This is a genomic window from Pseudomonas sp. GW821-FHT02C04, from assembly GCF_059421845.1.
In genome coordinates this window covers 506,610-615,164 of sequence record NZ_JBWKVT010000003.1, presented here as the reverse complement: position 1 = coordinate 615,164, position 108,555 = coordinate 506,610, and the positions used below count along the sequence as shown (strand labels likewise).

Here is a 108,555-nt window from a genome sequence, read left to right as displayed (position 1 = left end):
CCTGGGCGACGACGTGTTGTATTCCGGGACAGTGGCGGCGGCCCTTGAAGGCCGCTTTCTCGAACGCCCATCGTTTGCCTTCTCGCTGGCCTCCCGGCAGGTGGACAATCTGCCCACCGCTGCCTACTTTGCGCGCAAACTGGTCGAGGCCCACGCCGGGCTCGATCTGCCACCGCGCACGGTACTGAACGTGAACATTCCCAATCTGCCCATCGATCACATTCGCGGCATCCAGCTGACTCGCCTGGGGCATCGTGCCCGTGCGGCAGCGCCGATGAAAGTGGTCGATCCCCGTGGCAAGGCCGGTTACTGGATTGCCGCCGCCGGCGATGCGGAAGACGGCGGGCCGGGCACTGATTTCCATGCGGTGATGCAGGGCTACGTTTCCATCACTCCGTTGCAGCTCGATCGCACCTTCAATGATGCCTTCAGAAATCTCGACGGCTGGCTGGAGGGGCTCAACTGATGGCTCGTGAACAAGACGACCGGTTGCGCAGCGGCATCGGGATGACCTCCCAGCGCACCCGTGAACGCCTGATTCAGCGGTTATATGAAGAAGGCTTGTCCAACGCCAATGTGCTGGAAGTGATCCGTCGTACGCCGCGTCATCTGTTTGTCGATGAAGCGCTGGCGCACCGGGCCTATGAAGACACCGCGCTGCCGATCGGCCACAACCAGACCATCTCTCAGCCTTATATGGTCGCTCGCATGAGCGAGTTGCTGCTCGAGGCGGGGCCGCTGGACAAGGTGCTGGAGATCGGCACCGGTTCCGGTTACCAGACGGCGGTGTTGTCGCAGTTGGTCGAGCGGGTGTTCTCTGTCGAGCGGATCAAGGTACTGCAGGATCGGGCCAAGGAGCGTCTGGTCGAACTCAACCTGCGCAACGTGGTGTTCCGCTGGGGCGATGGCTGGGAAGGCTGGCCGGCGCTGGCGCCGTACAACGGCATCATCGTCACGGCCGTGGCGACCGATGTGCCACAGGCCTTGCTCGATCAACTGGCGCCCGGCGGTCGGCTGGTGATTCCGGTCGGCTCCGGAGAAGTGCAGCAATTGATGCTGATCGTGCGCGAAGAAAACGGCTTCTCCCGACACGTTCTCGGGGCGGTTCGCTTCGTGCCATTGCTCAACGGGCCACTGGCCTGAGCATTTGTTTGCCGGCGCTGAATTCCTTGCGAGAGCGCCTGTCTTACAGCGGCATCGATTGTTTAAACAGGATTTATCGTCCATGAGCAAACGTGTGCGTCGAGCGATATCGCTTCATTAAAGGTAAAGCCTGTTTCGCCCGTTATACTTGCGAAGTTACATGCCGGAATCGGCATTCCACATTTTTCAGCCACCACAAAGGGAGCGGCGGGTGAGTCTCACAGTCATTGCGCAGCGTATGGGTAACACGAGCTTTCAGCGCCTGGTGACTGGCCTTGTCTTGAGCACCTTGCTGGTCGGTTGCTCCAGCACCAAATCGAGCAACGTGCGGGTCGTCGATCGCAACAATGCGGTGGCCCAGCGTCCTACAGTGACGACCGGGCAGTACGTAGTCCGTCCGGGTGACACCATGTTTTCGATCGCGTTTCGCTACGGCTGGGACTACAAAGCCCTCGCTGCCCGGAACAATATTCCTACGCCGTATACGATCCATCCGGGTCAGACGATTCGCTTCGACGGTCGCCCTGGTTCAACGTCGACCGCGGTGGTGAGCAACAGCGGTTCTGCACCGTCTTCGTCGAGTAAAACCACGATAATCCGGCGCCAGGCGAATGGCACCACGACCACCACAACCACCGGTTCCGGGGCGACTTCTGCGGCCGTTGTACCGTCCGTCGCCAACAAGCCGGCACCGGCTCCGTTGCCTCCACCGGGCCCGGCCCCGACCGGCTGGGGATGGCCATCTAATGGCATTCTGATTGGTAAATTCTCTTCAAACGGTAGTTTGAATAAAGGAATTGATATCGCCGGGGATTTGGGACAGCCTGTTTTAGCTGCGTCTGATGGGACGGTGGTTTACGCCGGGAGTGGCTTAAGGGGCTACGGCGAATTAGTCATCATCAAACACAGCGAAACCTACGTCAGTGCTTACGGACACAACCGTCGGCTGTTGGTACGGGAGGGGCAGCAGGTCAAAGTCGGACAGACAATTGCCGAAATGGGGTCAACGGGTACAGACCGGGTGAAACTGCATTTTGAGATTCGCCGACAAGGTAAACCTGTAGATCCGCTGCAGTTCCTGCCAAGACGTTGATTTGCAGACCAGCCTGTTCCGTCGCGTAGAGGGGACAGGCTCCAGCGTTGCCAAGGATAAAGGCGTCGCTTGAGCTTGGGGTCGAACTCACCAAAGGACTATAACAATGGCTCTCAGTAAAGAAGTGCCGGAGTTTGACATCGACGATGAGGTTCTCCTGATGGAGACCGGCATCGATTCGGATTCGATGTCGAATGATGAAGGGGCTGCTCCACCTTCCGTTCGTGCCAAATCCAAACACTCCGCTTCACTTAAGCAACACAAGTACATCGACTACACCCGGGCACTCGATGCCACGCAGCTGTACCTCAACGAAATCGGCTTTTCCCCATTGCTCTCCCCGGAAGAGGAAGTTCATTTTGCGCGCTTGTCGCAAAGTGGCGATCCCGCCGGGCGCAAGCGCATGATTGAAAGTAACCTGCGGCTGGTGGTCAAAATCGCCCGGCGTTACGTCAATCGGGGGCTGTCGCTGCTGGATCTGATCGAAGAGGGCAACCTCGGGCTGATCCGGGCGGTGGAAAAGTTCGATCCCGAGCGCGGCTTCCGCTTCTCGACCTACGCGACCTGGTGGATCCGTCAGACCATCGAGCGCGCGATCATGAATCAGACCCGGACCATCCGGCTGCCGATCCATGTGGTCAAGGAGCTCAACGTGTACCTGCGGGCTGCACGGGAGCTGACGCAAAAGCTCGATCACGAACCTTCACCTGAAGAAATCGCCAACCTGCTGGAAAAACCGGTGGGCGAGGTCAAGCGCATGCTGGGCCTGAACGAGCGGGTTTCTTCGGTCGACGTCTCGCTGGGTCCGGATTCGGATAAAACCCTGCTGGACACCCTCACGGATGACCGTCCGACCGATCCATGCGAACTGCTGCAGGACGACGATCTGTCGCAGAGCATCGATCAATGGCTCTCGGAGCTGACCGACAAGCAACGCGAAGTGGTGGTACGCCGCTTCGGCCTGCGCGGTCACGAGAGCAGCACGCTGGAAGATGTAGGCCTGGAGATCGGCCTGACCCGGGAACGGGTGAGACAGATCCAGGTGGAAGGCCTCAAGCGCCTGCGTGAAATCCTCGAGAAAAACGGCCTGTCGAGCGAGTCGCTGTTTCAATAAGCGCCTTGCGTGATCGCCACAAAAAGCCCCGACTGGTTCGGGGCTTTTTGTTTTCTGCGGCAAAGCGGTTTGCTTCCCCGGGTTTGTAGTCTCGCGTTGTAAGCCGAGGCTTACTCTTTCGTAAGTGTTCGCTATTTTTACACTGCGGTAGACGTCCATTGAGGTTGTTGAATATGTTCAACATATTGATTTATATGGTTATTTTTAAATATTAAGCGCTTATGACAGTGTGTTTTAGCTGAGCAGGCCGGTTGCGGCTGTCAGGGAAATCTCTAGTATCTGGGTTGTGTCGACGGACAGACACGCCCTTCAAGGAAGAGGGGAAAGGACATCGCAGGACGCGATTCATCAGGACGATGAAAAGGAACACAGGGAATAGGGAAAAAATGTGGGCGGGTCAAACCGCCCCTTTTTTTTGCCCGAAGAAAAGCAAAACCCGGAAAAGCAAAAAGGCCCGCAAGGGGCCTTTTCTTCAAACGCGGGACAGATCAGCGTTCGAGGTCTTTGATCTTGCCTTTGACGCCATCCCACTCTTCGGCATCCGGCAGCGATTCTTTCTTCTCGGTGATGTTCGGCCAGATCTCCGCCAGCTCGACGTTCAGTTGAATGAACTCTTGCATCTCTTCCGGGACTTCATCCTCGGAGAAAATGGCTACGGCCGGGCATTCTGGTTCGCACAGGGCGCAGTCGATGCACTCATCCGGGTGAATCACCAGGAAGTTCGGGCCTTCGTAAAAGCAGTCCACCGGACAGACTTCTACGCAGTCGGTGTACTTGCACTTGATGCAGTTGTCGGTGACGACGAAGGTCATTTCTAATTTTCTCCTCAGGCGGCGGCAGCGTTGCCCCTTCACGGTTGGGGTCGCCAGGTTCGGGAGCGATGTCTGCCAGCCAGGCTATTAGCCAGCAGCATCCCAAACCGCGCGAGATTCTAACAGCTTGAAGCCTTTTGCGTTATATCCGGTTCGTCGGTGCTTAGATCCGGTTCTTTAGTGCATAGAGCATTTCGAGCGCACGGCGCGGTGTCATGTCGTCTATGTCCAGTTTAGCCAACTCATCCAGCACCGGATGCGGAAGGCTGGCGAACATGTCGCTTTGTTGCGGCGTCGCCGGTTTGCCCTTGGCGGCCGGTTTAGGCGCTTCATGCGGCAAAGCAGTGTCTTCCAGGCGGCTCAGGTGCTCACGGGCGCGCACGATCACTTCGCTCGGCACACCCGCCAGTTGCGCCACGGCCAGACCATAACTCTGGCTGGCCGGCCCCGGCAGCACGTGGTGCAGGAACACGATGCGTTCGTTGTGCTCGGTTGCATTGAGGTGCACGTTGGCCACCAATGGCTCGGCTTCCGGCAGCACGGTCAGTTCGAAATAGTGCGTGGCAAACAGCGTGTAGGCGCGCAGGTGCGCCAGTCGCTCGGCTGCCGCCCAGGCCAGGGACAGACCGTCGAACGTGCTGGTGCCGCGACCCACTTCGTCCATCAGCACCAGGCTGCGTTCGGTGGCGTTGTGCAGAATGTTGGCGGTTTCGCTCATTTCCACCATGAAGGTCGAGCGCCCACCGGCCAGGTCGTCGCTGGAACCGATCCGGGTGAAGATCCGATCCACCAGCGACAGTTCGCAGCTGGCCGCCGGCACGAAGCTGCCGATATGCGCCAGCAACACGATCAATGCAGTCTGGCGCATATAGGTGGATTTACCGCCCATGTTCGGACCGGTGATCACCAGCATGCGGGTGTTGTCATCCAGGCTCAGGTCGTTGGCGACGAACGGCGTGGTCAGCACCTGCTCGACCACCGGGTGACGACCTTGGGTAATGCGCATGCACGGTTCGCTGACGAAGGTCGGGCAATTCAGGTCGAGGTTCAGTGCTCGTTCGGCAAGGTTGCTCAGCACGTCGAGTTCGGCCAACGCGCCAGCGGTGTCCTGCAACGGCGGCAACTGGCTGATCAGATCTTCCAGCAGCGCTTCGTAGAGCATTTTTTCGCGAGCCAGGGCGCGGCTCTTGGCCGACAACGCCTTGTCTTCGAACTCTTTCAGCTCAGGCGTGATGAAGCGCTCGGCACCCTTGAGGGTCTGCCGACGGATGTAGTCCGCCGGTGCCGATTCAGCCTGCTTGCTCGGCAGTTCGATGAAGTAGCCGTGGATACGGTTGTAGCCGACTTTGAGGTTGGCCAGGCCGGTACGAGCCTTTTCCCGGGCCTCCAGATCGATCAGGAACTGGCCGGCGTTTTCGCTCAGCGATTGCAGCTCGTCGAGTTCGCTGTCGTAGCCGGTTTTCAGCACGCCGCCGTCACGGATGACCGCCGGTGGGTTGTCGATGATGGCTTTTTCCAGCAGAGCTGCCAGTTCGGGGTAAGTGCTGGTGGTGGTCGCCAGACGTTGCAGATGCGGCGCTTCCAGGTCGGTCATCGCCACTTGCAGTTCAGGCAGGGCGCCAAGTGCATCACGCAGGCGGGCAAGGTCGCGAGGACGGGCATTGCGCAGGCCGATCCGCGCCAGAATCCGCTCGATGTCGCCGATTTCCTTGAGCTGCGGTTGCAGGCTTTCAAAGCGATAGCGGTCAAGCAGGCAAGTGATCGAGGTCTGGCGAGCCAGCAGCACGGTCAGATCGCGCAGCGGGCGATTGAGCCAGCGGGTCAGCAAGCGGCTGCCCATGGCGGTCTGGCAACGGTCGACAACCGATTGCAGGGTGTTGTCGCGGCCACCGGCCAGGTTGGTATCCAGCTCCAGGTTTCGGCGGCTGGCGCCGTCCAGCACCACGGTGTCGTCCAGACGTTCATGGCGCAGGCTGCGCAGGTGGGGCAGGGCGGTACGCTGGGTTTCCTTGGCGTACGCCAGCAGGCAACCGGCGGCGCCGATGGCCAGGGTCAACGTTTCGCAGCCGAAGCCTTTGAGATCCTGAGTGGAGAATTGCTGGCAAAGGCTTTTCAGCGCCGAATCACGCTCGAAATCCCACGGCGCGCGGCGACGAACGCCACGGCGTTTTTCCGCCGGCAGATCTTTTGGCCAGTCATCCGGGATCAACAGCTCGACCGGGTTGACCCGCTCAAGCTCCGCCAGCAGGTTTTCCCAGCCCTTGATCTCAAGCACCGTGAAGTTGCCGCTGGTGATGTCCAGTACCGCCAGACCGAACAGACGCTCGTCCCCCAGCACCGCCGCGATCAGGTTGTCGCGACGCTCATCGAGCAGTGCCTCATCGCTGACCGTGCCCGGGGTGATGATCCGTACCACCTGACGTTCGACCGGGCCCTTGCTGGTGGCCGGATCACCGACCTGCTCGCATATCACGACCGACTCGCCGAGCTTGACCAGTTTCGCCAGATAGCCTTCCGCGGCGTGATACGGAATCCCGCACATCGGAATCGCCTGCCCCGCCGATTGCCCACGGGCAGTCAGGGTGATGTCCAGCAACTTGGCCGCCTTCTTCGCGTCTTCGTAGAAGATCTCGTAGAAGTCGCCCATGCGGTAGAACATCAGCTGGTCCGGGTGCTGATTCTTCAGGCGCCAGTACTGCTGCATCATCGGGGTGTGGGAGGATAGGTCGGAAATTGCTTTATTCATCAGTAGGTTAGCGTTGATCGTAAGAATAGGTGGGGCAGAAATGGGGCAAATTACTAAGCAGTCCGATTTTTATTTTCGAATGCTGCTGTTCTTTTATTGTCCCAGTCACTAGCATGAGTTGAACGAGGTTATCACGATGAGAAAATGTCGTCCTCGCGAGCTATGGAGATGGGGTGTTTCGTCGGACTATGTTGCTCGATGCAAATCTGCTACGTAGACTTCCGCCCCCAAGGCGAGAACGCTTACCTATATGGTGAGGATAGGTAAGCGTTTTTGCGATCCGCCATGCACGGTAGAGATCGCGAAAATTATGGCAAGGAAAGCCGTTCAAAGGAGGGTTTATGCCCGTTCCCCAGCTTGCGACCGCAGGCATCACAGATAGGATCCAGGCGCTTAGCGGCCAGGAAACTAAACGTCCTTTTGACGTAAAGTCTATCGAACGTGATATCGAGCGTCTGAAAGCTATTAGCGCTGCCGAGGCATTTATGCTCTCCGGTATGCTTAAAGCCGCACTTTGTGAGTATGAGGCTTCTAAGGAGCTTCATCTTAAAAGTTTGCGGTTATCTATGGATGAGGTCGGGTTGGTTAACTACGGCATCTCATTGAGAATGCTCGGCAGGTACACCGAGGCTAAAGTTAGTTTTCTTAAAGCTTTAGAAAGATCTCCAGGTTCTCCAGAGATACTCGAAAAAATTGTTCATACGAGCACCTTTATATGTGACTACGAAGATCTTGAAAAGATTATCGCAGGCTTTGCGAAAGCAAATCCAACTTTTGTCATAGAGGATATGCCGTGTATGGCTACTGCGCGCTCCGTAATCAGCCATTTGGAAGAGATGAATATCTCTTTGTCTGAATATAAGTTGGTCGGTGCATTTATCGAGCAGGCAATGATTGAGTTTGGGCTTGTTGCAGCTTTTATGCATGAGAAGCTCAGTAACTTTGATGGTGCTAAGCATATTTATATCGAAGTGCCATTGCCTGTAAAAGATGCTGCGCAGTTAGTTGCGATCAATGATCGTGTTGCTGAGTTGGTACTTGGTTGTGACGATATTTCAAGCTGGGACAGGTTGGTCGTGAACTTTGTTGACGGTCGATCGGTTCTATCATCCGCGGTGGCGTAAAAGGATTTGCGGTATGCCAGTTAGCTATGAAGATATTAGCAATGTAGCGCTTACCCTACTGAACACGGTGCCGGGTACAGAGGCTGAGCGACGTAGCGCTGTTTCGCGTGCGTATTATGGTTTTTATCATGTGTCGCTTGAGTACGCGGATACGATAAGTGTGCCTCCAGTCTCTGATGTAAAAGGGCCGGTTCACGCCACCCTTGGGGCGTATTATCAAAATCACATGCATGCTGATAAGCAAGTCAGAATGCATCTGAAACAAATTGGGTGGTCCCTCAAGAACCTGCATGAGTTGCGTTGTAAGTCAGATTATCATCTGGATGCAACTGTCACCCATATTGATGCTGAAGCGGCATACCTTAGATGCGTATCTAAAATCGCGCTGGTACAGCAGCTTATGTCCTCGAAAGCGGCATAAAAAAAGGAGCTTCGGCTCCTTTTTCAGTTTTCGCACTTGGTTCAATGTGTGTTCAGTTTGACTTCAGCCTCGATATCCCTTCCCAGATATGGGTGATCTCAATATTTGAGGCATCGTCCATCCATTTTGCGTAAACCTCAACCAGCATGGTGAAGTCCTTGTGTCCCATTTGTTTTGCAATGAACGCAAGGTTACCACGGGCAGTCAGGCACCAGCAGGCGTAGGTGTGCCGAGTCTGGTATGGCCGGCGTGCGCGAATCCCCGAGCGTTTTTGAATGGCGGCCCACTTCGTGTTCCAGGACGTGGGGATAAACCAGTGATTGATAACTTTCTTGCGGGCCTGCGTGGTTGGTGACAGTAGCGGGGTGACTGACTCCATGCGGCTTTCGTAACGGTTCATATACACCTCGATCTCGCGAGGCGCGTGATTCGCTACCAGCTCCATCAATGTTTTGCAGGCCTCGATGGCAGGCGGCATCAGCAGCACGGCCCGAGGCTTCCCGGTCTTGGGTACCTTGAACGTACCGTTTGCCGTGATGGCCCTGGTGATATTGAGCTGGCCGGCGGCCAGGTCGATATCTTCCATGGCCAGCGCACAAAGCTCGCCGGGTCGAAGGCCGGTGAAAACGGCAAGAGTGATGGCAGCAGAATCCTGCGGGTGGAGGCATCCTTTGCCGAGCAGTTGTTCAAACTCGGCCTTAGTCAATGGGTCCGGCTCGCGCCCTATCATTGCGAATCGTATGCAGGCTGTGGACAAACCTTTGCGGCAGTAACCATTGCTCTCGCACCACGCGAGGAAGCCCGCGAACGTGGCCAGGTAATGGTTCACGGTTGACGGTGCTCGGTCTGCGATCAGTCGTGTCCTGAGCAATTGGATATCTTCGGGTAGAAGGACACCTGCTAGACGATCTGGCCCCAATAGTTCAGTACAGATATCCAGAGCGTAACCGTACTTTTCTTCGGTCATCGGTGTGAGATCGACGGCTTTCAATGGCTTGTAACGAGTCAGCAAGTTGATTAGGCGTTCGTCTTTTACTTTGCTGTAGTTAGTTGCGTTCTTCGAGTCGGGGAAATGTCGGTTGTAATCAAAGTTGCCTGTTTTTATTTCATGCATGATTGCCGCCCTGAGCAGGGCGGCGTGTTTGATGTTGGCTTTGGTTACAGGCAGGCCGAGGGATTCTCGACAGCGAGTGCGGCGCCACATGAACACGACGCGTATATGGCCGCCGTGCATTTCGATACCTTTGTGCTTTGCCAGCTCGGCTTCTAGGCCGCTTCCTGCGGTGCGCTCTCTGCCCACTTGTCGTACTCCGTCATGTTGATTGCAATGCGGCCGTCTGGGGTTTTGCGCCAGATTCGACCTTGTGCCCAGGTCCCGTTCTTCACCTTGTGGCGTATGGCGTCTTCGCTGTAGCCGGTGAGTTCGGATGCACGATTGATCATTACCCAACGTGGAAGGCTCATTGCTGTCGCTCCCCTGCGCGCCGTGCTATACCTTCGGCTTGGCGCTGTTTGCTGCACTTTTGATGGTTGCCATGTGCCCGCGACCTGTCGCACTTGTCGCAGATGGTTTGTAAATCGAGAGGTAGCATTTGCCCAAGGCGTACTCGTACCGTTCTGCGAAGTGCTGTCATGGAATCACCTGCTTGAACTCGACGACCCAGCACCACGGGTTGGCGTTCCATGACTCGGCGCCGAAACCATCAGCGCAGTTGCCGTGATAGATGCAGAGGGTGGAGTTCTTTTGGTCGCTCATGCTGCTTTCTCCTGAGCTGCCGGCGCCAGAATATTTGCCATGGCGAGCGCTTGATTACGGAGCGCCAGGGTATCTCGTTCGAGCTTTTTGCCCGTCTGGAATGCGCTGAATGTTTCAGCCGCGATGCGCAGTTTTTCTGCGATCTCCAGCAGAGTCTGCCGATCTTGTTCTCCGAGTTTCGATGCGGCCAGCGCTCGCTCGTAGTGGGAGTACAGTTGCTTGTGGTGGGTCTGCGCTTGATCAAGCGATTGCTTCAGGTCCTGGATCGTTCCTGAGTTATCTGATTGCCGAATGGCCTTGCCTTCGTCGATACCTTCGATGCGGCCATCGTTCAGGCCGCCGCGATAGCCTGCCCAGTAGGTAAGGCCAACAAGTACGATCAGAACGAGCAGTGCGCAAATCTGAGTTGTGGTCATGTGCTGTGTACCTCGATAGAGCCCGGCGCCGGGATGCTTGGTGAGAGGCCGGCGACGGGATGTTTCAGGGAGTTAGTTAGATCGTGGCTTCATAGAGCGGCACGTCGTTGATGGCGCCTTCGATCTTGGCGCGAACAGCGTTGTAGGCTTCCTCGAGCACCTTGTCGGCGCGTACAAGTTCGTACCACATGACCAGGCGGCCTTCCTGAATGCGGTAGCGGAAGCGAGCGGGCACGCAGAAGGCATCGCCGCCGAGGAACGGTTTGAGTGCAATAAAGAACTCTTCAGGGATGCGCAGCTGGCCAGCTTCGCCAGCGCGCCCATCGATTTCTTCGTTGTAGGTCAGTTGCACCTGGCCGTTGTCGAGGCGGGTGCCTTGACGGAAAGTGATGTTCTTCTTGGCTTCCAAAGTGCGGCTGATTTCCAGCATGTCGGCAGCGCTTGGGGTGCTCTCGTATTCGGGGTGGTGGGTGATGTCCTTTACGTTGTCTTCGATGAATTCGGCGAAAGTGGCCTGGTCCATACGCTTACGGTCTTTTTCCTTCCAGTTACCCCATTCGACGGTGGTCGGGCAGCGGTACGTCGCGATGTGCTCGCGCCAGGCCGGTGCTGCCGGATCGTGATAGTCGATGATCGCGGAGAAGGTGCGGCCTTCGGGACCATTGCAAAATACTGCCGTGGCCTGGGTGGCAAAGCGGTTCACGTAGCTGATGAATGACTCGGCATCGAGCACCGTGAGCTTCTGCTTGATGCGCGAAGGCGCTGGCAACAGGTGTTCCAGGCTTTCGATGCAGACCCCGTTCGGAACGAGTGCCAGCGGTGCGGCGATTCCTGGAACCTCGATCGGCTTACCGAGGGATTGGGCCAGGGTGACCAAGTGCTGCAGGGCTTGTTGCATTGGATGTGCTCCAGTGGATGACAATTTGGTGAGAGGTTGGTGAGGCGGGTGTTACTGGCTGACCTGACGCAGTGCGCCCGGCGCCGTATCGTCCTCGACGCTGCGTAGTGCCAGGTCCTGCTGTCGTGGGTCGCGGCGGGTCAGATTGCCTTCCGGCGTCAGGAAGAACAGCGACGTGCCGCGAGCCAGGATCGGCTCTTTCGCTTTGACGTCGGCCTTGATGGTCATCTGGCCGCTGCCGTCAGGCTTGTAAGTCAGCTTGATGGTCAGCTCTCCGCCCTTGCCGGTCTGGCGGATGGCGTCGATCAGGCTGTGTTGGGTTTCGCTGAGTTCATCGAGCAGACCTCCGGCCTCGATATCTCGTAACGTGTCGATGAAGGGGCGAGCTTTGCTCATGTGCTGTGCCTCATTGAGTGGATGTTGTTTGCCCCTGGACGGCAGGGGGCACCGTTGAATCAGGCCGCTTGCTTCGCTGCTTGGGCATCGAGGTAGGCGGCCAGGTCATGCAGGTAAACAACTGCCGTGCCTTTGTTCCCTGCTCCGCCCAGGCGGGTGACTTTCAATTCGATTCGCCCAGCGCTGATGCGGCGTAGTAGGTAGCGGTCGCTGGATATGTGAGAGAAGTAGCGCTCGCGGATCGCTGATAGCGTTGGGCAGGGTGTCGCCCATTCCTTTCGCAATTGGTCGATGGTGTTACTCACGCAGCGTCCTCCCCGAACCCCTCCTTTCGGGGCACCAACTTGAGGCGGATCAGTTCCGCGAGACCTTCTTTGCTTTTGCCCATGGCGGCGGCGCAGATCTGGCCTTTTTCGTCAGCGACGACAGCGCCGAACGGATACTCCGGTGAGTTGGTTGGGGTGACGTAGGCCGTCTGACCTTCTTGAATCACGTCGTTGACGCAGCGAAACACCTCGGCCAGTTCCACTGTGCGGCAAGGCATGCTGTCCAGCAGATCAATGGCTTCACTTGCAGCACCGATTAGCGTGGCGCGACTAACCACGCCCGGGCTGTCCAGATAGATTGGAATCAGCCGCAAGGCGCCGAGGGCTTGTGTGTAAGCGTTGAAGTAATTGGTTTTCATGCTGCGGCGTCCTTGTGCGTGATGGCGATGTCCAGTTTCTTTGCCAGCCATTGCACGCCGGCTTCGGTGACCATCACCACGGCGTAGTGCTTGTAACGGTTGGTAGTTCCGATCTGGACGCTGCGCGGATCTGAAAACAGATTGCCGCCGCCACGGTGGTGGCTGGCCAGGTCGCCGCTCTGCGTCAGTACGCGGAGCGCGCGCAGTTGTTCGCGGAACTTCCGGGGTTTGAGGCCGAGCACTGCGGCCGTTTCGTCCAGGGTGCGGTTCATGGCTCGGTCCTCAGGCTGCGGTCTGGGCCAGGTTGCGGCGACGGATGACTGCAACGCAGTCGTCGATCAGGCACCGTAAATGCTCTCGGTCTCCGGTGTTACTAACAAGCAGGTCGAGCTGCTTGACCTGAATGCCGGCTTCACTTGCATGGGGATTAACCGCTGGTGCGTCTGGGCGTGCTATGTGAATGATGGTGCCGCCGCGCTGGCGGATAAGGTCGGCTTCGTTCTCAAAGCGGATATCGCTGACGACGAAGCCCACCACGTTGGATAGCGAGTTTTGCAGGTAGTTGAGGTTTTGCTCGGCGATCTTCACCCAGACGTCTGGGTGCACCATCTGACGCGCCCACTCGGTGCCCATCGATTGCATCAACTCCCGCGGTGAGCGGCCCAACCAGTCCAATGGCTGTTCCTTCTTCGCGCCTTCGAAGTCGTCCGCGTCGAGGTTGAAGATCTCCATCAGTCCGGAGCGCAGTGGGTCGGCGATCGCGTATTGCTCCAGCATGTGATTGCGCGCCAGATGATCGGCGGTGGTCGATTTTCCCGAGCGGGCGGGGCCGGCAAGGCCAATAAGAATCGGCTTCATGCTGCATCACCCCCGAATGGTGAGTGGCTTTCGTCGGCTGCAGCAGTGTTGAGCGCCTGGGTGGCCTCGGTGCGACCTTTGGGAGTAGTGATTACCAGCAGCCCGGTGCGGCGCTGAATGGCTTCTACGGCTGCGCGGCTACTGCATGCAGATGGATGCAGGTAGATCGGGCAGCTGGTGTTGCTGTGCTGTGTGGTTTGCATGTCTCGTACTCTTTGGTGAGAGGTGTACGAGGCGGACGATACAAATTCGTATCGATGCAGTCAATACCCGTATGTATTGATTTTTGTTCGATCACAAAAAAGCCCGCATATTTGCGGGCTCGGATGCTGTCAAATGTATTAGAAGATTTCTAGTTTCGAGAAGACAACGCCACAGATCATTGCATCGTCTTCCAATTCAATTATCGGGTCTGGCCATGCTGGGTTCAGGGGTTTTAGAAAGCGGCGACTCCCTTCCATAACCAGCTGTTTGAATGTGGCCTCTTGGCTATCCATTAGCTTGGCAATAACAAGGGAGCCGTTCTCCGCATCCTTTGCCGGGTCAACAAAGATGATATCTCCGTCTCGAAATGAGCGCCGTTCGTGTTGGTTGAACATGGAAAGACCGCGAACTCGGAGGGCATAGCTCTGAGGGCTGTGTGAGGCGGCGCATGGAAGCCAGATTTCGGCGTCATCCAGGGTGAGGACATCAGATATCTCGCACCAGGAGCCAGCTTGCACCCACGAAATCAGTGGAACATATCCTTTAATAGCTGGGCCAGACTCAATATTTGTATCGAGAGCGGTGGGGCTAGCTTCCTTTTTGCTGCCTCCCTTCCATAGCCAATCAGTGGTGACTTTCAGAGCTCTAGCAATCTTTTCTACGTTCTCTTGGCGAGGGCTGGCTACGGCGTTTGTAGCGATCCTGTGAATCGTTGGCTGAGGAACGCCAGAGCGTCGACCGAGCTCACCCTCGGATAGGTTCAGTTCGGCCATGCGTTGAGTGATGCGGTCACCAATCACTTTTTTGCCCTTGATTCATAAACGTATCGACAATTGTATTGAACGAATCAATACGTTTGTGTATTGTTGCGCCCAATGCGAAGGCGCATCGGTGAATGAGATGACTATCCAAGAAATGCTCGCGGAGTTGCTGGAGGCTGGTTTATCCCAGCGGGTTATTGCGGAGCGCGTGGGAACAACGCAGCCGACTATTAATCGCGCCGCGAAAGGTGCAGATGTTCGATATGTAACTGGAAAGGCGATTGAGCGCTTATACGTCGAATTTAAAGAGGCTGGCGGCGTTGAGCCCAAAGCCTGAAAGGGTGCTGGTCTGGGGCCTCTCACCATAAGAATCCCCCAGCCCAGCGATGGCGACATGCAGCACACACCATGCCGCCACATGAAACACCGGCCTGAAACCTCTCACCAAAGAAATGCCAGGCCGGCTGCAACGAGTTGTACGCAATACATGCAACTCGTTGCGTAGGCGTCGGTCCGGGACCTCTCACCATAAGATTCCCCGGACCGACTGGAACGATGCACAGCACATGAACATCGGTCGTGGTCGTAGAATAGAGTGTGTTTGACTCTACGGCCACACCGTAAATAGGGGATTTACGGTTATGAGTCGCACAGATCTTTTGCCGGGTGCAGGCCCGGTCCTTTCCTTGCGCAAAGCCCTTTACCGGGCGGGCCATGATTATCGGGGCGGTGTGACTGCTCTGGCGCTGGACATGGTCATCGATTACGACACCCTCCAGAAGAAACTAAAGCACGACGAAGAGCGCCGGTGGCTTGATCCTGACGAGCTGGAAGAGGTGATTCGCCTCACGGCAAGTCCCTTGTTGCTGGATGCCCTGATGCGGCCCGCTGCGATGGTCTGGTACAAGCCGGAAGCTGCTGCACCGACCAAGGAAGCTTTGCTGGCCGTCAGCAAGGTGCTGCACCAGACCGGCCTGTTTGTTTCCAGCATGCACGAAGGTGCTGCCGACAACGTCTGGGAGCCGCACGAAGTTGAATGCCTGGAGAAGCACGGCAACGACGTAATCCGTGCGGTGTTGGGCATCATGGCCGGGGCCAGGGAAGCGATGGAGGGCCGTCAAGATGTCTGACGTTATCGATATCGCCAACGACCAGGCCGAGTACCTCCTGCAGGTGGCGTTGGAGCGCCGTCAGCGCCCAACGTGCGCCGTCAGCGCGCAAATCTGTGAGGATTGCGACGAACCTATCCCGTTGCTTCGCCAGCAGACGATCCAGGGTTGTGCGACCTGCGTCAGTTGCCAGGGGTTGCGGGAGCGGCGCAGATGAGTGATCAGGACAATCTATTGCCTACCGCTGATTGGGCTCAGTTCTACATCGACACATTCGGTTTGGCGCTAGTCCCGATTGAGCCTGGTGAAAAGGGTCCGAAGGGGAAGGGTTGGAACAAACCGGGTGGCTACTTCACGGAATCGGCGAAGGCTGCCGCGTTCTGGGAAAAGAAGCCCCAGCACAACCTCGGCGTCGTGTTGGGACCGAGCCGCATTTGCTCGCTGGATGTTGATGATGTTCAGTGGGCCCGCCACGTGCTGTATGACCTTCTGGAAATTGACCTTGATGCAATGGCTCTGGTGTTCCCAACAGTAGTGGGCAACCCCGCGCGCTTCCGCATTATGTTCCGCGTTCCTGATGGTGTTGATTTGAGCCGGGTTGCACTTGCGTGGCCCAATGAAAAAGACCCTGACGGATCGATCCACAAGGCTCTGACCGCAAAGGCCAAAGCAGCCAAGGACGCTGGTGATGCAGTAGGTGAGGCCGAGGCGCGTGCCGAGGCCGATGAGTATCAGCGCATCACCGTGTTCGAATTGCGTGGTGGGTTGGTGCAAGACGTGTTGCCACCATCGATTCATCCAGGCACTGGCAAGCCTTACACCTGGCGCACGCCCCCGAGCTCTGTCGATGGGCTGCCGGTGCTTGCGCCTGAGCTGCTGAATATCTGGAAGCATTGGGACATCTTCAAGCGCGATGCTGAGGCTGCGTGCCCGTGGGCACCCAAACCGAAGACAGCTCCGGCGAAAGTCATCAAGCGTCCACCGCCTGCTGGAGGCAAGCCGTCTGTTATCGATGAATTCAATCGTAGCCACGACGTTGAAGAGCTGTTGCGTGCACATGATTACATCAAGCGCGGCAGTAAGTGGCTGTACCCGCACAGCAGCACCGGAATGCCGGGCGTCACGGTAAGCGACGACGGGAAGGTGTTTTCGCACCACGGCGCTGATCCGCTCGCGAACGGGCATCAAAACGATGCGTTCGAGGTGTTCTGTTTGTTGCAGCATGGTGGTGATCAGTCGCGAGCTGTAAAGGACGCAGCGCGGATGTTGGGTATGCAGCATTCCTCGCGTCCTGATCCGCGTGATCTTCCCCCAGCCCCATCAGCTGCCCATTGCGAGCCGGGCCCGGCCAATGACGAAGTCATTGATGCCGATCCGGCTCCTAACGGGGGGGCGGGGGAGGAGCCTCTGACGGTGGCCCATTTGTTGCGGCGGTATGCGTTGGTCGAAGGTACGACGAACATCTGGGACACCGATCGCGGGACTTCGATGAAGAAATCCGCGTTCGAGTCGTTGGTGACTAAGGCGTTGGCTAAACAGTGGGCTGATGAGCGGCGCAAGAAGCTGATATCCAGCGATCAGGTGCGGGAGCTCGATCAGGCAAAGCGCATGTCCAGCAAGAAGGCTGGTGCGTTCGGTCTGGTCCCCATCGAGCGGTACGTGTACATCGACGGCACCAAGGATGTATGGGACCGGGAGAAGAAGCGCCGAGTGCCTGAAGGGGCGGTAAAAATGGCGCTTGGGGATGGCTATGGGATGTGGCTGAACAGTCCGGATCGGCGAGTCGTTGACGTGGACAACATTGTCTTCGATCCCACCATGACCAAAGACCCCAACGTCTACATCAATACCTTTGAAGGTTTGCCGATTGAGCCTGTACGCAATGACGATGCCTGCGCCAACATTCGCTGGTTGTTCGGTTTCTTGTGTAACCACGACCCTGAGGCGACGTTATGGCTGACTCGCTGGCTGGCTTATCCACTTCAGCACTTGGGTGCGAAGATGGACACCGCCGTACTGATGCATTCGATCATGGAAGGCTCTGGTAAAAGTTTTCTGTTCGCTGACATCTTCGGCAAGCTGTATGGCCAGTATGCTGCGACCGTGGGCCAGACCCAGCTGGAAAGCAACTTCAATGCCTGGCAGAGCCGCAAGCTTTGGGCTGTGTTCGAGGAAGTTGTTAGCCGGGATCAGCGGTACAACCAGGTGGGCAAAATCAAGCACCTGGTCACCGGGAAGACGGTACGCATGGAGTCGAAGTTCATCAATGGTTGGGAAGAAGCCAACCACATGAACGCGGTATTTCTCAGTAACGAAATTCTGCCTTGGCCAATCAGTGAAAGCGACCGCCGGATGTTGGTGGTTTGGCCTATGGAGACGTTGCCACCTGATCGACAGAAGGCTATCGGTGCCGAATTGGAAAGCGGCGGTGTGGCAGCGCTATATGCATGGCTGCTTGCCGTAGACATGGGCGACTTCAATCAGCGTACCCGACCACCTCACACGCCTGCGCGGGAGCGTTTGGTAGCGCTGAGCAGAGCCAGCTGGCAAACATTTTTGTACCTCTGGCGCGCGGGTCAGCTCGGGCAAAACATGTGGGGCGCGTGTCTGTCCCAGGATCTCTACGCGCTGTTCCTTGAGTGGTGCCATCGAAACAAAGAGCACACCCTCAGTCACACCAAGTTCGCCGAGTTCATCAGCGCTGAAGTCGAAAAAACCGCCCGGAGCATCCCGTGGACTGACGGCAGCAATAGGCGGTTCGGCATCCTGTTCTTCCCAGATGGGCCTGGTGCTTCCCAGCCCCCATCACTTTCATCGGCCGATCTGGGGAAGGCCGTCGCCACCTGGCGAGCCGGGGCAAAGCTGGGAGGGTGGAGTGTGGACAGCTGGGACCATATCAAGGCGGTGGCAGCATGATTGCGCTTGGGTGCGTGCAGGGTGTGCAGGGTTGTGCAGGGTCATTTTTTTCAACCCAACACACTCCCAGTCCGCGTATTTCGGGCGCTGTAGGGTTTCGTGTTGGGTGTGCAGGGTTGTCGGGCGCGCAGGCGTATGTACATGCGATTTTTTTGAAGAGCGCGCATCCAGATGAAAAAAAAGGCCATGCGAGACCCGAAAAAGCCTACACACCCTGCACACTCTACACAGAACGACATAAAGAGCTGATTTATATAGGTTTTATTTGTGTAGGGTTTGTGTTGGGTTTTGAGTTTTCTGTGTTGGGTTCGATTTTTCGGGGGGACGGTCGATGATCGATGAAATTGAAGAGCTGATGCAGCATTGGGCCCGCCAGCACTGCCAGGTTGGCGACGGCGCTGGGTTGGGCAGCCCAATGGCGACAATCATGCAGTGGGGTGGCAGCGCGCCACGCGGTACACCTGGATCGAGGGATTTGTTGATGGCTGCGGGTGGTGGAATGGATCATGTTGCAGCAGAAGTCGCAGCGGCCCTTGCGCAACTTGAGCGGCAATCGGAAAAAGGGGCGCAGCTCGCTACCCTGGCTCGCAATCGTTACTTGCCGCAGCCTGCGTACTCGGTTCGCTCTCAGTTGCAGTTGCTTGGTCTCCGTGAAGATGCTGACCGGACATACCGGAACTGGGTTCATCGCCTGCATCAGCAGGTGCAACTGATCCTCACGGTTCGTAGTGCCACGAACCGTGGACTTGATCGACGTAGTGGTGCGCTCGAAACCAACCTGACCCGAGCATCGACGAGCAAACGCGCACGGGCCTGCTAACTACCGTTCGTCGGGGTGTTTTGTCGTATTGTGGTCGTATTGTGGTCGTATTCATGTCGTTTGCTGACCTACCGAAAATGACCTCTTTTCGGTTTTTCCGGAGGGGGGTAAAAAGTGGCCACGATATGAAATTTGCGCCTCGGCGCTCCCCGAGCACGTGCTGTGCACTCCGTCTTGGCTCTGGTCATGACAACTGAAACCCTGCCCCCCGGCGGGGTTTTCTTTTTTGTGTTCGGCACACTCCTTCACTTGAGGCACAACATGACAAATGAGCAGCAAGCGCTGGCAGAGATGCCGATCTGGTTAGTGATCGTCCTGGCTTTGGTCGGTGGCGTTTCGGGTGAAATGTGGCGAGCGGACAAAGACGGTGCGCGCGGTTGGGTGTTGTTGCGCCGATTGGCACTGCGGTCCGGTGCCTGCATTACCTGCGGGGTGTCGGCGATGATGCTGATGATCGCGGCGGGTATGTCGATCTGGGCGGCAGGCAGTTTGGGTTGCCTGACCGCGATGGCTGGTGCCGATGTTGCCATCGGCCTCTATGAGCGTTGGGCTGCCAAGCGGCTGGGCGTCAGCGAAGTGTCCGCCGAATCGAACCGCTCTGAATAGTTCTCACCAGCCCTGGCCCATCAAGTGCGCGGGCGTCAGCGAAGCGCCGTCACCCGTGGATAGCAGAGACGGCGCACCGTTCTGGGGCGCCGAAAACCGCCGGGGACCCTGGGGTTATTCGGAGGGTACGGGGTCGGAAACCCGCGGGAAACTGTTAGCCGCAGGTTCCCCAGCTTACTGAAATTTCAATCATTGAAATCTTGAAAGGATTCATTGAAATACGTTGAAAAAGGAGGGCTCATGACAGAACCAACCTACCTGTCGAAGAGCGCCTTCGCGGCCCGGCTCGGCAGGTCGCCGAGTTACATCACCTGGCTGAAAGACAACAACCGTTTGGTGCTATCACCCAACGGGAAACAGGTTGATGTGCATGCCACCGAAGCGCTGATTCGCGACACCGCTGACCCAAGCAAGGCCGCCGTCGCCGAGCGTCACCAGCAAGACCGGATTCAGCGTGACGTTTACAGCCAACTTTCCACCCACACCGAGCCGACTTCCACGGCTGCGCCGCCGCAGGTGCTTACCGGCGACGGCAAGCTACCGGACTTCCAGAAGGCCCGTGCCCTGCGCGAGCACAACATGGCCAAGTTGGCGGAGATCGAACTCGGCAAAGCCCAGGGCTCACTGGTCTCCAAGGAGGCGGTCGAAACCGGTGCCTACAACGCCGGCCGATTGCTGCGCGATCAGTTGTTCGGCCCGTTGCCGCAACTGTCCCACGACCTCGCGGCGATGACCGATCCCTGGCTGATCGAAAAACACCTGACGGCCACCTTCCGTCGAACGCTGGAGGAGGCCGAGCGGCTCTCTTCAGCAGACCTTGAACACGCCCTGACAGCGGATTGAACCCATGCACACGGAATTTCCTGACGGTGCAGAGGTGTACCGTGAGGCTTATTTCCGTGGACTGCGCCCCGACCCAGATCTCTGGATCGATGAATGGGCCGACGAGTACATGCGAATCCCGCGAGACACCGGCGCCCCTGAGCCCGGCCAGTACCGCACCTCACGGACACCTTATGCCCGTGAGCCAATGCGCTGCCTGTCGCCGGCTCACCCTTGCAGACGCGTGATCACCATGGTGGCCTCGCAGTTGATGAAAACCCAGATCGCCCTGAACTGGATGGGTGGCCTGATCCACATGGCGCCGTCAAACATCCTTGCGCTGCTACCTAGCCTTGGCCTGTCCAAGCGGGTTTCCGGGCGGATCAGCAAGACCATCAAGGCCACACCAGTGCTGCGCAAGCGGGTCGCAGCCACCCGCTCGCGGGACGCACGCAACACGATGGACACCAAGGAATTCGAGGGCGGTTCGCTCTACGTCACCACCGCCGGTTCGGCGGCCAACTTGTCTGAACTGTCGGCACGTTACATCTACGGCGATGAGGTTGACCGTTGGGAGAACGACGTCGGCCAGGAAGGTGATCCCATCCGGTTGGCCGAGACGCGGGCGACCAACTTCGGCCGTAACGCCAAGATCTACTTTTCCAGCTCGCCAACGATCAAGGGCGCCTCGCGGATTGCGGATCTGTTCGAGTCCAGCGACCAGCGACACTACTACGTGCCGTGCCCCACCTGCGGCCATATGCAGGTGTTGGAATGGGAGCGACTGCATTACAGCAAGGACTTCAGCACCGTGCATTACGAGTGCGCAGCCCCTGAGTGCGACGTGCTGATCGAAGAACATTTCAAGAGTGACATGCTCGCCCGAGGCGAGTGGCGCGCTCATGCGGGTGGCGACGGGAAAACCGTCGGCTTTCATCTCAACGCGCTGTACTCCCCAACCGGCTGGATGGACTGGGGATCGCTTGCCATCGAGTTTGAAGACGCCAAAAAAGCCCAGGCTCAAGGTGATACGAGCCTGATGCAGGTGTTCTACAACACACGTCTCGCTAAGGTCTGGGACAGTGCGCTCGAACAGACCAAGGCTGAGGTGCTGATCGCTCGGGCGCGGCTTGAGAACTACACCCTCGGCGCGATGCCGGTCGGTGTGCTGATGCTGACCGGCGCCGTTGACGTCCAGGCTAACCGTCTGGAGTTGATGGTAATGGGCTTCGGCGTCGGCATGGAGCGTTGGGTTGTTGACCATCAGATCATCTGGGGTGACCCAGCAGACGAACGCACCTGGGCGGTGCTGGACGAGAAACTCAAAGCTCGTTACCGGCATCCTTGTGGTGTGGGTCTGGCGATTCTCGCCGTGGGTGTCGACTCCGGTGGTCACCACACAGATGAGGTCTACCAGTTCTGCCGCGTTCGTCGCTGGCGCAATATCTTCGCCATCAAAGGCGCGAGCAAGCCAGGCCGGCCGGTGATTGCACAGCGCCCGTCCATGGTTGACGTGACGTGGAAAGGTCAGACCGAACGCAACGGTGCCGAGTTGTGGTTCGTCGGTACCGACACCGCCAAAGACTGGATCTACAACCGCTATCCATTCCCGGCCGGTCCGGGTTCGCTGCACTTTGCCAACGACCTGCCGGACGAGTTCTTCGCTCAGTGCGTCGCCGAACGCAAAGTCGTGCGGTACGTGCGCGGTCACAAGCGCATCGAATGGGTGAAGGGCAAGGCTGAGCGCAACGAAGCGCTTGACCTGATGGTGTACTGCCTCGCGATGGCGCATTACCTCGGCATCAACCGCTACCAGGAACACGATTGGGACAGGGTGCGACAAGCCCTGGCCCAGTCCGGTTTGTTCGATGACGCCTTGAGCATCAAGCCTGTTCAGGGCGAGCGACTTGATGCTGAGCAAACACCGGCGCCCGAGGCTGTACGCCAGGCTCAACCCGTACCACCACCCGCTGCGCCGGTTACACAATCGCGACCGGCAGCCCCCCCTCAACGCCGCAGCTCAGCCAGCGGCTATCTGAAGAGACGCTGATATGTCCTTTACAAAAAAGCACCTCGACGCGGTTGAGGCGGCCATTGCTCGCGGTGAAAAAACTGTGCGCTACACCGACCGTACCGTGGAATACCGCACAGTCGATGAACTGCTCAAGGCGCGCGAAGAAATACGCTCGTCGCTGGCCAGCGACGCCGGGCCACGTTCGCGCGTGGTCCGGCTGTACCACGCCGGGAAGGGGGTCTGATGGCCCGCTATTTTCCGACGCTGACCCGTAACGGATTTGTGCTGCCGTCCAACATCAAGGCCAGTTACGAAGGCGCCGGAGAAGGGCGCCGCTCCACTGGCTGGGACGCGCCCGACAACGGGATCAACAGCATCAACACCCCGGCATTGCGCAATTTGCGGTCGCGCTCCCGGGCAGCGGTTCGCAATGATCCGTATGCCTTCAACGTCATCGACAAGCGCGTCAGCAACCTGATCGGCACGGGCATCACCCCTCGGCCAACCACCGACGATGATGCTTTGCGCAAGCTGCTGCAGGAGCTGTGGGGCGATTGGGTCGATGAGGCGGATGCGGATGATCGCACCGACTTCTACGGCCAGCAGGCGCTGGTGGCGCGCACGGTGGAAACCTCGGGCGAATGCTTCGTTCGTTTGCGTCCTCGCGGATTGAATGAAGGTTTGGCGGTTCCGCTGCAGCTTCAGATCCTGGCGCCGGAGTTCGTCCCGCACGACAAGTTCGAGACCACCAAAAACGGCAATGTCATCCGTGCCGGCATCGAGTTCACCCCGGGCGGCAAGCGGGTGGCGTACTGGATGTACCTGTCGCATCCGCGCGATGCAGCTTCACTCAACGCCGGCTACAACCAGCTTGTGCGCGTACCGGCCGCACAGGTGCTGCACATTTTCGAACCGGTGGAGCCTGGTCAGTTGCGCGGTGTGCCGCGATTATCGCCGGTGCTCAAACGCCTGCGCAGTCTGGACAACTACGACGACGCGGTGTTGTTCCGCCAAGAGGTGGCCAACCTGTTTGCCGGTTTCATCAAGCGTCCGGCGCCGGAATCGGGTCCGGCTCCACGCGATCCGGTCACCGGTCAATTGCTGGATCTGGACCGCGATGGCTTCACGCCGATGGTCGCGCTCGAACCCGGCACCATGCAGGAACTGGGGGCAGGTGAGGAAGTGGAGTTCTCCAAACCGCCAGACGCCGGCAACAACTATCCGGACTTCATGCGGCAGCAATTGATGGCAGCAGCAGCGGGGTCAGGTACGCCTTACGAGATCCTCACCGGCGACATGCGCGGCATCAACGACCGAGCACTGCGGGTGGTGCTCAACGAGTTCCGGCGCCGCCTGGAACAACTGCAGTTCAGCGTGTACGTCCATCAACTGTGCCGCCCGGTGCGGGCTGCATGGATGGACATGGCGGTGCTGTCGGGTGTCCTGGTGCTGGACGATTACGCGCAGAAGCGACGTCATTACCTGCGCACTCGCTGGGTGCCACAAGGCTGGGCCTACATCCAACCGGTTCAGGACGTGCAAGCGCGCACGATGGAGGTGAGAGCCGGGTTTTCGTCGCGCAGCGAGATGGTCTTACGCACCGGCTACGACGCTGAAACGGTCGATCTGGAAAACGCCGCCGATCTGGCACGGGCCACAAATCTGGGCCTCAACTACAACACCCTTGATGCCGTCGAAGACACCGACGACAAGGAGCAACCATGAGCAAACAAGCGCGACCGCGCATTTACAACCGCGCAGGCAAGCGCGTCGAGGTTCAGGACAAGACCTGGTACGCCCTGCAGGCCAGCGGCGAGGCCACCGAGCGAGTGATCGAAGTTTTCGTCTACGGCGAGATCGGCGCATGGGGCATCACTGCGAATCAGTTCGTGCAGGATCTGCGCGCCATGGATGACGGTGTGTCGCCGGTGGTGGCTGCGTTCAACAGTATCGGCGGTGACCTGTTCGACGGTCTGGCGATGCACAACGCGCTGTCGCGGCTGGGCGAGCGGTGCACCGGGCGGATCGATGCGCTCGCCGCCAGTGCCGCCAGTGTCGCCGTCTGCGGTGCGCACCGGGTGGTGATCGCTTCCAACGCGATGTTGATGATCCACAACCCGTGGACCTACGCCGCCGGTGATGCGGAAGACTTCCGCAAGGTCGCCGACGTCCTCGACCAGACCATGGAAGCCATCATTGCCGCGTATAAGGCCAAGGCTCCGGACATCGACGAGATTGAGCTGCGGCGTTTGGTGGCGGCTGAAACCTGGCTGACCGCCAACGAAGCGGTGGCATTGGGGCTGGCCGATGAAGTCGGCGACGGCGTCAAGGTCAAAGCGTGTCTCGGTCAAGGCGCGGTGCTGCAACGATTCCAGAACGCACCGGCTGAATTGCTGGCCCAGCTCGACGAGCCACCTGAGCCGGATCCGGAACTTGAACCTGTCGATCCGCCGCTGGTGCCGTCTGTTATCGACTCGGCCAAGTTGGCGTTGATGATCACTCAGCGCTGCACGGCGGCGGGCATCAGCAACCTGATCGAGCCGCTGCTCAATTCCACCCAGCTCGAAAGCGAGGAGATCGTCCTCGCTGGCCTGGCACGCGCCAAGGCAGTGAACGACCTTTGCGTGGCCGCGCGTCTGCCGGAGTTCAGCACCGAGTATGTCGCGGCCGGTCTGGATGCAGCGGCGGTGCGGGCGCGTCTGTTCGACAAGATCGTCACCAGCGGCAAGGGCTTTGAAATCGACAACAGTCTGCCGCTGGCGGACGACCCGGCACCCAAGGTGCTGGCCAAACAACCTGACCCCAACTTGATTTGGGCTGCTCGCCAAGCGGCTCAAACTGGAACCGCGCGCGGCGCGAAAGGAGCATGAGCATGACCATCAAACAGGAACCGATGCACGCAGGTGAATTCCTGCTGTCCGAAGGCGCCGGCACCATTTCGCGTGAAGCGATCAACGTCGCGGCCGGCCCAGCGTTGTGGCCGGGACAAATCCTCGGGCTGGTGACCGCCTCCGGCGAATTCGCACCGTACAACCCAACGGCAGAGGACGGCACTGAAAACGCCGTCGCCATTCTCTACGGCCCGCTCGGCGAATCCGACGTGGTGCGTCGCGGTCGCGCCGTGGTGCGGTTGGCCGAGGTCAGCGAAGCGCACCTGACCGGCCTGGATCCGGCAGCCGAAAAAGCGCTGGCCACCCACTTCCTGATCGTCCGCTAAAGGCGTTTCCTTCTTTTATATGCATCCCGCCGCGTGCGGGATTTTTCGTTTCTGGAGAGTACCCATGGCCGATATCGCCATTTTTGACGACGAAGCGTTTACCGTTACCTCGCTGACCGCTGCACTCAATGATCAACCGTACCTGCCAGGGCGCATCAGCGCCTTGGGCCTGTTCCGCGAGGAAGGCATTACCACCCTGACCGTGCAGATTGAAAAGGACGGCGACACCCTGGCACTGGTGCCCGCTGGCGAGCGTGGTGGTTCTGGCCTGGTGGTCGCGGCCAGCAAGCGCAACCTGATCCCGTTCAACACCGTGCACCTGCCTGAGCGTTTCACCATCAAGGCCGACGAGATCCAAGGCATCCGTGCCTTTGGCACTCGCACCGAGCTGCAGGCGGTGCAGGACGTGGTCAATGCGCGCCTGGCCAAGGCGCGGCGCCAGTTGGACGCCACGCACGAATTCCAGCGTATGGGCGCACTGAATGGCCAGATTCTCGACGCCGATGGCAAGACCGTCCTGTTGGATCTCTATGATCGCTTCGGTGTGCAGCGCCAAAAGATGTCTATGGGACTTAAGGATCCTAAGACGGAGCTGCGTGTTAAATGTGTCGAGGCCTTGGATATGCAGGAAGACGCACTCGGCGCTGTCACCAGCACGGGCTCGCGCGCTTTTTGTGGTAAGCATTTCTGGAACGAACTCATCGTCCATCCCTCGGTAAAAGAGACCTACCTCAACAGTCAGCAGGCAGCGGCTCTGCGCGGTGATGCCCGGGAAAGCTTCGAGTTCGGCGGCATCATCTGGGAGCGCTACCGTGGGAAGGTGGCCGGCGTGTCGTTCGTGCATGACGACAAGGCACTTCTGATCCCTGAAGGCGTGCCGGATCTGTACATCTCGGTGTTTGCGCCGGCTGACTACATGGAAACGGTCAACACCCAGGGCATTCCGTACTACAGCATGATCGAGCCGCTGCCTTTCAACAAAGGCATGGCCGGTGAGGCGCAGTCCAACCCGCTGCACCTGTGCACCCGACCGCGCGCCCAGATCCTGCTGGAACTCTGACCGTGGGCTTTCGCGATCTGATCGCCGAGGTCGACGCGGTGGTATTCGAAACGCTGGGCGATACGGCGCGGATAGAGGGTCGCGAGGAGCCAGTGTTCGGCATGTTCGCCGCGCCCTGGCTGCAACCCAAGCTCGGCAAGCTCAACACCGGGTTGCGCGAGCCGCGCTTCGAGATCCGCGTCAGTGATTCGCAAGGTCTGGAGCAGGGCATGCTGGTCAGCGTTGACTTGCCTGCCTTGGACGGCGGCGGTGACTACGACCTGATCCAGCTCGAACCGAGCGGCGACGGCCTGGTTGCCCTGATTCTGAGGTTGCGCCCATGAGTGTCGGCAGCTATTTCAAACCCTCGGCCGGGGGCGGGATGATCTCTATCCAGTCCTCGGCCGCTGACTTTCAGGCGTTCCAGGACTTTGCCAAGGTGGTGCCGAAAGCGGCTGCGGCTGCGCATCGGCGTGCGATCAACAAGACGTTGGGTTGGTTGCGCACGCACATCGCCCGAGCGGTCAGCCGGTCAGAGCGTATCGCTGTTGCGGCGGTCCGTCAGCGGTTGCGCAGCTACCCGGTTTCCGGCGGGGCCGCGAGCGGCAAACTGTGGTTCGGTTTGAACGCCATCGAGTCCAGCCGGATCGGTCGGGCGCGGCAAACCGGCAGCGGAGTGTCGGTGGCGGGGCGGCGTTATCAGGGTGCCTTTCTCAAGAAGGTCTACGGCAACAAGCCCGACATCTGGATCCGCACGGCCAGCAAGCATTTCAACGCGGACAACTACCCCGACAGCACGGTGTCACCTGGTCGCGGGCCGAGTTCGGGCTGGGTCGCCGAAAACGGCAGTCGTTTTCCGCTGGCCAAGGCCAAGGTATCGCTGGAGCAAGCCCGGCCGCACTTCGAAAGCTGGGTAAAAAAAGCGGATGAACGCCTGCTGGAGATCCTCAAGCAGGAACTCAACTTTGAGCTGCAGAAATACCTCAAGAGGATCGGCAATGTCTGACGAACCCTTCAGCCTGGACCAGCTTTATCGGGTGGTAGAACAGCATCTGCGCGCTCACCTTCCCGGCGTGCATACAGTCGCGGCCTGGCCGAACGTTGCTGATCGTGTGTTGCTGCCAGCGGTGTTTCTTGAGGTGGCGGAGATCGAGCCGGGTACCGATATCGGCACCGGCGAAACTTCGCTGATCTTCAAGTTTGAGGCTCGCATCATCGTCGACCCCATCAAGCCGCACCATCATCAACAGGCCGTGCAACTAGCGACGCAGTTGGCGGTGCTGCTACGTGCGCAAACCTGGGGGTTAGCAGTTGAACCCGCCGAGTTTGTGCAATCGCTGCAGGACTGGACCCAGCCGCACCTGGATGGATACACCGTGTGGCTGGTGGAGTGGACTCAGCAGGTCTATCTCGGACTTGAGGAGTGGCCGTGGCCAGATGATCTGCCGGGTGAGCTGCATTTGAATGACTACAACGTTGAGGTGACTGTCGGTCCGGAGCAGGGTCCATGAGTTACGCAAGCGCCCAGCATGACCGCATGATCGCGGGGGCGGTAAAGGCTTGCTACGTGGTCGCGGTGGATCTGTCCGCTTCGCCGCCGGTATGTCGCGTCTCGGACGGCAGTGAATGGGTCAGCGCTTGGGTGCGCTGGCACAGCATCGCTGCGGGCAAGGCCAGGCATTGGCGTGCACCGTCTTTGGGTGAACAGGGTAGTTTGATCAGTCCCAGCGGGGAGGTGTCGCAAGGCACGTTTGTCCCGGGCCTGTATGGCAATGCCGGACCGCCGCCAGACAACCGCGACCACGTCGAGGTCTGGCGCTTCGATGATGGCGGCTCGCTGATCTACGACTGGCAGGCCAAGAGCTACAGCATCACTCTGCCGAGCGGTACGGTCAGCATCAAAGTGGCCAGCACGGAAGCGGTTGTAACCGATAGCGCCGTGAGCGTGACCACCGGCAACATCAACCTGAAAGCGGCGGTGATGATCGAAGGTGCGTTGCACGTCACCAAGGGCATCACCAGCGCCGGGTCAATCATCGACGCCACCGGCAACAGCAACCACCACACGCATTAATTCATTCACGACAGCCCGCCCAGTGCGGGCTTTTTCATGCCTGGAGAAACACATGGCCAAGATCGATACGACCTCAACTGAGGTGCAAACGTCCTCGGAACCTGCATTGTCATCCTCTGCTTACTCATCGCCTGAGTTCTTGAAATTCCGCGACAAGCTCTACACGTCGCGACTGTTGATCGTGCCCGGTACTGACCGTTCCTATCCGGTCGACAAGGCGACGGTCGTGGTGCCGGCCTCCGACATCGACGCGGTCAAGTTCCTGAAAGCCAGCGAAGAATACGAGCCGTTCAAGGAGTGACATCGATGATCGGAATGGATCGCCACACCGGCCTACCCATATCCGGCATCGAGCATCTGCGGCAATCCATTGCCGACATCTTGAGCACGCCGCTGGGCAGTCGCCGGCACCGTATGGAATACGGCAGCAAGCTACGGCGGTTTGTCGATTTACCCATCAACGAAGGCTGGAAAAGCGCCGTACAGGCTGAGGTTGCCCGTGCTCTGGGGCGCTGGGAACCGCGTTTGAAGTTGGATCAGGTGCGCGTCATTTCCGTCATTGGCGGGCAAATCAATTTGCAAATCGTCGGGAAGTACCTGGGCGACAGCGTCACGTTGGAGGTGGCCGCATGAGTACCGTAGATCTGTCGTCGCTGCCGGCGCCGACCGTGCTGGAGCCTCTGGACTTCGAAGAGGTTTATCAGGACGGGCTGAGTGTTTTTCGCGGGTACATGGGCGGCAACTGGACGGCCGCGCTGGAAAGCGATCCAGTGGTCAAAGTGCTTGAGGTCGGGGCTTACAACAAGGTCGGCAATCGCGCCCGAGTCAATGATGCCGGCAAGGCACTGCTGCTGGCACACGCTATTCGCGGCGACCTCGATCACTTGGGGGCCAACGTCAATCTGACGCGCCTGGTCATTCAGGCCGCGGATCTGCTGGCGGTGCCTCCGGTGCCCAAGGTCATGGAAGACGACGATCCGTTTCGCGAGCGCATCCAGTTGGCCTATGAGGGCTTGACCACGGCCGGCCCGCGTAACAGCTACATCCTGCATGCTCGCAATGCCTCGGGGCTGGTAGCAGATGCCACGGCCGAAAGCCCGGCGCCCTGTTATGTCACGGTCACGGTGCTGGGGTTGGACGGGGAAGGCGAAGCGCCGCCGGAGCTGCTAGCGACAGTGGCCGCTGCGCTGAATGACGATGACGTGAGGCCGGTTGGTGACCGGGTGACTGTGCAGAGCGCGCAGGTGATTCGCTACGAGATTGACGCCATCTTGCACATGGCCGGCGCCGGCCCCGAAGCGGACGCCAGTTTGGCCGAGGCGAAGAGCCGCTTGGCTGCCTGGATCAATCCACGCAAGCGGCTGGGCGTCGAGGTCGCCCGCTCCGCTGTCGACGCTCAGTTGCACGTTGCTGGCGTTGCCCGGGTTGAGCTGGTCGGGTGGCAGGATCTGGCCCCGTCCAAGGCACAAGCGGCGTTCTGTACGCGGTACAACGTGAGGCTGGCGGGCTGATATGAAAAGTCTACTGCCGCTCAACAGTACGCAACTGGAACGGGCCATGGAGGCCGCGTTCCTCGAAAAGACGATTGTCCCTCTACGCGACCTCTACAACGCTGATACCTGCCCGGTGCATTTACTGCCGCACCTGGCATGGGCGTGGTCGGTGGATCGCTGGGATTACCGGTGGAGCGAAGCTACCAAGCGCGCGGCCATCAAGGCGTCGTACTACATCCACAAACACAAGGGCACCATCGGCGCCTTGCGCCGAGTGGTTGAGCCGCTGGGCTACCTGATCGAGATCGTTGAGTGGTTCCAGACGGTGCCCGAGGGCGTGCCCGGGACCTTCGCGCTGAAGGTTGGCGTTCTCGACACGGGTATCACCGAGGAGATGTATCAGGAACTGGAACGCCTGATTGACGATGCCAAACCCGTCACACGGCAACTGACCGGGCTGGCCATCAGCTTGGAGACCCAGGGGAATCTGGACATTGCCGTGTCCCTTTACGACGGCGACGAAATCGACGTTTACCCACCCGTCATGCGTGACATTGAGGTCACTGGCACCTTTGGCGTGGTCGGGCGCGAACACACCATAGACACCCTGGACGTTTATTATGATTGATGCGAACTCGCAGTTTTTCGCGATCCTCACGAACGTGGGGATGGCCAAGCAGGCGAACGCCGACGCGCTCGGCATTCCCTGGAAACTTACCGAAATGGGCGTGGGGGATGCCAACCCGAACGGGCTGGCAGATCCGCCCAATCCGGTGCCGTCGGCCATTCAAACCAAGCTGCTCAATGAGTGGCGCCGAAAGCCGCTCAACCAACTGAAGATTGACCCGGTCAATCCGGCGGTGATCATCGCCGAGCAGATCATTCCCGCCGATGAGGGCGGTAAGTGGCTCCGCGAAATCGGCCTCTATGACGCGGATGGAGATCTGGTGGCGGTGGCCAACTGCGCACCTAGCTTCAAGCCGCTGCTGTCGCAAGGCTCTGGCCGCACGCAAGTCGTACGCATGAACTTTGTGGTCAGCAACACCGGGAATATCACGCTCAAGATCGATCCGGCGGTGGTGCTGGCGACTCGCGAATACGTCGATGCGAAGATTCTGGACGAACTGAGCAAGCTGGATATCAAGCAGTCAGTTCGTGCGGCGACCACGGCCAATATTGCTCTGTCCGGTTTGCAGATGGTGGATGGCGTTTCGCTGAACGCCGGCGACCGGGTGTTGGTGAAGAATCAGACGGCCGCCAAGGACAATGGCCCGTATGTGGTAGCGGCTGGTGCCTGGGCGCGCGCCAAGGATGCGGACGACAACGCGAAGGTGACGCCGAATCTGACGATGGCGGTTGAGGTTGGCGCGACGCAGGCCGACACGATTTGGCAACTGGTGACAGATGGCGTGATTGTTGTGGGTGCCACGCCGCTGACATTCAAAGACATTACGGACGGTTTTGCCCGTTTGCTTTCGCCAAGCTTCTCCGGCAATCCGACAGCGCCGACACCAGCGCAATTCGACAACAGCAAGTCGATTGCTACAGCCGAATTTGTTAAACGAATGGGTCTTGAGTATTCGGGGTTTACGACGAACAGCACGAACCTGGCCCTTGCGTCTTCACACGTTGGTGGGGTTCACAGTTTCTCCGCTGTTGGTCAACTCACTGCAACGTTGCCGCCGATTGTTGGTGTCGCGCAGGGTGCCACCATTACGGTGGTATGCGCTGGCTCTGGTGGTTTGAGTGTTGCGGCGGCTGTGGGTGATGTGGTGTACACCTCGTCGGGTGTCACGGGGTCGATTCTGATGGCGCTGGGCGATACGGCTGAATTTATCCGATTGCAAGACCAGTGGCGGCTGATCGGCGGGACGGTCGCGTTGCGTTACGCGGCGGTTATGGGGGGGGCGAACTTCCTGACTCCGCCTCAGTTCGACAGCTCGCTAAGGCTCTCTACGACTGAGTTTGTACAGCGGGCGCAGGGAAATCTGCGTTCAGAAACGGCGGTGAATTCATCGACAACCCTGGGTGCGAACGCAATTGGTCAGCTTATTGTCGGACTTGGCGCTACGCCATTCACCACTACGCTGCCCCTCGCGTCTAGCGCTCCAAGTGGGTCGCAGATTCACTTTCTGGCGACAAACCCAGTATCGACTTGGATTGTTCAGCGGCAAGGCGCCGACATTCTCGACAACAACTCAGGCGGAACTTACATCGTTCTCGGGTTGGGCGATTCGGCCGTATTTGAGTCGAACGGGGTTGGTACGTGGAGGCTCGTAGGCGGGAGCGCGGCGCTTCGAAAGTGTGCCGACTTTACCTCGTTGCTGCTCACTGGCGGCCATCAAAAGCTGCCGAGCGGGCTGATTATCCAGTGGGGCGGGGGCGTGACAGGTTCGAATGGTCAAGGCACTTTTACTTTGCCGATCATTTTTCCGAACGCAGTCCTGAAAGCTTTTATCACTGCTTCTGGCACTAACTCCGTGGCTACTCTCGGTGCTGTTACCACGAACTCGGTGGGGGCAAATTGCTATACCGGGAGTACGGGTGCCGGAAAGTCAGAAAACATTCAGTACTTCGCTATTGGCTTTTAAGGGGGGGATGATGTTCAGTTCAAAATCAGCTCGCGGGTTCGTCGATGGAGTAATCAACACTGCTATTCCTGCCGACGCGGTGGAGATATCGGCCGAGCGTCACGCCGAGTTAATGGCGGGTCAGTTGGCCGGAATGGTCATTGAATGGGGGGATGATGGTTTGCCGGTGTTGGTTGCGGCGCAACTGCCAACCGATGAGGAATTAGCCACCGCAGAGCGCGCCTGGCGCGATGCGCAGATTGTCGCTTCTGATGGGGTTGTGGCCCGCCATCGCGACGAAGTTGAAGGCGGCTCTGTGACCACGCTGACTTCTGATCAATACATTGAGCTACAGGCTTATCGTCGAGCGCTGCGCAACTGGCCGGAAGCGGGTGGATTCCCGCTCGCCGAACATCGCCCGGCAGCGCCGCTGTGGCTCTCAACGCTGCCGCAATAAACGCCCCGCACTGACGGGGCGTTTTTCATTCCGTTACGCGTAACACCAACACCCTCACAGCCTCGTTTATGCGGGGCTTTTTCGTTTCTGGAGATTGGACTTTATGAGTTTCTTTCACGGCGTTACGACCACCGAAATCAAGACGGGGGCGCGCACTATTTCGCTGCCGTCGTCTTCGATCATCGGTCTTTGTTCCACCTTCACCCCAGGCATCCTCGGCGGCGGTACGGCCAAGGCGGGCGAGCTGAAGTTGATCACCACCGAGCGCGAAGCCATCGCCGCTTTCGGCCCCGACTCGGCGATCACCAAGGCCTGTCAGGCGATCTATGTCAAAGCCAAAGCGGTGATCGTCGCCATCGGCGTGGCCAAGCTGGAAGACCCCGCTCTGCAGACCTCGGCGATCATCGGCGGCGTCCTGGCCTCGGGGCAGCGCACCGGTTTGCAGGCGCTGCTCGACGGTAAAAGCCTATTCAACGCGCAGCCACGGCTATTGATCGCGCCGGGTCACACCGCGACTCAGGCGGTGGCCACGGCCCTCGATAGCTTGGCGCAGAAACTGCGCGCCATCGGCATCGTCGACGGCCCTGGCACCACCGACGAGGCGGCCATGGCCTACGCCGAGAACTTCGGCAGCCGCAACCTGTTCATGGTCGACCCGGGCGTGCAGTACTGGGACACCGTCACCAGCAAGACCGTCGACGCGCCCGGCTCGGCCTGGGCGGCGGGTCTGTTTGCGTGGACGGATGCCGAGTACGGTTTCTGGGCCTCGCCGTCGAACAAAGAGTTTGCCGGCATCACCGGCACGACCCGCGCGGTCGAGTACCTGGACGGCGACGAGACGTGCCGGGCCAATCTACTCAATAACGCCAATATCGCCACGATCATCCGTGACGACGGTTATCGCCTGTGGGGTAATCGCACGCTGTCGAGCGACCCGAAATGGGCGTTCGTCACCCGCGTGCGCACGCTGTTCATCCTGATGGATGCGGTGCAGGCCGGGCACAAGTGGGCGGTCGATCGCTCGATCACCAAGACCTACGTGACCGATGTCACCAACGGTCTCTATGCGTTCATGGCCGACCTGAAAGCTCAGGGCGCGATCATCAACTTTGAAGTGTTTCCCGACACCGAACTGAACACGGCCAGCCAGATCGCCCAAGGCAAGGTGTATTGGCGTATCCGTTTCACCGACGTGCCGCCGGCGGAAAACCCGAATTTCCTTTTCGAAGTCACCGAACAGTGGATGACCGAAGTGCTTGAAGCAGCCTAAGGGGGCGTAACCAATGATTCCTCAGACTTTGTACAACACCAACCTGTTCGTCGACGGCGTGAACTTCTCCGGCGACGTGCCGAGCCTGACGCTGCCCAAACTGACCACCAAGACCGATGAGTATCGCGGGGGCGGCATGGCCGGCCCCATCGAGATGGATCAGGGGCTTGAGAAAATGGAAGCTTCGTTTGTCACCAAGGGCGTGCGCCGCGAGTCACTGAAGTACTTCGGCCTGGCCGACGGCACGGCGTTCAACGCCACGTTCCGTGGTGCCTTCAAGGGCCACAAGGGCGCGGTAACGGCAGTCGTCGCCACCCTGCGCGGTCGCCTTAAAGAGGTCGATCTGGGTGACTGGAAAGCCGGTGATGCGGCCGAGATCAAACACGCCGTTGCGGTCACGTACTACAAGCTCGAAATCGACGGGCGCCTGATGTACGAAATCGACATGGTCGCCGGCATTCAGGTGATCGACGGTAAAGACCAACTCCTCGAAGTGCGCCAGGCGCTCGGCCTGTAAGGAATAGATTCAGATGACTCAAGCAATCGCTAAAAACCTTCCGGCCTGGCTGTCGCTCAGTGCAGTCGGTGCCGTCGTAACGCTGACCCGCCCAAGCCAAGCCAATAGCATCGACGTCGAGACGTTGAACCTGCGTAACCCGACCGTGCGTGAAGTGCGCGCGGCTGATCGTGCTGCCAGCGGCGATGATGAACAGCGCGAACTGATGCTGTTCGCAGGTCTCGCCGAGGTCGGACTGAAGGATCTGGAAGGCCTCAAGCTGACCGACTATCGCCGCGTGCAGACGGCGTATTCGCACCTGGTACCGAAAACCGATTATTCGCACTCGATGCCGGCGTGGTTGTCGCTGACCACCGACCAGGTGCTGGTAACGCTGTCGTGCCCGAGTGAAATCAGCGGTGTGACCGTCGACAAGCTGGCCTTGCGTTCGCCGACCGTGGGCGATGTGCGTGCAGCCAACCGTGAAGTGGGTGGCGACGATGAGCAGCGCGAGCTGGTGTTGTTTGCGGCGTTGTCCGGCGCATCGGTGACGGACCTGGAGGGGCTGAAGCTGGTGGATTTTAACCGCTTGCAGGCCGGCTATTTTCGCATGGACAACGACGACGGGCTTTAACCCCAGCGTTATCAAGTCGGCGGCGAAACGTCTGGCGGCGGAAACCGGATTTTCCGCCGCCGAGATCCAGTCGATGCCATTCGCGGATATGGTGTGGTGGCTCACGGATTGAGCCGCCACCGGTAGTGCTGGGCACATGAGGGCCATGACATGGCAAACAAACTCGCCCTCGGGCTGGTGATCGGCGGTGCCGTCAGTTCCACGGTCGGCGCCGCGTTCAAGGACGTGACCGGGCGCATCAAGCGCCTCGAGGCAGAAGGCAACAAAGCGCGTGTGCTGCAGCGCACGATTGGCGACACCATCCGCCTGCGCGAAGAGTGGAAAAAGGCTCACGACACCGGCGCGGCCGGCGCGTCCAAATTACTCAACCGTTTGAACTCGAACCTCGACAGCTTGAAAAAGCAGGGGGTCGAGGTCGGCCGGCTGGAAAAAGCCTATCGCTCGATGGGACAGACGGCCAACAAGGCCGAACTCAAAGCCAAGGGTCATCAGCAAATTGATTCTGGCGTAAAGGGCATGAAGGGCGCTGTCGGTGCAGCGGTGGTCGGTGTCGGTGCCATGGCGGTACCGACCAAGGTCAGCGCTGACTTTGGTGCGATTGTACGTGACATCGCGATCAAAGCCGGCATTGCCAACAAGCCGCAAGAGCAGGAGATGTCGCGCAAGATCATCGACACTTCGCGCGATACCGGCATGGCGCGCAACGATGTGGCCGACGTCGTCAATCAGTTGGTCGGCGCCGGTATGGATCTGAGCAAGGCGCTGGAATATGCGCCCGTCGCGGCCAAGTTTGTCGTGGGCCAGGGATCCAGCGGCGTCGACACGGCGAAGATGATCAACGCCCTGGGGCAGAACGCCAAGATCACCGACCCCAAGCAGATGCAGCAGGCGCTGGAGGCGATTGCCTACCAAGGGCAGGCGGGCAGCTTTGAAGCGGCCGACATGGCCAAGTGGTTCCCCGAGCTGCTGGCGAACATGGCCAGCAACGGCATCACCGGCTTGGATGCGGTGACCCAATTGGGTGCCATGTTGCAGGTGCAGATGAAGCAGGCCGGCAGTTCGGACGAAGCGGCCAACAACCTGAAAAACTGGATGGGCAAAATCGGTTCGACCGATACGGTCAAGGCCTACGCAAAAGCCGGGATCGACTACAAGGGGTCGATGCAAACCGGTTTGCAGAACGGCATGTCGACGCTTGAGACCAGCATGGCGCTGGCTCAAAAATACATTCAGGCGACCGATCCCAAGCGCGCGGCGGCCATGGCCGAAGCCACGTCAAAAATCAGCAAGGAAGCCGATCCAGACAAGGCGAAGGCCATGATGGCCTCGCTGGAAGAATCCTTGCGCACGGGCGACCTGTTCGCCGACATGCAGGTCAAGGCCGCACTGTCGGCCTACATGCAGAACAAGGCGTTGTACAGCCAGCTCAAAAACGATTCGCGTGACGCGACTGGGATCCTCGACAAAAACCTCGCCGAGCGGCGTGAGTCGTCATCACAGAAATGGGCGGAGATGGCTCAGTCGATGGACGACGCCATGCGCAGCGTGGGAGATGCGTTGCGGCCGGTCACGGATCTGGTGGCCGACTCGCTGACCAAAGTCACCAAGGGCATCACCTCGCTGTCTGACAGCGCGCCCGGGGTGGTGACGGGCGTTGTCGCGGTCGGCGGTGGCCTGATCGCGCTCAAAGGCTTGTTCAGTTCATTCAAGATCGGCAAAGGCCTGTTCAATCTGGCGCGCGGATCCTTGGGTGGCGGCAAGTCCGGTGAGGTGCAGAAGGTCTTTGTGACCAACGCAAAGGACGGTGGCGGCGATGGCGACGACAAGGAGGCCGAACCCAAGGGGAAGGCCGGCAAGGCGTTGTCGCTGGTAGAAACCGGCCTCAAAGCTGTGGCCTCGTACAAGGGTGTGCCCATCGAAGGCGATGGTGACGACGAGGGCGGCGAGGGTGGAGACAAGAAGGCTGGTAAGTTCAACCTCATTACCACCGGCCTCAAGGTGGTTTCCATAGCCAAGGACGCGGTCTCAGGCGGTGATGGCGATGGCGACGGTGGCGGCGAGTCAGGCGGCAGTGGCGACGAAGTCAAAAAGGTGTTTGTCGTCAATGCCGGCGCCATGGGTGGCGGTGCGGGTGGTGCAGGCGGGCCGGATGAATCACGTCGACGTTCGCGCGGGTCGAGACGCTCCCGCCGCCGTGCGGGTGGTACGCGTCCGCCCGCAGCCCGTCCGCCGGTGCCCGTGCCACGGCCGCCGATTCCGCCAGTGCCACCGGTTCCGGCCGGTGCGATGTCCAAACTGACTGGGGTGGTGCAGGCCGTCGGCAAGGTCGGGAAAGTCGCCAAGGGGATTCCTGGCGGCTCGCTGATGGAAGCCGGTGCGATGGCGTTCGACACTTTCGAGAACGCCCAGACCAAGGACGAGAAAGCCGAGGGTTACGGTGCGGCCGCTGGCAACCTCGCCGGCACAATGGCCGGTGCAGCAGCTGGTGCCGCCATTGGTTCGGTGGTGCCGATTATCGGCACGGCCATCGGCGGCTTGATCGGTGCTTACCTGGGCAGTCAGGGAGGTGCGGCGCTGGGCGGATCGTTGGGTAAGTCGCTGTTTGGTGGCGAGGATGAAAAGCCCGAGGAAATCGCAAAGGCGCCGGTGCCGACCACGCCGCTCATGATGGCGTCAGCGGGCCAGCAAGTACCGGCGCTGGGGGATGTCGCGCGCTCGATGGCTGTGACGGCGCCGCTCAAATCGGCGGCGCTGGCCATTCAACCCAAGGAGCCAGAAAAACCGGTACCGGCCAAGGTAGACCAGCAGTTTCAGTACTCGCTGAACATGCCGGTCACGGTGCAGGGTGATGTCAAAGACCCGCAACAAATGGCGCAGGATCTGATGCCGCACATGCAGCGAATGATGGCGGACGCGGCGAAGAGTAACGCTGCCAAGCTGTACGACGAACCCCATGTCTAAGGAGATTTCATGGCTTACATGGAGCAGATGCAATCAAGCCTGAAGTACTTGGTCGAGGCAGCAGAAACCGGGCGGCGCAGTGCTGATGGCATGTTGACCCCGGTCAACGGCGCGATCCGCGAACTGACCGGCGCCGCGTCCGAGCTGGAGAACATCCCGTTTGTTGGTCCGGCCATCGGCGCCAAACTTCAGCGGGTGATGCGCGGCGTCGACGCGGCTCAGGCCAAGGTCGGTCAGGTGGTGGCGGTGTACGGCCGCGCCACCCGGGCGGCGGCTGAAGTGCAGGATCGGCTTGGCACGTTGAAGGAACAGGCGGGCAAGGCGGCCACGGCGATCAACAACGTCGCCGGCAAGGTCAGTCCTTCGCTGGCCAACATCGTGCCCACCAGTTCCTTTGCCGGGGAGGCCACGCCGGCACCGGAGGCGGTGAAGCCGTTCCCGCACCTGATGATCATTCAGCCGCGCGATCCGAAAATTGAGCCGTATTACTTCAACCTGGACACGGCGGCGTTTGATGAGCTGAGCCGTTCGACCGAATTCCGCTGGGCTTCGCAGGAGCGACTGACGCGCCGGCCGGCGAAGCAGGCCATCGGTATGGGGGATGAAAAATTAACGCTCAAAGGCACGATCTACCCAGGCTTCAAGGGCGGACTGAAGCAGCTCGACACACTGCGTTCCATCGGGGCCAGGCTACAGCCGCTGACCCTGACCACGGGCTATGGCGAGGTGATCGGGACGTGGTGCCTGAAAAACATCAACGAGGAACAGTCCGCGCTGCTGCACGGCGGGATTGCTCGAAAACAGGGCTTCACTTTGGAGTTTGAACGCTATGGCGACGACATGCAGGACGTCTGATGGCGACATGCTCGATGTCATTTGCAACAACGTATATGGGCATCTGAACGGCAGCGTCGAAGCCGTGCTCGATGCCAATCAGGGGCTGGCCGATGAGCCTCAGCCGTACCGCTCTGGCGTGATTATCGTCCTCCCGGATCTGCCGAGTCCGAGCAGTGAAGGCATCAGCTTGTGGGATTGAGCCTGGGCGATGCCGTCGCCGGCGCGGCGCCGCGCTACCCGTAACGACACTTTGTTTTCTGACCCGCCTTGTGCGGGTTTTTTATTGGAAAAAATCCATGACTCCGATGTTTCGAATCGTTGCCGATGGGGCCGACGTCACGGCCAAAATCAATGATCGGCTGTTGTTGCTGCGTACCTCTGACAAGCCGGGCATGGAGTCCGACGAGTTTGAGTTGCGTATCGACGACCGTGACGGGCAAGTGCAATTGCCACGGCGTGGCAGCTCAATCGAGATCTACCTGGGGTATGCCGAAACGACCTTGGCGCGTATGGGCAGCTACACCGTGGACACGGTCGAAGTGTCAGGCCCGCCGGATACCATCGTGATCAAGGGCAAGGCCAGCGACATGCGTGGCAGTGGCAAGACCATCCGCAGCGGAAGCTGGGAAGACGTACCGTTGTCGAAGATCGTGTCTGACGTCGCCGCGCGCAATGGCTGGCAGCCGGTGTGCCCGGTGTCGACCAAGGTCGCCCGGGTCGACCAGCTCAACGAGTCCGACTTTAATTTCATCACCCGGTTGGCCAAGCAATACGACTGCACAGCCAAGGTCGCCGACGGCAAGCTGTTGGTGATGCCACGCCAAGGTGGCCAGACAGCCAGCGGCAAGACGTTTGGCGCAATCACCCTGACTCGACGCGACCTCAGCCGTTGGCAATTTAGCCTCGGTGATCGCAACTCACACAAGGCGGTCGCCACCAAGCACCAGAACAAAAAGGACGGCAAGCTGGCGGTGGTCACCATCGACAACGATGACGCTCCGGATGGGCTGCCGGCAGTGCATACCGACCGCCATATCTACCCAGACAAGGGCGCTGCTGAAGCGGCGGCCAAGGCCCGTCTGTCAGCGTTCAACCGCTCGACCGCCGATGTGCGGCTTGAGATGCCAGGCCGAACGGACATCTTCGCCGAACGTCCCATCATCGCTCAGGGGTTCAAGGTCGGGCTTGATGGCGAATACCTGGCGGATTCGGTCGAGCAGGTGTTCACCCAGTCCGGCTGGTCCACCACGGTCGAATGCAATGCCGGCAAAGCTGGTAAATCCAAGGGCAAGAAAAAGAAAGGAGCGAAACCACCCCTCAAGGTGGTGAACATCGAGAAGCAGTAGCCGCATCCCATCGCCGCCCGAGTGCGGTTTTTTTACGTCTGGAGTTTGTATGTCCATCACTGAACAACAGCTGCAAAGCATCATGCCCAACGCCCGCCGCCAAGCGGGCGTTTTTGTATCTGCCCTCAACGCAGCCATGGCCCATCGGCAGATCAACACGCCGAGACGCCAAGCCGCGTTCCTGGCGCAAGTCGGTCACGAGTCGGGTCAGCTGCAGTACGTCCGGGAACTGGGCGGCGACCAGTACCTGAGCAAATACGACACCGGTAGCCTGGCTGCGAAACTGGGCAACACGCCGGCAGCGGATGGTGATGGCCAGCGCTATCGCGGTCGCGGCCTGATCCAGGTCACCGGCCACGACAATTATCTGCGCTGCAGCTTGGCGCTGTTCGGCGACGAGCGATTGCTGCGCACACCTGAACTGTTGGAGCTGCCGCAGTGGGCTGCCGAGTCGGCCGCGTGGTTCTGGTCGATGAATGGGCTGAACGCGCTCGCCGATCAAAACGAATTCAACACGATCACCCGCAGGATCAACGGCGGGCTGAATGGCCTGCAGGATCGGCTGGAGTTGTGGGGGCGGGCGAGGGCGGTGCTATGCGTTTCGACGAACTGATCCCGGCGCCGTATCGGATACTGGTCAGCGCGGTGCTGCTGGCCACTCTGGCCGGTGGATCCGCTGCCATCGTCTGGCAAGTGCAGGATTGGCGCTACGGCAAACAACTCGCCGAACAGGCTCGCCTCCACACCGAAACCCTAAATCTGCTGGCCCAGGCCTCGGCCGCACAGCAGCGTGCCGAACAAGACAAACGCCTCGCGCTCGAGCAGCGCCTGGCATCCAGTGAACAAACCCATTACCGAGCCTTGAGCGATGTCCAACGTGATCAAGGTCGCCTGCGCGACCGCCTTGCCACTGCTGATCTGCGCCTGTCAGTCCTACTCGACGCCACCACCAGCGCCGGCAACGGATCGGTGTCAGCCGCCACCGCCACCGGCGGCGTGGTTCATGGCCCCACAAGAGCCGAACTTGACCCAGCGCATGCTCAACGAATTATCGGCGTCACCGATGACGGCGACCGGGGGCTGATTGCCCTCGCGGCCTGTCAGGCATACGCCAAAGAAGTCTCAACACCGAAGTGAAAAAGAGCGGCCGGTCCGGATGCGTCAACATCCGGATCGACCGCCGTCCCTGCAGATGGTCCCTGCAAGTCCAGCCAAGGCTCTTGCTCCGTGCACAAAGCGCGGCGAGCCTAGCACCTGTTTATCCATACAGTAAAGGTCTTGCTTTTTATGTCTACACCCATCATCCCTTGGATGGGCGGCAAACGCCGCCTGGCCGACCGCCTCCTTCCGCTTTTTCCGCCACACGAATGCTATGTCGAAGTCTTTGCCGGCGGTGCCGCGCTGTACTTCATGAAGCCCCAGCCATCGCCCGTCGAAGTCCTCAACGACATCAATGGTGATCTGGTCACGCTTTACCGCGTCGTGCAGAACCACCTCGAAGAGTTCGTGCGCCAATTCAAATGGGCGCTCAGCTCGCGGCAGGTGTTCGAATGGCAGAAGATGACCCGCCCCGAAACCCTCACCGACATCCAGCGCGCCGCCCGATTCTTCTACCTGCAGCACCATGCCTTTGCCGGCAAGGTCTCCAGTCAGACGTTCGGCACGGCGACCACCGCACCGGCCATCAACCTGCTACGCATCGAGGAAAACCTCTCGGCCGCGTGGCAGCGCCTGTCCGGCACCTACGTCGAAAACCTCCCCTGGCTTGAATGCGCTGAACGCTACGACCGTGCCCACACCTTCCACTACATGGACCCGCCTTACTGGCAGACCGCCGGCTACGGTGTGGACTTTCCATTCGAGAACTACGAGCGGATGGCCGACTTCATGCGCCGCTGCAAAGGCAAAGTGATGGTCAGCATCAACGACCATCCGGATATCCGCCGTGTGTTCGAGGGATTCCATTTCGAAACGTTGGACATCCGTTACACCACCACTAACCAGCGGCAGGGGAAAGCGGCGGTCAGCGGTGAGCTGGTTATCATGAACTGGACGCCTTCTACACTTGGCGGCCTTTTTTAAAAGAGACCAACAACTGAATCAGCCTAATGAATTCGATTGCTAAGATCAGAATAAGTTGAAGTGTCATATAAGCCTCCAGGATGCATTGGATCGCTCGACGTCCTGAGGGCGTTGAGTGAAGTTGGTTGCGATTTGTCCGGAGATTAAATATGTAAGTCGAATATTGTGTCAATCCTAATTGTGATTTTTCTGGAGTGGTGGCCGGCAGCCCCCGGCCCGCCGTTGTCAAGGGGTTGTCGTTCTGTAAGTAGCAAAGGTTTTTAACTATTGATAATTGTTAGTAGTCAGAAAACTTGGTTGTGCTGATATCAACTTATAGAACTTGCTAGAACAGGATAGCTAAAGATATCCAATTCATATCTTTTTAATATCCTAAGCGTATTTGCTAGGTGTTCTTTAGATATCCCAGGCTTGGCTTTCTGGATTGTGAGGGTTTCCCAACTTGCGATGGTATTTAGCTTGAGTCTGATGCGGGGGTGATCAGACTCGCCCCTTGGTTACGGACGTTGCCAATCGCTCGATCCACCCTGAACCACTCAAACACGTCAGTCGGTTCACTCTGGTGCAGCACCATTTCTTCGGCGCGTACTTTGGGTGTTGCGGGGGCCAGCCATTCACGCGCCAGTTCAGGCGAAAGCGCTACCGGCCGCCTGTCGTGGATATCCACCATCCCACCGGCACTGTCGGCGGTGATGATCACGAAGCCGTCATGCTCAGTGGGATCTCGCCGAGCGCTTGGATACTGTCCAATCGCAGCGCACAGAATGAGCGAACGATCCCGGCGGCGAATTAGGTAAGGCTGCTTTTTGAGTCCGCCTTCATCTACCCATTCGAACCAGTTGTTGATCGCAACAATAGCTCGATGCGGCCAGATAGTACGAAAGAACGGGCCGTGCGCGACCTTCTCCACACGGGCATTGATGGGGGCTGCCCGATCCTTCGCCCAATGCGGTCGCCATCCCCAGCGCACCATATCCGCATGCAGGAACCCTTCCTCCTGGTGAAAGAGCGCAAGCTGTGTGGTGGGGGCCGCGTTGTAGCGTTCGAGGGGCAGATCCCCGATGTGATTGACGAGGGCGTTAGGCATGCTCAAGGCAGCAACGAAGTCATGAATGCCGCTGTACTGCGAGAGTCGTCCGCACATTGCCTGCCCGCCTATCTGATATTTCCTACAAAAATTGACCGCAAGGCTTTCAGAAAGTTAACTGTATATTCGTACAGTATTGGAAGTCGTGCGTCATGAGTTACTCAATTCTAGGCCTCATCAGTGAGGGCGGTTCGAAGGTGCCGCTGTGTCTCTTCCGCGTCCCGGCCGGGTTTCCCTCGCCGGCAGCGGATCACATCGAAGCGCAGATATCGTTGGATGAGGTGCTGAACATTCGTGCGCCGCACGTCTACCTGGTGTCGCTTACCGGTGAAAGTATGCAGGGCGCCGGGATCTATGAGGGGGACCTGGCCATTGTCGATCGATCAATCGAGCCAGCCCATGGGCACATCGTCATTGCGCTGTTGAACAATGAACCCGTGTGCAAGCGTCTGTGCATTCGCGGAAGGGAAGTCATCCTGATGTCGGAAAACCCCAAGTATCCGCCACGGTACGTCCTTGAAGGTGACGAGCTGGCGATCTGGGGTGTGGTCACCAGCAGCGTGCGCAGCCATGTCTAAGGCGCTGCCGGTATTCGGTCTGATCGATTGCAACAGCTTCTACGCCAGTTGCGAGCGTGTGTTCCGTCCGGACCTGTTCAAGGTGCCCATCGTGGTGTTGTCGAACAACGATGGCTGCGTCATCGCCCGCAGCTACGACGCCAAGCCCTACGTGAAAATGGGAGAGCCGTACTTCCAGATCAAGCACAAGCTCAAGCAACACGGCATCGTCCCGTTCTCCTCGAACTACGCCCTTTACGGCGACATGAGCGAACGTGTCATGACCCTGATCGAGTCGATGGTGCCGGCCGTAGAGGTCTACAGCATCGACGAAGCCTTTGTTGACCTCACCGGTATCAACGATGTAGACGGCCTCGGCCGTAAGATCCGCAGCCAGGTGCTACGTTGCACGGGCATCCCGGTCGGTGTCGGCATCGCGCACACCAAAACCTTGGCAAAGCTGGCCAACCACACCGCCAAACGCCTGCAGGCGCAAACCGGTGGCGTCGTGAACATCTGCGACCCGATCAAGCGCGACTGGGTGTTACGCAATACGGACGTGGCAGAAGTCTGGGGAGTAGGGCGCCGCATGAAACTGCACCTGGATGCGATGGGTATCAAGACGGCGATGGATCTGGCTAAGGCAGATGCCTGGACGCTGCGGAAAAACTTCAGTGTGGTGATCGAGAAAACTGCTCGAGAACTGGCCGGCACCCCTTGCCTGGAGCTGGACGAGCCAGATCCGCCCAAGCAGGAGATCTGCTGCAGCCGGATGTTTGGCAAAAGGCTTAAGGAGCTGTCACCGATCAAGGAAGCCGTGGCAACCTACATGATGCGGGCATCGGAAAAACTCCGTGCTCAGAAGTCGCTGTGCAAGAAGGTACGGGTCAGCATCCGCACCGGAATGTTCAACCCTGATGAGGCTAAATACGCGAATGGTGTCGTAGTGGATCTGCCATACCCAACGGATGACGTTCGGTTGCTGACCACGGCGGCCGTCGACGCGCTTGATCGAGTGTTCCGTCCTGGTTTCAGTTATAGCAAAGCGGAAGTCATGCTACTGAATCTGTGCCAGTTGGGTGAGTACACTGACGATCTGTTCGCCACTTCTCAGCCCACTGAGGCGGCTAGGGTGATGGCAGTGCTGGACAAAATCAATGGACGATGGGGACGGGGGACGATCCGGGTCGCTAGTGTGCCGAGCAATCCAGATTGGGGTATGCGGCGGGAGATGATGAGCCGAAGCTATACGACGCGCTTAGATCAATTGTGGAAAGTTCACTGTAGATAATGAGCGTCCGCTTTGGGGCTCACCTCAGGTCCGACTACTGATCATCGGCTGACACCAACAAATTTGATTGCAGCTAACAATCAATTATTTTTTTTCAGGTGCGCTCAGGTCAAATGAGCAAACAATATACGGTGTTCTACCTGGCACGGGTATAAAGGAAACTGTCTCCCTTACATTCGCTCTGACGAGACACAAACTTCAGTGCGACAGCAATCCTACCATTTATTGAATTTATCTAGGAAATCTAAATGTTTAGGTAGCTCTTCATGTTGCCAAGCAAGTGACCACTTCCAGTCGTTAGCGCGTGGAGAACAGTCTAGGCAGCTATCGCAATGACTCTTTCGGAAACCAGGCATAGGGATATTCGAGGGGGGCGAATATAGGTTGGTCAATAAGTTGCCAGTTCCTTGAACGTGTTGATGTTTCAAGCAAACAAGTAAATGCATCCCACCTGCAGAGTGTAGCTGCAAGGTCTGAGCAATAATCCCCGCAGGTCTATAATGAACAAACAAATGTTCGCAATTGGAAAGTATTTCTGTTGGGTCGTAGTTCTTTAAAGCCATCGCTACTATTTGTCCCATTTCATTATTAGTGTCATCTGGATCCATTCCCATGTTTTTGGCTGTATCTTTGAAGTATTTAATCTGGTCTAGCGTGCCTGCCTCTAAAAAATTTCCTGTATCTATCGGCTTGTGGTTGATCTCAACAGTTTTCATTGCCTCAAGTACGTCAGGATTTATGTCTGAAACTCCTGCGCGTAAGCTTTCTTTTTCGTTTTCGCTGAAAAGTTCCGCATGCAAGGCCAATGAGTAAAGTCTTTTGGCTCGATCTGTGTCGGCAATCACCGCTAGATATACAATGCAGAACTGAAAGGTAACAAAAATCCAGTTCTGGAAAAAAGATATAGCTTCCTCATTTCCCCTTTCTTTCTGAATCACGCGAAAAAGTGATAGAGATACGGCAGATTCGAAATATATATCACTAAAAATATGATACTGCTGTTTGCTGATTGCGACACCAAGCAAATCAATCAGTTTTTTAATACTTAGGCATACAGACCTATATTGCTTGTATATTTCCAGTCTAAAAATGTATCCTTCAGGCCCATCGCCAATAGCTTTGCCAGCATTGTGGTTTGCAAGAAGGCTGTTTATTTCATACCTAAACTTAGCGGAACGTGCTAGTCCTATCGCTAAATACCTCAAGGTCGGTGATTTCTCTTCACGAGCTAACCTAATAAGTATGAAGCTTATGTTTATCATGTCTTCTATTTGATCAATCATTGACTGTCGAAGAGGTGCGGTTCGTAGAGCAGTACGATAAAAAAGACTAGCAACAAATCTATCGGCAGTTGGTACAATAGGTGATTGAATTAAATCGCTGGAAACCTTATATAGTTTTGAGAAGTTGCGCTGCATCAAGAAATTTTCTAGTTGTTGATGATGGGCCTTATAAAGCGCGTCGCCCATAGAACTAATCTTGTTGGCTAAGTTTTCGGAGTCAAGTTCTCCAAATCTTTTGATTGAGCTTTTCATGCCTTTTATAGCTAACCAATCCCATGCTGCCAATACTGCATTCAATATGGCTTGTGCCGAAGCCTCATCGCGTCGTTTGATTGTATTCTGGACTGGTAGATGTATCTGGATGGAATCTGTATCAGCTCTTTTTGATTTATGGAAAAGCTCTTGGCTGTCTGTGATAGATGTCCAGTAGATTTTTTCACTCGATATTTCAACCACTATCAGTATTACTGGAATGTTGAAAGATAAATAGTACCTAAGCTTTTCAGTTTTCAAACTAAATGACAAGATTTGATTGCTATGTATGTATGAAGATGTGAGCTCACCTTTTATTTGAACCTTAAAGACATGTTCGCTACCCTTAGCGACGCCATTGATATCTTTGATCTCAATCTCGCCGTCTATTCCATGATCGTTTTGATCTTCTTGAGATCTAAAAATCCAGTTTGGTGGAAGGTTGTATTCAAAAATTCGGCCCGCTTCAGTGCCTATTTCGCCGGGTGTCATAAAAGCCTCTCGAACTAGATGAGTATTGATCTCATAAGGATCTGCGCCTGAAATGTCGGGTGCGAAAAAGGTCAGCGCACTTAACCGCATTCGTCGGTGGATCGATCTTTTAAATCTATCGCAGGCTAGCCAGAATACCAATCTCACCAGTGACGTTTTGTCGTAAACGGCCGTAGTGAAACGTTAGCTCGCGGCCGACGGCATATCCAGGCACTGTGAGTAGAGTGTTCACCCTGATGTTTAGGGCAAATCTATGGCCGCAATAGGCGCAGGGGGCCAAAGGATCGAGTGGAAAGCCCCATCTTTGTTGGCGTCCCCCGGCCTGTGGTCACGACAGGAGGGGGGCGAATCCCTATCCACGACATTATTCGAAAAGCCCCGTAGCTGAGAAGCTACGGGGCTTTTTCGTTTGGGCTAAGAAGAACTCTGGAGAGTGGGCGTGCGGTGGAGCTCACAATCGTTTCGTGAAAATCTATGCGGCGCCGGGGACGCTACCAAAAATCGCTTTGATCGCATCCCAGTACTTGACTACCGCACCTATCAGCCCGCTCGAGACTACGATCAATGTAGTTATCCAGTGTGTTTTTATCTGCTCGAGTATGTACACGGGATGAATGCCGTTTACGTCAAGCCAGCTTCCGCTCGTCTTGAGGTTTTTCGCATGCATTCGCTCGAAAATATTGCAGAACATGTCGAGCTTTCTGAGTGTAGATTGGTGCAGTTTCAAGTACTCACCGTTCACAAAGGCCTCAGCTTCCTGCGCGCCGGTGAGTCCGTCTTTGTCCGCAATCTGATTGAGTTCGACGATGCTGAAAATCCTGCCTTTTCGTCCCGACTCAGAGGTGTGAGAGGCATACTGTCGACCGTAGATCGATACCAAAATACGAGCGAGATCTACTTTCCGGTCATCCTGAAGTTCGAAGGGCGTTCCACCGAGCGTCCGATACCTGTGTTCTAAGGCGAAAAATCCGTAATTTTCGTCTCTCATATTCCAATGAAGGAATCGGCTCCCACTGTTTTGCCGGAGGAAATCGAAGTATCCCTCAAGCATTGCTTTCTCTAGGGCAGGAAAGTTTTCGTTGATTTCGCCAAGGCATCCTTGAAGTTCGGCTGCCTTGTGAATCGACCATGACTTGGTCTGTGCCGACTGAAGGTTGCGAATAGCGATCGACGTAACTCTGGTGGACCCTCCCGTGGCGTTCTCATAGAACGATTCGCAGGAATAGTGCACCACATACACCCGTTGCGATTCTTCGTACAAATCCTCGACCAGCTTCCTGCTTGCGGATCGTTGCTTGACCCGCGCTATCTCTGAACCCATACGGGACACCGCTCCGTCGTTGATGGCTGCCCCTTCTGGGAGGCGTAAGGCCAGTAATTCTATCGATACGATCCTGGCAATTTCGGGAGGGATTCTAGGGAATCGCTAGCTCGAATTGTGTGGGGTCGCGTTTTGTTATTCGTGGTGAGGATACTGGAAGTGGGGGCGGTGCGGGATGGTTAGTCAGAGCTTTAAGGCCGTGCTCGATCATTTGTAGACCGTGGCCTGTAGATAGCGGAGGTGTCTGTTTCTGTTCGTTGTCAGTCGCGCGAATGCGCTAACAGACACCTTAACAGACACCTAGTTGAAGCGGGGTAGGCTGGAGGCCTTGAAAATAGTGGAGCGGGTGAAGGGAATCGAACCCTCGTTATCAGCTTGGGAAGCTGAGTTTTGGGTGATATTGTTTTGATGGCGCGAGCGTAACTGTCTGAGTAGACGTTCGCCCAATTCAATACGTACCACTGAAAGTAGGAAAGGCTTGATGAATAAAGCTGTTCTTTTGCTTGTCCCTGTTTTGCTGAGTGCTTGTTCCGCAATCCAGCATAAGCCGGTCCAAATTACCCCGCATACCGTTGAATTTCACGGCGCTAAGAACGCCATCAGTCCTGCAGCATCCGGGACGCCGATGAGTGAATATCCATCCAATGGCCAGCCTAGGGCTACCCCGTATGAGGAAGTTTTTCCTCTGTCATACGCGGTGGAATGTAACGCTGCGAGGACTGCCTGCAAGCATGCTGTCATTCAAACAGGCCTGACATATGAAATTCACGAGGTAGGTTCTGAAGTTGAGATTACCGGGAACCTCAAGTCAACGATGGGCAGGAAGTTGACACAAAGGGTTGGGGATCAGAACGGCTCATACCACCAGACCTCCCTGTCGGTGAGCGAAGATGTGGAGGTGATTGGAATTGGAACAGTTATCAAGCCATTTTCGTTCACCTACAGCCCTGGGAAGCGAGTAGTGGTCGACGGGCTTGGAGGCGTACAGGTCATCATCAACTTCGATCCTTTGAAGAAACCATCGGTGTAGTGTCTCCTATTCGCTGATGAGCAGCTGAGATGGATGGTTGAGTTTTAGGGCAAATTTAGGGCAGAACGTAGACCATTGAGGGCCGTTTCTGACCCATCAATCTGACGAACTCTCCCCATAATCACGGCCTGTAGCGGTCTGTGATATTGGTCGCTCGGCTTCGAATCCCTGTTTTTTGTGCACTAAGCTGAGGGGATGCAATTCTCTGCGCGACTTTACGTCCCCTCATCCTTCAACAGAAGAAGCGTCTAGCGTGGGTAATGAACGCTTAGCGTAGGATAATTTTTGGCTACCCATCCGGTGACGGTTTCGCGACTGGGGGCTGTGGATTGGTAGTGCTCTTTTAGCATCCACTCAACCGTAAGCCTTGTTTTTTTCGATAGATCGACATTGTTCTCGCCAGTGAGAGAGTTGAGATAAAGCAGCATCTCATACCCCTCATTTCTGCTCAGATGGTTTGCATCATCTGAGATTTTTTTGGGGTTGTCGCCCGCGGTAACAGTCCAACTGTACTTGTAGAAAAGGTCAGCTTTCGTTAACTGTGGCATATCGACACCGCTATCGTTGCGCCCTCGAAGTGGGGCCAAGTTAAAATGATGACTTTGGATCCATTTTTCAAGCTTCCAGTTGACTCATTCCAACCTTGCCGACGAATCGCCCGGTTGGGTTACTCAAGTAATAAAAAGGCCCCGACACCTGGACAAGTGTGGGGCCTGATATTGCATAAAGAAGCTACTGGTAATCCGGCTGCTTGAGCGTCCTGCTTCGCGCGTAAAGCCCGCATCAAGCGGGCTTTTGTTATCGCTCGCGGGGAGGAGTACGAGGTGGCGCCGGCGGTGGCCGATCACTCGGTCTAGGTACATCGTGCTTGATATTTCGCATCGGTGGCGGCGGTGGCGGCGGTGGTTTCGGTGGCTCTGTCATATATCACCTACGTATGGGTAGCGATGAAGAATGGGATGAATGAAAGAATAGCAACGACCGCGCAGAGTGCTACGTTTTTTGAAAGCTGATCTATTTCCCTCGTGCGTTCGTCATTATTCGTGGCATTGATAGTGGCTCCGGTGATGTAGTAATCGTAGATCACCTTCTCGAAGTAGTTATTCAAACCATCATTGTCGCTTCCGAAGTGAGGCTTCAGATCATTTTGAAGATGCTCTTCGAGCCGTTTCAGTACAGGTAATACGTAGTCGTATTCACCGCGTATCCAGGCTTTCCTGAAATGCCATAAGGCCAGCAGAAAAAAGATGAATGCGTAGTCATAGAGTACCCAGAAAAAAACTCCGGGCCAGCCGTCGTTCGCTGAAGGTGCCTTGTTCAGTAGGTAGCCGAAAAAACTTAGCAGCCCAGCAATCATCGCAAGCGGCAAATTAAGTCGAGCCAGTAGTTTGTCTTTACGGTCAAGCTCGTGGAAGTAGAGCTTCTCGTATAGGGCGAATCTGCTTTTATCGTCCATTGCGTCGTCCAGATCCTTGGGTGAGGAGATATTCTCGCCCGTAGTCTCGTCCAGAGAAAGCCTGTTCACACGCGTAATTGACTCCCCAATGGCTCACATAGGTTGTGATCCATATCAGCCAGCCGCCCGGTGAAGAATCAAAGAGCAAGCTTGATTCGCCGAACTGCAAAGAGACGCTTACGCTAAGTGCTATGGAAGGGAGCGCGCCCTACTCGATGCCAAGCCGTAGGTTGGCCATTGTCAGTAACCATAAATTCACGGGGCGGTCAGCGGCATTGACGGGGGGGCATGGGGCAAAAATGGGGCAAACCATACGCCAAACCATGCCATTCAATGCCCACTATGCATTTATGCAAGCAGTCTGGAATGGGCGTTAAAGCCAGCAAATACAGGCATCTAGCGCCAAAACTGTCACATACCCCAGCACAATCGGGGTGTGGGAGGACAGGTCGGAGACGGCTTTATTCATCGGATTGTCAGGTAACTCGTTGGAAGGTGTGGGGCAAAAGCGGGGCAGTCGCCGGGCTTTTCCGCGATGGGCGCAAGGTTACCATGGGCGGTCTTGCAGGCGCTGCCCTGAGCAGGGTTGGATAGTGCGGTGTGTCCGATTGCGGTCAGAAAATGACAAAACCCGGCACTTGGCCGGGCTTTCTGGGAAAAATGTAGGCTATCAGGCTCGTTTCACTTCGGCCTGCATCATGACGAGATTCTGTTGCTTGGTCGCCTCAGTCAAAACCTCACCATAGACACGCTTCTTTTGTTCGGCCTTCGCGTTACGAATAAAGTCGGCAAAGGGGTTTTTGGCACCTTTTCTAGCGCCAAGCTTAATAGAAATCATGAATGCGCTCCTTAGGGTGTCCCGAGCCTGGCTTGAAGATCGGCTCGTGTGTATTTCTCAGGTATATGGTAGTCAATTTTGTCGACACCAGCTTTGTAAAGCCGCCCCGAGTTATCGATGTGCTTGAGCAACAGATCGACATGGATATCGCCACTGAACTCTAACTTAAGCGAGTTCACTACGTCACGTGCTGCAAAATACTGATCGATGAAATGCTCTTTTCGGATCCTCCTGCCCTCAGCTTCCTCTCGGGCTTTCACAAAATCCCAAGCCAGAAATGGATTTTGATAGACATACAAAATTTGCACAAACCGACCTTTCTTCAAGGATCGTTCAACATTTTTTCTGGCCACATCGATGTTTGAAAGGGTTCCATCCAACAGAAATGACTGTCTTTGATCGATGGCGAAGTCGAGGATTTTTTCAACCAAAATCGAAACGCCTCCTTGGAAAAGCCACGAGTTCCCTCCTGAGTATTCAGAGAATTCGCTTCTCAGCTCGTCGGGGTCGATTCTCAGGATTTTCGTATCCGCGAAAAGGTTGATCAGAGCGATTGACGCTTCTGTTTTTCCTGCACCCGGTGAACCTGCCATGAATACGGATACCGGCGCTTCCTCCGGGAGAAAGACGGTTTTGTCTGTGAGGCGCTTCGCGATGGCCTTTTTGTTTGAGCGAGCAAAAACAATCGCTTGGGAGGAAATAATCTGTTCCGCTGGTGACATGAATCGCCTTGCGGGGTCGGCATCATTCACTTTGAAGATCCTTTCCAGGTTGATTTCGTGCTGATCAGGCTAGTCCGATTGATTGCGCTTCTACAGAAATCGATTGATTTGAAATGAAACAAGGTTTGAATTCGAACACGTCAAATGCACGATTTATGCAAATCAGCATTTGTCTTCCCGAAAAACTTCAAGCACTATGCGCGTTATGCAAAAACGCAACGTATCCTCCGTCTTAAGAGCACTGCTCGATCAGCACGGGATCTCCCCCACGGAGCTCCACCGTCGCACCGGCGTGCCTCAATCCACTCTCTCGCGGATTCTCAGCGGGAAGATCGTCGATCCTTCGGATAAACACATCTCGAAGATTGCCGAGTACTTCGCCGTGAGCACCGATCAGTTGCGCGGGCGCGCAGATGTTGCGCCGGTCGCCGGCGGCGGGCGCGAGGAGTTGCATTCCGAACTCAAGGACATAAGCCTGTGGGACGATGACACGCCCGTCGATGACGACGAGGTGTCGGTGCCCTTCCTTCGCGAGGTTGAATTGGCTGCTGGATCAGGAAGATTCGTCATCGAAGAGAGCGAACGCTCTAGCCTGCGCTTCGGCAAGCGCAGCCTGCGCCATAATGGTGTGCAGTTCGACCAGGCCAAATGCGTGACCGTACGGGGCAACAGCATGTTGCCGGTGCTGCGTGACGGCGCCACTGTCGGTGTCAACGCGGGCAAGTGCGGGATCGGCGACATCGTCGATGGCGACCTTTATGCGATCAATCACAACGGCCAATTGCGAGTGAAGCAGCTCTATCGCCTGCCTACTGGTATCCGCCTGCGCAGCTTCAATCGCGATGAGCATCCGGATGAGGACTACAGCTTCCAGGAGATCCAGGAGGAGCAGATTGTCATCCTCGGTCACGTCTTCTGGTGGGGCATGTACGCCCGATAACGACCCCTCTCACATAAAACCCGCCCACGGCGGGTTTTTTTTCGCCTGTAGAAAAGCGGCCAACCCTTGATCGGCGGGGCTTTCATGCACCTGCGCAAATCTCATGCATAAATAAATGCATTTACGCATTGACTGGATATGCATACATGCATATTCTTGCCACCAAGCCGCTCGACAAAGCGGCTGGCAACAACAGCTCTTTAGTTCCACAAGAACAGGCAGCGATGAACCGGCCTCAACGGTTCAGAGGGTTGGCAACTGACCCGGGTGTGCAGCGTAAAGCACCAGAAGCAGTTATCCGGCGGGCAGGGACCGCGGTCGGAAAAACAATTTGAACGGACTCGTACCGCGCCAGTAGCGCCGAAAAGTCAGCTTCCTTCACGTACACAGGATTGAAGGAAGGCAAAGGAGTGCATTACTGAAAAGCCCGGCGCGTTGCCGGGCTTTTTGGAATGCTCCTCTGAGCAGATTACCTGCAATGAATATTGTGCGGAGCAGGGCCTGGTTAAACAGACAAAGGGAAATTGGAATGAATCGTTATGCATTTATGGAGTTGATGGCTGGGTACAGCTTTTATGTGGTCAACCAAATCGTGGAGGCTGAAAGTCAACCGCCATTTCCTACACAGGGAGGAGCGATGGACTACTGGATGGATGTCACCGCAAATCCAGAGGTTCAAGTTGGTTTGATATACAGGTACTCCGGCTCGGCCCCGGGCTTTTTTGAACCTGTTTACGGAGACTACCTGGCCATTGCCGCTGCACGCAAAAAGCAGCGTTTTATTACCGCAGCCGAATGGCTGACGTATAACCCGCTGCAATACCGGGTAGAGCTGGGTGCCGCAACCCCGGCAGAGGTGACGCAGTGGCAAGCCTACAAACAGTACATCGTCGACCTGACCGAGATTAACAATCAAGCCGGTTATCCGACGGCGCTCCACTGGCCGGTTGCTCCTTTCTGAGTCACTCGCCTCAGCGCGTGCGCAACTGAAGAGCCCGGCCTAAGTGCCGGGCTTTTTGGAATGCCTGCCAGGTTTCATCACGGCATTCATCTGGATCAACAAAAAACCAAGGAGTTAAACCATGAATCTCTATGCACTGGTTGAATACAGCAAAGTCACCCAACTGAGAGAAAGTGAGGTCATCCCGGAAGCGCCAGCTTCGCCGACGTCCTTTTGGGTTGATGTCACCGGTAATAGCGAAATTCGTGTGGGTTGGTCGGCGACCTTTAATGAGGTCTGGACATTTACCCCACCTTCCGACGAAGACCTGCGCAACGAAGCCGAGCAACAGAAATGGCAACTGCTGAATTTCGCCGCCAACTGGCTGCTAATGAATTCTCTGCAGTTCAAAGTGGACCTCGGCGTCGCTTCGGCCGCGGACGAGGCTCAGTTGCTGGCGCACAAGCAGTACTCGATTGCCGTCAGCGACATCGATAAGCAGCCGGGTTATCCGGCAAATATTGTCTGGCCAGTAGCTCCTTACTGACAGCCTTGCGATGTTAACTGGCCGGGTGCGACTGTCCCAAGCGCTCTGTCAGCTCAGTTATCGAGAACGCATTGCTGAAAAGCCCGGCCACCGCGCCGGGCTTTTTGGAATGCCTGCCTCGAGAGAAACCGATTGAACCCAACACACACCACTCATCCATCACACCAGGAGGCGTGACATGACAAACGAGCAACAAGCGTTGGCGGACATGCCGATCTGGCTGGTCATCCTGCTTGCCGTGGCGGGCGGGGTCTCCGGCGAAATGTGGCGCGCCGACAAAGACGGCGCCCGCGGCTGGCCACTGCTGCGACGGCTGGCCCTGCGCTCCGGCGCCTGCATGATCTGCGGCGTCTCGGCGATCATGCTGCTGTACGCCGCCGGCATGTCGATCTGGGCCGCCGGCGCCTTCGGCTGCCTGACCGCAATGGCCGGTGCCGACGTCGCCATCGGTCTCTACGAACGCTGGGCCGCCAAACGCATCGGCGTCTGCGAAGTACCTCCGCGCGACCCGCAGTAACCCCTTCACTTTCTTGTCTCGCTGCACGCCGTGCGGCGGGACTGCGCGTGGACATTTGAAAAGGAGGTCATGCATGCCCGCACCGATCCGGCAGCCATCGCAGCTGTTCACGGCGATGGCGACTGCCTTGCGCAATAACGTTGACCTGAACGTGCAAGTCGGCAATCGCGATGACTTCACGGCACCCGGCGACAAGGCCTGGGTGTTGATCGACATCGAACGAAATGCATCGGGAGAACGCGCAGCCAACGGGCGGATTGCCCATGTGCTGACGCTGTCGCTGCAGGTCATTCCGGCAGTTTCCGCCACGGCGTTTGCTGCCTGCGATCTGATCGCCGCACTGAAAAACCTGATCACCGACAACCGCTGGGGCCTGCCCGGCGATCAATGTGATCTGCCGATGAACATCGATGGATTGCCGTCCTTGCTCACCCGTGCCGATCAACAGAGCAAAGCCTGGACGCTGTCGTTCAACCAGACGCTCTACCTGGGCCCGACCTTGCTCGATGACCCGCTCGGCACACCGAAATTCGCCCGCACCTGGGAAGTCAACGACATCGACGACCCCGACCAATACACCTCGCTGGAGGCCTGATCGATGTTCGACGCATTACTGCGTATGCAACTGGGCCCGATCATCGAGCGTCTGGCCGAGATGGAAGCGGAGATCGAAGACCTGCACCGACGCGCCGAGAGTTATTGCCGCATCGGTATCTGTCAGGAAGTCGATGCAGCGAGCAATACCTGCAAGGTCAGCCATGGAGGATTGCTCACCCCGGCCATCAAGTTCTTCAACCCGAGTGCCGGTGCGCAAAGCGAGTCGCGGATTCCAAGCGTGGGCGAACAGTGCCTGCTGTTCAACTACGGCAGCGGCGAAAGCGGTGCGCAAAGCGTGGCGTTGTTCGGCTTGAACAGTGATCGGTTTCCACCCGCTGCCACCGTCCCCACGCTGACGCGACGGGTGCATGTCGATGGCAGCGAAAGCGGCTACGACGATGCCTCTCACACCCTTCACTGGCAAAACGGTCCTGCGGCTTTCAGCGGTTCTCGCGAATCCCTTGAGCTGAGCATCGGCCCCGCGCGGCTGGCGATGACGCCGCAAGCGATCAACCTGCAACTGGGCGCTGTCGGCCTGACGATCGACGCCTCGGGCGTGCACTTCAGCGGCCCGCTGGTGGATCACCAGGGTCGCGTCATCAGCCCCTGAATCAAGAGCCTCCCATGATCGGAATCGATAGAAACACCGGGGCCACGGTCGACGACTGGCTGCAATTCGTGCAGCGCGCGACCCGGGCCCTGACCACGCCTTTGGGCACACGGCAGAAACGGCCCTTGTACGGGTCGCTGATCCCCACGTTGCTGGGGCAGAACCTCGGCGATGACGTTCTGCTTCTGGCGCAAAGCCACGCCGCGCAGGCGTTCTACAACGCACAGAACGGCATCGGCGATTTTCAGCCGCAAGTGATCGTCGCCAGCCGTCAGGGCGCGGGGTTGCTGCTGCGATTTGCCGGCACCTGGAAAAACCGCCAACAGACTTTCGAGGTCGTGACATGAGCATGTTGATCCCTGGTCAGAACCAACTGGCCGAACCCTCACTGATCAAGGTCGAGGCCTTTGAGGATCTGCTCGCCGAGTTCAAGGCCTTCGTCCTCGAGTACGTCGGCACCCGCTCGCCGGACAGCGCGGCAAAACTCAAGACCAGCCTGGAAAACGAAAGCGAACTGCTGACCCTGGCCCTGGAGGCTTTCTGCGTTCGCCTGCAAACCCACGAACGCAAATACAACGCCCGCATCAAGCAGATGCTGGCGTGGTGGGCGACCGGCAGCAACCTCGATGCACGGCTGGCGGACATGGGTCTGGAGCGACAGTTGCTCGACCCGGGCGACCCGGCGGCATTCCCGCCGGTGCCAGCGATTTACGAAAGCGACGATGACGCCCGGTTGCGCTATTACCTGGCGCCCCATGCCCCGGCGGCGGGTTCGCGGATGCAGTACCGCCGCGAAGTTTTCACCCTCGGTGAACGGCCGGCGGTGAAAGTCGAATCCACCGATGCCGGCGTCGTCGACGTCACCTACACCTTCGCCCCGGACGGCCTGGCCGCACAGGTCAAGGATGGCAACGGTCGACGCACGGCCCCCGGTGAAGTGCAGGTGACTGTGCTCTCGCGGGACGCCGACGGCACGCCGTCCGCAACATTGCTCGACGGCGTGCGCCAACACTTCGCCCGGCCCGATGTCTGCCCGGAAACCGACAAGGTTACGGTCAAGGGCGCCGACATTCAGCGCTACAAGATCCGCGTCGTGGCGAAGATCAATTCCGGCCCGGATTCGGGCCTGACCAAAGTCGCCGCGCAACAGCATTTGCAGGCCTACGCCGACAGTTGCCATCGCCTGGAAGGGCGGGTCGACCCGAGCTGGATCGACTACACGCTGCACAGCGCCGGCGCCGTGCAATTGCAGATTCTTGAACCGCTGACGCCGATCGTGTGCAACGCGTTTCAAGCGCCGTACTGCACGGCGGTCGAGGTCGAGGTGCAGACGCTATGACGGACCAGACACCGCGTCCGACTCTGCTGCCGGCCAACAGCTCGGCGCTGGAGCGGGCCCTCGATATCGGCTTCAGCACCTTGCTTGACCGCATCGCGCCACCGTTTCCCGAACTGATGAACCCGAGTTTGACGCCCGTCGCGTTCCTGCCGTATCTCGCGGCGGATCGCGGGGTGGCCGAATGGAGCACCGACGCACCGGAAGCGGAAAAGCGCCTGACCGTCGAACTGGCCTGGCCCACCGCGCGCCAGGCCGGCACGCGCAAGGCGCTGGAGAACGCGGCCAAGGGTTTGCAACTCAGACCCGAAATCCGCGCCTGGTACGAACTGACTCCGCCGGGCGCGCCTTACAGCTTCTCCGTGCGGGCTTTCAGCGAACAACCTTACAGCGAAGAAATCGACGCCCGTCTCGACCGACGCCTGGCCGATGCCAAGAGCGAGCGGGACGTGCTGTCGGTGTCGGTCGGCCTCAGCGCCTTCGGCTCTCATGTGATCGGTGCCGCGACGTTCTGCGGCGAACTGACCACGGTCTACCCGGTGTTCCTCGAAGGACTCGAGACATCCGGCGAGTCCTTCAAGGCCGCTGGTCTGTACACCGTCGAAACATCCACTATTTATCCTCAGGGGGCCTGAATGGCTGACTATTACACCCTGCTAACCAACGCAGGGATTGCCTACGAAACCGCCTGCAAGGCAGCGGGCGTGCCGATCAAGCTGACGCAGATTTCCGTCGGTGATGGCGGTGGCGCGGTCTACAACCCGGCCGCGACCGCCACCGCGCTCAAACGCGAAGTCTGGCGCGGACCGCTCAATGCGCTGTTCCAGGACGAGAAAAATCCGAGCTGGCTGCTCGCCGAAGTCACCATTCCGCCGGATGTCGGCGGCTGGTACGTGCGTGAAGCCGGGCTGTGGACCGACACCGGTATTCTCTACGCCATCGTCAAATACCCGGAGTCGTTCAAGCCGGTTTTGGCCACCTCCGGCTCGGGCAAAGAGTTCTACATCCGCTCGATTTTCGAGACCAGCAATGCTTCGCTGGTGACGTTGCTGATCGACGACACCGTGGTCAAGGCTACTCGTGCGTGGGTAGCGGGCTATGTGGCGGATGAGCTTGCGAAGCTGGATGCCAAGCAGTCTGTACGAGTGGCAACTACCGGCAATATTGCATTGAAGGCGGCACAAACCATTGATGGTGTTGCGGTCGTTGCAGGTGACCGGGTGCTGGTGAAGAACCAGACGTTATCGAAAGACAATGGGTTGTACGTTGTTGCGAACGATGTTTGGGTTCGCGCAAAAGATGCTGACTCAAACTTGAAAGTGACTTCTGGTCTTAACGTCCCCGTTGAGCAAGGCACAACTCAGGCTGACACGATCTGGCAGCTGGTTACCGATGGTCCAGTAATGCTCGGCACTACCGCTTTGGTGTTTCAGAACATCACCTTTGGTTTTGCCCCGCTCAGTTCACCTGCGTTTTCTGGCACCCCGACAGCACCAACGGCTAACGTCCTGAGTAATGACGACACTCTGGCAACGACCAGGTTTGTGCGGAGCGCGCTCGGCAGTTATGCCGGTCAGACGAACTATGACACCGACACCCAGTTGACCGTTGCCGACGTCGGGAAACTCTCTATCTTTACTGCGCCCGGTTTGACGGCAACGCTTCCTGATTGGAACAGCGCTCCGCCAGGTAGTCTGGTTCATCTGACAACCACCGGGGGACTGACAGTCAAAACTCGGTCAGGGGAAACATTTGGAGCTGTAAGCACAACCAACGTGTCTGGCATTGAACTTCAACCTGGCAGCTTTGCGGTTTTTCGGCGCCTGTTACTTGGTCGTGGATGGAGTCTGGACTCGGGGGATGCTGCCCTGAAGTACTCTCCACTGTTTACCACGTCGCTGACTTTGAGCGGGTATGAAAAATTGCCTAACGGCTTGATTCGTCAATGGGGGCTTGGTTCCACTGGTGGTGCGCCAGCGCACTGTAATTTCAATTCGACAATCACCCGATTACTGCCGACTTCGTTCCCTATTGCATTTCCCAATGGGTTGTTCTCAGTGGTGGCTACGCACTGCGGAGCAGGTAGCTCTGCAGTTTCAGTCGTTACCACACAAGAAACTCGTATTGGATTTCAATCTGCTTGTAGTTGGAGTACTGATGTTGCGATCCGTTGGCAAGCAGTAGGTTATTAGGAGGAAAACCATGAAATACAGTTCGAGTACCGGATGCTTTTATCCAGCGGACATTCAGTATGAGCAACTTCCCCCTGACTTGATTGACGTGAGTCAGAACGAGTATCGCACTGCGATGAATCGTTCCCACGAGCAGATTTTGATCGTCGTGGATGGCCGTGTTGCCGTTGCAGATAAAGCAGAACCTGATCAGTCAGATGTGGCGTTGCGGGCTGCCGAACTTGAACGTTTTTGGCGGGATAGTGTTCTGCGGACTACAGACAATCTTGTTGCTCGACATCGAGACGAGCTCGATGACAATTTGCAAACCACACTTACTGATGAACAGTTCTCAGGGCTTCAAGCTTATCGTCGCGAGCTTCGTAAATGGCCAGAAGCCCCAGAGTTTCCCTCTATGGGGAGCAGGCCTGAAGCGCCTCTCTGGTTGGAACAATTGAAACAATAAACGCCCCTTATCTCGGGGCGTTTTCTTTCCCCCCACAAAACACTCAACACCCGCCAAGCCCCTCCCCACGAGGGGCTTTCCCGTTTATGGAGAAACGAAAAATGGCAACCCGCCAAACCTACACCGTGCTCGTTCCATTCCCCACCGGCGGTGGGCACTGGTCGAGCGTCGGCCAGGAACTCGATCTGCTCGACGTCGAGGCCAGTGCCCTGCACAGCGCCGGTCGACTGGAACTGAAAACACCTACCACCAAGGCCGTGAAGGCCGCTGCCAAGAAGGCTGACTGAATATGGCTGAGGTTCTGAACTTCGAGCACAACGGCATTACCGTCAATGCCACCGAATCCCCCGAGGCCATGGGTGGCCTGGGCGACAACGTCATCGGTCTGGTCGGCACCGCGCCGAAAGCCGATCCGCTGATTCCGCGCAACGCACCGTTTCGCATCAACAGCTTCACCACCCACGCACTGCTTGATCCGACCGGCTCGGAAGAGGGCACCCTGTACCACGCCGTTTACCAGATCCTCAAAGTGGTCAAGGTGCCGGTGTACGTGGTGATCGTCGAAGCGGGCGCAACCCCGGCCGATACCGTCAACGCGGTGATCGGCGGCGTTGAGCCGGCGACCGGCCGCAAGCTTGGTCTGGCGGCTCTGGGCAGCGTCCCGGAAGACCTGACCATCATCGGCGCGCCGGGCTTCACCGGCACCAAGGCGGTGGCCAGCGAGTTCGCCTCGTTCGGCAAGCGCATCAAGGCCCGTGTGGTACTGGACGGCAAGGATGCTTCGGTCGCTGACCAAGTGTTGTACAGCAAGGATCTGGGCGGCGCCGACCTCGGTTTCGACCGTTGCCTGGTGGTGCACAACATGCCCGCCGTGTACTCGAAAGCGGCGAAGAAAAACGTCTTCCTCGCGCCGTCGAGCCTGGCGATTGCCGCGCTGGCCAAGGTCAAGCAATGGGAAAGCCCGGGCAACCAGGTGACCTACGCCGAAGACGTGTCCCGCGTCGTTGAGTACAACATCCTCGACACCTCCACCGAAGGCGATCTGCTCAACCGCTACGGCGTCAGCTACTACGCCCGCACCGTGCTGGGTGGCTTCTCGCTGCTGGGCAACCGTTCGATCACCGGCAAGTTCATCAGCTACGTCGGTCTGGAAGACGCCATCAGCCGCAAGCTGGTGAAGGCCGGCCAGAAAGCCATGGCCAAGAACCTGACCAAGTCGTTCATGGATCAGGAAGTCAAACGCATCAACGACTGGCTGCAAACCCTGGTCGCCGACGAAACCATTCCTGGCGGCAGCGTCTACCTGCACCCGGAACTCAACAGCGTCGAGAAGTACAAGAACGGCACCTGGTACGTGGTCATCGACTACGGCCGCTACGCGCCGAACGAACACATGGTTTATCAACTCAACGCCCGCGATGAAATCATCGAGCAGTTCCTGGAGGACGTTCTCTAATGTTTACCAACCGCGTAAGACAGGCCATCGCGGCCACCCTGCAAGGCCTGCCGTTGTCGGCGACCGTGGAAGAGTTCACCCCGCCGAAGATCGATTTCGAGATGGAAGGCATGACGGGCGGGCGCTTCATCGTCGAGGAAATGGCCAAGAGCGCCAAGCCGCTGAATGCCACGCTCAAGCTGCAAGGCACCGGCGCTGAAGTGCTGCTGGCGATGGGCGTGAAGCTGGGCGACGACATTCTGCTGAACGTGCGTGAAGCCGGTCAGGATCAGGACGGCAACACCTGGTTCACCTATCACACCGTCGGCGGCAAGCTGAAATCTCTGGCTGAAGATGCCTTGAAAATGGGCAGTAAAGCCATCACCACGCTGGAACTCTCCTGCCGCACCTACAACCGTCTGGAAAACGGCATCCCGGTGATCGACATCGACGTGCGCACCCAGAAATTTGTGCTCAACGGCGTCGACATCCTTGGTGATGCCCGTCGTGCGGTGCTGATGCCGTAAGCCTTTTTGGCGCATCAAGCACACACCCTGTGGGCGTTCATGCCCACAGGGATCTTCAAGAACACCCAAGGAATTCATTTCATGTCGTGGATGCCACCCAAGCATGACCTGCTGTCGCCGATCACTGGTGACGACGGCTCGCAGATCGAATCGATCCAGCTCAAGCCCCTGTTCTACGCCGCCCAGAAAGAAGCGCTGGAACGCGCAGGCGACGATGAAGACGATCAGTTCTTCGAACTGGCTCTGCTGGCCACCGGGATGTCGGTCAAGGAGCTCGACCAGCTCAAGCGTCCGGACTACGTGAGCATCGCGCAGTACGTGCACGAGATGTCGACCCGTCCGGCGTCGTACTTTCTCGATCAGGTCGAAGACGCGGAAAAGTCCGACGACCCCGACCAGGTGCAACTGCTGCAACCGCTCGCCGTCACCGGCCGCACCGTGACCTCGCTGAGCCTGGAAATGCCGGCGCTGCGTGCCACCAAAGTGATGAAGAAACTGAAAACGGCCAAGGATCGCGCCGAGTTCATCACCGCCCACTGCACCGGCCTGATGATCCCCGATCTGGCCCTGATGACCGTCCCGGACTGGACACAATTGCAGGTGCGCATCGACGATTTTTTAAACCAGCCGGCGGCCTTCTTTCAGAGCGCGACATCGAAGTAATCCTCGATATCGTGCCGCTCATTTACCCGGTAAGTGAGGCGGAAATTCTGGAGTGGGACGCCGAAAAGGCGTTGCGCCGCTACGACATAGCGATCACTCGCCTTGGCGTGAAACAGGAGTAGAGCGGCATGGCAGATACGAAGTATGCGCCGATGCTCGCCAGCGAGACTGGAAGCATGGCGTTCGGCAACGCCAGACTGGCGGGCGGATCGATAGCGCCCGACAGCCTCGGCACACCGCTGGTGGATTTGAGTCTGGCACTGGCTATGGCCAGTGCGGATATTCGTTTACTGACCCAGGAACAGATCAAGCTTCGAGAGCTGTTGGCCAATCAGCAATCGCTGTTCAAGGTGAGTGCTGCATCCCCGGCTGCAAGCGCCGAACCAAAGTCAAAACTCAAGGCCGAGATCGAGCAGCGTCCACCTCCTAAGCTCATGCAACCAGCCATGGCCAACGAGACGGCGCTTGTCGAACTCAATCAGTTGCTCAAGCTGAGCAGTGATCAGCTTCAAGCGCACTCGCAGAGCACTCTGGAACTCGCCAGCGAGAAACAGATATCCGCCAGTGGTGCGACCAACGCGGATATGTTGCAAGTGCAGCTTGCCGGAGCCAGATCCGGCATTGCCGATGGTGCCAAAGGTGACCAGCGGGCGAACGAACTGAAGTGGTTCTCCCATGATGCCGCAATCAACGCATCGGCATTCAGGATGGACGTCAAGACGGCTGGCGAAATGCTCGCCGCGTGGCGTTCCTCGCTGAAGCTGGATCAGTATCAAAGCCAGGATCTTGCGGATGCAACGACCTACCTCGGCAATAGCGGTCTGGATGCCAAGGCCGCCGACATCGGTTCGGTGGTGCAACGTTCCGGCGAGAGTGCGATTGTCGCCGGATTGACGCCCGAACAGGTCGCCGCATTGGCGGCGGCTCTACTCAATAGTGGTGCGGACAAGGAGGGCGCCAGCGCCGCGCTTAAGGGCATCACCTCGATGCTGGCCAAAGGCGGGGCGGTATCGACTGAGCAGCGAACAGCCTTGACTCAGTTAGGGCTTGATCCTCAATCGCTGTCTGAGGGTATGAGGAAGGATGCGCCTGCTGTCATCAACTCGGTTCTTGCTGCACTTAACGAGCAGCCTGTGCAAGAGCGGGCAGCACTGACGAAGACGCTGTTCGGCGAAAACGACACCCGAGTTCTCGAACTGCTGAAGAAGCCGGACGATGTAAAAAACGCCTTCTCGCTGGTAGCCGACAAGCACAAGTACGCAACAACGGAGCTTGGCGCGGGCGAAGGTGCTGCGGCGAAGTCCGCAGAGGCATTCGGCAATACTTCGCAGGGTCGCTGGAATGCGCTGGACGCAAGTCTGACCCGGTTGACCACTGCATTCGGCACGGCGCTTGCGCCCTTGGCTGACGGTGCCGCCGTAGTGCTCACCGCACTGGTCAACGGTGTGAGCGCAGCGGCAGAAACGTTCCCGGCCCTCACGGCAGGGCTGGTTCTGCTCGGCGTGGCAGCCCTGCCGTTTGTGGGGGGGGCGTTGAAGTCCGGCGTGGCCTCGGTGCTCGACGTGGTTTCCACGAAACTATTGCGCCTGGCATCGGCGCGACTGCCGCCGGATATTGCCAATGTGATAGGCGGTGATGACAACGATGGCGACGGTCGCAAAAGCAGGAAGAAGGGGCGTGGATCACGCCGACGCACCCCTTCTGCTGCACGGTCGGCCGGCTCTGCTTCCATAACCCGCAGGAGCAGTCGCTTGAGTGGTGTGACGGCCAGAGTCGCACCCATGTTCGACGATGCGCTCACCCGATTCAGAATGGTTGGCGATGTTGTCAAAAGCGCCATGCCGAGTCGGCTGAGCGGGGCTGGCGCGAAAGTCATGTCATTGGCAGAGGGTTTGGGGGGCAAGCTCATGCCGTCGGTTGTCAAGGCATTGCCTGCCATCAAGGTTGGTGCACCTCTGGCCATTGCTCACGCTGCCTATAAAGGGTTGAAAGGCTGGCGCGAAGGTGATGACAAAGCGGTAAAGGGAGCGGCCGGTGAACTGGCCGGAACGGCGATTGGCGCTACGATCGGTACGTTCATTGCGCCCGGCATCGGAACCTTCATTGGTGGCACGCTGGGTGGAATAATCGGGTCCTATGTAGGGGAGCATCAGGCGACGCCGCCTGAGGACAAGCTCGCCCCGCCAGCGGAAGTCGCCAAGGACCTGTCCGCGGCGCCAATGCAAACACCAACGCCACCTCCGCAATTCACCTACGCACCTTCAGTTCATGTCAGCGGCAGCGAAATGCTCAACTCCGAGAAGCTCGGCACGATGCTTTCGCAGGTGCTTGAGTCGCACTTCACGTCCCAATTTGTCCCGGGTGTGGCCGGCAATGCCCTCTCCATACGCCGCGACGCAGCCCTGACCGATGGAGTCGCCCAATGAAACAACAAATGGCACTGGGCAGTTTCATCTTCGGACTGTCCCGGGACTTTGCGTACAGCACGCTGTCGCGCAAATCCGAGGGTGGCTGGACTGATCTGCAGATCCTCAACAGCAAACCCAGGTCCCACCAGACAGGCCAGAAGCCCGAATCCCTGACCATCGGCGGCACCTCGATGTACGCCGTGGCGATGGAGCGGCTCGATGAGCTGCGTGCGCTGCAAGCGTTGAGAGTACCGCTGCCGTTGATTGACGGCATTGGTCGCAACTGGGGTTTGTGGCGGATCAACAGCATCGACGAAAACCAGAGCGAGGTCATCGATGACGGCACCGCGATGGTGATCAAGTGGGTCATCGGATTGGCGGAGTTCAACAATGCGTAAGGTACGAAGCGTGGCTGGCGATTCGGTGAATCTTTTGCTCTACCGCGAAACCGGTCGCAGCGATGACAGCGCCGAAGAAGCCCTGTGGGCACTCAACCCGACCCTGGCCGAGCATGGCCCGATCCTGCCGGCAGGTGTCTGGGTGACGTTGCCGGAGCTCGACTCGAAACCGGCCGCGATCAAACCGGTTCTGGCCTGGGATTAAGGAGGCTGCATGGCACAGGGATTTACCCCGGCGATCGAAATCTACGGCGCTAACAAGGACCTGCTGAACCAGCGCCTGATCAGTTGGGAACACATCGATGCCGCCGGAATGGAGTCCGATCAACTGACGCTGGTGCTCGACCTGGAAGGCCTTGAAGGCTTGCCGACCCTGGGCGGAATCATCGGCTTGCGGGTGGGCTATCTGGAGACCGGGCTGGTCGAAAAGGGCCATTTCAAGGTCACTCGACTGACACCCACGCTGTTCCCGCTGCGCCTGACGCTGGTCGCGACCGCCGCGCCTTTCAGCGGCAAGGACGAAACCGGATTCAAGGAACGGCGCACGGCCAGTCATGGCCCCACGACGCTTGGCGGGCTGTTTCGCAAACTGGTTGAGCCGCACGGTTTCTCCCCGCGGGTCGATCCCGAACTGGCGCTGATCAGGATCGCTCATGTCGACCAGTCGAACGAAACCGACATGAGCTTCATCACGCGACTGGCGAAAAAGTACGACGCGGTAGCCAAACCGTTTAACGACCTCTACGTACTGGCGAAACCGGCGCAGCTCAAAACCCTGTCGGGTCAGGTGATACCGAACGTCAGGCTGTCGGTGACCCACAACAATCGGCCGGGCGATCACGCCTTCATCAGCGCCACGCTGGAAGAGACCGCCCGCACCCAGAATCAGGGTTGTAAAGTCTGCTGTTGGGACGCCAATGCCGGCAAGCAGGTGGAGGTGAAAACCGGCAAGGCGCCCTACAAGGTCATTCGTCAGAAACAGGCCAGTGTGGAAGAAGCCAAAGCCATCGGCGAAGCCGAAGTGCGCAAGATGCTGCGCGAGAAATACAAGCTGAAAGTTACTTGCCCGGGTGATCCGCTGCTGGTGGCCGAAGGTCTGTTGGTGCTCGATGACACCTGGCCCGACTTCATGCGCGGTCGCTGGTCGATCGAGAAGGTGACTGCCAGCGGCAAGCCCGAAGAAAGCTATCGCTGCCTGATCGAAGCCAACGGCCGGGATCCCGAGGCAAAAGCCAAGGACTGATCCCCCGGTCTCACCGCCACACGCATCACTGTGGCCACTCACACATCCTGGAACGCTCCCCATGAAGATCTCCCCGATCCTCACGCAGCTGCGTGCGCAATGCCCAAGCCTTGCCGGCCATATCTCGACAGGAGTCGACCTGGCGCTGCTGCAAGGCAACCCGAATCTGCCGACACCGTCGGCTCATGTTTTACCGCTGGCCGATCTGGCCAGCGCCAGCACCGCACAGAACTCTGCCAGCCAACCGATCCGCGACCGCTTCGAAATCATCCTGGTGCTTGATGCCACGGACGCCACAAAAGCGCTGGATCTGTTGCACGACCTGCGCGCCGAAGTGTGGCGGGCGCTGGTGGGTTTCAAGCCCGGTTCCGACTACAGCGCCATCGTTTATGACGGCGGCGAAACGGTCTCGATCAACAGCAGCCGCGCTTTCTACCGGCTGCGCTTTTTTGCCGAGTTCCAGCTGGGCCGCAATCTGCCAAGTCAGCCTGCGGAGAGTTGGCACGAACGTGAACTGGACGGTTTGTCGTCCTTTACCGGGGTCACCGTGCGGGTCGATGCGATCGACCCGGCCGACCCCAACCTGAAACACCCGGGCCCTGACGGGCGCGTGGAAATGACTTTCTCTGGAGACGTAACCCCATGAGCAACCGCATCACCGTAGTGCCGGCCGCTGGCCGTGCCGTGCCGGACCCGGAAGCAGGCGACCTGCTGCCACTGGAAGGCCGTGAAGTGCTGGACAGCGCCTGGTGGCGCCGGCGTCTGGCCGACGGCGATATCACCCTCAAAACCGCAACAGCTAAACAAAAGGGAGCCAAATAATGGCGATCGGATTCAGCAACATTCCTGCGGACATTCGTGTACCGCTGTTCTATGCCGAAATGGACAACTCGGCCGCCAATAGCGCGTCCTCGTCCATGCGCCGCCTGATCGTGGCGCAGGTCAACGACAACATCGCCCCGAGCGAAGTCGGCAAACTGGTGCTGGTTTCCAGCGTGGCACTGGCCAAGAGCATTGGCGGCCAGGGCTCGATGCTGGCCTCGATGTACGAGACCTTCCGCAAGGCCGACCCGATCGGTGAGATCTGGTGCCTGCCGCTGCACAACGCCACCGGCGCTATCGCCAAAGGCGTGCTAACCCTGACCGGCACCGCGACTCAGGCTGGCGTGCTCAACCTGTATGTCGGCGGCGTCCGTGTACAGGCCACCGTGGTCAACGGTGCCACTGCTGCCCAGGCGGCCACCGCCCTGGCACAGAAAATCAACGCCACCGCCGATCTGCCGGTGAGCGCTGCGGCCGCTGAAGGTGTGGTCACCCTGAACGCCAAATGGACTGGCGAGAGCGGCAACGACATCAGCCTGCAATTCAATCGCCTGGGCAAGAGCAACGGCGAAGAAACCCCGGCTGGCCTGATCACTGCCGTCACCGCCATGACCGGCGGCGTGGGTGTACCGGATCAAGTGGCTGCCGTTGCAGCACTGGGTGACGAGCCGTTCGAATTCATCGCGCTGCCATGGTCCGATCTGGCCACCCTCAACACCTGGCAAGCGGTGATGGACGACAGCACCGGTCGCTGGTCGTGGGCCAAGCAACTGTTCGGTCACGTCTACAGCGCCAAGCGCGGTACCGTCGGCACTCTGGTGGCAGCCGGTCAGGCTCGCAACGACCAGCACATGACCATTCAGGCGCTGGAGCCGGGCGTTCCGCAACCGGTATGGGTACAAGCTGCGGCACTGGCTGCGCGTACTTCGGTGTTCATCTCGGCCGACGCCAGCCGTCCGACCCAGAGCGGCAGCCTGCCAGGCGTCGATCCGGCACCGGCCAGCGAGCGCTTCACCCTGACCGAGCGTCAGTCGCTGCTCAACTACGGCATCGCCACCGCGTACTACGAAGGCGGTTACGTGCGCATCCAGCGCTCGATCACCACCTACCAGAAGAACGCTTACGGCCAGGCCGACAACTCGTACCTGGACAGCGAAACCATGCACCAGTCGGCGTTCATCGTGCGTCGTCTGCAAAGCGTGATCACCAGCAAGTACGGTCGCCACAAACTGGCCTCCGACGGCACCCGTTTCGGCGCCGGCCAGCCGATCGTCACCCCGGCGACCATTCGCGGCGAACTGATCGCCCAGTACGCCAAGCTCGAACTGGAAGGCCACGTGGAAAACGCCGAACTGTTCGCCGAGCACCTGATCGTCGAGCGCGACGTGCAGGACCCGAGCCGCGTGAACGTGCTGTTCCCGCCTGATTACATCAACGGTCTGCGCGTGTTCGCACTGCTCAACCAGTTCCGTCTGCAGTACGACGACGTCGCCTGATCGGCCCGTTTGACACTGTGATTTCAGCCCACCTTGCGTGGGCTTTTTATTTGAAGGGAGTAACACCATGGGTCAACTGATTGCAGGCACCTGCTACGTCAAGGTCGACGGTGCACAACTGACCATCAATGGCGGCTGCGAAGCCCCGCTGATGGCCGTCAAACGTGAAACCGTCGTGCCGGGTTTCTACAAGGAAACCGACATCGCGCCATCGTTCAAGGTGACCGCGCTGCACACCGCCGACTTCCCGCTGAAGAAGCTGATCGAAGGCACCGACATCACCGTCACCTGCGAATTCAGCAACGGCAAAGTCTACGTACTGGCCGGTGCCTACCTGGTCGAAGAGCCAGTCTCCAAAGGCGATGACGCCACCATCGAACTGAAATTCGAAGGCATCAAGGGGACCTGGCAATGAGCGGCGCCGTGAAGCTTCAGGTTGCGATCGAAGCTCACGGCGAGCCCCTGACCGAACTCGTCCTGCGCCGTCCGACGGTGCAGGAGGTGCGAGCGATCAAGGCGCTGCCGTACAAGATCGACAAGAGCGAAGAGGTCAGCCTCGACATGGACGTGGCGGCCAAATACATCGCCGTGTGCGCCGGCATTCCGCCGTCGTCGGTCAACCAGCTGGATCTGGCTGACCTCAACGCGCTGAGCTGGGCCGTTGCGAGTTTTTTCATGAGTGCGGCGTCGGAGCCATCACCGACCTGATTTCGGTCGCCTATGACCTGGCCTGGTTCTGGAAGGTTGACCCCGAACAGATGATGGCCAGGCCACTGGATGTGCTTCGCGAATCGCTGGAGCACGCGCAACGGATCAATGCGATGCAGCAGGTGCAGTGATGGCAGAAGAAACCAAAGCTAAAGCGTCGGTGCTGCTTACCGGCATCGACGAACTGTCACCCAAACTCGGCGCCCTGCGAGTGAAGGTGGATGACTTCAAGAAAAACCTCGAACAGACCGGCCTCGGCAAACTGGACATCAGCGGTCTGTTCAAGGGCGGCAGCGTGATTACGCCGTTTGTGGACGGCATCAAATCGGCTGCGGCGTTTCAGGGCAAGTTGACCGAGGTCAGTGAGACGGCAAAAACCGTCGACCTGCCTGCCACGCCGAAAGCCGCCGCGCAGAACATGAACGTATTCAGTGCGTCCATGGAAAAGGTGTCCGCTGCGGTGGACGCCGCACTGGTGCCGGCGGTGGGTGCATTGGTGGTCGGACTGGAACCGGTGCTGACCCAGGTCGGCAGCCTGCTGGCCGACAACCCGAAACTGGTCGAAGGGCTGGCGGCGGGGGCGATTGCATTTTCCGCCATGCAAACCGCCGTCACCGGTATGACCCAGGTGATGGACGTCATGAGCATGGTGCTCAAGACCAATCCGATCATGCTGATCGCCATGGGCATTGCCGTGGCGGCCGGTTTGATCGTGGCCAACTGGACACCGATTTCCGCGTTCTTCACCGGATTGTGGGAGGGCGTGAAAAACGCCGGGGCGAGTGCAATGGCGACGTTGCGTTCGGTGCTCGACTGGCGGCCGCTGGAGGCACTGGCGGCGCTGTGGGAACCGGTCACGGGTTTCTTCTCGGGGATCTGGGACAAGGTCAAGGCCGTGACAGCGCCTGTGATCGACTTCTTCAAGTCGGTGTTCTCGTGGTCGCCCGCAGGCCTGATCCTGGAAAACTGGGGGCCGTTGACCGGTCTGTTTTCGGCGATCTGGGAATTGCTCAAGGCCTTGAGTGTGCCGGTGATGTCGTTCCTCAAAGGTCTGTTCGACTGGACGCCGCTGGGCATGATCATCAACAACTGGGGCGCGATCACCGGTTTCTTCGCCTCGATCTGGGCCGCGCTGCAACCGGCGGCGCAAGCCATCAAGGACTTCTTCGGCACCTTGTTCGACTATTCCCCGCTGGGGATGATTGTCAACAACTGGGGCGCCATCGTGACGTTCTTCGAACCGATCTGGGCCACGCTGCAAGCCTCGGCACAGCAGGTCAAAAGTTTCTTCCAGAGCCTGTTCGAATGGTCGCCGCTGGAGCAGATCGCGCAGTACTGGCAGCCGATCAGCGAAGTGTTTTCGGCGCTGTGGGGCGTGGTGCAGGCGCTGGCCGCACCGGTGCTGGAGTTCCTGCACAACATGTTCGAATGGACACCGTTGGGGCAGATCATCAAGAACTGGGGACCGATCACCGAATGGTTCGGTGAGCTGTGGCAAAAGCTGCAGACCGTGATCGCACCGATCAAGGAGCTGTTCGACGGTGGCTTCGCCGGGTTGATCGCCAAGGTCACCGGCAAGGTCGAAACCCTGACCGAAGCGCAACGCCAGACCAATGCCGAAGGCAAGGGTGAACTGGCACCGGCATTCTTCGGAGCCAGCTCGAAATCCGAGGGTGGCAGTGCGTTGCAGGGCGGTTCTTTGCCGCAATCCTCTGGCGCACTGATCCAGCAAAGCGCTGCCAACAACCGCACGCAGCTCGAAGGTGGCCTGACGGTGCGCTTCGAAAATGCGCCGGCGGGGTTGCGCACCGATCAACCGCAAACCAATCAACCGGGGCTGGCGCTCAGTTCGCGCATCGGCTATCGCTCGCTATCGGCAGGAGGTTCCAATGAACTGGCGTGACCGTTTGTTGCCGGCATCCTTTCGCGGTGTCGGCTTCTGGATCGACCAGGCGAAAACCCCGGTCGGTCGCAAGGGGCAGTTGCACGAATACCCGCAACGCGACCTGCCGTTTTTCGAGGATCTCGGCCAGCAGGCCAAGACCCACGACCTGACGGCGTTCATCATCGGTGCCGATTGCCTGGAGCAGCGCGACAAGCTGCTCCAGGCCCTGGAGCAGGGCAGCGGCGAACTGGTGCACCCGTGGCTGGGACGTTTGCAGGTCAAGGTCGGCGAGTGCGACATGACTCACACCCGCCAGGATGGCGGGATGGTGACCTTCAGCCTGAAGTTCTACCCGGACCGGCCGCTGCCGTTTCCGACGGCGACGGTCAGCACGCAAAAAGTCCTGCTGATCAAGGCCGACGGTTTGCTCGGTTCGGCGGTCGCACGTTTCGAACAGGCGATGACCCTGATCAAGGCGGCGCGGATCGGCATCACCAATCTGCGCAACAGCCTCACCGGCGTGTATGACGTGATCAAGGAGCAACTCAAACCGCTGATCGCGCAGTACAAGCAGATCACCGAACTGGTCAGGGCCGTCAAGGAACTGCCCAAGGAAGTGGCGGCGGAATTCAAGGGGCTGCTCGGCGATATCAAGGAGCTGAAGGAATTCGCGAAGGAGGGCTACCGTGGCGTGATTGCCGACGTGTCCCAACAACTCGAAGCCATCCGCAAGGCCGATGCACCGAAAATCACCACCGGCAAGGACACCAACGCCGCCGCGCAAGCGATGGCCAACCTGGTGCAGGACACCCTGATCGTCAAAGTCGCGCAGTGGGTTGCCTCGATGCCAGTGGCCTCTACGCCGGTAAAACTGAACTCGACCCCCTCGCTGGATCAGCAATCGAAGCAGCCGATCACTCGTCAGGAAGTGCCGGTCACCGATGATCTGCAAGCCCTGCAAAAAGAGCTGATCGAAGCGTTGCAAAAGGCCCAGGACAAGGCCGATCCCGCGCACTACCAGGCCATCGCCGATGTGAAGGAAGCGCTGATCGCGCACCTCAAGGCTGTGGCTTCATCCGGTGTGCGACTGGTCAGCAAAACCTTCCAGGAAACCTTTCCGGCGGTGGTCGTGGCCTACAAACAGTTTGGCGACGCCACTCGGGTGACCGAGGTCATTCAGCGCAACGGCCTGTCTCATCCGAGCTTCTCACCCAACGAAGTCAAAGTTTCCAGGGAGTGAGCCATGAACGAGACTGACAACCGCGTCACGCTGACCGTCGGCGACATGGAATACGGCGGCTGGAAAAGCGTGCAGATCACCGCGGACCTGGAGCGCCAGTTCCGCACCTTCAAACTCGACATCACCTGGCAATGGCCGGGGCAGACCGTGGATCAGCGGATCAAGGCCGGCGACCCGTGCGAAGTGCGGATCGGTAAGGATCTGGTGCTCACCGGTTATGTGTTCAAGGCGCCGATCAGCTATGACGGTCGGCAGATCAGCCTGAGCATCGAGGGCAGCTCCAAGACCCAGGATCTGGTGGATTGTGCGGCGCGAAACAACCCCGGCCAATGGCAGGATCAGTCGTTGTTGAACATCGTCCAGGCCTTGGCCATGGAGTACGCGTTGATGGTGGTCAACGAAATTCCCGAGACCGCACGCCTGAGCAAACACACGATCGTGCCGGGTGAAACGGTGTTTCAGTCGATCGACCGTTTGCTCTCGCTGTACCGGGTGTTTTCCACCGATGACGCTGAAGGCCGGCTGGTGCTCGCCAAACCGGGCAGCGGCGGCCGCGCCAGCGATGCACTGGAGTTGGGCAAGAACATTCTCTCGGCCAACGCACCGATGGATTTCAGCCAGGTGTTCTCCGAATACCGGGTGATCGGCCAGCAAAAGGGCAACGACAAGAAGAGCGGGGCAGCGGTCAGCGAAGTGGAATCGGTGGCGGCCGACCTGAGCTTCAAGCGCCGGCGTACCACGATCATCAACGAAGGCTCGCAACTGACCTTCGAACTGGCCCAGCAACGGGCCCAATGGGAAAGCGCTACGCGTATGGGCCGGGCGCTGACCACCACTTATCAGGTGCAGGGCTGGCGTCAGTCCAACGGTGACCTGTGGCGTCACAACACCCTGGTGCGGGTCAAGGATCCGGTGCTCGGGTTCGATGAAGACATGCTGATTTCCAAGGTGACGTACTCGCTGTCGGCGCAAGGCTCGGTGACCACCCTGCAAGTGGCGCCTCCGCATACCTTCGACGCCAACCCTTCGCCGCCGAAAAAAACCTGAGCCCGACCCCGCCCTCCAAGGAAACCCTATGAGCCTACTGACACGCCTGCTGGCGCGCGGCACTGTCGTGCTCGCCAGTTCGGCCTCCAAGCTGCAATCGCTGCAAATGCGCCTCACCGCCGGTGAAGTGAACGACGACATGGAGCACTTCGAACCCTACGGTTTCACCAGCCATCCGCTGGCCGGTGCCGAAGGCGTCGTCACGTTTCTGGGCGGTGATCGTTCCCACGCCATTGCCCTGGTGGTCGCCGATCGCCGTTATCGCCTGCAATCGCTGGCGGCCGGCGAAGTGGCGATCTACACCGACGAAGGCGACAAAATTCACTTCAAGCGCGGGCGGATCATCGACATCGAAACCTCCACCCTCAACATCCGCGCCAGCACCGCCGTGAACTTCGAGACGCCGGTGATCAACCAGACCGGCAAGATCGTTTCCAAAGGCGATCAACTGGCCGGCGGCATCAGCCAGATCAAGCACGTGCATGGCGGCGTGCAGGGCGGCAGCGGCCAGACCGGCGCGCCGGCGGGAGGTCAGTGATGCTTTTCAGTCAGAACCTTCACGCCGCGCTGACCCGTTCAGTGCTGATCAGCCTGTTTTCCTGGCGCCGTGCGGCCGACGACGATGCCCTCGACGACGAGGAGCGTTACGGCTGGTGGGGCGACACCTTTCCGACCGTAGCCGACGACCGCATCGGTTCGCGGTTGTGGCTGCTGCGCCGGGTCAAGCTGACCCGACAGACCCAGATGGACGCCGAGTTCTATGCCCGCGAAGCCTTGCAGTGGCTGATCGACGACGGCCATTGCAGCGCCATCGACATCATCAGCGAACGCCTCGACGCCCAGCGCCTGAACCTGCGCACGGTCCTGACCCTGGCTGACGGCGAACGTCTGGACATCAACCCCGATAACAGTTGGCAGGTGATCTATGCCGTTTGAAACCCCTTCGCTGCCGGTGCTGATCAAGCGCACCCAAAGCGACCTGGCCGGCGATTCGCTGCGCCAGTCCGATGCGCAAGTTCTGGCCCGCACGCTCGGCGGCGCCGCCTATGGCCTGTACGGCTACCTCGACTGGATTGCCGAGCAGATCCTGCCCGACACCGCCGATGAATCGACCCTGGAACGCATCGCCGCGCTGCGCCTGAACCAGCCGCGCAAACCGGCGCAAGTCGCCACCGGCAACGTCAGCTTCAACGCGACGGCGGGCGCGGTGCTGGACGTCGATACGTTGCTGCAGTCGAGCGACGGTCGCACCTTCAAAGTCACCGCCGCGCGCACCACCGTCAATGGCGTCAACAGCACCTCCATCGCAGCGCTTGATGCCGGGAGTCTTGGCAATGTCGAGGCCGGTCTGGCGCTGACGCCAGTGCAGCCGATCACCGGTGTGGTCGGCAACAGCTTTGTGGTGCTGGCGCCGGGGCTCAACGGCGGGGTGGCGCGGGAAAGCCTGGAGTCGCTGCGCTCGCGAGTGATCCGCTCCTATCGCGTCATCCCCCACGGCGGTTCGGCCAGCGACTACGAGACCTGGGCGCTGGAAGTGCCGGGCGTGACGCGCGCCTGGTGCCGTGGCGGCTTTCTCGGGCCGGGCACCGTGGGCGTGTACATCATGCGTGACGACGATCCGCAACCGGTGCCGAATGCCGATCAACTGGCCGAAGTGCAGGCCTACATCGAGCCGCTGCGCCCGGTGACCGCCGAAGTGCATGTGCTCCCGCCGGTACAGAAACCGGTGACCTATCAGCTGAAGCTGACGCCCGATACCACCGCCGTGCGCGCCGCTGTCGAAACCCAGTTGCGCGATTTGCACAACCGCGAGGCCGACCTCGGCGCGGATCTGTTGATCAGCCATATCCGCGAAGCGATCAGCAGCGCGGCGGGTGAAACCGATCACGTGCTTTCGGCCCCCGTGGCGAACGTCGCGGCAGGCGACAGCGAACTGCTCACCTTCGGAGGTTGCGTATGGGGGGCATAAGAACCGCCGCGCAATACCAGGCGCAATTGCGTGCCTTGCTGCCTTCGGGACCTGCGTGGGATCCGGAGCGGGTGCCGGAACTCGATGAAGTGCTGCAAGGCGTCGCCGTCGAACTGGCACGCCTCGACGCCCGCGCCGCCGACCTGCTCAACGAGATGGACCCGGCCGGCGTCAGCGAACTGGTGCCGGACTGGGAACAGGTGATGAACCTGCCCGACCCGTGCCTGGGCGCCACACCGCTGTTCGACGACCGTCGCCTCGCTGTACGCCGCCGCTTGTTGGCGGTCGGCAGCCAGGCCGTCGGCTACTACCTGGAAATCGCCAAAAGCCAGGGTTACCCCAACGCCACCATCACCGAACTCGAAGCCCCGCGCATGGGCCGTTCGCGTTTCGGTGCCGCGCACTGGGGCACCTGGGAAGCGCAGTTCATGTGGACGCTCAACACCGGCGGCCGCCTGCTGCTCGGCCGGCGTTTCGGTGCGAGTTACTGGGGCGAACGCTTCGGCGTAAATCCGGGCTCGGCGCTCGAATGCATGATCCATCGGGCAGCACCGGCGCACACCAGGGTGCACATCAATTATGACTAGGGAATAACGCAATGGATTATCCGAAGAGTGTGCCCAGCGCCGGTCTGGTGAATGGGAAATTTGTCGATGAAAACCCGCTGACCGGGACGCCGGGGTCACTGATTCCGGCGGACTGGGGTAACAGTGTCACGCAAGAAATTCTCAGCGTGATCAAGGCCGGGGAGCTGACCCCGGACGAGAAGAAATACGATCAACTGCTGCAGGCTATTCAGACGGTGACGGCCAAGGGCTGGAATCAGGATCTGGCGTTGCCGTTGGCTGCGTTGCCTTTGCCGACCGTTGCCACGACGGATGCGCGGATGCCGATTACGCCGGCTGCTGCCTCGACCAGTGGCGGGCGGGTGTCGGTGCCGGCGGGTGTTTACGTCAGCATTGGCCAGGAAGTGGTGGCGGGGCAGTTGGGGCGTTCGCGTACGTTCACAACACAGGCCTGGAGCAGCGCTGACCTGTTGCCGAGTTCGGGGTACTTTCTGCGGGCTCAGGTGGTGGGTGGCGCGCTGACGTTCTACATGCAGCGCGGGACGATTTACGACGCGACGCCCGAGTCTCAGAAGGGCACGCTCAATGGTGCTGCTGGCGGTGGTTTCCAGTCCTCGGTGCTGGACATGTGCCTGGCCTGGGTGGTCACCGGTGCACCGGGTTCCGTACCAACGGTGCGCGCGATCTACAACCGGGCGCGTTTGACCTGGACTCAGACAGTCAATGGCACCGGTGCGGTGTTCCTGCCGCTCGACCCCCATGCACGCGCTGCGCGGCTGGTGGTGGGCAACCCGACGCCTTCGCCGACGGCATTGACCTCTCTCGCGTTTCCGAGTACCGGATGGGCGGGCGGCAACTACAGCCTCATGGCACCGCTTTCAACGAGCGTTATCAGTCATGCGGGAGGTTGGAATCCGGCTGCGGTCTATCCCTGTACGCTTTTCACCAACAACGTGCTCAATGACGTGACGGTTTCAACGCTGGCCGCCAGTTTTGATCACAATCAATTGCGTTCGCTCTGGCAGTGCTTTCAGGCAGAACACACGCTAGGGCTGACCACTGCCGACAGCGATGAACTATTGCTGAGCATGGGCATCAAGAGCCATCCGCAAACCGACTACAGCGTCGGTATTCCGATCAACTTTGGCGACGCTGTGAACGTTCAGCTGTCGTGGGAGCTCATTCGATGATCGTCATTCAGGAACTTCATCAGATCGATGGCGAGTTGCGTCCCGCGCAGCCGTCCGCCGCCCATGACTGGGACGGTGAGCAGTGGGTCGTCAATCCCGAGAAAGTCGCGCTGCTGGAACAGCAGGAAACCGAAAACCTGTGCACCAGGGTCGATGCAGTCGCTGACAGCACCCGCACCGCACTGGCCGGTGATCCGCTCAAAGCCCTCGAGTACGCTCAGGCGGCGGTCGACGCTCAGGCCTATCAGGATGCCGGTTACCCGAAAAAGGAAGTGCCGTTGTCCGTTGCTGCCTGGGTAGCCAAGGGTCGGTCGGCAAAACAGTCGGCCGAGCAGATCCTCGACAAGGCTGCCCAGCTCAGCGAGAACCTGCTGACCTTGCGCACCTTGCGCCTGAAAGCCAAGACCCAGATCCGCGCGTACGCGAGCAAGGGCCAGATGGATCAGGCTCGCGCTGCCGCCGATGAGGCGCTGCAGGCCATTCGTCAGCTGACGGCCAACCCGGCCCCGTAATCGCAATTCGTTTCACCCAAGCCCACTTCGTTGTGGGCTTTTTATTTTCAGGAACAGAAGCGTTTGCGCCCGCCGTTGAGCAAGTCAAAAGCCCGCGTGCAGCCACGTTTCATTTGTCATTCAAGAGGAACGAACATCCAATGGATTATCCAAAGAGCGTCCCCAGCGTCGGCCTGGTCGACGGCCGCTTCGTCGATGAAAACCCGGTGGCGGGAACACCCGGGTCGTTGATACCGGCGGTGTGGGGCAATAGCGTTACACAAGAGATTCTCAACGTGATTACCGGCGCCGGGTTGACGGCCGCCGAGGCTGATACCGGGCAGTTGCTCAAGGCCATTCAGTCGATTGTCGGTAACGCCAGTCCGATGCGCTCGGTGGTGACGCGGCTGGCGGCTTCCAAAGTGCTGAACGAGTCAGAACTGGGGCTTGTATTGATCGACGGTAGCCCAGGGTCCATGACTGTGACCTTGCCATCTGCCAACGTTGCGTTAGGCGTGCGAGATGTGATCGTGCGTCGTGTAGACAACAGTGGCAATCGGCTCGTTGTTCAGGCGTCCGATACCGACAGGATTCGTTTTCACACGCATCTTTCCGCCAATGGATATCCCTTCCTGGTGCTGATGGGCGGCGGCGACTGGTGGCATCTGCGCAGTGACGGAGCTGGGAGCTGGTGGCCGGTCGGTCGCTTTGACAACAGCGCTTTGGGACGGCCGTTCTTTGAAACCACCACGACACTCAATCCGGGAGGCTACGGCGTTCCGAACGGTGATCTGTTCAAACGTACCGAATGGCCCTGGCTGTGGGATTTTGCCCGGTTATCCGGGGCGTTGACGACCGAAGCTGCCCGAGCGGGCATGGAAGGCGGCTGGACCAGTGGTGATGGTGCTACGAACTTTCGGATCCCCGAGATTCGTGGCGAGTTTCTGCGGGTGCTCAGTGAAAGCAGGAACATTGATTCCGGGCGCGTGGCCGGCAGCCTGCAAACGCATGCCTTGCAGAGCCACAACCATTATCTGCCGACGGGCACAGCAGCCTCTTTCAAACCGGCCCCGGCGATTCCGGATGGCGTCTGGGACGTTGGCACCAACGTCAACTATGCCCCGACCAATACAACCGTGGCGACAACTTACCCCAACCCCGCGTTCGACTCCGACACGCTCATCGGCAACATCGGCAATTTTTCGGGCGAAACCCGACCGCGAAACATCGCCTATCCCGCGCGTATCAAACTGATCTGAGGTGCACATGTTCAATTATCTGATAGACGAAAGTGGTGCGCTGACCGGGCCTGTCGAATTTCCACTGGTGCCGGGCATCGGCCTGCAACTGCCGAGCAATGCTGTAACGCTGAGCATCGAACTCTCCCCGGCGCCCGAGGGTTTTGCCTGGGCCTACGACAACGGATCCCTGCAACAGCGGGTCGATTGTCGCGGCGATGTTTATCGCACTGATACGGGGTTCCGGGAAATCTGGACCGCACTGGGCGAGTTGCCGGAGGGATTTACCAAGTTGCCTTGGCCGGGTGGTTTTCACGCGTGGGTGGATAACACATGGCAACTTGATGAGGCCGCGCAACTGGCGGATCTCAAACGCGTCGCTCTCGCTCGACGCGATGTTTTGCTGCGCGATTCCGTCCTGCGCATCGCCCCCCTGCAGTACGCCGAAGACGTCGGCGATGCCAGCCACGAAGAAGAGCTGCAACTGCTCGAGTGGAAGCTCTACAGCGTCGAGCTGAACCGCATCGAAAAGCAGACCGGTTTCCCGGAACAAATCACCTGGCCGGCCGTGCCCGGCGCAACCGTAACCAGCTGATTGCAGCACAGGGAGTAGTGCAATGGACTATCCGAAAAGCATCCCCGGTGTCGGTCTGGTCAACGGCAGTTTTATCGATGAAAACCCCGTTGCCGGCACGCCTGGCTCGTTGATCCCAGCCGCCTGGGGCAACAGTGTCACGCAAGAAATTCTCAACGCCATCAAGGCGGCCGGGCTGACGCCGGACGAGACCAAGACCAACCAGCTGGCAACGGCCATTGGTGCCCTGGTCGACTTCACCAAACTGAAGAACACCCCGACCACGCTGGCGGGCTACGGCATCACCGATGCGGTGGGACGGTTGCTGGCGGTCCGGCAGATCGACGCGGTCGGGATCACGGTTTACAAGCCAAACCCCAGAGCCAAGCGGATTCGTGTGCGGTTGATCGGGGCGGGTGGTTCGGGGGGCGGCTGCGAACCTGTTCCGGCGGGTACCCAAATCCTCGGCGGTGGTGGCGGATCCGGTGCGTATGCGGAAAGCCTGTATGACGTCACCGCACAAATGCTCGCCGGTGTACCGGTTTCGCTGGGTGCCGGGGGCGCCGTCAGCAACACCACGGGACTTGCGGGCGGCGGAGCCTCCTTTGGTAGCTACATGAGTGTTTCGGGAGGCGGTGGCGGGCAGAAACTGGGGATCGTGGTCACAGGCACTTCGTCAGGATTCATTCAGGGCGGAGTAGGTGGGTTGCTGACTGGCGGCAATCTCTGCAGCGCTCGCGGTATCACCGGAGGTTTCGGAATGAGTAACGCCAATTGGGGGTTGCTGTCGGGTTGCGGAGCTCCGAGTCCGTTCGACGGCGGTGGCCCCTTCAGCGGGTCGAACACCGTTGGCAATGCCGGTGTTCGAGGCTCGGGCGGCAGTGGCTCCTGCTCGGTTCACGCATCTGCATCCATCGTAAGCGGCGCCGGCGGCAACGCCTTCTGTGAAATCTGGGAGTACGAGTAATGGCCCGTTATGCACGTATTGAAAACGGTGTTGCAGTCGAAGTGATCGACACCGGTGACTACGCGATCGAGCAACTGTTCGCGCCTGCGTTCGTCGCGGCGATGGTACCGGTGCCCGAAGGCGTCAACGTCGAAATCGGCGCGTCGATGGATGAGATAGCTCCCGCCATCGAGCCTGCGTACGAACCGCCAAACCCTGTTGTCGCCAAGGCCCCCGTAGTTGAGGAAAACCAGCCTCTGGCGGCGGAGCGTACCTGGCGTCAGTCGGCTCTCGCAGCCACCGAATGGCGGGTCACCCGCCACCGCGATGAGCAGGAATTGGGACGCGGGACAACGCTCAAGGCCCAGCAATACCTGGAGTTGCTCGAGTACCGCCAGGCCTTGCGTGACTGGCCCGATTGCGGCGCATTCCCGTCCTCCGTTTCGCGGCCCTCCGCGCCGCAGTGGCTGGCCGGCTCGATTGGCTGAAGCCATCACGCAACCCATGTTTTCAGATAAGGAGATAAGCCTTGGACTATCCCAAGAGTGTACCCAGCGTCGGGCTGGTCAATGGACAGTTTGCCGATGAGGATCTGGTTGCCGGAAAGCCCGGTTCGCTGATTCCGGCGGCGTGGGGCAATGGCGTCACGCAGGAAATTCTCGGCGTTGTTCAAGCGGCGGGCATGACGCCGAGCGAGACGTCGAACAATCAGTTGCTGGGTGCGTTGCGCAGCGCGACGTTGTTCAACACGGCTCCACAGTTTGATAGCGGCCGCTCGGCAGCCACTTCGGAGTTTGTGCAACGAGCGTTGGGCAATTATGCGAGCGCACGCGGGATTTCCGCGGCGACACAGTTGACGCTCACCGATGTCGGTTGCTCGATCGGCCTGGGCGGTGCAACGGCTTATACCGTCACGCTTCCGGATACCGCCTCGGTACCGAGCGGCGCCACGATCAGCCTGCATTGCCGAAACGTTGCCACCGTCACAGTCGCGAGCAAGACCGGTACGCAGATCAGTCCACAAGGGGCTTACCTGGGTTCAATCGTGATGAACAGCGGCGAGAGCGCAACCTTTGTCCGGGAGTCGGGTGTCTGGGTCGTTTATGGCACCGCTGCGCTGAAGTACTCGGCGGCCTACGCATCGCAGTTCGCCACGGCGGGGTATCAGAAGTTTCCCAGCGGTTTGATCGTGCAGTGGGTGACCGGCGGCTCCGATGCGAACGGCAACATGACGGTGTCGCTGCCGATCACGTTTCCCAACGCGATCCTGGGCGGCATCGCCAATGAAGGTTACCCGGCAGGTTGGGGCGCTTCCAACGTGACTGTCTGGGCGTTCGACGGTGCGAACTCCACGACATCGACAGTGGTCGCACGGGTCCGGAATGTCTGGGGTTCAAACGTGAAGGCCGACCTGGGTATTTCAGGCCGCATTTTGGTTTGGGGGCGATAAGCATGACGACTATTTACTTTTATGCGCAGACACGCGGATTCGATCTGGTCGACAGCCCCGGTCCCGAGCTGCCCGACGGGGCCGTGGAAATCACCCGTGCCCAATACGCCGAACTGTTTGCAGGACAGGCATCGGGCAAGGTCATCAGCGCCAGTGCCAGTGGGCAACCCGTACTGACCGATCCGGTCGTCTCCCCTGAGGCTGCGGTCACTCATGAACGCGCATGGCGCAATGCTGTTCTTCGCGATACCCAATGGCTGGTATGGCGTGACGCTGAAGAGCTGGAAGTCGGTGAGGGCACCACACTGCGCTCCGAAGAGTTCAAGCAACTGCTGGCCTATCGGCAGGCATTGCGCGACTGGCCCAACGATCCGGATTTTCCCGATGCTCGTTCGCGGCCGGTTGAGCCGGATTGGCTGGAAGGTCTGGTGCGGACAAACAACTGAGCGAGTATCTCCGTGTCAGGTGTAAAGCAAGACCGGACCATCAAGGAAAAATAAATATGGACTACCCAAAAAGTGTCCCGGGGTCAGGCCTGGTCGACGGAAAGTTCGTCGATGAAGACGTGATCGCCGGCACACCGGGATCGCTGATCCCTGCGAGTTGGGGCAACAGTGTCACCCAGGAAATTCTCGGTGCGATTACTGCTGCCGGCCTTAAACCTGACGAGCAACAAACCAGTCAGCTGGCGCAGGCGATTCGTCAATTGTCGAAGCCTGATCCGTTGCAGCAATTCCCGGCTCAGGTGTACCGCAAGAATGTGTTGATCAATGCCGGGTTTGATATATGGCAACGCGGCACAACCAACCTCGGGCCAAACATCGGCGGTTATGTCGCCGACCGTTTCCGCTGTGACTGGAATGGCAATGCTGCCGTGACCATCACTCGTCAGGATTTCGCGCCAGGCCAGCTGGAAGTGGCGGGCGAGCCCGCTTGTTTTTTACGCTGGCAGCAAACCTCGGCGGGCGTTGGCGCGACTGAGCACAAGATTTCCCAGAGCGTTGAGTCGGTCAGGACCCTGGCCGGGAAAACGGCCACCGTGACCTTTTGGGCGCGTTCCGATGCTGCCCGGCCGTTGAAAGTAACAATAGGCCAGTACTTCGGAAGCGGTGGTTCGGAAGCTGTCGTGAAAGTGGTTGATGTCTTTCAATTGAGCACGGCCTGGGCCAGGTACAGCGCAACGTTCCAGGTCCCGGCCATATCGGGAAAAATGCTTGGAGCCAATGATTGCCTGAGACTGGCTTTCGACCTTCCGCTTAACGTTTTGCAAACGGTCGATCTTGCACGGATCCAGTTGGAGGAGGGGCCGATCTCGACGCCATTCGAATACCGTCCCGCGGCTGAAGAATTCATGCTTTGTCAGCGTTATTTCGAGAAGTCTTTTGCTAACCGTCTGACGATTCGTGCGAACAATGGCCCTGCTACCTGCATTGTCTCGTTTACCCAGTCAGCGGCTGGAAATAACGGTCAATACGGTATGACCGTGGACATGCAGGTGCAGAAGAGAGTACAGCCTACAGTCGTCCTGTATTGCCCCGGAAATGAAAGTAATCAGGTCTGGAACTACTCGATGGGAGTGGCATGCACCGGAACAACTGTGCAAAGCGTGACACAGCGCAGTTTCGCGATCGGCACTGTGACACCGGTTACCAGTCAGCCGGGTAACGGGTTGCAGATTGAATGGACAGCGGACGCTGAAATCTAGGAGTGAATCCAATGACCTATCAACTGAATGCTTACGGCGTATTGCGCACGGAGGATTCAGCGTTTATCCCGCAGGATCCGACCAATCGTGATTGGCTTGAGTATCAAGAATGGCTGTCAGCAGGCGGCCAGGTTTTACCCTTGAATGAAACACTCGAAGAGTTGGCACCGGACAGCACCCTGAAAACTCTGGCAAAAAAATGGCTGGCAGGCATCAGCTCCCAACCATGATTCAATCGGAGCATCCAGGGAGGATTACGCATTATGCAAATTACAGAAGACAACCTTAAAACCATCATGCCCAACGCCCGCTCCCAAGCGGGCGTTTTTGTTTCACCGCTCAACGACGCCATGGCTCGCCATCGCATCGACGCGCCCAAGCGCATTGCCGCGTTTCTCGCCCAGGTCGGGCATGAGTCCGGCCAATTGCAGTACGTGCGTGAACTGGGCAACAACCAATACCTGAGCAAGTACGACACCGGTACGCTGGCCTTGCGTCTGGGCAATACACCGGAAGCCGATGGCGACGGGCAGAAGTATCGCGGCCGCGGGCTGATCCAGATCACCGGCCGCACCAACTATCGCCAGTGCAGCCTCGGGCTGTTCGGCGATGAGCGACTGCTGGCCTTGCCGGAGTTGCTGGAACAACCGCAATGGGCGGCCGAGTCCGCGGCGTGGTTCTGGGAGCAGAACGGTCTGAACGCACTGGCCGACCGTGATGAGTTCAACAGCATCACCCGGCGTATCAACGGCGGGTTGAACGGTTTGCAGGATCGGCTGGAGCTTTGGGGGCGGGCGAGGGCGGTGTTATGCCTGCCTTCAGTCTGAGTATCGGGCGGCTGATCGGCCTGGTACTGCTGGCAGCGGGGGCGGCAGCGCTGGCCTGGCAGTTCCAGGACTGGCGTTACGGCCGCCAACTGGCTGAACAGGCGCGGCTGCACGCCGAAACCCTCAACCAAATGACCCTGGTGGCCGCCACTGTGCAACAGGCCGAACAGGACAAGCGTCTGGCCCTGGAGCAACGGCTCGCGGCCAGTGAACAAACCCACTATCGAGCACTCAGCGATGCCCAACGTGATCAGGATCGCCTGCGCGATCGCCTTGCCACTGCTGATCTGCGCCTGTCAGTCCTCATCGACGCAGGCGACGCTGCCCAAGGCTGCGGTGTGCCAGCCGCCTCCGGCACCGGCGGCGTGGATCATGCAACCGTACGCGCCCGACTTGACCCGGCGCATGCTCAACGAATTGTCGCCATCACCGGTGAAGGCGACCGCGGACTGATTGCCCTGCAAGCCTGTCAGGCCTATATCAGGGCGCTGGCGCCTGCACATTTTGAATGAGTCTGTGTATTGAAAGCGCAACCGGCTCGTGTACGGTGGTAGACATTCCACCTGATCCGGAGAGTGCCGTGAAAGACCTCACCCAACTGGCGGCCGAACTTGGCCGACGCCTGCAGTTGCTCAATGCCCACGTCACCACGGCCGAGTCCTGCACCGGCGGCGGCATCGCTGAAGCGATTACCCGGATTCCGGGGAGTTCGGCATGGTTCGAGGCCGGTTATGTGACCTACTCCAACCGACAGAAAACCCAGCAACTGAACGTGCCCGCCGAACTGTTCGGGACGGTGGGCGCCGTCAGTCGCGAGGTGGTCGAGGCGATGGTGCGCGGCGCGCAGAAACACAGCCGTGCGCGGTTTGCCGTGGCGGTCAGCGGTATCGCCGGGCCGGACGGCGGTTCGCCGAGCAAACCGGTGGGCACGGTGTGGCTGGCCTGGGGTGTGGGCGATGCGGTTTCCAGCGAGGTGCAGCACTTCCCCGGCAATCGCGATGAAGTCCGCCGACAAACGGTGAAGGCCGCGCTAGAGGGGCTCCTGCGACTAGCGGCACGAGAAATCGAAAATCAGGGGTAGGCGATCCGCGAACGCTGTGGAATAATACTGGCTACTTATACAGGTGTTGGCCGTCAGGCCTTATTGATTACGTGAGGACTTTAATGGACGACAACAAGAAGAAAGCCTTGGCTGCGGCCCTGGGTCAGATCGAACGTCAATTCGGCAAGGGTGCCGTAATGCGTATGGGCGATCAGGATCGTCAGGCGATCCCGGCCATTTCCACCGGCTCTCTGGGTCTGGACATCGCGCTCGGCATCGGCGGCCTGCCAAAAGGTCGTATTGTTGAAATCTACGGTCCTGAATCTTCCGGTAAAACCACACTGACGCTGTCCGTGATCGCCCAGGCCCAAAAGGCCGGCGCGACCTGCGCCTTCGTCGACGCCGAACACGCCCTCGACCCTGAGTACGCCGGCAAACTGGGCGTCAACGTCGACGACCTGCTGGTTTCCCAGCCGGACACCGGCGAACAGGCCCTGGAAATCACCGACATGCTGGTGCGCTCCAACGCCGTTGACGTGATCATCGTCGACTCCGTGGCTGCACTGGTACCGAAGGCTGAAATCGAAGGCGAAATGGGTGACATGCACGTGGGCCTGCAAGCCCGTCTGATGTCCCAGGCACTGCGTAAAATCACCGGTAACATCAAGAACGCCAACTGCCTGGTGATCTTCATCAACCAGATCCGCATGAAGATCGGCGTGATGTTCGGCAGCCCGGAAACCACCACCGGTGGTAACGCGCTGAAGTTCTACGCGTCGGTTCGTCTCGACATCCGCCGTACCGGCGCGGTGAAGGAAGGCGACGAAGTGGTCGGCAGCGAGACCCGCGTCAAGGTTGTGAAGAACAAGGTGGCTTCGCCGTTCCGTCAGGCCGAGTTCCAGATTCTTTACGGCAAGGGCATCTACCTGAACGGCGAGATGATCGACCTGGGCGTGCTGCACGGCTTCGTCGAGAAGTCCGGCGCCTGGTATGCCTACGAAGGCACCAAGATCGGTCAGGGCAAGGCCAACTCGGCCAAGTTCCTGGCAGACAACCCGGAAGTCGCGGCCAAGCTCGAGAAGCAACTGCGTGACAAGTTGCTGTCGCCAGCCGTGATCGCTGACTCCAAGGCATCTGCGGTCAAAGAGACCGAAGATGACCTGGCTGACGCTGACATCTGATTGCACCGATGACAACCGCCGTACTCGATACCCTCGTCGCGGTGCGGCGAACCGCAATGGACCTGCTCGCACGCCGCGAGCACGGTCGAGTCGAGCTGACGCGTAAACTGCGTCAGCGCGGCGCCCCACCCGAGATGATCGAAACAGCCCTCGACCGATTGACGGAAGAAGGTCTGCTTTCCGAAGCCCGTTATCTGGAAAGCTTTGTTTCTTACCGCGCCCGTTCAGGTTATGGCCCGCTACGGATTCGTGAGGAACTCAGCCAGAGGGGCTTGCAGCGTGCCGATATCGAACTTGCCTTGCGCGAGAGCGGTATCAGCTGGCAGGAACAGCTAACGGACACGTGGCAACGGAAGTTCTCCGGACAGCTTCCCATCGACGCCAAGGAGCGAGCCAGACAAGGCCGGTTTCTGGCGTATCGGGGGTTCTCGATGGAGATGATCAACCGCTTGTTCAGCGGCAGAGGGATGGACGATTAAATCGGCTCCAGCCTCAATCAAAAAATAAAAAAGCGGCCCGCTATTTCGATAGCGGGCCGCTTTTTTTTGCCTTCAGATTGCCTTCGACGGTTCGCGGTTGTGCTGCGCCGTTTGTGGTCTGGACTGGGCCCAGTTTTCCGGCAGGTTGATGAAGTCCACCAGCTCGCGCAGGCGCCCGTGATCCCGAGCGTTGAAGGCGAAGGCCAGTCGTGCCAGATGGCTGAACCGGGCCTCGTCATGTTCCTCGCCGCTGTAGGCGTGTTGATGGAACTGGTCGCTCAGGCACAAATCGGCGAAGGCTTCCTGCATGTGATCGAGTGCCTGATCGCTGAGCCTGTGGTTCATCCGAATCACGAACTGACGCTTGAGCCAGCGGCTGGAGTGGAAGTTGCTGTAGAACTGGTTGATCTGCTGCACCGCCTCTTCAACGCTGTAGACCAGCCGCATCAGTTTCAGGTCGGTTGGCAGGATGTAGCGGTTTTCCTCCAGTTGATGACGGATGAAATCCAGTGCGCCTTGCCAGAACGTGCCACCCGGCGCGTCCAGCAGTACCACCGGCACCAGCGGACTCTTGCCGGTCTGAATCAGGGTCAGTACTTCCAGTGCTTCGTCCAGCGTGCCGAATCCGCCGGGGCACAGCACCAGTGCATCGGCTTCCTTGACGAAGAACAGTTTGCGAGTGAAGAAAAAGTGGAAGGGCAACAGGTTCCCGGTACCGTCCACAGTTGGGTTGGCGTGCTGTTCGAAGGGCAGGGTGATGTTGAATCCCAGGCTGTGATCGCGACCGGCCCCTTCATGCGCAGCGGCCATGATTCCACCACCGGCACCGGTGATGACCATCATGTCTGACCGGGCCAGGGCTGCGCCCAGTTCGCGGGCCATGGCATAAAGTGGATGCTCGACCGGCGTGCGCGCCGAACCGAACACCGTGACCTTGCGCCGGCCCTTGAACTGTTCAAGCGTTCGAAACGCCTGCTCCAGTTCACGCAGGGCTTGCAGGGTGATCTTGGCGTTCCAGCGGTTGTGATCTTCCTGTGCCATGCGCAGCACGGTCAGGATCATGTCGCGGTAGATGGGGATGTTCGGACTGTTGGGGGAAACCAGGTTGAGTTGTTCTTCGACCTTGCCGGTGAGGTCGTGGCCGCTTTCCTGAAAATGACGGCTGAGCAGGTCATTCGGTTGGTAAGGCATGCAACTTCTCCTTCTGCACAGAGCCTTCGGCCCTGACGTGCGGCGTCAGTGCCGCGCTGCAAGAAAACAAACAGCCGGCAGCTCCTTTCCTGCCGTTAATAAAATGATCGGGAATACTTTGAATCTAGACCCTCAAAGCATTTCTCGCTCATTGAGCATTGCGCCGCAAAGTCTTCCCTGGCAACTGCTTATTGTCGCTTTGCGAAGTGTTTTCACCGCTCGTCTGATGCCACGTCGAGGGCTGAATGCTCTGATTTACTAAGTTAAAGGCGCCGTACGACAACTTTGCGTCAACGACCGTACGCAAGGTGCACGCTCTTCAAGGATTTGCGGGTGGCAAGGAGGCGGGACACATGACCAGAGTCATTCTGGAGATCGATACGCAGCTGTATCGAATGCTGAAAGCATCGGCCGAGACCAATCATGTGAGTCTCGAAGAGGAGTGCTGCCGGCGCTTGTCGGGAGGGGATCGCCGTTCGCGTTATCTGCAGGCCTTGTTGGCCGAACTGCGCGCCGAGGATGAACAGCGGCGCGCCAATTCCAGATAGTTACTTTTTCCGGATAGTTACTTTTTCTTCGCCGGTGCGGCTTTCGGGCAATCCGATTCCTGATAGCTGGCGGAGCCGATGGCCTTGTTGGTCTTCACTTCGCTGAAGTCGTAACGCATCACGGCACCCTTGGCCATCAGCTTGCGGTACGACGGGTTGTTGCAGACCGAGGCGCCCAGCTGGAAATACACGGCCTTGGGATCGGCACGCATCTTGTCGGCATGGCTTGCCTGCACGCTCAGGTGGTTGATCAGCGTGGTGCCTTCGACGGTGTAGCCCTGATCGAGAATGTCTTCGTTGATCGCTCGTGGCGTACCGGCACTGCTTTGAGCAGCGACATTTTGCAGTTCCTTGTTCAGGTTCTGCTCTTTCAGGGACGCAGCCTGTGCGCTGAAGGACAACGCCAGTGCAATGGCCGCGGTAGGAACGATAAGGCGCAGCATGAAACTCTCCTGATTCAGTGACTGGTGGTTCGACCAGCCCCGTGGCTGTGCGTTCAGTGGCGGCGAATTATAGGGGAGCCGGTCGGGAGGGTACAGGCTTGTGCCCGTCGCTCTGATAAACTGCCGGCCTTTATTGCCTTGCCGAGAGTTGTTCGTGTCGAGTTTTCCTGTCAGTCGGCGTCGCCCGCAATGAACCATGCCCCCAACGCCGTGGCCCGCCTGCGCGATCAGCGCGAGGATGAGGGCATCAAGCCGATTCAGGCCCGTGGCTTTCGCTCCGAGCGCTGCCGTGACTGTCGGGTAATCATCAGCCATTGCCTGTGCGCCTGGCGCCCGACTGTCGACACCCGTTCCGGTGTCTGCCTGATCATGACCGGCAAGGAGGTGTTCAAGCCGAGCAATACCGGCTGGTTGATTGCCGACATCGTGCGGGACAATCACGCCTTCATCTGGTCGCGGACCGAACCGGACGAGCAATTGCTGGCGCTGCTGAACGACCCGCAATGGCAGCCGTATCTGGTGTTCCCCGGCGAGTACGTCGAACCTTCGCGGGTCACCAACACCGTGGATCTCGATAGCAGCAAGCGTCCGCTGTTCATTCTGCTGGACGCGACCTGGACCGAGGCCCGCAAGATTTTCCGCAAGAGCCCGTACTTCGACCGCTTGCCAATCCTCAGCCTGTTGCCCGACAAACTGTCGCGCTATCGCCTGCGCCGTTCGACCCGCAGCGAGCACTTGTGCACCGCCGAAGTGGCGGCGCTGTGCCTGGAACTGGCGGGCGACACGGATGCCGCCTCGGCGCTGGACGCCTATTTCGATGTGTTCAGCCAGCATTACCTGGGCGCCAAACAACAGCTTGATATGAATGTGTCGACACCGGCCCATGCCGAGTTGCTGCCGTTCATTCAAAACGCTGAGCCCGTGCCGGTCTGAGACTGGCCCATACTGCTAAAGCAGTGGCCGTGTTGCTTGACCACCCCGGCTTCGCTGGGCATGCTTGGCGCCGATTGGGGTGCGGCCAAGGTTTGAAACGCCGTTTTTGTCCGTGATTGGCGTTGAACGTGCCCCTGTGGATGCCGCTGCAAAAGCGTCGGCATCTTGAGTTGCCTTGGTGAGACTCGAATGCATCGGGTCTGCCATCAAAAACAGGATCATTTGAAAAATGGCCACATACGACATCCTGATTGCCGATGATCACCCTCTTTTTCGTAGCGCACTGCATCAAGCGGTGACGATGGGCCTTGGCCCGGATGTGCGAATGGTGGAAGTGGCGAGCATTGCCGAACTGGAAGCCCGCCTGACCGAAAAGGCCGACTGGGATCTGGTGCTTCTGGACCTGAACATGCCGGGCGCTTTCGGATTTTCCGGACTGGTAATGCTGCGCGGGCAGTACCCGCAGATTCCGGTGGTGATGGTTTCGGCGCAGGAAGAAGCTTCGGTGATGGTCAAGTCGCGGGAGTTCGGTGCCAGCGGTTTCATTCCCAAGTCGAGCGACTTGAGCGTGATTCAGGAAGCCGTGCGCAAAGTACTGGACGGTGACGTGTTCTGGCCGCCGCAGGCGTTCGAAGCGGTCAGCGTTTCGGATGAAGCCAAAGCTGCCAGCGATGGCCTGGCGAGCCTGACGCCGCAGCAGTTCCGGGTGCTGACCATGGTCTGCGAAGGCCTGCTCAACAAGCAGATCGCCTATGAGTTGAGCGTGTCGGAAGCGACCATCAAGGCCCACGTCACAGCGATCTTTCGCAAGCTGAACGTGCGGACCCGGACTCAGGCGGCTTTACTCTTGCAACAACTTGAGTCAATTCCGAGCCAGTAATAGCTGGCGTCTTCACGCTTTTTTGACTTTCGTTGATCTAGCTTCCCCACTTCTTTTTGGTCGGTTATCTACTTTATGTCACCTTTCAAGGGCCAGACGGGCCTGAAACGCATCCTCAACGCTTCCGGTTACTCGCTGGACGGTTTGCGCGCAGCTTTCACCGGCGAAGCGGCGTTCCGTCAGCTGGTGCTGCTTAACGTGGTGCTGATTCCACTGACGTTCTTCCTGAACGTCAGTCGTGTCGAGCAGGCGTTGCTGATCGCCGTGTGCCTGCTGGCGCTGATCGTCGAGCTGTTGAATTCTGCGGTGGAGGCGGCCATCGACCGCATTTCCCTGGAACTGCACCCACTGTCCAAGAATGCCAAGGACATGGGCAGCGCCGCGCAATTCGTGGCACTGAGCATGATTGCCCTGGTGTGGGCGGTGATTCTGCTTTAAGCGATCGTCGGCAAGACGATTTCGTCGCTGCGCTGGACCCCGGCGGTGAAGGCGCGGCACAGATCGAGAAACTCGCGCATGGCGGAGGTCTGGTACTTCTGTTTGTGCCAGATGAAGTAGAACTGCCGCGCCAGATCCAGATCCGGCGTCTCCACCGGCACCAGGCTGCCGCGCCGGAAGGCGTCACGCAACGCCAGGCGCGAAATACAGCCAATCCCCAAACCTGATTCCACAGCGCGCTTGATCGCTTCCGTGTGTTCCAGCTCCAGACGAATGTTCAGCGCACTGCGATGGTGACGCATGGCCTGATCGAAGGTCAGGCGGGTGCCGGAGCCTTGTTCGCGAAGAATCCACGCTTCGTGCGTCAACTCTTCCATGGTCGCGCTGCCGCGTTTGGCCAGTGGATGCTGCGGGGCGCAGAACACCACCAGTTCGTCCTCGACCCAGCTCTGCACTTCGATGTCCGGGTGGCTGCAATCGCCTTCGATTAGACCCAGATCAATTTCGTAATGCGCCACTTGTTGCACGATATTGGCAGTGTTCTGCACGTGCAACTTCACTTGGCTTTCCGGGTGACGCTGCATGAAACCGCCGATCAGCAGCGTCGCCAGGTAATTGCCGATGGTCAGGGTCGCGCCCACCGACAACGAGCCGAAACCGGATTTGCCGTTCAGCAGGTCTTCGATTTCCTTGGCCTGATCGAGCAGGGCCACCGCTTGCGGCAGCAATTGTTTGCCGAGGGCGTTGAGGCTCAGGCGTTTGCCGGCGCGGTCGAACAGCTGGCAGCTGGACTGGCGCTCCAGTTCGGTGATGGAAGTGCTGGCGGCCGATTGCGACAGGTTGAGCAGACCCGCAGCACGGGACACGCTTTCCTGCTGGGCGACAGCGACGAAGACTTGCAGTTGACGAAGAGTAAATCGCATATCGATATAACCGATAACCCTTATCTTAATAATCCAGTTAACAGATATTGTCGGCGCTATTAGAATGCGATGCAATTGCGCACCGTCGGCATTCTTCAAGACCAGCCGGGCAAGCGCAGATCAATCTCCAGGAGTCCCACGTACATGAGCAACATGAACCACGAGCGTGTCCTCAGTGTTCATCACTGGAACGACACTCTGTTCAGCTTCAAGTGCACCCGCGATCCGGGCCTGCGCTTCGAGAACGGTCAGTTCGTGATGATCGGCCTGCAACAGCCCAACGGCCGCCCGCTTATGCGTGCTTACTCGATTGCCAGCCCGAACTGGGAAGAGCATCTCGAGTTCTTCAGCATCAAGGTGCAGGACGGTCCGCTGACCTCCCAGCTGCAGCACCTGAAGGAAGGCGACGAGATCATCATCTCGAAGAAGCCTACCGGCACCCTGGTGCTGGACGACCTGAACCCGGGCAAGCATTTGTACCTGCTGAGCACCGGCACTGGTCTGGCGCCGTTCATGAGCGTGATCCAGGACCCTGAAACCTACGAGCGCTTCGAGAAAGTGATCCTGGTTCACGGTGTTCGTTACGTCAACGAAGTCGCCTACCGCGAATTCATCACCGAGCACCTGCCGCAGAACGAGTTCTTCGGCGAGGCGCTGCGTGACAAGCTGATCTACTACCCGACCGTGACCCGCGAACCGTTCGAGAATCAGGGCCGTCTGACCGACCTGATGCGCAGCGGCAAGCTGTTCAGCGACATCGGCCTGCCACCGATCAACCCGCAGGACGACCGCGCGATGATCTGCGGCAGCCCGAGCATGCTCGACGAGACCAGCGAAGTGCTCGACAGCTTCGGCCTGAAGATCTCGGCGCGGATGCGCGAACCGGGTGATTACCTGATCGAGCGTGCGTTCGTCGAGAAGTAATCCCGACGATGCCAAAGAAAAGCCCGCGTTGCCTGAGAAGGCAACGCGGGCTTTTTCGTTTCCGGGATTCAGTCGTTGGCGGGGATGACTTCCAGGACGCGGATCTGCTCCGGCGTCGGATAGTGCCAGCGCACGTCCAGATCCCAGAACTGCGCGCCGTATTCACGTTCGGGAGCGGGCGTCTGGTACGCCGGACGCGGGTCCTGGGCCAGGCATTGCTCGATCAGCTCGACCAAAGGCTCGGCAAGGCGCTGAGCGTGCGTGTGCGCCTGTTGCAGCGCCGCGTCCGTCCACTGCACGTCGATCAGTTGCGGCGCGGCACTGGCGATGCTGTTGGAGGCGTCAGCGATGATGTCGGCGTAAGGCACGTAGGGTTTGATGTCGAGAATCGGCGTGCCGTCCAGCAGATCAATGCCGGAGATGAACAAGCGATCGGCCTCGACCTTGTCCAGTTTCACCACCGACTGACCAATGCCGTTCGGCCGATGAGTGGCGCGAGTGGCGAACACGCCCATGGACTTGTTGCCGCCGAGACGGGGAGGGCGGACTTTCAGTCGCGGCTTCTCTTCCAGCGCTTGATGGAATAGAAACAGCAGCCAGACATGACTGACCTGCTCCAGCCCCTGCACCGCATCGCCCTGATCGAACGGCGCCACCAGTTCCAGCACGCCACGGGCAGCGGGGGCCAGTTGCGGCTGGCGCGGGATGGCGAACTTCTCCTTGAAGCAGGAGCGGACGAAGCCGATGGGGGAGACGCTGTAAGTCATGGTTTGCATTCGAAACGGAGCAGGGCGGGCATGATAACCCGTCCGGGCTCGTCGCCGGTCTACAGACTGAACCCGCCATCCAGCGGAATGATATTTCCGGTCATGTACGCCCCGGCGGTACTCGCCAGGCTGATCGCCAGCGCCGCCATTTCTTCCTCGCGGCCCCAGCGTTTCATCGGGATCAACGCGGTGTCTTCGGCCAGCGCCTGCAGGTCACTGCCGATATGCTGGGTCATCTTGCTCGGGAAGCGCCCCGGTGCGATGACGTTGACGTTGATGTGCTGGCTCACCAGTTCTCGGGCAAGAATTCGAGACAATTGATGCAGCGCCGCTTTGCTCGGCCCATAGGCGTAGGCTTGTTCGCCGAAGGAAGAGATCCCCGCCACCGAACCGATATTGATGATTCGCGCGGGATTCGCCGCCGAGCCAGCCTTGCGCAGCAGCGGCAGGAATTGCTGGATGCAACTGAACACCGAGGTCACGTTGAGCTGCATGACCTTTTCCCAGCCTTTGACCGGGTAGCTCTCCAGCGGCGCGCCCCAGGTGGTGCCGGCGTTGTTCACCAGAATGTCTAGATGAGTGATCTGCTCGCCCAGTCGAGCCGCCAGTTCTTTTACGCCTTCTTCAGTCGCCAGGTTCGCTGCCACGCCTTTGCAGGTGCCCAATGCACCGAGTTCTTCAGCGGTCTGGTGACAGGCTTCAGCGTCTCGGGAGCAGACATACACACGGGCGCCGGCCTCGACAAACGCCTTGGCGATCATTTTGCCGATACCACGGGTGCCGCCGGTCACCAGGGCGGTGCGGCCTTGCAGGGAAAAATACGGGTGCATGGCGAATCCTGAGGGCTAGGGTTCAGTACACCCTAGTCGCCGGCCGCGAAAAGCGGAGCCACTATTTTTGCAGGGAATGGAGGGGCATGCATGAAAACGGCGACCGAAGTCGCCGTTCTGAAAGGGATCAGCCGCGAACGCGCAGCGTCAGACCCTTGAGGAAATTGCGCAGCAACTGGTCGCCGCACGGACGGTAGTTGGTGTGGCCGACCTTGCGGAACAGCGCACTCAGTTCAGGCTTGGACACCGGGAACTCGGCGGCCTTGAGGATCGCGTGCATGTCGTCTTCTTTCAGTTCGAAGGCCACGCGCAGCTTTTTCAGGATGATGTTGTTGGTCACCGGCACTTCGATTGGCTGCGGCGGACGGCTTTCGTCCTTGCCGCGCTTGAACACCACCAGGCCATCGAGGAAGTGCGCGATGACTTCGTCCGGGCAGCGCACGAAACCTTCTTCGTCTTCTTCTTTCTTGTCGAGCCAGGTCACCACGTCGGCGAGGGTCACGTCCAGGCCGCCGAGTTTGATGATCTCGACGACTTTCTTGTCGCTGATGTCGAGCATGTAGCGCACGCTGCGCAATACGTCGTTATGAACCATGTTTGCAATCCTGATCTTTCGCTGTGGGCACCGCGCAGGCGCGATGCCGGAATGTGTGGCGGCAACAGAGGCCTTAGAACTTCTCTTTGCCGGACAGGTAGCGCCATTGGCCGGTCGGCACCTTGCCGATCGATACGCCGCCGATGCGGATGCGGCGGATGCCGACGACCTTCAGCCCGACCGCTTCGCAGAATTGGGCAATGATGCCCGGCTGCGGGTTCTTCATGGCGAAGCGCAGACGGTTTTCGTTCTGCCAGCTGGCCTTGACCGGCGGCAGTTCCTTGCCCTTGTGGGTGAGGCCGTGCTGCAGACGGTTGAGGCCATGGGCGACCATGTCGCCTTCGACTTCGACCACGTATTCCTGCTCGATCTTGGCCGCGTCGGCGGTGAGCTTGCGCAGCACCTTCCAGTCCTGGGTGAACACCAGCAGCCCGCTGGCTTTGGGTTGCAGGTCGGCACTGGCGGTCAGGCGCAGGAAATGCCCGCGCAGCGGACGCTTGCCGTAGCGGTGCTCTTCGCTGAGGGTCTCGGCGTTCAGCGACTGCATGGCGGTGTCGGTGTCCATGCCCGCCGGTACGTTGAGCAGGATGGTCACCGGCTCTGGCGCGGTGGCCTTGGCGTCCTTGTCGAGCTCGACTTTCTGGTCGCCGACCTTGAACTGCGGCTCGTCGATGACTTCGCCGTCCACGGTGACCCAGCCGCCCTCGATGAACAGCTCGGCCTCCCGGCGGGAGCAACCGACCAGTTCAATGAGGCGTTTGGAGAGGCGAATCGGGTCAGTCATGACAGGGCCGTAACAAAAAAGGGGTGGGCATTGTACCTGCCTGGCGCCGGTTAATCGCGATTGCATTTGTACGCTGTGGCTTTTAGCCGCGTACGGCGCGCTGTTCCGGCTGTTTCAGACGCATGTGCAGCAACGGATAAGGCTGGCCCATGCCGTCGACTTCCGACCGGCCGATCACCTCGAACCCTTGTTTGAAGTAAAAACCCAGGGCCTGCGGGTTCTGTTCGTTGACGTCCAGTTCATCGGCGTTCAGGTGCTGCATCGCATAATTGAGCAGCTTCTTGCCCAGACCCTGGCCACGATGTTCGGGGTCGATGAACAGCATTTCGATCTTGCCTGCCGCCACCCCGGCGAACCCGGTGATGCGCTGGTGACTGTCCTTGGTGCAGATCAGCATCACCGCATCGAGATAACGGGTGAGCACCAGATTGCGCAGCAGCTCGATGTAGCTGTCCGGCAGAAAATCATGGGTCGCGCGGACCGAGGCCTCCCAGACCCGGGTCAGTTCCTGATAGTCGCTGAGTTTCGGCGTGTGGATGACCGAATGGTGACGCATGCCCGTTAGCCTCTTTGTCATGAATGAGGGGAGTCCTTCCCCCCACAAACGATAGCCGTAAAAAAGCCCCGCATCTCGTAAAAGAGAGCGGGGCTTTTCGTATTTTTTGCGTTTAGATCTGTTCGGCCCAAAGGTCGTATTCGTCGGCGTCGGTCACCTTGCACCAGACCTTGTCGCCCGGCTTGAGGTTGCTGCCGTTATCGATGAACACGTTGCCGTCGATTTCCGGGGCATCGAAGAAGCAGCGGCCGACCGCGCCTTGCTCGTCGACTTCGTCCACCAGCACTTCGATTTCACGGCCGATGCGCATTTGCAGGCGGGCCGAGCTGATTTCCTGCTGGTGCGCCATGAAGCGTTCCCAGCGATCCTGCTTGACGTCGTCCGGGACGATGTCGAGGTTCAGGTCATTGGCCGGTGCGCCTTCGACCGGCGAGTACTGGAAGCAGCCGACGCGGTCGAGCTGGGCTTCGGTCAGCCAGTCCAGCAGGTACTGGAAGTCTTCTTCGGTTTCGCCGGGGAAGCCGACGATGAAGGTCGAACGGATGATCAGGTCCGGGCAGATTTCGCGCCAGTTCTTGATCCGTGCCAGGGTCTTGTCTTCGAACGCCGGGCGTTTCATCGACTTCAGGACTTTCGGGCTGGCGTGCTGGAACGGGATGTCCAGGTACGGCAGGATCTTGCCGGCGGCCATCAGCGGGATCAGTTCGTCGACGTGCGGGTACGGGTAAACGTAGTGCAGACGGACCCAGACGCCCAGGGTGCTGAGCGCTTCGCACAGTTCGGTCATGCGGGTTTTCACCGGCGCGCCGTTCCAGAAACCGGTGCGGTACTTGACGTCAACGCCGTAGGCGCTGGTGTCCTGGGAGATCACCAGCAGCTCTTTGACGCCGGATTTGACCAGGCGCTGGGCTTCGTCGAGCACGTCGCCGACTGGACGGCTGACCAGTTTGCCGCGCATCGACGGAATGATGCAGAAGCTGCAGCTGTGGTTGCAGCCTTCGGAAATCTTCAGGTACGCGTAGTGACGCGGGGTCAGCTTGATGCCTTGCGGCGGCACCAGGTCGATCAGCGGGTTGTGATCCTGACGTGGCGGCACGACTTCGTGCACGGCGTTGACCACTTGCTCGTACTGCTGCGGACCGGTGACGGCCAGCACGCTCGGGTGCACGTCACGGATGTTGCCTTCTTCCACGCCCATGCAGCCGGTCACGATGACCTTGCCGTTTTCCTTGATCGCTTCGCCGATGACTTCCAGCGATTCGGCCTTGGCCGAGTCGATGAAGCCACAGGTGTTTACCACGACCACGTCGGCGTCCTGATAGGTGGACACCACGTCATAGCCTTCCATGCGCAGCTGGGTCAGGATGCGCTCGGAGTCGACCAGTGCTTTCGGGCAACCCAGAGATACGAAGCCAACCTTTGGATTGGCCGGCGCAGGAGTGGTGGACATGTCTAACCTCGGTGTTTTGTGACGCCGCTTGCCTGATGGCGGAAGCCGACGGACGGGCGCTTGAACTGCGCCTCTGATCAAAAAGTGCGCAATTCTAGCGGCGAGCAACGCACTTGACCAGCTTTATGCAGGGAAATGCGACGAGTGCTGCGCTATGCTTCGCGCCAAGACGCTTTACCAATTTTTTACAGTCAACAAAACGACTGTAACAACAGGTAAAACAGCGCATGCTGCATCAAAAAGCATAGTGCTTCGTTCAAAGAAGCCGGTCTGGAAATCAGGAGTGTTGGATGGGTCAGGCAAGTAGTCAGGCGGCGGGCGCCGAGCATTCGGCTGCAAAACCGCTGAGCATGCTGGTCGCGGCAGTCGGGGTAGTTTACGGCGACATCGGCACGAGCCCGTTGTACACCCTCAAAGAAGTGTTTTCCGGCGGTTACGGCGTACCCGTCAACCACGACGGGGTGCTGGGCATTCTGTCGCTGATCTTCTGGTCGCTGATCTGGGTCGTATCGATCAAGTACATGATGTTCGTCCTGCGCGCTGACAACCAGGGTGAAGGCGGGATCATGGCGCTGACCGCACTGGCGCGGCGGGCAGCGGGGGAGCGCAGGAAGTTGCGTTCGCTGCTGGTGGTCTGCGGCTTGATCGGCGCGGCGCTGTTCTACGGCGACAGCATGATCACCCCGGCGATCTCCGTACTCTCGGCCATCGAAGGCCTGGGCCTGGCGTTTGACGGGATCGACCATTGGGTCGTGCCGTTGTCGCTGGTGGTGCTGGTGGGTCTGTTCCTGATCCAGCGTCACGGTACGGCGCGGATCGGCATTCTCTTCGGGCCGATCATGGTCACCTGGTTCCTGGTGCTTGGCGCCCTCGGCGTGTACGGCATCAGCCACTCCCCGGAAGTGCTGAAGGCACTGAATCCGATCTGGGCCGTGCGTTTCTTCATGGTACATGCCGGCATGGGCGTGGCGATCCTCGGCGCCGTGGTGCTGGCGCTGACCGGTGCCGAAGCGCTGTACGCCGACATGGGCCACTTCGGCCGCAAGCCGATTGCCCGGGCGTGGTTCCTGCTGGTGCTGCCGGCGCTGGTGCTCAACTACTTCGGTCAGGGTGCCTTGCTGCTGGACAACCCGGAAGCGGCGCGCAACCCGTTCTATCTGCTGGCGCCGAGCTGGGCGCTGATTCCGCTGGTAGGCCTGTCGACCCTGGCCACGGTGATCGCCTCGCAAGCAGTGATCTCCGGCGCGTTCTCCCTGACCCGTCAGGCGATTCAGCTCGGTTACATTCCACGCATGTACATCCAGCACACCTCCAGCGATGAGCAGGGCCAGATCTACATCGGTGCCGTGAACTGGTCGCTGATGGTCGGCGTGGTCTTGCTGGTGATCGGCTTCGAGTCCTCCGGCGCCCTGGCCTCGGCCTACGGTGTGGCGGTGACCGGGACCATGCTGATGACCACGATTCTGGTGTCGGCGGTCATGCTGCTGCTGTGGAAATGGCCGCCGGTGCTGGCCGTGCCGGTGCTGATCGGCTTCCTGCTGGTGGACGGTCTGTACTTCGCCGCCAACGTGCCGAAGATCGTACAGGGCGGTGCGTTCCCGGTGATCGCCGGTATCGCGCTGTTCGTGCTGATGACCACCTGGAAGCGCGGCAAGCAACTGCTGGTCGAGCGCCTGGACGAAGGCGCATTGCCGCTGCCGATCTTCATCAGCAGCATCCGCGTCCAGCCACCGCACCGTGTGCAAGGCACCGCCGTGTTCCTGACTGCCCGCTCCGACGCCGTGCCGCACGCGCTGTTGCACAACCTGCTGCACAATCAGGTCTTGCACGAGCAGGTTGTGTTGCTGACCGTGGTCTACGAAGACATCCCGCGTGTACCGCCATCTCGGCGCTTCGAAGTCGAGGCCCACGGCGAAGGCTTCTTCCGAGTGATCCTGCACTTCGGCTTCACCGACGAGCCGGACGTGCCGCAGGCGCTGAAACTGTGTCATCTGGAAGACCTGGACTTCAGCCCGATGCGCACCACCTACTTCCTCAGCCGCGAAACGGTCATCGCCTCGAAACTCGAAGGCATGGCCCGTTGGCGTGAAGCGCTGTTTGCGTTCATGTTGAAGAACGCCAACGGGAACCTGCGGTTCTTCAATCTGCCATTGAACCGGGTGATTGAGTTGGGGACGCAGGTGGAGATGTAGGCTCCGCCTTAATTGAAAAGCCCCCGTCGGCCTTGTGGCTGGCGGGGGCTTTTTTGTGCGTGTCCGGTTTATCAGTGCTTGGTCGGATAGTAGAAACAGCAAGTTGCACTATGTTTAATTCAGCACAATACTATGTGCATTAATGTACGCATCAGCATGTGAGTGAGAGGTGATTATGACGGCATTATTAGAGCGTGCTGACCAGGCTATTTCCGTGACTGCCATGGTCAGGAGCTTCAGCGCGAAGCTCAAGGAGATTTCCAGTCGTGCCACTGAGCGTCTGGTTATCTTCAAGGACAATCAACCGGCAGCGGTCATCATCAACGTGCAGGCCTATCAGGAAATGCTGGATGAGCTTGAGAACCTTCGCATCGAAGCGGCAGCCCGGGAGCGTTTGAGCAACTTTGATCAGACCAAGGCAGTCAGCCATGAAGATATGCGGGCAAGGTATGCGCGGAAGGATTAAAGGAGTGCTGGATGGTTTGGGGAGTGATTTATCATCCGGAGGTCCAAGGAGATCTGGATCAGCTTGGATCTACGGCAGCCAACCGGATACTTGATGTCATTGAGGAACGGATCATCAATGGCGAGCCCGATAAAAGTGGCAAGCCACTGAGAGCCAGTCTCGCGGGTTGCAGACGAATTCGAACGGGCGACACGCGAATCGTTTATCGAGTCGATGGCCGGGCCATCCAGGTGTTGATCGTTGCTGTCGGTGCGCGACGCGACGAAGAAGTGTATGACGCTGCGGAGCGGCGCCTCTAAATAGCCCCCGTCAGCCTTACGGCTGGCAGGGGCTTTTTTGTTTCTGTGCCTTTAGATGCTTTCTGGCAAATCTTCTTCAGACTCGGTTTTTGTCCGCGCTGCTCGTGGCATCAGGGATTTCGTCACATCATCCATCAAGGCCTTGCCCATGATTGTCAGGTAATGCGCAGCCCAGGCGTGGCGGTCGTTTTCTTTGTCGTAGGCGGCATCCTCGGCGAAGGATTTGGCGAGGAACAACAGATCTGAAGCCTGTGACAGGGCTTCGACGATGGGGACGCCAGAGCGGACGTTGAAAAACGCTTGATCGGAGCCAGAGCCGTAGAGAAAGGAGGTGAAGCCGATGGTTGTAAGGTCTGTGGGTGTAGACGATTTCGTTTCGGTCATGGTGTTACTCCTTGGTTCGAGGAGCTGCAACTTCCGTTACCACACGAAAGGGAGGCAGCTGTACGCAGGGTGGTAAACCGGGAACCAAGGAAACCGGCACGCCCGGAGGCGTCCCACGCACAGCTGCCATAAATCGAAATCACAGACATGAAAGTGCCTGTGATTGTGAGTGGGGCGCTGTTGCGCTGGTTTATCCGGGTTACCACACCCGATCGCTAAAAGGGTCAGCGACCTCTGGAGAGTATCCCGTCAAAAAACAGTGCAATAGGGCGGCAAAGTGCCCAAACGCGAGATTAGGAGTTTGCCTACAAGGTGCGCGGACGTCATCTGATAATGCGGCACCAGACGTAAACGAAACTAAACGTTGCTGGCGGTTTTGCGTGTTGTTGGTGCGTCAGATGAATATGGAGATGACGACTCGAAAAGGCCAATGAAGCAGGTGTCCACGTTATATGGAATGTGGACACCTGGCGTTTTCAGTTTCACTAAGAGTCAAGCAATGAATGAAAAAGCCCCCGAAACTGCAAAGTCGCGGGGGCTTTTCGTTGGAGCGCCTCAGATCACTCTGCCGGCTGATCCTTGGTCTGACGCTTCTCGATCAAGTCCACCAGGCGCTTGGCCAGCGCCGGGTAGTTTTCGTCGAAGTGGTGGCCGCCAGGCAGCTTCACCGCTTCGCCCACTGCAGTCTTGTCGGTGCAGCCGCTTTCGTCGGTTTCTTCTTCGCCGTAGATGCACACGACCTTGGCCGGTGGCAGTTTGGTCATTTCCGGGCCGGTGGCGGCTTCTTTGCCGGCGTTGCCGAGCCAGCCTTCGACTTCGATTTCGAAGCTGCCGGTGCGAGCGAAGGCCAGCAGGATGATCGCGTCGATGCGTTGCTGTTCGGTGTCCGGCAGGCGGTTGTAGATCGCCGGGAGGACGTCGGCGCCGAACGAGTAACCGGTCAGGATGAAGCGCTTGGTGCCCCATTTCTGACGGTAGTGCTGCATCAGTTCGGTCAGGTCCAGCGCGCTCTGTTCCGGGCTCTTGTGCTGCCAGTAATAGCGCAGGGTGTCGATGCCGACGACCGGGTAGCCGATCTTGGCCATTTCACCGGCCACGTCGCGGTCGAGATCTCGCCAGCCGCCGTCACCGGACAGGAACAGGGTCACGGTGTCCTTGGCCTGGCCGGCCGGGACTTCCACGACCGGGATCTGCAGGCCGCCAGCGGCCTTGTCGCCACCGACGAGGATCTTGCGCAGTTCGTTGTTCAGCACTTGCGGCAGGTTGATGTCGTAGTCGCTGATGCTGGTTTCGGCGTTCGGTTGATCGCGCACGAAACCGGCGCTGGTGTCGTCCGGGTTGTCGTTCCAGGCCGCCAGCCAGTGACCGTGGGCGGCGGATTTTGGCAGCAGGTGGGTGCAGCCGCCTTTTTCCAGCGCCAGGTCGACCGACACGGCCTGGGCCTTGTCGTCTTTCTGTTCCGACAACCAGCGCCAGGCCAGCACCGCGCCAGGGCCGATGCCGCTGACCAGGGTCGCCGGGCCGTTCAGTTCGCGCAGACCGCTTTGCAGTGCGCGGCTTTGCAGCAGGCAGTCCTTGGGCAGAATCACCTGAACGATCTGCGCCGAGGCGCTGCGGCTCAGAGTGGTCAACTGATTGTCGGTGAGTTTCTTGTCGTCCTCGACCGCCACCAGCACCTGAGCCTTGGGCTTGGTGCCGGGGATGACTCGGGTCATGACGGTGCCGTCAGCTGGTGTGAGCTGTTCGAGGGTCGGTTCCGGTGCCGGGCGTTTGAGGTACCAGTAACCGCCGCCGGCAATCACGGCCAGCACGATCAGTGCGGCCAGGATGTACTTCAGGGAGCGTTGAATCATCAGCGTTTCACCAATCCAGTCAAGCCGCCCGCGATCAGGGCAGCAGTATCGGCCAGTGCCACCAGCGGATCGAGTCCGGCGGGCACCGCCATATAACGGGGTTCCCAGTCAGGCTGGAACTTGTCTTTGAAGCGGCGCAAGCCTTGGAAGTTGTACAGCTGCTCACCACGGCGGAAAACCATCGAGCCCAGACGCTGGGTCAGCGGTGCACCACGCCGGGGTTGCAACCCCGACAACGGCACCATGCCCAGGCTGAAGCGCGCGTATCCGTGACTCTTATAGTGTTGAATCAGGCCGACCATCAGAAACTCCATGGTCAGCTTGGGGGCGTCCGGGTGCGAGCGCATCAGATCGAGACTGGCCAGGTCATGGCTGTAAGTCTCGAGCAGGTTGGCGAACGCCACCGGGCGGCCTTCGAAGCGAATCACCGCGATGCGGAAATGCTTCAGGTAATCGTCGCTGAAACGGCCGAGGGAGAAGCCTTTCTCGCGTACGTTCTTGCCGGTCAGCCAGGCATCGGAAATCACCTTGAGCTCATCCATCGGCGCCTGGCCCGGCTCAAAGATCTCCAGCGACAGGCCGTCGCGGGTGCCGCGGTTCCAGGTGTAGCGCAGGTCCTTCATCTCTTTGCCTTTGGCTTCCAGGTCAAAGCGATGCAGGTCGACCCGGGCTTCTTCGCCGAGCTTGATCGCGGTCAGGCCGATGTCCATGTAGTACGGCAGGTTCTCCGCGCGCACCTGATAGAACACGGGACGGGCGTGGTGGATGTCGCACAGGTCACGGAACTGCCAGATCATTTCCGCCCGTTGCTGGCCGGGCCCGATCGGGTCGTACAACGCCACCAGGCTGCGGCCGCGACGCGCGTACATCAGGAAGGCTTCGTCGTTGGGGTGGAACAGCATCGCCTTGTCACCGGTCAGGGCCAGGCCGCCATCCGGTTGCGAGGAGGCCATCAGGATCTTCGTGGCGCGCTCCAGTTCATCGGGCGTCGGCAGATGAATCACCGGACGTGCGGTGCGCAGCAACCAGGTCAGGGCGATCACCAGCAACAGCACCGCGGCGCCGAGCAACGAACGCAGCCCGCGCGGGGCGTCGGCGTCGAGGGTGAACTGCCACCACAATTGATGGCTGTACGGTACGTCCTGATAGGCGAACAACAGCAGCCAGGTCGAAGCACCGAGCACGCACAGGCTCGCCACCAGGTACAGCGGCGAGAATGGTACTTCGGTCAGACGGCTCGGGCGATAGAACGAGCGACGGAACACCCCCAGCAGCGCGGCGGTGAGGGTCATCAACGTGGCTTCTTCCCAGTCGAATCCCTTGAGCAGCGAGAGCAGGGCGCCCACCAGCAGCAGAATGGTGGTCAGCATCCACGCCGCCGACAGTCGGCGACGCAGGCCCTGGGCGAGCATCAGGCACAGCACGCCGATCAGGCTGGCGCCGAAGTGCGAGGCATCGACCAGGCGATGAGGGATCAGGTAAGCGATGTGTTCCAGGCGGGTATCGATTTCAGGTGTCGCGCCGGAAAACAGCAGCACCACGCCGGAAAGAAACACCAGTACCGCGAGGATCGGTGCGGCCAGACCAGAAGCGGCGCGCATGGTCTGGGTCTGGAACAGGCGCTGACCTTCGTTGATCAGCAGCAGTACGCAGGCCACCAGCAATGGCAGCACCACGTAGATCATGCGATACAGCAGCAGGGCGGCGGCCAGTGGCGCTGCGCCGAGCTTGTCGGCGAACGCGGCCAGCAGGATGGCTTCGAAGACACCGACCCCGCCTGGTACGTGACTGAGGACACCTGCAGCCAGGGCCAGCAGATACACCAGCAGGAACGCGCCGAATGGCGGCGCTTCCGGCAGCAGCAGATAAAGCACGGTGGCGGCGGCGGCCACATCGAGAGCGGTGATGACCAGTTGCAGGAACGTCAGGCGTCGACCCGGCAGGCGCAGGGTGCGGCGACCGACCTTGACCAGCAGGTTGTCACGGTAAGGCTGCTCCGGCAGGCGTCGACGATAGATGCCGATCGCCAGAATCGCGCCGAGCAACAGCACGGCAGAGGCAATCGTGGCCAGCAGACCCTCGGACAGGCCCAGGGCCTGGGAGGCGGCCGGCAGGTCGCTCAGGGTCGCCAGCGCCGCCAGCGGCGGCAGGGCACAGCCCAGCGACAGGCTGGCGAACAGGGTCATGTGCGCCACTTCCGAAGCGCCCAGGCCAAGTCGTGCATATAAACGGTAGCGCACCGAGCCGCCGGACAGCATCGACAGGCCGATGGCGTTGCCGATCGCGAAAGCAGTGAAGCCACCGAGCGCGAGCGTGCGTGGCGGGATGGTTACGCCGGCATAGCGGCTGGCCGACCATTCGTAGCCCAGCAGAATGATGAAGCCGACAACGGTCGCGCCGAAAGCGCCAAGCAGGGCGGGCTTCGGTACATCGAGAATCGAGTCGTGCAAGGCATAGAGGTCGAGTTCACTGAGCAGATGGCGACAGGCAATCAGCGCGATAGCGAACAACAGCAAAGTGACCGCCAGACCAATCGGTTGCCGGTATTTGCTGATTCGATCCAGCAAGCGCATGCGCTCAGGCTTGATCGGTGGATTCACGGTGAGGGTGTCTTGTGGATCAGACGAGTTGGCGCGCATCAATCACCTCTTGGATTGTGCGCGACAGGATGGGGGTATCCAGCCAAGTTACCAATCCCTGTAGAAAAAAATAATCACAAAATACTACGCCTCTCGTCGGGTATCGGCGAGGGCAGGTCTCGGATTACAGACGTCTTGCCCGCGACTCAAGCATAGTCGCAACTCGGCGGGTCTGAAGATCCTGAGCGGTTCACTGCACAGTGACAGATCATTGTTGCGAAAGGACTTTTTCCACAGATACAAAAAAGGCCACTCTTTCGAGCAGCCTTTTTTGATGTTTGGTTGCG

Annotated in this window: 129 protein-coding genes and 1 pseudogene (1 of these 130 cut by a window edge); 98 read left to right on the top strand and 32 right to left on the bottom strand. The window is 59.0% G+C overall.

All coding sequences use genetic code 11. From position 1 onward, the window contains the following. The 4 genes from surE to rpoS all read left to right on the top strand — a co-directional run. A protein-coding gene (gene surE / locus AC07VV_RS15010; protein ID WP_096819612.1) for a 5'/3'-nucleotidase SurE crosses the window boundary here: on the top strand, nucleotides 1-466 show its 3' portion. The gene continues 284 nt to the left of window position 1, outside the view; only the last 466 of its 750 coding nucleotides appear in the window; its start codon lies beyond the left edge, outside the window; the stop codon is at nucleotides 464-466. 41 nt (nucleotides 467-507) lie between these two features. Further along, the gene (locus tag AC07VV_RS15005) at nucleotides 508-1,143 is read left to right on the top strand and encodes a protein-L-isoaspartate(D-aspartate) O-methyltransferase (RefSeq protein WP_173861377.1); all 636 of its coding nucleotides are present in this window, start codon (nucleotides 508-510) and stop codon (nucleotides 1,141-1,143) included. Nucleotides 1,144-1,354: 211 nt separating this feature from the next. Beyond that, entirely contained in the window at nucleotides 1,355-2,236 is an 882-nt protein-coding gene (locus AC07VV_RS15000) for a peptidoglycan DD-metalloendopeptidase family protein (RefSeq protein ID WP_096819610.1), read from the top strand. Nucleotides 2,237-2,342: 106 nt separating this feature from the next. Beyond that, complete coding sequence (gene rpoS / locus AC07VV_RS14995; RefSeq protein WP_007954831.1) at nucleotides 2,343-3,350, top strand: RNA polymerase sigma factor RpoS; 1,008 nt, start codon at nucleotides 2,343-2,345, stop codon at nucleotides 3,348-3,350. 488 nt (nucleotides 3,351-3,838) lie between these two features. Here the strand turns inward: rpoS and fdxA are convergent, their stop codons facing one another. Beyond that, nucleotides 3,839-4,162, bottom strand: coding sequence for a ferredoxin FdxA (gene fdxA / locus AC07VV_RS14990; protein WP_007908827.1), 324 nt, complete (start codon nucleotides 4,160-4,162; stop codon nucleotides 3,839-3,841). A 163-nt stretch (nucleotides 4,163-4,325) separates the two neighbouring features. Next, nucleotides 4,326-6,896, bottom strand: a complete 2,571-nt coding sequence (mutS, locus tag AC07VV_RS14985) for a DNA mismatch repair protein MutS (protein WP_495036746.1) — start codon at nucleotides 6,894-6,896, stop codon at nucleotides 4,326-4,328. 353 nt (nucleotides 6,897-7,249) lie between these two features. On the opposite strand from mutS, the gene AC07VV_RS14980 reads away from it, so the two are divergent. After that, nucleotides 7,250-8,032 carry a tetratricopeptide repeat protein gene (locus AC07VV_RS14980; protein WP_495036662.1) on the top strand — a complete coding sequence of 261 codons (783 nt, stop codon included), beginning with the start codon at nucleotides 7,250-7,252 and terminating at the stop codon, nucleotides 8,030-8,032. Between the two features lie 13 nt (nucleotides 8,033-8,045). Beyond that, nucleotides 8,046-8,453, top strand: coding sequence for a hypothetical protein (locus AC07VV_RS14975; protein WP_495036661.1), 408 nt, complete (start codon nucleotides 8,046-8,048; stop codon nucleotides 8,451-8,453). Between the two features lie 52 nt (nucleotides 8,454-8,505). On the opposite strand, the gene AC07VV_RS14970 is transcribed toward AC07VV_RS14975, so the two are convergent. From AC07VV_RS14970 to AC07VV_RS14915, 12 genes are all read right to left on the bottom strand, one after another. Then, on the bottom strand, nucleotides 8,506-9,753 hold the full coding sequence (locus AC07VV_RS14970; protein WP_495036660.1) for a site-specific integrase: 1,248 nt from the start codon (nucleotides 9,751-9,753) through the stop codon (nucleotides 8,506-8,508). After that, a complete protein-coding gene (xisR, locus tag AC07VV_RS14965) occupies nucleotides 9,720-9,917 on the bottom strand; it encodes an excisionase family protein (RefSeq protein WP_056856218.1) in 198 nt (65 codons plus the stop codon). The genes AC07VV_RS14970 and xisR overlap by 34 nt, the downstream gene beginning before the upstream one ends. A 166-nt stretch (nucleotides 9,918-10,083) precedes the next feature. Further along, on the bottom strand, nucleotides 10,084-10,209 hold the full coding sequence (locus AC07VV_RS14960; RefSeq protein ID WP_495036659.1) for a hypothetical protein: 126 nt from the start codon (nucleotides 10,207-10,209) through the stop codon (nucleotides 10,084-10,086). Then, on the bottom strand, nucleotides 10,206-10,625 hold the full coding sequence (locus tag AC07VV_RS14955) for a hypothetical protein (RefSeq protein WP_495036658.1): 420 nt from the start codon (nucleotides 10,623-10,625) through the stop codon (nucleotides 10,206-10,208). The genes AC07VV_RS14960 and AC07VV_RS14955 overlap by 4 nt, the downstream gene beginning before the upstream one ends. A gap of 76 nt (nucleotides 10,626-10,701) precedes the next feature. Beyond that, entirely contained in the window at nucleotides 10,702-11,523 is an 822-nt protein-coding gene (locus tag AC07VV_RS14950) for a YfdQ family protein (RefSeq protein WP_495036657.1), read from the bottom strand. Nucleotides 11,524-11,574: 51 nt separating this feature from the next. After that, nucleotides 11,575-11,919 carry a YfdP family phage-associated protein gene (locus AC07VV_RS14945; RefSeq protein WP_150735282.1) on the bottom strand — a complete coding sequence of 115 codons (345 nt, stop codon included), beginning with the start codon at nucleotides 11,917-11,919 and terminating at the stop codon, nucleotides 11,575-11,577. A gap of 59 nt (nucleotides 11,920-11,978) precedes the next feature. Then, the gene (locus AC07VV_RS14940) at nucleotides 11,979-12,224 is read right to left on the bottom strand and encodes a pyocin activator PrtN family protein (protein ID WP_198131988.1); all 246 of its coding nucleotides are present in this window, start codon (nucleotides 12,222-12,224) and stop codon (nucleotides 11,979-11,981) included. Then, entirely contained in the window at nucleotides 12,221-12,604 is a 384-nt protein-coding gene (locus AC07VV_RS14935) for a hypothetical protein (RefSeq protein ID WP_495036656.1), read from the bottom strand. The genes AC07VV_RS14940 and AC07VV_RS14935 overlap by 4 nt, the downstream gene beginning before the upstream one ends. Further along, nucleotides 12,601-12,876 carry a hypothetical protein gene (locus tag AC07VV_RS14930; RefSeq protein ID WP_495036655.1) on the bottom strand — a complete coding sequence of 92 codons (276 nt, stop codon included), beginning with the start codon at nucleotides 12,874-12,876 and terminating at the stop codon, nucleotides 12,601-12,603. Before AC07VV_RS14930 ends, AC07VV_RS14935 begins: the two co-directional genes overlap by 4 nt. Before the next feature lie 10 nt (nucleotides 12,877-12,886). After that, the gene (locus tag AC07VV_RS14925; RefSeq protein ID WP_495036654.1) at nucleotides 12,887-13,462 is read right to left on the bottom strand and encodes a deoxynucleotide monophosphate kinase family protein; all 576 of its coding nucleotides are present in this window, start codon (nucleotides 13,460-13,462) and stop codon (nucleotides 12,887-12,889) included. Next, entirely contained in the window at nucleotides 13,459-13,665 is a 207-nt protein-coding gene (locus AC07VV_RS14920; RefSeq protein WP_495036653.1) for a hypothetical protein, read from the bottom strand. Before AC07VV_RS14920 ends, AC07VV_RS14925 begins: the two co-directional genes overlap by 4 nt. A gap of 138 nt (nucleotides 13,666-13,803) precedes the next feature. Next, entirely contained in the window at nucleotides 13,804-14,466 is a 663-nt protein-coding gene (locus AC07VV_RS14915) for a LexA family protein (protein WP_495036652.1), read from the bottom strand. Nucleotides 14,467-14,566: 100 nt separating this feature from the next. Here AC07VV_RS14915 and AC07VV_RS14910 point away from each other — a divergent pair, with 100 nt between their 5' ends. The 34 genes and pseudogenes from AC07VV_RS14910 to AC07VV_RS14745 all read left to right on the top strand — a co-directional run bounded on the left by AC07VV_RS14910 (nucleotide 14,567) and on the right by AC07VV_RS14745 (nucleotide 43,190). Then, nucleotides 14,567-14,764: a helix-turn-helix domain-containing protein gene (locus AC07VV_RS14910; protein ID WP_495036651.1), complete on the top strand. Its 198-nt coding sequence runs from the start codon at nucleotides 14,567-14,569 to the stop codon at nucleotides 14,762-14,764. A gap of 304 nt (nucleotides 14,765-15,068) precedes the next feature. Then, complete coding sequence (locus AC07VV_RS14905; RefSeq protein WP_495036650.1) at nucleotides 15,069-15,557, top strand: phage regulatory CII family protein; 489 nt, start codon at nucleotides 15,069-15,071, stop codon at nucleotides 15,555-15,557. After that, nucleotides 15,550-15,753, top strand: a complete 204-nt coding sequence (locus AC07VV_RS14900; protein ID WP_495036649.1) for a TraR/DksA C4-type zinc finger protein — start codon at nucleotides 15,550-15,552, stop codon at nucleotides 15,751-15,753. The genes AC07VV_RS14905 and AC07VV_RS14900 overlap by 8 nt, the downstream gene beginning before the upstream one ends. After that, nucleotides 15,750-18,452, top strand: a complete 2,703-nt coding sequence (locus AC07VV_RS14895; protein WP_495036648.1) for a bifunctional DNA primase/polymerase — start codon at nucleotides 15,750-15,752, stop codon at nucleotides 18,450-18,452. Before AC07VV_RS14900 ends, AC07VV_RS14895 begins: the two co-directional genes overlap by 4 nt. 331 nt (nucleotides 18,453-18,783) lie before the next feature. Continuing rightward, entirely contained in the window at nucleotides 18,784-19,272 is a 489-nt protein-coding gene (locus AC07VV_RS14890; RefSeq protein WP_495036647.1) for a hypothetical protein, read from the top strand. A gap of 261 nt (nucleotides 19,273-19,533) precedes the next feature. Then, a complete protein-coding gene (locus AC07VV_RS14885) occupies nucleotides 19,534-19,878 on the top strand; it encodes a phage holin family protein (RefSeq protein WP_495036745.1) in 345 nt (114 codons plus the stop codon). 240 nt (nucleotides 19,879-20,118) lie between these two features. Further along, entirely contained in the window at nucleotides 20,119-20,721 is a 603-nt protein-coding gene (locus AC07VV_RS14880) for a terminase small subunit (RefSeq protein WP_495036646.1), read from the top strand. A 4-nt stretch (nucleotides 20,722-20,725) separates the two neighbouring features. Continuing rightward, entirely contained in the window at nucleotides 20,726-22,750 is a 2,025-nt protein-coding gene (locus AC07VV_RS14875; protein WP_495036645.1) for a phage terminase large subunit family protein, read from the top strand. A 1-nt stretch (nucleotide 22,751) separates the two neighbouring features. Beyond that, nucleotides 22,752-22,958, top strand: a complete 207-nt coding sequence (locus AC07VV_RS14870; protein WP_495036644.1) for a phage head-tail joining protein — start codon at nucleotides 22,752-22,754, stop codon at nucleotides 22,956-22,958. Continuing rightward, complete coding sequence (locus AC07VV_RS14865) at nucleotides 22,958-24,439, top strand: phage portal protein (RefSeq protein ID WP_495036643.1); 1,482 nt, start codon at nucleotides 22,958-22,960, stop codon at nucleotides 24,437-24,439. The genes AC07VV_RS14870 and AC07VV_RS14865 overlap by 1 nt, the downstream gene beginning before the upstream one ends. Beyond that, a complete protein-coding gene (locus tag AC07VV_RS14860) occupies nucleotides 24,436-25,584 on the top strand; it encodes a head maturation protease, ClpP-related (protein WP_495036642.1) in 1,149 nt (382 codons plus the stop codon). The genes AC07VV_RS14865 and AC07VV_RS14860 overlap by 4 nt, the downstream gene beginning before the upstream one ends. Nucleotides 25,585-25,586: 2 nt before the next feature. Next, entirely contained in the window at nucleotides 25,587-25,931 is a 345-nt protein-coding gene (locus AC07VV_RS14855; protein WP_495036641.1) for a head decoration protein, read from the top strand. Nucleotides 25,932-25,995: 64 nt separating this feature from the next. After that, nucleotides 25,996-26,991 carry a major capsid protein gene (locus AC07VV_RS14850; protein WP_495036640.1) on the top strand — a complete coding sequence of 332 codons (996 nt, stop codon included), beginning with the start codon at nucleotides 25,996-25,998 and terminating at the stop codon, nucleotides 26,989-26,991. A 2-nt stretch (nucleotides 26,992-26,993) separates the two neighbouring features. Further along, on the top strand, nucleotides 26,994-27,314 hold the full coding sequence (locus tag AC07VV_RS14845) for a head-tail joining protein (RefSeq protein WP_401387305.1): 321 nt from the start codon (nucleotides 26,994-26,996) through the stop codon (nucleotides 27,312-27,314). Beyond that, a complete protein-coding gene (locus tag AC07VV_RS14840) occupies nucleotides 27,311-27,976 on the top strand; it encodes a hypothetical protein (RefSeq protein ID WP_495036639.1) in 666 nt (221 codons plus the stop codon). Before AC07VV_RS14845 ends, AC07VV_RS14840 begins: the two co-directional genes overlap by 4 nt. Next, the gene (locus AC07VV_RS14835; protein ID WP_495036638.1) at nucleotides 27,969-28,481 is read left to right on the top strand and encodes a hypothetical protein; all 513 of its coding nucleotides are present in this window, start codon (nucleotides 27,969-27,971) and stop codon (nucleotides 28,479-28,481) included. The genes AC07VV_RS14840 and AC07VV_RS14835 overlap by 8 nt, the downstream gene beginning before the upstream one ends. Continuing rightward, nucleotides 28,478-29,044: a phage baseplate assembly protein V gene (locus tag AC07VV_RS14830; protein ID WP_495036637.1), complete on the top strand. Its 567-nt coding sequence runs from the start codon at nucleotides 28,478-28,480 to the stop codon at nucleotides 29,042-29,044. The genes AC07VV_RS14835 and AC07VV_RS14830 overlap by 4 nt, the downstream gene beginning before the upstream one ends. A gap of 52 nt (nucleotides 29,045-29,096) precedes the next feature. Then, nucleotides 29,097-29,345: a hypothetical protein gene (locus tag AC07VV_RS14825; protein WP_495036636.1), complete on the top strand. Its 249-nt coding sequence runs from the start codon at nucleotides 29,097-29,099 to the stop codon at nucleotides 29,343-29,345. A 5-nt stretch (nucleotides 29,346-29,350) separates the two neighbouring features. Beyond that, nucleotides 29,351-29,677 carry a GPW/gp25 family protein gene (locus AC07VV_RS14820; protein ID WP_122505839.1) on the top strand — a complete coding sequence of 109 codons (327 nt, stop codon included), beginning with the start codon at nucleotides 29,351-29,353 and terminating at the stop codon, nucleotides 29,675-29,677. Then, complete coding sequence (locus AC07VV_RS14815; protein ID WP_495036635.1) at nucleotides 29,674-30,555, top strand: baseplate assembly protein; 882 nt, start codon at nucleotides 29,674-29,676, stop codon at nucleotides 30,553-30,555. Before AC07VV_RS14820 ends, AC07VV_RS14815 begins: the two co-directional genes overlap by 4 nt. A 1-nt stretch (nucleotide 30,556) precedes the next feature. Further along, nucleotides 30,557-31,165 (top strand): phage tail protein I, encoded by a 609-nt coding sequence (locus AC07VV_RS14810; protein ID WP_495036634.1) that lies wholly within the window; start codon nucleotides 30,557-30,559, stop codon nucleotides 31,163-31,165. Then, nucleotides 31,158-33,128, top strand: a complete 1,971-nt coding sequence (locus AC07VV_RS14805) for a phage tail protein (protein WP_495036633.1) — start codon at nucleotides 31,158-31,160, stop codon at nucleotides 33,126-33,128. Before AC07VV_RS14810 ends, AC07VV_RS14805 begins: the two co-directional genes overlap by 8 nt. Before the next feature lie 10 nt (nucleotides 33,129-33,138). Further along, nucleotides 33,139-33,564, top strand: a complete 426-nt coding sequence (locus AC07VV_RS14800; protein ID WP_495036632.1) for a phage tail assembly chaperone — start codon at nucleotides 33,139-33,141, stop codon at nucleotides 33,562-33,564. A 103-nt stretch (nucleotides 33,565-33,667) separates the two neighbouring features. Then, nucleotides 33,668-34,834: a phage tail sheath subtilisin-like domain-containing protein gene (locus AC07VV_RS14795; RefSeq protein WP_495036631.1), complete on the top strand. Its 1,167-nt coding sequence runs from the start codon at nucleotides 33,668-33,670 to the stop codon at nucleotides 34,832-34,834. A 13-nt stretch (nucleotides 34,835-34,847) separates the two neighbouring features. Continuing rightward, complete coding sequence (locus tag AC07VV_RS14790; protein WP_142579941.1) at nucleotides 34,848-35,351, top strand: phage major tail tube protein; 504 nt, start codon at nucleotides 34,848-34,850, stop codon at nucleotides 35,349-35,351. Between the two features lie 13 nt (nucleotides 35,352-35,364). Continuing rightward, a pseudogene (locus tag AC07VV_RS14785) lies at nucleotides 35,365-35,655 on the top strand (phage tail assembly protein); the annotation flags it as partial. 24 nt (nucleotides 35,656-35,679) lie between these two features. Further along, entirely contained in the window at nucleotides 35,680-35,964 is a 285-nt protein-coding gene (locus AC07VV_RS14780; RefSeq protein WP_495036744.1) for a phage tail assembly protein, read from the top strand. 150 nt (nucleotides 35,965-36,114) lie between these two features. After that, complete coding sequence (locus AC07VV_RS14775; protein ID WP_495036630.1) at nucleotides 36,115-38,925, top strand: phage tail tape measure protein; 2,811 nt, start codon at nucleotides 36,115-36,117, stop codon at nucleotides 38,923-38,925. Nucleotides 38,926-38,934: 9 nt separating this feature from the next. Then, nucleotides 38,935-39,780 carry a phage tail protein gene (locus AC07VV_RS14770; RefSeq protein WP_064596195.1) on the top strand — a complete coding sequence of 282 codons (846 nt, stop codon included), beginning with the start codon at nucleotides 38,935-38,937 and terminating at the stop codon, nucleotides 39,778-39,780. Beyond that, nucleotides 39,755-39,961, top strand: coding sequence for a tail protein X (locus AC07VV_RS14765; protein WP_495036629.1), 207 nt, complete (start codon nucleotides 39,755-39,757; stop codon nucleotides 39,959-39,961). Before AC07VV_RS14770 ends, AC07VV_RS14765 begins: the two co-directional genes overlap by 26 nt. Nucleotides 39,962-40,058: 97 nt before the next feature. Beyond that, the gene (locus tag AC07VV_RS14760; protein ID WP_495036628.1) at nucleotides 40,059-41,108 is read left to right on the top strand and encodes a phage late control D family protein; all 1,050 of its coding nucleotides are present in this window, start codon (nucleotides 40,059-40,061) and stop codon (nucleotides 41,106-41,108) included. A gap of 49 nt (nucleotides 41,109-41,157) precedes the next feature. Next, on the top strand, nucleotides 41,158-41,721 hold the full coding sequence (locus tag AC07VV_RS14755) for a glycoside hydrolase family 19 protein (RefSeq protein ID WP_495036627.1): 564 nt from the start codon (nucleotides 41,158-41,160) through the stop codon (nucleotides 41,719-41,721). Continuing rightward, on the top strand, nucleotides 41,703-42,245 hold the full coding sequence (locus AC07VV_RS14750) for a lysis protein (RefSeq protein ID WP_495036626.1): 543 nt from the start codon (nucleotides 41,703-41,705) through the stop codon (nucleotides 42,243-42,245). The genes AC07VV_RS14755 and AC07VV_RS14750 overlap by 19 nt, the downstream gene beginning before the upstream one ends. Before the next feature lie 150 nt (nucleotides 42,246-42,395). After that, complete coding sequence (locus AC07VV_RS14745) at nucleotides 42,396-43,190, top strand: DNA adenine methylase (RefSeq protein WP_495036625.1); 795 nt, start codon at nucleotides 42,396-42,398, stop codon at nucleotides 43,188-43,190. A gap of 454 nt (nucleotides 43,191-43,644) precedes the next feature. Here AC07VV_RS14745 and AC07VV_RS14740 read toward each other — a convergent pair whose 3' ends face one another. Next, a complete protein-coding gene (locus tag AC07VV_RS14740) occupies nucleotides 43,645-44,334 on the bottom strand; it encodes an SOS response-associated peptidase family protein (RefSeq protein WP_495036624.1) in 690 nt (229 codons plus the stop codon). A 95-nt stretch (nucleotides 44,335-44,429) separates the two neighbouring features. On the opposite strand from AC07VV_RS14740, the gene AC07VV_RS14735 reads away from it, so the two are divergent. Then, complete coding sequence (locus tag AC07VV_RS14735; protein WP_495036623.1) at nucleotides 44,430-44,855, top strand: LexA family protein; 426 nt, start codon at nucleotides 44,430-44,432, stop codon at nucleotides 44,853-44,855. Further along, on the top strand, nucleotides 44,848-46,125 hold the full coding sequence (gene umuC, locus AC07VV_RS14730) for a translesion error-prone DNA polymerase V subunit UmuC (RefSeq protein WP_495036622.1): 1,278 nt from the start codon (nucleotides 44,848-44,850) through the stop codon (nucleotides 46,123-46,125). Before AC07VV_RS14735 ends, umuC begins: the two co-directional genes overlap by 8 nt. Before the next feature lie 215 nt (nucleotides 46,126-46,340). On the opposite strand, the gene AC07VV_RS14725 is transcribed toward umuC, so the two are convergent. Beyond that, nucleotides 46,341-48,242 (bottom strand): DUF4365 domain-containing protein, encoded by a 1,902-nt coding sequence (locus AC07VV_RS14725; protein WP_495036621.1) that lies wholly within the window; start codon nucleotides 48,240-48,242, stop codon nucleotides 46,341-46,343. A gap of 382 nt (nucleotides 48,243-48,624) precedes the next feature. Then, on the bottom strand, nucleotides 48,625-49,473 hold the full coding sequence (locus AC07VV_RS14720) for a hypothetical protein (RefSeq protein WP_495036620.1): 849 nt from the start codon (nucleotides 49,471-49,473) through the stop codon (nucleotides 48,625-48,627). Nucleotides 49,474-49,954: 481 nt separating this feature from the next. On the opposite strand from AC07VV_RS14720, the gene AC07VV_RS14715 reads away from it, so the two are divergent. Beyond that, the gene (locus AC07VV_RS14715; RefSeq protein WP_495036619.1) at nucleotides 49,955-50,503 is read left to right on the top strand and encodes a hypothetical protein; all 549 of its coding nucleotides are present in this window, start codon (nucleotides 49,955-49,957) and stop codon (nucleotides 50,501-50,503) included. A gap of 931 nt (nucleotides 50,504-51,434) precedes the next feature. On the opposite strand, the gene AC07VV_RS14710 is transcribed toward AC07VV_RS14715, so the two are convergent. From AC07VV_RS14710 to AC07VV_RS14700, 3 genes are all read right to left on the bottom strand, one after another. After that, nucleotides 51,435-51,959, bottom strand: a complete 525-nt coding sequence (locus AC07VV_RS14710; protein ID WP_495036618.1) for a hypothetical protein — start codon at nucleotides 51,957-51,959, stop codon at nucleotides 51,435-51,437. Nucleotides 51,960-52,629: 670 nt separating this feature from the next. Continuing rightward, entirely contained in the window at nucleotides 52,630-52,797 is a 168-nt protein-coding gene (locus AC07VV_RS14705) for a hypothetical protein (RefSeq protein ID WP_192559909.1), read from the bottom strand. An 11-nt stretch (nucleotides 52,798-52,808) separates the two neighbouring features. Then, nucleotides 52,809-53,519 (bottom strand): zeta toxin family protein, encoded by a 711-nt coding sequence (locus AC07VV_RS14700; protein ID WP_192560912.1) that lies wholly within the window; start codon nucleotides 53,517-53,519, stop codon nucleotides 52,809-52,811. Between the two features lie 205 nt (nucleotides 53,520-53,724). On the opposite strand from AC07VV_RS14700, the gene AC07VV_RS14695 reads away from it, so the two are divergent. The 47 genes from AC07VV_RS14695 to recX all read left to right on the top strand — a co-directional run bounded on the left by AC07VV_RS14695 (nucleotide 53,725) and on the right by recX (nucleotide 89,173). After that, nucleotides 53,725-54,459 carry a LexA family transcriptional regulator gene (locus AC07VV_RS14695; protein WP_085729827.1) on the top strand — a complete coding sequence of 245 codons (735 nt, stop codon included), beginning with the start codon at nucleotides 53,725-53,727 and terminating at the stop codon, nucleotides 54,457-54,459. Between the two features lie 146 nt (nucleotides 54,460-54,605). Continuing rightward, the gene (locus tag AC07VV_RS14690; protein ID WP_134825654.1) at nucleotides 54,606-54,794 is read left to right on the top strand and encodes a hypothetical protein; all 189 of its coding nucleotides are present in this window, start codon (nucleotides 54,606-54,608) and stop codon (nucleotides 54,792-54,794) included. Between the two features lie 194 nt (nucleotides 54,795-54,988). Then, nucleotides 54,989-55,420, top strand: a complete 432-nt coding sequence (locus AC07VV_RS14685) for a tail fiber assembly protein (protein WP_273539892.1) — start codon at nucleotides 54,989-54,991, stop codon at nucleotides 55,418-55,420. A 121-nt stretch (nucleotides 55,421-55,541) separates the two neighbouring features. Next, nucleotides 55,542-55,946 (top strand): tail fiber assembly protein, encoded by a 405-nt coding sequence (locus AC07VV_RS14680; protein ID WP_102621416.1) that lies wholly within the window; start codon nucleotides 55,542-55,544, stop codon nucleotides 55,944-55,946. A 178-nt stretch (nucleotides 55,947-56,124) separates the two neighbouring features. Then, nucleotides 56,125-56,463, top strand: a complete 339-nt coding sequence (locus AC07VV_RS14675) for a phage holin family protein (RefSeq protein ID WP_096819604.1) — start codon at nucleotides 56,125-56,127, stop codon at nucleotides 56,461-56,463. 73 nt (nucleotides 56,464-56,536) lie between these two features. Next, nucleotides 56,537-57,058, top strand: a complete 522-nt coding sequence (locus AC07VV_RS14670; RefSeq protein WP_495036617.1) for a hypothetical protein — start codon at nucleotides 56,537-56,539, stop codon at nucleotides 57,056-57,058. Nucleotides 57,059-57,061: 3 nt separating this feature from the next. Then, nucleotides 57,062-57,670 (top strand): phage baseplate assembly protein V, encoded by a 609-nt coding sequence (locus tag AC07VV_RS14665; protein WP_495036616.1) that lies wholly within the window; start codon nucleotides 57,062-57,064, stop codon nucleotides 57,668-57,670. A gap of 14 nt (nucleotides 57,671-57,684) precedes the next feature. Next, nucleotides 57,685-58,017: a phage baseplate protein gene (locus AC07VV_RS14660; protein WP_102621413.1), complete on the top strand. Its 333-nt coding sequence runs from the start codon at nucleotides 57,685-57,687 to the stop codon at nucleotides 58,015-58,017. Further along, nucleotides 58,014-59,009, top strand: a complete 996-nt coding sequence (locus AC07VV_RS14655; RefSeq protein ID WP_495036615.1) for a baseplate J/gp47 family protein — start codon at nucleotides 58,014-58,016, stop codon at nucleotides 59,007-59,009. The genes AC07VV_RS14660 and AC07VV_RS14655 overlap by 4 nt, the downstream gene beginning before the upstream one ends. Further along, entirely contained in the window at nucleotides 59,006-59,641 is a 636-nt protein-coding gene (locus AC07VV_RS14650; protein ID WP_495036614.1) for a phage tail protein I, read from the top strand. The genes AC07VV_RS14655 and AC07VV_RS14650 overlap by 4 nt, the downstream gene beginning before the upstream one ends. Further along, nucleotides 59,642-61,198, top strand: a complete 1,557-nt coding sequence (locus AC07VV_RS14645; protein WP_495036613.1) for a phage tail protein — start codon at nucleotides 59,642-59,644, stop codon at nucleotides 61,196-61,198. It begins immediately after the preceding gene. Between the two features lie 10 nt (nucleotides 61,199-61,208). Beyond that, a complete protein-coding gene (locus AC07VV_RS14640) occupies nucleotides 61,209-61,643 on the top strand; it encodes a tail fiber assembly protein (protein ID WP_495036612.1) in 435 nt (144 codons plus the stop codon). 101 nt (nucleotides 61,644-61,744) lie between these two features. Next, nucleotides 61,745-61,930 carry a hypothetical protein gene (locus tag AC07VV_RS14635; protein ID WP_039771239.1) on the top strand — a complete coding sequence of 62 codons (186 nt, stop codon included), beginning with the start codon at nucleotides 61,745-61,747 and terminating at the stop codon, nucleotides 61,928-61,930. A 2-nt stretch (nucleotides 61,931-61,932) separates the two neighbouring features. Continuing rightward, on the top strand, nucleotides 61,933-63,099 hold the full coding sequence (locus tag AC07VV_RS14630) for a phage tail sheath protein (RefSeq protein WP_192559916.1): 1,167 nt from the start codon (nucleotides 61,933-61,935) through the stop codon (nucleotides 63,097-63,099). Beyond that, nucleotides 63,099-63,605 (top strand): phage major tail tube protein, encoded by a 507-nt coding sequence (locus AC07VV_RS14625; protein ID WP_096819596.1) that lies wholly within the window; start codon nucleotides 63,099-63,101, stop codon nucleotides 63,603-63,605. The genes AC07VV_RS14630 and AC07VV_RS14625 overlap by 1 nt, the downstream gene beginning before the upstream one ends. A gap of 81 nt (nucleotides 63,606-63,686) precedes the next feature. Then, nucleotides 63,687-64,268 (top strand): phage tail assembly protein, encoded by a 582-nt coding sequence (locus AC07VV_RS14620; protein WP_495036611.1) that lies wholly within the window; start codon nucleotides 63,687-63,689, stop codon nucleotides 64,266-64,268. A gap of 128 nt (nucleotides 64,269-64,396) precedes the next feature. Then, nucleotides 64,397-66,694 (top strand): phage tail tape measure protein, encoded by a 2,298-nt coding sequence (locus AC07VV_RS14615; protein WP_495036610.1) that lies wholly within the window; start codon nucleotides 64,397-64,399, stop codon nucleotides 66,692-66,694. Beyond that, on the top strand, nucleotides 66,691-67,074 hold the full coding sequence (locus AC07VV_RS14610; RefSeq protein ID WP_495036609.1) for a phage tail protein: 384 nt from the start codon (nucleotides 66,691-66,693) through the stop codon (nucleotides 67,072-67,074). The genes AC07VV_RS14615 and AC07VV_RS14610 overlap by 4 nt, the downstream gene beginning before the upstream one ends. Next, nucleotides 67,067-67,279, top strand: coding sequence for a tail protein X (locus AC07VV_RS14605; protein ID WP_102621405.1), 213 nt, complete (start codon nucleotides 67,067-67,069; stop codon nucleotides 67,277-67,279). The genes AC07VV_RS14610 and AC07VV_RS14605 overlap by 8 nt, the downstream gene beginning before the upstream one ends. Nucleotides 67,280-67,288: 9 nt before the next feature. Beyond that, nucleotides 67,289-68,317, top strand: a complete 1,029-nt coding sequence (locus tag AC07VV_RS14600; protein WP_495036608.1) for a phage late control D family protein — start codon at nucleotides 67,289-67,291, stop codon at nucleotides 68,315-68,317. A 61-nt stretch (nucleotides 68,318-68,378) separates the two neighbouring features. Then, nucleotides 68,379-68,963 carry a phage tail terminator protein gene (locus tag AC07VV_RS14595; RefSeq protein ID WP_495036607.1) on the top strand — a complete coding sequence of 195 codons (585 nt, stop codon included), beginning with the start codon at nucleotides 68,379-68,381 and terminating at the stop codon, nucleotides 68,961-68,963. After that, nucleotides 68,960-69,139 (top strand): DUF2635 domain-containing protein, encoded by a 180-nt coding sequence (locus AC07VV_RS14590; RefSeq protein WP_007954893.1) that lies wholly within the window; start codon nucleotides 68,960-68,962, stop codon nucleotides 69,137-69,139. The genes AC07VV_RS14595 and AC07VV_RS14590 overlap by 4 nt, the downstream gene beginning before the upstream one ends. Continuing rightward, on the top strand, nucleotides 69,139-70,635 hold the full coding sequence (locus AC07VV_RS14585; RefSeq protein ID WP_495036606.1) for a phage tail sheath subtilisin-like domain-containing protein: 1,497 nt from the start codon (nucleotides 69,139-69,141) through the stop codon (nucleotides 70,633-70,635). The genes AC07VV_RS14590 and AC07VV_RS14585 overlap by 1 nt, the downstream gene beginning before the upstream one ends. A 67-nt stretch (nucleotides 70,636-70,702) precedes the next feature. Further along, nucleotides 70,703-71,050 carry a phage tail tube protein gene (locus tag AC07VV_RS14580; protein ID WP_007908779.1) on the top strand — a complete coding sequence of 116 codons (348 nt, stop codon included), beginning with the start codon at nucleotides 70,703-70,705 and terminating at the stop codon, nucleotides 71,048-71,050. Then, nucleotides 71,047-71,343 (top strand): phage tail assembly protein, encoded by a 297-nt coding sequence (locus AC07VV_RS14575; protein ID WP_003222226.1) that lies wholly within the window; start codon nucleotides 71,047-71,049, stop codon nucleotides 71,341-71,343. Before AC07VV_RS14580 ends, AC07VV_RS14575 begins: the two co-directional genes overlap by 4 nt. 130 nt (nucleotides 71,344-71,473) lie before the next feature. Next, on the top strand, nucleotides 71,474-73,246 hold the full coding sequence (locus AC07VV_RS14570; RefSeq protein ID WP_495036605.1) for a phage tail tape measure protein: 1,773 nt from the start codon (nucleotides 71,474-71,476) through the stop codon (nucleotides 73,244-73,246). Beyond that, on the top strand, nucleotides 73,233-74,468 hold the full coding sequence (locus tag AC07VV_RS14565) for a DNA circularization protein (protein ID WP_495036604.1): 1,236 nt from the start codon (nucleotides 73,233-73,235) through the stop codon (nucleotides 74,466-74,468). Before AC07VV_RS14570 ends, AC07VV_RS14565 begins: the two co-directional genes overlap by 14 nt. Before the next feature lie 3 nt (nucleotides 74,469-74,471). Beyond that, on the top strand, nucleotides 74,472-75,515 hold the full coding sequence (locus tag AC07VV_RS14560) for a phage baseplate assembly protein (RefSeq protein WP_495036603.1): 1,044 nt from the start codon (nucleotides 74,472-74,474) through the stop codon (nucleotides 75,513-75,515). A 28-nt stretch (nucleotides 75,516-75,543) separates the two neighbouring features. After that, nucleotides 75,544-76,053: a phage baseplate assembly protein V gene (locus AC07VV_RS14555; protein WP_495036602.1), complete on the top strand. Its 510-nt coding sequence runs from the start codon at nucleotides 75,544-75,546 to the stop codon at nucleotides 76,051-76,053. Further along, entirely contained in the window at nucleotides 76,053-76,451 is a 399-nt protein-coding gene (locus AC07VV_RS14550) for a phage GP46 family protein (RefSeq protein ID WP_096819584.1), read from the top strand. The genes AC07VV_RS14555 and AC07VV_RS14550 overlap by 1 nt, the downstream gene beginning before the upstream one ends. Continuing rightward, nucleotides 76,441-77,484 (top strand): baseplate J/gp47 family protein, encoded by a 1,044-nt coding sequence (locus AC07VV_RS14545; protein ID WP_493065375.1) that lies wholly within the window; start codon nucleotides 76,441-76,443, stop codon nucleotides 77,482-77,484. The genes AC07VV_RS14550 and AC07VV_RS14545 overlap by 11 nt, the downstream gene beginning before the upstream one ends. Next, nucleotides 77,472-78,071 carry a YmfQ family protein gene (locus AC07VV_RS14540; protein WP_495036601.1) on the top strand — a complete coding sequence of 200 codons (600 nt, stop codon included), beginning with the start codon at nucleotides 77,472-77,474 and terminating at the stop codon, nucleotides 78,069-78,071. Before AC07VV_RS14545 ends, AC07VV_RS14540 begins: the two co-directional genes overlap by 13 nt. An 11-nt stretch (nucleotides 78,072-78,082) precedes the next feature. After that, entirely contained in the window at nucleotides 78,083-79,240 is a 1,158-nt protein-coding gene (locus AC07VV_RS14535; RefSeq protein WP_495036600.1) for a phage tail protein, read from the top strand. Then, nucleotides 79,237-79,752, top strand: a complete 516-nt coding sequence (locus tag AC07VV_RS14530) for a phage tail protein (protein ID WP_495036599.1) — start codon at nucleotides 79,237-79,239, stop codon at nucleotides 79,750-79,752. The genes AC07VV_RS14535 and AC07VV_RS14530 overlap by 4 nt, the downstream gene beginning before the upstream one ends. A 140-nt stretch (nucleotides 79,753-79,892) precedes the next feature. Then, nucleotides 79,893-80,990, top strand: a complete 1,098-nt coding sequence (locus AC07VV_RS14525) for a phage tail protein (RefSeq protein ID WP_495036598.1) — start codon at nucleotides 79,893-79,895, stop codon at nucleotides 80,988-80,990. A 7-nt stretch (nucleotides 80,991-80,997) separates the two neighbouring features. After that, nucleotides 80,998-81,564 carry a tail fiber assembly protein gene (locus AC07VV_RS14520; protein WP_495036597.1) on the top strand — a complete coding sequence of 189 codons (567 nt, stop codon included), beginning with the start codon at nucleotides 80,998-81,000 and terminating at the stop codon, nucleotides 81,562-81,564. A gap of 22 nt (nucleotides 81,565-81,586) precedes the next feature. Further along, complete coding sequence (locus AC07VV_RS14515) at nucleotides 81,587-82,510, top strand: hypothetical protein (protein WP_495036596.1); 924 nt, start codon at nucleotides 81,587-81,589, stop codon at nucleotides 82,508-82,510. Beyond that, nucleotides 82,510-82,977 (top strand): phage tail assembly chaperone, encoded by a 468-nt coding sequence (locus AC07VV_RS14510; protein ID WP_495036595.1) that lies wholly within the window; start codon nucleotides 82,510-82,512, stop codon nucleotides 82,975-82,977. Before AC07VV_RS14515 ends, AC07VV_RS14510 begins: the two co-directional genes overlap by 1 nt. Nucleotides 82,978-83,018: 41 nt before the next feature. Then, on the top strand, nucleotides 83,019-83,939 hold the full coding sequence (locus tag AC07VV_RS14505; protein WP_495036594.1) for a gp53-like domain-containing protein: 921 nt from the start codon (nucleotides 83,019-83,021) through the stop codon (nucleotides 83,937-83,939). 2 nt (nucleotides 83,940-83,941) lie between these two features. After that, the gene (locus tag AC07VV_RS14500; protein ID WP_495036593.1) at nucleotides 83,942-84,385 is read left to right on the top strand and encodes a phage tail assembly chaperone; all 444 of its coding nucleotides are present in this window, start codon (nucleotides 83,942-83,944) and stop codon (nucleotides 84,383-84,385) included. Between the two features lie 56 nt (nucleotides 84,386-84,441). After that, nucleotides 84,442-85,644 (top strand): carbohydrate binding domain-containing protein, encoded by a 1,203-nt coding sequence (locus AC07VV_RS14495; RefSeq protein WP_495036592.1) that lies wholly within the window; start codon nucleotides 84,442-84,444, stop codon nucleotides 85,642-85,644. A gap of 11 nt (nucleotides 85,645-85,655) precedes the next feature. After that, nucleotides 85,656-85,874 carry a hypothetical protein gene (locus AC07VV_RS14490; RefSeq protein WP_495036591.1) on the top strand — a complete coding sequence of 73 codons (219 nt, stop codon included), beginning with the start codon at nucleotides 85,656-85,658 and terminating at the stop codon, nucleotides 85,872-85,874. A 33-nt stretch (nucleotides 85,875-85,907) separates the two neighbouring features. Then, complete coding sequence (locus tag AC07VV_RS14485; RefSeq protein ID WP_102621389.1) at nucleotides 85,908-86,471, top strand: glycoside hydrolase family 19 protein; 564 nt, start codon at nucleotides 85,908-85,910, stop codon at nucleotides 86,469-86,471. Continuing rightward, nucleotides 86,453-86,983, top strand: a complete 531-nt coding sequence (locus AC07VV_RS14480; RefSeq protein WP_495036590.1) for a lysis system i-spanin subunit Rz — start codon at nucleotides 86,453-86,455, stop codon at nucleotides 86,981-86,983. The genes AC07VV_RS14485 and AC07VV_RS14480 overlap by 19 nt, the downstream gene beginning before the upstream one ends. Nucleotides 86,984-87,051: 68 nt before the next feature. Next, a complete protein-coding gene (locus AC07VV_RS14475; RefSeq protein WP_495036589.1) occupies nucleotides 87,052-87,552 on the top strand; it encodes a CinA family protein in 501 nt (166 codons plus the stop codon). A gap of 83 nt (nucleotides 87,553-87,635) precedes the next feature. Further along, the gene (gene recA / locus AC07VV_RS14470; RefSeq protein ID WP_003222269.1) at nucleotides 87,636-88,694 is read left to right on the top strand and encodes a recombinase RecA; all 1,059 of its coding nucleotides are present in this window, start codon (nucleotides 87,636-87,638) and stop codon (nucleotides 88,692-88,694) included. A gap of 8 nt (nucleotides 88,695-88,702) precedes the next feature. Then, nucleotides 88,703-89,173: a recombination regulator RecX gene (recX, locus tag AC07VV_RS14465; protein ID WP_495036588.1), complete on the top strand. Its 471-nt coding sequence runs from the start codon at nucleotides 88,703-88,705 to the stop codon at nucleotides 89,171-89,173. A gap of 72 nt (nucleotides 89,174-89,245) precedes the next feature. On the opposite strand, the gene AC07VV_RS14460 is transcribed toward recX, so the two are convergent. Next, a complete protein-coding gene (locus tag AC07VV_RS14460; protein WP_495036587.1) occupies nucleotides 89,246-90,364 on the bottom strand; it encodes an LOG family protein in 1,119 nt (372 codons plus the stop codon). Between the two features lie 353 nt (nucleotides 90,365-90,717). On the opposite strand from AC07VV_RS14460, the gene AC07VV_RS14455 reads away from it, so the two are divergent. Further along, nucleotides 90,718-90,912, top strand: coding sequence for a hypothetical protein (locus tag AC07VV_RS14455; RefSeq protein WP_096819566.1), 195 nt, complete (start codon nucleotides 90,718-90,720; stop codon nucleotides 90,910-90,912). A gap of 17 nt (nucleotides 90,913-90,929) precedes the next feature. Here the strand turns inward: AC07VV_RS14455 and AC07VV_RS14450 are convergent, their stop codons facing one another. Beyond that, nucleotides 90,930-91,355, bottom strand: a complete 426-nt coding sequence (locus AC07VV_RS14450) for a PA3611 family quorum-sensing-regulated virulence factor (protein WP_096819565.1) — start codon at nucleotides 91,353-91,355, stop codon at nucleotides 90,930-90,932. Between the two features lie 189 nt (nucleotides 91,356-91,544). On the opposite strand from AC07VV_RS14450, the gene AC07VV_RS14445 reads away from it, so the two are divergent. From AC07VV_RS14445 to AC07VV_RS14435, 3 genes are all read left to right on the top strand, one after another. Next, nucleotides 91,545-92,288, top strand: coding sequence for a tRNA-uridine aminocarboxypropyltransferase (locus tag AC07VV_RS14445; RefSeq protein ID WP_495036586.1), 744 nt, complete (start codon nucleotides 91,545-91,547; stop codon nucleotides 92,286-92,288). A gap of 229 nt (nucleotides 92,289-92,517) precedes the next feature. Next, nucleotides 92,518-93,168, top strand: coding sequence for a response regulator transcription factor ErdR (gene erdR, locus AC07VV_RS14440; RefSeq protein WP_085647827.1), 651 nt, complete (start codon nucleotides 92,518-92,520; stop codon nucleotides 93,166-93,168). Nucleotides 93,169-93,243: 75 nt separating this feature from the next. Beyond that, nucleotides 93,244-93,606 (top strand): diacylglycerol kinase, encoded by a 363-nt coding sequence (locus AC07VV_RS14435; RefSeq protein ID WP_003222276.1) that lies wholly within the window; start codon nucleotides 93,244-93,246, stop codon nucleotides 93,604-93,606. Here AC07VV_RS14435 and AC07VV_RS14430 read toward each other — a convergent pair. Continuing rightward, nucleotides 93,603-94,529, bottom strand: a complete 927-nt coding sequence (locus AC07VV_RS14430) for a LysR family transcriptional regulator (protein WP_085729869.1) — start codon at nucleotides 94,527-94,529, stop codon at nucleotides 93,603-93,605. The two genes, AC07VV_RS14435 and AC07VV_RS14430, sit on opposite strands and share 4 nt — an antisense overlap. Nucleotides 94,530-94,673: 144 nt before the next feature. Between AC07VV_RS14430 and fpr the strand changes: the two genes are divergently transcribed. After that, nucleotides 94,674-95,453 (top strand): ferredoxin-NADP reductase, encoded by a 780-nt coding sequence (gene fpr, locus AC07VV_RS14425; RefSeq protein ID WP_007908723.1) that lies wholly within the window; start codon nucleotides 94,674-94,676, stop codon nucleotides 95,451-95,453. A 68-nt stretch (nucleotides 95,454-95,521) separates the two neighbouring features. On the opposite strand, the gene tsaA is transcribed toward fpr, so the two are convergent. From tsaA to rimO, 6 genes are all read right to left on the bottom strand, one after another. After that, nucleotides 95,522-96,220: a tRNA (N6-threonylcarbamoyladenosine(37)-N6)-methyltransferase TrmO gene (gene tsaA, locus AC07VV_RS14420; RefSeq protein ID WP_176504827.1), complete on the bottom strand. Its 699-nt coding sequence runs from the start codon at nucleotides 96,218-96,220 to the stop codon at nucleotides 95,522-95,524. Between the two features lie 59 nt (nucleotides 96,221-96,279). After that, on the bottom strand, nucleotides 96,280-97,050 hold the full coding sequence (locus AC07VV_RS14415; protein ID WP_495036585.1) for an SDR family oxidoreductase: 771 nt from the start codon (nucleotides 97,048-97,050) through the stop codon (nucleotides 96,280-96,282). A 127-nt stretch (nucleotides 97,051-97,177) separates the two neighbouring features. Further along, nucleotides 97,178-97,645 carry a YehS family protein gene (locus AC07VV_RS14410; protein ID WP_096819561.1) on the bottom strand — a complete coding sequence of 156 codons (468 nt, stop codon included), beginning with the start codon at nucleotides 97,643-97,645 and terminating at the stop codon, nucleotides 97,178-97,180. A 73-nt stretch (nucleotides 97,646-97,718) separates the two neighbouring features. Beyond that, complete coding sequence (locus AC07VV_RS14405) at nucleotides 97,719-98,429, bottom strand: rRNA pseudouridine synthase (RefSeq protein WP_495036584.1); 711 nt, start codon at nucleotides 98,427-98,429, stop codon at nucleotides 97,719-97,721. Nucleotides 98,430-98,511: 82 nt separating this feature from the next. Continuing rightward, nucleotides 98,512-98,985 carry a GNAT family N-acetyltransferase gene (locus tag AC07VV_RS14400; RefSeq protein WP_096819559.1) on the bottom strand — a complete coding sequence of 158 codons (474 nt, stop codon included), beginning with the start codon at nucleotides 98,983-98,985 and terminating at the stop codon, nucleotides 98,512-98,514. Between the two features lie 112 nt (nucleotides 98,986-99,097). After that, the gene (gene rimO / locus AC07VV_RS14395) at nucleotides 99,098-100,435 is read right to left on the bottom strand and encodes a 30S ribosomal protein S12 methylthiotransferase RimO (RefSeq protein WP_096819558.1); all 1,338 of its coding nucleotides are present in this window, start codon (nucleotides 100,433-100,435) and stop codon (nucleotides 99,098-99,100) included. A 350-nt stretch (nucleotides 100,436-100,785) separates the two neighbouring features. Between rimO and AC07VV_RS14390 the strand changes: the two genes are divergently transcribed. From AC07VV_RS14390 to AC07VV_RS14380, 3 genes are all read left to right on the top strand, one after another. Next, nucleotides 100,786-102,627, top strand: coding sequence for a potassium transporter Kup (locus AC07VV_RS14390; RefSeq protein ID WP_495036743.1), 1,842 nt, complete (start codon nucleotides 100,786-100,788; stop codon nucleotides 102,625-102,627). 175 nt (nucleotides 102,628-102,802) lie between these two features. Beyond that, nucleotides 102,803-103,093: a Phd-YefM gene (locus AC07VV_RS14385; RefSeq protein ID WP_007954962.1), complete on the top strand. Its 291-nt coding sequence runs from the start codon at nucleotides 102,803-102,805 to the stop codon at nucleotides 103,091-103,093. Between the two features lie 11 nt (nucleotides 103,094-103,104). Continuing rightward, the gene (locus AC07VV_RS14380; protein WP_273539391.1) at nucleotides 103,105-103,392 is read left to right on the top strand and encodes a type II toxin-antitoxin system RelE family toxin; all 288 of its coding nucleotides are present in this window, start codon (nucleotides 103,105-103,107) and stop codon (nucleotides 103,390-103,392) included. 51 nt (nucleotides 103,393-103,443) lie between these two features. On the opposite strand, the gene AC07VV_RS14375 is transcribed toward AC07VV_RS14380, so the two are convergent. From AC07VV_RS14375 to mprF, 3 genes are all read right to left on the bottom strand, one after another. After that, entirely contained in the window at nucleotides 103,444-103,776 is a 333-nt protein-coding gene (locus tag AC07VV_RS14375) for a DUF3077 domain-containing protein (protein WP_495036583.1), read from the bottom strand. A 560-nt stretch (nucleotides 103,777-104,336) separates the two neighbouring features. Beyond that, nucleotides 104,337-105,629: a virulence factor family protein gene (locus tag AC07VV_RS14370; protein ID WP_495036582.1), complete on the bottom strand. Its 1,293-nt coding sequence runs from the start codon at nucleotides 105,627-105,629 to the stop codon at nucleotides 104,337-104,339. Next, nucleotides 105,629-108,268 (bottom strand): bifunctional lysylphosphatidylglycerol flippase/synthetase MprF, encoded by a 2,640-nt coding sequence (mprF, locus tag AC07VV_RS14365; RefSeq protein ID WP_096819555.1) that lies wholly within the window; start codon nucleotides 108,266-108,268, stop codon nucleotides 105,629-105,631. Before mprF ends, AC07VV_RS14370 begins: the two co-directional genes overlap by 1 nt. Nucleotides 108,269-108,555: the final 287 nt, after the last annotated feature.

Bases quoted from the DNA above. Each gene is read 5' to 3' on its own strand.
- AC07VV_RS15005 (WP_173861377.1), top strand. From the start codon at position 508: ATGACCTCCCAGCGCACCCGTGAACGCCTGATTCAGCGGTTATATGAA.
- rpoS (WP_007954831.1), top strand. From the start codon at position 2,343: ATGGCTCTCAGTAAAGAAGTGCCGGAGTTTGACATCGACGATGAGGTT.
- fdxA (WP_007908827.1), bottom strand. From the start codon at position 4,162: ATGACCTTCGTCGTCACCGACAACTGCATCAAGTGCAAGTACACCGAC.
- AC07VV_RS14980 (WP_495036662.1), top strand. From the start codon at position 7,250: ATGCCCGTTCCCCAGCTTGCGACCGCAGGCATCACAGATAGGATCCAG.
- AC07VV_RS14975 (WP_495036661.1), top strand. From the start codon at position 8,046: ATGCCAGTTAGCTATGAAGATATTAGCAATGTAGCGCTTACCCTACTG.
- xisR (WP_056856218.1), bottom strand. From the start codon at position 9,917: ATGAGCCTTCCACGTTGGGTAATGATCAATCGTGCATCCGAACTCACC.
- AC07VV_RS14960 (WP_495036659.1), bottom strand. From the start codon at position 10,209: ATGAGCGACCAAAAGAACTCCACCCTCTGCATCTATCACGGCAACTGC.
- AC07VV_RS14955 (WP_495036658.1), bottom strand. From the start codon at position 10,625: ATGACCACAACTCAGATTTGCGCACTGCTCGTTCTGATCGTACTTGTT.
- AC07VV_RS14950 (WP_495036657.1), bottom strand. From the start codon at position 11,523: ATGCAACAAGCCCTGCAGCACTTGGTCACCCTGGCCCAATCCCTCGGT.
- AC07VV_RS14945 (WP_150735282.1), bottom strand. From the start codon at position 11,919: ATGAGCAAAGCTCGCCCCTTCATCGACACGTTACGAGATATCGAGGCC.
- AC07VV_RS14935 (WP_495036656.1), bottom strand. From the start codon at position 12,604: ATGAAAACCAATTACTTCAACGCTTACACACAAGCCCTCGGCGCCTTG.
- AC07VV_RS14930 (WP_495036655.1), bottom strand. From the start codon at position 12,876: ATGAACCGCACCCTGGACGAAACGGCCGCAGTGCTCGGCCTCAAACCC.
- AC07VV_RS14925 (WP_495036654.1), bottom strand. From the start codon at position 13,462: ATGAAGCCGATTCTTATTGGCCTTGCCGGCCCCGCCCGCTCGGGAAAA.
- AC07VV_RS14920 (WP_495036653.1), bottom strand. From the start codon at position 13,665: ATGCAAACCACACAGCACAGCAACACCAGCTGCCCGATCTACCTGCAT.
- AC07VV_RS14910 (WP_495036651.1), top strand. From the start codon at position 14,567: ATGACTATCCAAGAAATGCTCGCGGAGTTGCTGGAGGCTGGTTTATCC.
- AC07VV_RS14905 (WP_495036650.1), top strand. From the start codon at position 15,069: ATGAGTCGCACAGATCTTTTGCCGGGTGCAGGCCCGGTCCTTTCCTTG.
- AC07VV_RS14900 (WP_495036649.1), top strand. From the start codon at position 15,550: ATGTCTGACGTTATCGATATCGCCAACGACCAGGCCGAGTACCTCCTG.
- AC07VV_RS14895 (WP_495036648.1), top strand. From the start codon at position 15,750: ATGAGTGATCAGGACAATCTATTGCCTACCGCTGATTGGGCTCAGTTC.
- AC07VV_RS14890 (WP_495036647.1), top strand. From the start codon at position 18,784: ATGATCGATGAAATTGAAGAGCTGATGCAGCATTGGGCCCGCCAGCAC.
- AC07VV_RS14885 (WP_495036745.1), top strand. From the start codon at position 19,534: ATGACAAATGAGCAGCAAGCGCTGGCAGAGATGCCGATCTGGTTAGTG.
- AC07VV_RS14880 (WP_495036646.1), top strand. From the start codon at position 20,119: ATGACAGAACCAACCTACCTGTCGAAGAGCGCCTTCGCGGCCCGGCTC.
- AC07VV_RS14875 (WP_495036645.1), top strand. From the start codon at position 20,726: ATGCACACGGAATTTCCTGACGGTGCAGAGGTGTACCGTGAGGCTTAT.
- AC07VV_RS14870 (WP_495036644.1), top strand. From the start codon at position 22,752: ATGTCCTTTACAAAAAAGCACCTCGACGCGGTTGAGGCGGCCATTGCT.
- AC07VV_RS14865 (WP_495036643.1), top strand. From the start codon at position 22,958: ATGGCCCGCTATTTTCCGACGCTGACCCGTAACGGATTTGTGCTGCCG.
- AC07VV_RS14860 (WP_495036642.1), top strand. From the start codon at position 24,436: ATGAGCAAACAAGCGCGACCGCGCATTTACAACCGCGCAGGCAAGCGC.
- AC07VV_RS14855 (WP_495036641.1), top strand. From the start codon at position 25,587: ATGACCATCAAACAGGAACCGATGCACGCAGGTGAATTCCTGCTGTCC.
- AC07VV_RS14850 (WP_495036640.1), top strand. From the start codon at position 25,996: ATGGCCGATATCGCCATTTTTGACGACGAAGCGTTTACCGTTACCTCG.
- AC07VV_RS14840 (WP_495036639.1), top strand. From the start codon at position 27,311: ATGAGTGTCGGCAGCTATTTCAAACCCTCGGCCGGGGGCGGGATGATC.
- AC07VV_RS14835 (WP_495036638.1), top strand. From the start codon at position 27,969: ATGTCTGACGAACCCTTCAGCCTGGACCAGCTTTATCGGGTGGTAGAA.
- AC07VV_RS14830 (WP_495036637.1), top strand. From the start codon at position 28,478: ATGAGTTACGCAAGCGCCCAGCATGACCGCATGATCGCGGGGGCGGTA.
- AC07VV_RS14825 (WP_495036636.1), top strand. From the start codon at position 29,097: ATGGCCAAGATCGATACGACCTCAACTGAGGTGCAAACGTCCTCGGAA.
- AC07VV_RS14820 (WP_122505839.1), top strand. From the start codon at position 29,351: ATGATCGGAATGGATCGCCACACCGGCCTACCCATATCCGGCATCGAG.
- AC07VV_RS14815 (WP_495036635.1), top strand. From the start codon at position 29,674: ATGAGTACCGTAGATCTGTCGTCGCTGCCGGCGCCGACCGTGCTGGAG.
- AC07VV_RS14810 (WP_495036634.1), top strand. From the start codon at position 30,557: ATGAAAAGTCTACTGCCGCTCAACAGTACGCAACTGGAACGGGCCATG.
- AC07VV_RS14805 (WP_495036633.1), top strand. From the start codon at position 31,158: ATGATTGATGCGAACTCGCAGTTTTTCGCGATCCTCACGAACGTGGGG.
- AC07VV_RS14800 (WP_495036632.1), top strand. From the start codon at position 33,139: ATGTTCAGTTCAAAATCAGCTCGCGGGTTCGTCGATGGAGTAATCAAC.
- AC07VV_RS14795 (WP_495036631.1), top strand. From the start codon at position 33,668: ATGAGTTTCTTTCACGGCGTTACGACCACCGAAATCAAGACGGGGGCG.
- AC07VV_RS14790 (WP_142579941.1), top strand. From the start codon at position 34,848: ATGATTCCTCAGACTTTGTACAACACCAACCTGTTCGTCGACGGCGTG.
- AC07VV_RS14780 (WP_495036744.1), top strand. From the start codon at position 35,680: ATGCCGGCGTGGTTGTCGCTGACCACCGACCAGGTGCTGGTAACGCTG.
- AC07VV_RS14775 (WP_495036630.1), top strand. From the start codon at position 36,115: ATGGCAAACAAACTCGCCCTCGGGCTGGTGATCGGCGGTGCCGTCAGT.
- AC07VV_RS14770 (WP_064596195.1), top strand. From the start codon at position 38,935: ATGGCTTACATGGAGCAGATGCAATCAAGCCTGAAGTACTTGGTCGAG.
- AC07VV_RS14765 (WP_495036629.1), top strand. From the start codon at position 39,755: ATGGCGACGACATGCAGGACGTCTGATGGCGACATGCTCGATGTCATT.
- AC07VV_RS14760 (WP_495036628.1), top strand. From the start codon at position 40,059: ATGACTCCGATGTTTCGAATCGTTGCCGATGGGGCCGACGTCACGGCC.
- AC07VV_RS14755 (WP_495036627.1), top strand. From the start codon at position 41,158: ATGTCCATCACTGAACAACAGCTGCAAAGCATCATGCCCAACGCCCGC.
- AC07VV_RS14750 (WP_495036626.1), top strand. From the start codon at position 41,703: ATGCGTTTCGACGAACTGATCCCGGCGCCGTATCGGATACTGGTCAGC.
- AC07VV_RS14745 (WP_495036625.1), top strand. From the start codon at position 42,396: ATGTCTACACCCATCATCCCTTGGATGGGCGGCAAACGCCGCCTGGCC.
- AC07VV_RS14740 (WP_495036624.1), bottom strand. From the start codon at position 44,334: ATGTGCGGACGACTCTCGCAGTACAGCGGCATTCATGACTTCGTTGCT.
- AC07VV_RS14735 (WP_495036623.1), top strand. From the start codon at position 44,430: ATGAGTTACTCAATTCTAGGCCTCATCAGTGAGGGCGGTTCGAAGGTG.
- umuC (WP_495036622.1), top strand. From the start codon at position 44,848: ATGTCTAAGGCGCTGCCGGTATTCGGTCTGATCGATTGCAACAGCTTC.
- AC07VV_RS14725 (WP_495036621.1), bottom strand. From the start codon at position 48,242: ATGCGGTTAAGTGCGCTGACCTTTTTCGCACCCGACATTTCAGGCGCA.
- AC07VV_RS14720 (WP_495036620.1), bottom strand. From the start codon at position 49,473: ATGGGTTCAGAGATAGCGCGGGTCAAGCAACGATCCGCAAGCAGGAAG.
- AC07VV_RS14715 (WP_495036619.1), top strand. From the start codon at position 49,955: ATGAATAAAGCTGTTCTTTTGCTTGTCCCTGTTTTGCTGAGTGCTTGT.
- AC07VV_RS14710 (WP_495036618.1), bottom strand. From the start codon at position 51,959: ATGGACGATAAAAGCAGATTCGCCCTATACGAGAAGCTCTACTTCCAC.
- AC07VV_RS14705 (WP_192559909.1), bottom strand. From the start codon at position 52,797: ATGATTTCTATTAAGCTTGGCGCTAGAAAAGGTGCCAAAAACCCCTTT.
- AC07VV_RS14700 (WP_192560912.1), bottom strand. From the start codon at position 53,519: ATGTCACCAGCGGAACAGATTATTTCCTCCCAAGCGATTGTTTTTGCT.
- AC07VV_RS14695 (WP_085729827.1), top strand. From the start codon at position 53,725: ATGCAAAAACGCAACGTATCCTCCGTCTTAAGAGCACTGCTCGATCAG.
- AC07VV_RS14690 (WP_134825654.1), top strand. From the start codon at position 54,606: ATGCATATTCTTGCCACCAAGCCGCTCGACAAAGCGGCTGGCAACAAC.
- AC07VV_RS14685 (WP_273539892.1), top strand. From the start codon at position 54,989: ATGAATCGTTATGCATTTATGGAGTTGATGGCTGGGTACAGCTTTTAT.
- AC07VV_RS14680 (WP_102621416.1), top strand. From the start codon at position 55,542: ATGAATCTCTATGCACTGGTTGAATACAGCAAAGTCACCCAACTGAGA.
- AC07VV_RS14675 (WP_096819604.1), top strand. From the start codon at position 56,125: ATGACAAACGAGCAACAAGCGTTGGCGGACATGCCGATCTGGCTGGTC.
- AC07VV_RS14670 (WP_495036617.1), top strand. From the start codon at position 56,537: ATGCCCGCACCGATCCGGCAGCCATCGCAGCTGTTCACGGCGATGGCG.
- AC07VV_RS14665 (WP_495036616.1), top strand. From the start codon at position 57,062: ATGTTCGACGCATTACTGCGTATGCAACTGGGCCCGATCATCGAGCGT.
- AC07VV_RS14660 (WP_102621413.1), top strand. From the start codon at position 57,685: ATGATCGGAATCGATAGAAACACCGGGGCCACGGTCGACGACTGGCTG.
- AC07VV_RS14655 (WP_495036615.1), top strand. From the start codon at position 58,014: ATGAGCATGTTGATCCCTGGTCAGAACCAACTGGCCGAACCCTCACTG.
- AC07VV_RS14650 (WP_495036614.1), top strand. From the start codon at position 59,006: ATGACGGACCAGACACCGCGTCCGACTCTGCTGCCGGCCAACAGCTCG.
- AC07VV_RS14645 (WP_495036613.1), top strand. From the start codon at position 59,642: ATGGCTGACTATTACACCCTGCTAACCAACGCAGGGATTGCCTACGAA.
- AC07VV_RS14640 (WP_495036612.1), top strand. From the start codon at position 61,209: ATGAAATACAGTTCGAGTACCGGATGCTTTTATCCAGCGGACATTCAG.
- AC07VV_RS14635 (WP_039771239.1), top strand. From the start codon at position 61,745: ATGGCAACCCGCCAAACCTACACCGTGCTCGTTCCATTCCCCACCGGC.
- AC07VV_RS14630 (WP_192559916.1), top strand. From the start codon at position 61,933: ATGGCTGAGGTTCTGAACTTCGAGCACAACGGCATTACCGTCAATGCC.
- AC07VV_RS14625 (WP_096819596.1), top strand. From the start codon at position 63,099: ATGTTTACCAACCGCGTAAGACAGGCCATCGCGGCCACCCTGCAAGGC.
- AC07VV_RS14620 (WP_495036611.1), top strand. From the start codon at position 63,687: ATGTCGTGGATGCCACCCAAGCATGACCTGCTGTCGCCGATCACTGGT.
- AC07VV_RS14615 (WP_495036610.1), top strand. From the start codon at position 64,397: ATGGCAGATACGAAGTATGCGCCGATGCTCGCCAGCGAGACTGGAAGC.
- AC07VV_RS14610 (WP_495036609.1), top strand. From the start codon at position 66,691: ATGAAACAACAAATGGCACTGGGCAGTTTCATCTTCGGACTGTCCCGG.
- AC07VV_RS14605 (WP_102621405.1), top strand. From the start codon at position 67,067: ATGCGTAAGGTACGAAGCGTGGCTGGCGATTCGGTGAATCTTTTGCTC.
- AC07VV_RS14600 (WP_495036608.1), top strand. From the start codon at position 67,289: ATGGCACAGGGATTTACCCCGGCGATCGAAATCTACGGCGCTAACAAG.
- AC07VV_RS14595 (WP_495036607.1), top strand. From the start codon at position 68,379: ATGAAGATCTCCCCGATCCTCACGCAGCTGCGTGCGCAATGCCCAAGC.
- AC07VV_RS14590 (WP_007954893.1), top strand. From the start codon at position 68,960: ATGAGCAACCGCATCACCGTAGTGCCGGCCGCTGGCCGTGCCGTGCCG.
- AC07VV_RS14585 (WP_495036606.1), top strand. From the start codon at position 69,139: ATGGCGATCGGATTCAGCAACATTCCTGCGGACATTCGTGTACCGCTG.
- AC07VV_RS14580 (WP_007908779.1), top strand. From the start codon at position 70,703: ATGGGTCAACTGATTGCAGGCACCTGCTACGTCAAGGTCGACGGTGCA.
- AC07VV_RS14575 (WP_003222226.1), top strand. From the start codon at position 71,047: ATGAGCGGCGCCGTGAAGCTTCAGGTTGCGATCGAAGCTCACGGCGAG.
- AC07VV_RS14570 (WP_495036605.1), top strand. From the start codon at position 71,474: ATGGCAGAAGAAACCAAAGCTAAAGCGTCGGTGCTGCTTACCGGCATC.
- AC07VV_RS14565 (WP_495036604.1), top strand. From the start codon at position 73,233: ATGAACTGGCGTGACCGTTTGTTGCCGGCATCCTTTCGCGGTGTCGGC.
- AC07VV_RS14560 (WP_495036603.1), top strand. From the start codon at position 74,472: ATGAACGAGACTGACAACCGCGTCACGCTGACCGTCGGCGACATGGAA.
- AC07VV_RS14555 (WP_495036602.1), top strand. From the start codon at position 75,544: ATGAGCCTACTGACACGCCTGCTGGCGCGCGGCACTGTCGTGCTCGCC.
- AC07VV_RS14550 (WP_096819584.1), top strand. From the start codon at position 76,053: ATGCTTTTCAGTCAGAACCTTCACGCCGCGCTGACCCGTTCAGTGCTG.
- AC07VV_RS14545 (WP_493065375.1), top strand. From the start codon at position 76,441: ATGCCGTTTGAAACCCCTTCGCTGCCGGTGCTGATCAAGCGCACCCAA.
- AC07VV_RS14540 (WP_495036601.1), top strand. From the start codon at position 77,472: ATGGGGGGCATAAGAACCGCCGCGCAATACCAGGCGCAATTGCGTGCC.
- AC07VV_RS14535 (WP_495036600.1), top strand. From the start codon at position 78,083: ATGGATTATCCGAAGAGTGTGCCCAGCGCCGGTCTGGTGAATGGGAAA.
- AC07VV_RS14530 (WP_495036599.1), top strand. From the start codon at position 79,237: ATGATCGTCATTCAGGAACTTCATCAGATCGATGGCGAGTTGCGTCCC.
- AC07VV_RS14525 (WP_495036598.1), top strand. From the start codon at position 79,893: ATGGATTATCCAAAGAGCGTCCCCAGCGTCGGCCTGGTCGACGGCCGC.
- AC07VV_RS14520 (WP_495036597.1), top strand. From the start codon at position 80,998: ATGTTCAATTATCTGATAGACGAAAGTGGTGCGCTGACCGGGCCTGTC.
- AC07VV_RS14515 (WP_495036596.1), top strand. From the start codon at position 81,587: ATGGACTATCCGAAAAGCATCCCCGGTGTCGGTCTGGTCAACGGCAGT.
- AC07VV_RS14510 (WP_495036595.1), top strand. From the start codon at position 82,510: ATGGCCCGTTATGCACGTATTGAAAACGGTGTTGCAGTCGAAGTGATC.
- AC07VV_RS14500 (WP_495036593.1), top strand. From the start codon at position 83,942: ATGACGACTATTTACTTTTATGCGCAGACACGCGGATTCGATCTGGTC.
- AC07VV_RS14495 (WP_495036592.1), top strand. From the start codon at position 84,442: ATGGACTACCCAAAAAGTGTCCCGGGGTCAGGCCTGGTCGACGGAAAG.
- AC07VV_RS14490 (WP_495036591.1), top strand. From the start codon at position 85,656: ATGACCTATCAACTGAATGCTTACGGCGTATTGCGCACGGAGGATTCA.
- AC07VV_RS14485 (WP_102621389.1), top strand. From the start codon at position 85,908: ATGCAAATTACAGAAGACAACCTTAAAACCATCATGCCCAACGCCCGC.
- AC07VV_RS14480 (WP_495036590.1), top strand. From the start codon at position 86,453: ATGCCTGCCTTCAGTCTGAGTATCGGGCGGCTGATCGGCCTGGTACTG.
- recA (WP_003222269.1), top strand. From the start codon at position 87,636: ATGGACGACAACAAGAAGAAAGCCTTGGCTGCGGCCCTGGGTCAGATC.
- recX (WP_495036588.1), top strand. From the start codon at position 88,703: ATGACAACCGCCGTACTCGATACCCTCGTCGCGGTGCGGCGAACCGCA.
- AC07VV_RS14460 (WP_495036587.1), bottom strand. From the start codon at position 90,364: ATGCCTTACCAACCGAATGACCTGCTCAGCCGTCATTTTCAGGAAAGC.
- AC07VV_RS14455 (WP_096819566.1), top strand. From the start codon at position 90,718: ATGACCAGAGTCATTCTGGAGATCGATACGCAGCTGTATCGAATGCTG.
- AC07VV_RS14450 (WP_096819565.1), bottom strand. From the start codon at position 91,355: ATGCTGCGCCTTATCGTTCCTACCGCGGCCATTGCACTGGCGTTGTCC.
- AC07VV_RS14445 (WP_495036586.1), top strand. From the start codon at position 91,545: ATGAACCATGCCCCCAACGCCGTGGCCCGCCTGCGCGATCAGCGCGAG.
- erdR (WP_085647827.1), top strand. From the start codon at position 92,518: ATGGCCACATACGACATCCTGATTGCCGATGATCACCCTCTTTTTCGT.
- AC07VV_RS14435 (WP_003222276.1), top strand. From the start codon at position 93,244: ATGTCACCTTTCAAGGGCCAGACGGGCCTGAAACGCATCCTCAACGCT.
- AC07VV_RS14430 (WP_085729869.1), bottom strand. From the start codon at position 94,529: ATGCGATTTACTCTTCGTCAACTGCAAGTCTTCGTCGCTGTCGCCCAG.
- fpr (WP_007908723.1), top strand. From the start codon at position 94,674: ATGAGCAACATGAACCACGAGCGTGTCCTCAGTGTTCATCACTGGAAC.
- tsaA (WP_176504827.1), bottom strand. From the start codon at position 96,220: ATGACTTACAGCGTCTCCCCCATCGGCTTCGTCCGCTCCTGCTTCAAG.
- AC07VV_RS14415 (WP_495036585.1), bottom strand. From the start codon at position 97,050: ATGCACCCGTATTTTTCCCTGCAAGGCCGCACCGCCCTGGTGACCGGC.
- AC07VV_RS14410 (WP_096819561.1), bottom strand. From the start codon at position 97,645: ATGGTTCATAACGACGTATTGCGCAGCGTGCGCTACATGCTCGACATC.
- AC07VV_RS14405 (WP_495036584.1), bottom strand. From the start codon at position 98,429: ATGACTGACCCGATTCGCCTCTCCAAACGCCTCATTGAACTGGTCGGT.
- AC07VV_RS14400 (WP_096819559.1), bottom strand. From the start codon at position 98,985: ATGCGTCACCATTCGGTCATCCACACGCCGAAACTCAGCGACTATCAG.
- rimO (WP_096819558.1), bottom strand. From the start codon at position 100,435: ATGTCCACCACTCCTGCGCCGGCCAATCCAAAGGTTGGCTTCGTATCT.
- AC07VV_RS14390 (WP_495036743.1), top strand. From the start codon at position 100,786: ATGCTGGTCGCGGCAGTCGGGGTAGTTTACGGCGACATCGGCACGAGC.
- AC07VV_RS14385 (WP_007954962.1), top strand. From the start codon at position 102,803: ATGACGGCATTATTAGAGCGTGCTGACCAGGCTATTTCCGTGACTGCC.
- AC07VV_RS14380 (WP_273539391.1), top strand. From the start codon at position 103,105: ATGGTTTGGGGAGTGATTTATCATCCGGAGGTCCAAGGAGATCTGGAT.
- AC07VV_RS14375 (WP_495036583.1), bottom strand. From the start codon at position 103,776: ATGACCGAAACGAAATCGTCTACACCCACAGACCTTACAACCATCGGC.
- AC07VV_RS14370 (WP_495036582.1), bottom strand. From the start codon at position 105,629: ATGATTCAACGCTCCCTGAAGTACATCCTGGCCGCACTGATCGTGCTG.
- mprF (WP_096819555.1), bottom strand. From the start codon at position 108,268: ATGCGCGCCAACTCGTCTGATCCACAAGACACCCTCACCGTGAATCCA.